Genomic DNA, 114,077 nt, shown 5'->3' on the forward strand with positions numbered 1-114,077 from the left:
ATTTTCTTCAGGGCGCCGACATTGATGATGGCAAACAGAAGCATGGTGCCCACCAGGACAAAAACCGTGACCAGGGTGACCTTGGTGGTGATAGACAGCTTCACGACAGTGCGCTCCTTTGGGTTGAATGCTGGTTTCGATGTGTCATTAATGTGCCATTGAATGTATTTCGGACTGGAACTGAAGTCAAACCTGTTTTTGCGGGCCATTGAGACTTTGGTGGACGCCCGCATCAGGTTTCTTCGGTTGACAGTGCCCGACGCACCACGGTATTAGAGGGTGTCGCAGGTAGCTGACTTTAAAAGCTGCCGCATTGTGAAGCATTAAGTGCATTAGACGTAGAAACCATTCTCCGAACGTGAAAGGAAAGAATGCATGCAGAAGATGATTGTATCTCTGGCCGTACTGATCTTTGTCGGATTTTCGGCCGTTGCTTCGGCTCAAGATGAAACCCTGACCCAGGAACAGAAAGGCGCCTATGCCCTGGGGCAGCAGCTCGGAGGCGACCTCAAGGCCGGCGGGGTTGAAGTCGACATCGACATGCTGGCGGCAGGCATCAAGGATGCCTACGCCGGGACTTCACTCCTGGATGATGCCGAAATTGCCTCGGCCATGGAGACCCTGCAGCGTGAAATGATGGAAAAGCAGATGGCTCAGCGTGAGAAGGCTGCTGAGGAGAACCTGCGCGAAGGGCAGGCGTTCCTCAGTGAAAATGCCCAGAAGGACGGCGTTAAAACGACCGAGAGCGGACTGCAGTATGAAGTGATTGAGAAAGGCAGCGGAAAGATTCCGACGCCCGAGAGCACAGTGACCGTTCACTACCGGGGCACATTGATCGATGGGACGGAATTCGACAGCTCTCTGCGGCGCGGTGAGCCTGCGACTTTCCCTGTCAACGGCGTCATCGCCGGCTGGACCGAAGCGCTGCAGCTGATGAGCGAGGGAGCCAAGTATAAACTCTACATTCCGGCCGATCTTGCTTATGGCGAACGTGGCGCCGGTCAGGCCATCGGCCCCAATGAAACCCTCATTTTCGATGTAGAACTCCTGTCGGTAGAGTAGTGTTTTGCAAAGGCGGCGCCGAGGACATTTCTTCCCGGCGCCGCCTTTGTTCTGCCGATCTGCCCGATTTCAGCAGGGCAAACTTGTATGCAGTATGCAGCGTACAGTTGACTTTCCCGTCGGCCTGGGATAATTTTTTGCCTGAATTGTGCCTGCAGTAACCATTTTCCGATGGGTTCTTTCCGGGGAGGCCGGAATGGATCCATTTGAGTTCATTTTTTTTCGTGGCGGAATCGGTTCTTCTGTAACGAGGAAGAGAGCAAACCGGATCCGGGGGCGCAGATGGCGCCTTGTTTCACGAAATTCATGTCAACGGTGTTGGGAGACAGGAGGAAATGTAGATGAGGAGTTTATTTAGCAAGGGACGTTATGCAGCCGCGGCGTTGCTGCTGGGAATGGTGATGCTGGTCGCCGGCCCGGTCTCGGCCCAGGATGCGGAACTGATGAATTCGGACTGCGTAAAGTGCCATCAGGCGGTGCCGCAGCAGGTCGAAGAGAAGGGGATGGCGCATAAGACCGCCGTTTCCTGTCTTGATTGCCATGTCGGGCATCCGCCGGAGGTCGCCGACAATATCCCTGCCTGCGCCATGTGCCATGCCGGAACACCCCATTATGACGAACCCGAGGATTGCGCCAAGTGCCACGCCAATCCCCATACGCCGCTTGAATTGACCCTTGAAGGGGAGCTTAAAGCGGAATGTCTGACCTGCCATGACCCGATCGGGCAGCAGCTTACGGCCAACCCCAGCGCGCACACCGAAGTGTCCTGTAATTTCTGTCATGCCGACACCCATGGCTACATTCCCGAATGCATGGTCTGTCATGAGACCCATTCCGAGGAGATCGCGGCGCAGGATTGCTCGGCCTGCCACCAGGCTCACATGCCCCTCGAAGTGGCCTATGACGACCAGCTGCCTTCGGTCTTCTGCGCCGCCTGCCACGATACGGCTTACAGCGAGTTGAGCGCGACACCGACCAAGCACCAGACGCTGGCCTGTGTTTACTGCCATCAGGATGAGCATAAAATGGTCCCGCTGTGTTCCGATTGTCACGGCGTGCCGCACGCACCGGGAATTCATGAAAAGTTCCCGTCCTGCGGCGAATGTCACAATACCGCGCATGATCTGAACAACTGGCCCGGCCAAGCCGAATAAGGGAGGGACCCATGCCTGTTGTCAAAAGGTTTGCTCTGCAAACACTATTGGTTGTCCTGGCGTTGGTGGGCTTTATGGCGGTTGCCGCCTGTGCCCGTCCTGACGTCGATGACGGTCGTGTCGAAAGTGAAACACCTCCTGCTGCAACCGAAGTGAAGCAGGAAGCAGTGGAGATGGCGTCCGAGCCGGAAGCGGCTGATAGCGCCGTTCAGGTCGCCCAGGCGGAAACAACAGCTGAGCCTGCTCCCACCGCCAACAAAAAAGACCCGGCCAACCCCTATGATGTCGACATCCCGCCCATGAGCCTGGAGCAGTGCGGGCAGTGCCATCCGACCTATTTTGAGAGCCTGCGGACTGAAGGTGGTCGCCATCAGTTCGACTGCCGTGAGTGCCATGAGGTTTTTCACGCCTATAATCCGCAGAAGCAGAACTGGGCGGAAATCATGCCTAACTGTGCCGATTGCCATGGTCAGCCTCATGGAAGCGTACATGTGCAGTGCCTCAGTTGCCATGTTGACCCCCACGCACCCCTTTCCATGCCCTATGCTGAAGGGGCACCAGTGACCAAGGCATGTGCGGATTGCCACACGGGACCGGCCAGAGAGGTCGCCGAGTTCCCCAGCCGCCATATGGATGTCGCGTGCACAAGCTGTCATCATGACCAGCATGGCTATGTGCCGTCCTGCTTCGAGTGTCACGGGCCCCACTACGAGGGACAGGCTCTTGAGTCCTGTACTGAGTGCCATCCGGTGCACAAGCCGTTGGAAATTGCTTTGACTCCGACCACCGGCGCCCGTACCTGCCAGGCCTGCCACGATACGGTTTACACCGAGTGGAAAGAAACGCCCAGCAAGCACGGCCAGGTCAATTGCTCTCTGTGCCACACAGAGCACGGCATGATCCCCGACTGCAGGACCTGTCACGTTCAGCCCCACAGTGACAACATGCTGAGCAAGTTCCCGGATTGCCTCACCTGTCATATCAATCCGCATGATCTGCCGGTCAAGCGGAAAAACTGACGGTTTTTCTTCGGGGACACTAAAGGACAAACAACAAGGGCGCGACAGCAATGTCGCGCCCTTGTTGTTTGATGACAGATAAAACCGGGGGGGTTACTGGTTGCTCAGGAATTCGACCAGTGCGTCGATTTCCTCGGCTTTCAGGTGGTCGTAGGCGGGCATCATGGTGCCGGCGTTGACGCTCTTCGGATCAGTGATGACTTTGCGCAAGGCCTCTTCGTCAAGGCGCTGGCCGACTTCGTCGAGGCTTGGCCCGAGTTTTCCGCCGGATCCGTCGAACTGATGGCATCCTTTGCAACCGAGAGCGTTGATCAACTCGCGGCCTTTCGCTTCATTCTCCTCAGCCATCGCACCGGCGGCGACAAGGGACAGAGCGGCAGCGCAGGCGATGGCTGCAGCGGTTTTTTTAACATTCATCGGTTTTAGACTCCTTTCAGGGGTATTCTGCGACGGCAAGCCGCTGCGCAGTTTCGGTTAAAATCATACCTGAAGTCGGCGGGAACGCAATGCTAGCCAAGCCGAAGAGGTTTTAAAAAGTTGAAAATCCTCCCTGCGGCGAGTAACCTGTTGGCGCCGCAAGGGATCATTCTGATTGCCATTTGTTGACGGAGGTCTTTTCAGATGCTGATTGTTATGGAACACAATGCCTCCGCGGAGCAGGTACGCCGCGTGCAGGAAACCATTGAAACCATGGGGCTTCAGGCCGCGCCCATTCCCGGCAGTGAACGTACCGCCATCGGTGTCCTCGGCAATCAGGGCTATGTCGACGATACCGCGATTCGCAACCTTCCCGGTGTGCGCGAATGCATCCATGTCAGCAAGCCTTACAAACTGGTCTCACGCGATTTTCATCCCGGTGCCACTATTGTTGAAATCGGCGATGTGAGAATCGGCGATGGCATGGCGCCCGTTGTGATCGCAGGCCCCTGCAGCATTGAAAGTGTCGACCAGATGATGGCCGCAGCTCGAATGGCCAAAAAGGCCGGGGCGTCCATGCTGCGCGGGGGGGCTTTCAAGCCGCGCACCGGGCCGCACTCCTTTCAGGGCCTGGGAGAGAAAGGCCTGAAAATGCTGCGTCAGGCCGGCGACCAGGTGGGCCTGCCGGTCATTACCGAGGTGATGCGCATCGAGCAGCTCGACGCGGTGTGCCAATATGCCGATGTCCTGCAGATCGGGGCACGCAACATGCAGAATTTTGATCTGCTCAAGGAAGTCGGCCGGCTCGACAGGCCGGTGCTGCTCAAGCGCGGCATGAGTGCGACGGTCGAGGAGTTTCTGGCCGCGGCGGAATACATTGTGGCGGAAGGCAACGAGCGGGTTGTCCTGTGTGAGCGCGGAATCCGGACTTTTGAACGTGCCACGCGCAATACTCTCGATCTTTCCGTTGTGCCCTTGATCCGGGAGATGAGCCATCTGCCGATTATTGTGGATCCCAGCCACGCGACCGGGCTGCGCTCGCTGGTGCCGGTGATGAGCAAGGCCGCTTTGGTTGCCGGAGCCCACGGCGTGATGGTGGAAGTGCATCCCGATCCCGCCAGGGCCCTGTGCGACGGGGCCCAGAGCCTTGATGGCCCCGCCTTTGAATCACTTATGAGCGAGCTTCGAGGTCTGGCCGCTTACCTGGGACACGATCTCTGACCGGAAGCACATGATGGGATCGCCCTTATGGGCCGTGGAGTGTTATGCGGGTGATTTCCGGCGGGCAGAAGAGGCGCAACGGCACGGCGCTGGTTCCGACTCCACGCGTCACATAGAGGGGGATTCCTGGGCCGACACGGTAGAGCCCTTCCACAAACGGGTCCGAAAAGCGGGGGAGGTGCAAGGGGGGCAGCAGGGGCAGGCGAATCTGGCCGCCGTGCGTATGTCCCGCCAGGATGAGGTCGATTCTGTCATCAAGCCTGTGATGTTCGAAGGCTGGGACGTGAGACATGAGAAGATTGAGTCTTGCCGGATCCATGTGTCGATGCAGGGCGGTCAACGTATCCGTTGCGCTGGGGTAGTCGAGGCCCGCGATGGACAGTGCCAGATCGCCAATCTGAATATCGCGACGCTGGTTGATCAGCAGTTCGATTCCCCAGTTTGAAAAGGCTCTCTGCAGGTTTTCTCCTTCCACCCGGCCCCAGTATTCCCAATTGCCCTGCACCGCAAAAATGCCGTGGCTTGCCTTGAGCTGCTGCAGGAATTCCCTGACCGCAGGAAGATTGCGTTGCTCACCGATAAAATCGCCGGTGATCAGGATGACCTCCGCCTGTGGCGTGTTGACCTTGCGGATCACGTCGTGGTGATAGGCACTGAATTTCTCGATGTGAAGGTCGGAGAGGTGGAGCAGGTTCAATTCCTGCCCGGTGCGCAGTTTTTTCATCGGCAGCGCCAGGGTTTCGGTGACAATGGAGCGCGGTTCCAGCAGCAGGCCATGGGCGCTCAGCAGGGTGAGCGCGCCTGCACCGTTCAGCGCCAGGAATGCTCTCCTGGAGAGGCGTCGGTGGCTGGGCTCCTGATGGATGGTCTGTGTGTCTGGCGAGGATGTTTTTCCCAAAAGTGTTCCCTCGGATCAGGCCCGGACTTGTCAATCGAAGAATCGCCATTTATAGTTTACTGAAATTGTCAACCATTGCCTATGCCTGATCATGGCATATCCGTTCTCCGATGGTGAATCTTTCCCCTCAGAATTGCAAGGAGTTGCGTTATGTTCGATCCTACAGAAATTCGTTCCGATGTTCATTGGGTCGGTGTCCGTCATCCGGATCTGGAGATTTTTGACGAACTTTTCCCGACACGCAACGGAACAACCTATAATTCCTACCTGGTTCGCGGATCAGAAAAAACCGCTCTGATCGATACGGTTAAAGAAGCCTTTGCAGATGAATTTCTGGAGAGGCTCAGTCAGATTATGCCTCTTGAGGAGGTTGACATTCTGGTCGTCAATCACGCAGAGCCTGATCATTCCGGTGCTCTCGGCCGAGTGCTGGAAATCAACCCGGATATTGAAATCTACTGCACGCGCGCCGGGCAGAATTTTCTCGGCCAGCTCTATGAGCAGAACCTCAACATTCAAGCCGTAAAGGATGGCGAGGAAATCAGCCTGGGAGACAAGACTCTGCGGTTCTATCTTGCTCCCAATCTGCATTGGCCCGATACCATGTTCACCTATCTCCCGGAGCAGGAAATCCTGTTTTCCTGCGACGCATTCGGCGCTCACTATTGCGGCGATGGCCTCTTCAATGACCAGGTGGAGGATTTTTCCTACGAATTCCGCTTTTATTTCGACACCATCATGCGCCCGTTCAAATCCTATATCCGGGACGCGGTGGCCAAGATCGAGGATCTGCCCATCACCTTGGTATGCCCCTCCCATGGGCCGCTGCTGCGCCGCGACCCCCGCAAGTCCATTGAAGCCTATCGTGAAATGGCCGCTTTGCCTGACGCTGGAGACCGGCCCCGTGTGCTGCTGTTGATTCTGTCGCCCCACGGCAATACCCGCCGCATGGCGACCGAAGTGCGCGAGGGGTTGCAGGAAGGGGGCGCGGAGGTTGTCGAAATCGATATCGTCGATCTCACCGATGAGATGGTGCGCGACGAACTCGAAAGAACCCAGGCCCTCGTTGTGGGGACTGCGACGATCAATCATGATGCGCCGCCGCCGGTGTGGCGCGTGCTGTCTCTGCTCTCTTCGGTGACGCCGGGGGGCAAGATCGGTGCGGTGTTCGGCTCTTTCGGTTGGAGCGGCGAGGCGATCAAGCTGGTGGAAGAGCGTCTGCGCGGGTTGAAATACTCCCTGCCTGTAGAGGGGGTCTCCTTCCGTTTCAAACCGGGGCAGGAGGATCTTGACGCCTGTCGGGAATTTGGGCGGCAGGTGGCCCGAGAGGTTCAGAAATAAATCATTTTCGCCCGCATGATGACCTCATCTCGCGGGCGATTTTTTGTATTGAAGAAACAAATCGCGGAGGTTGTGCATGAACCCGGATCAGGTCATGGCGACGATCAACAGCTTTGTGTGGGGACCCGTCATGTTGGCGCTGTTGGTGGGCACAGGGGTGTTTTTAACCCTGCGCCTGGGTTTTTTACAGTTCTTTCAATTGCCGCGGGCGCTGCGGCTGGTGTTCCGGCGTTCGCCGAGCGATGCCGAGGGGGATATCAGCCCCTTTCAAGCCCTGACCACCGCTCTTTCGGCGACGATCGGCACGGGCAATATTGCCGGTGTGGCGACGGCTATTTTCCTGGGCGGGCCGGGCGCCATTTTCTGGATGTGGATCTGCGCAATTTTCGGGATGGCGACAAAATACGCTGAAGCAGTGCTGGCGGTCACCTATCGGCACCATCTGCCCGACGGCACCATGCAGGGCGGTCCGATGCGCTATATTGCCGAGGGGATGGGTTTAAAGTGGCTGGGGTGGCTTTTTGCGCTGATGGGCAGCATTGCCGCTTTCGGTATCGGGAGCATGGTGCAGTCCAATTCCGTGGCGGTGGCGCTGGAGCAGACCTGGGACATTTCGCCGGTCCTGACCGGCGTGGTATTGGCGATGCTGACCGGAGTGGTCATTATCGGCGGGATTCGCCGTATCGGCAAGGTCACCGAGAAGCTGGTGCCCGTCATGGGAGTTTTTTACGTGTGCGGCGCCGCTGTCATCCTGATCATGCATATGGACAAGGTGCCTAGCGCACTGCAGCTGATTATAACGCACGCCTTTGCCCCGGCTTCCGCCGCAGGCGGTTTCGCCGGGGCGGCGGTTTCCGCGGCGATTCGCTTCGGTGTGGCGCGCGGGGTGTTTTCCAACGAGGCCGGGCTGGGCAGCGCTCCTATCGCGCATGCCGCCGCCCGCACCAACAGCCCGGTGCGACAGGGGCTGGTCGCTATGACCGGCGTGTTTTTCGACACCATCATCGTCTGTACCATGACCGCGCTGGTCATTCTCTCGACCGGTGCCTGGACCAGCGGTGAGACTTCGAGCGCACTGACCTACCTGGCTTTCCAGCAGGGGCTGCCGGGGCCCGGCGGCCTGATCGTCACCATCGGCATCGCCGTTTTCGCTTATTCCACCATGATCGGCTGGGCTTATTACGGTGAGGAATGCATCGAGTATATCTTTGGGCTCAAAGCCCGCACGCCATACCGTTGGGTTTTCTGCCTGGCGATCGCTTTTGGGGCGTTTCAGAAAGTCGCCTTTGTCTGGGATTTCTCCGACACCATGAACGGTGCCATGGCGATTCCCAATCTCATCGGCCTGCTGGCGCTCTCGGGCGTGGTCGTAAAAGCCACCCGCGATGCCTTTGCCCGGCCGCAGGAAATGCTCTGATTTATGGATTTTTTCCCCGGTTCATCCGATCATAAAACGGCTTCGGTCGCAGTGACGGCACCCATTGACAAGCTGCTCGACTATGCCATCCCTGCTTCGCTCAGCTCGTTCGTGCACATCGGAACCCGGGTCAAGGTTCCGCTGGGGCGGCGCATGGTGTGGGGATTTGTGCTCGGTGTGTCAACCGAAGAGAGGGAAGGGCTCAAGCCGATTGCCGAGGTCCCGGAGGATTCTCCTTTTTTCCCGCCGCACCTGGCCGCCTTCTATCAACGCGCCGCGGCCTATTATCATCATCCGCCGGGAGAGGTCCTGCGCACCGCCTTGCCCGCAGGAATAACGGGCAAGGTGCAGAGGGTCGGCGTTGTGCACGAAAAGAAATATCATGCCCTCGATGCCGCCGACCAGCCGAAGGGGGCGCGCCAGCAGGAGATTCTCTCCTGGCTGCGGGAGCGCAAAGAAGCTTTCGGTTCGGAGATCGGCGCGGTCTTCCCGTCTCCGACCCCTGTGCTCAAGCGCCTGGTTGAATTGGGCCTGGTCGGGGAAGAGGAAGTGGAACGCCGCCGCGATCCCTTCTTCGACCTGCCGGTCGATGCCGACCTGCGCCCCTCCGCGACGGAAGATCAGGGTCAGGCTCTGGCCGCATTGCAGCAGGCACTGGCGGCGGAGGAATTCGCCGGATTCCTGCTGCACGGCGTCACCGGTAGCGGCAAAACGGAAGTTTACCTCAAGGTGATTGCCGCAGCTCTTGAAGCCGGACGCCAGGCGCTGGTTCTGGTGCCTGAAATCGCGCAGACTCCCCAGCTCGTGGCGCGCTTCCGGGCGCGTTTCAAATCGGGCGAGCACTCCATCGCCGTGCTGCATTCAGGTTTGTCCGAGGGGGAACGCTATGATGCCTGGCGCGCCATCGCCCGCGGAGAGGTCCATATTGTCATCGGCGCTCGTTCCGCGGTTTTTGCACCGCTGGACCGGTTGGGTGTGATCGTTGTCGATGAAGAGCACGAAGCCAGTTACAAACAGGCCGAAGGCTTCCGCTACAACGCGCGGGATCTGGCTCTGATGCGCGGCCAGAGGGAAAAAGCGGTGGTGATTCTCGGCAGTGCGACCCCCTCTCTGGTCTCTTATCACCGAAGTCGCGAAGGGTTTCTTCAATACCTCCGTCTTCATCATCGTGTGCTTGGCCGCCCCCTGCCCGAAGTTGAGCTTGTTGACCTCGCAGGTCGTTCAATGGAAGGAAGCCTGTCGCAGGAGATGCTCGATGCCCTGGAGTCCAACCTGCAGGTGGGCGATCAATCCCTGCTGCTGCTTAACCGCCGGGGGTTTTCCCCTTATCTGCTCTGCCGGGAATGCGGTGCAACCTTCCATTGCCCCAATTGCGCGATTACTCTGACCTACTACCAGTCCCGCCGGCTGATGCGCTGCAACTACTGTGACTATGCGGTGGCGCCGCCGACGGTCTGCCCTGAGTGTGGAGGCGGGCAGATCGAGCCGGAAGGGGCGGGGACCGAGCGCCTGGAGGAAGAACTGACGGCTTCCTTTCCAGAAGCACGCATCGCCCGTATGGACCGTGATACCATGACGCGCAAGGGGGCGCATCAGAAGCTGGTGTCTGATATGGAGCAGGGGCGGATCGACATCCTGGTCGGGACTCAGATGGTGGCCAAGGGGCTTGACTTTCCGGGCGTCACATTGGTCGGAGTGGTCGGCGCCGATGCGATTCTGAATCTCCCCGATTTCCGCAGTGCCGAGCGCGCTTTTTCTCTCCTGACCCAGGTGGCGGGGCGCGCCGGACGCGGCGAGCGACCCGGGCGGGTTCTGATCCAGACCTATGCCCCGACGCACCACGCTTTGCAGCATGCCAGCCGGCATGACTATGACGGGTTCTACCTGGAGGAGATCGAATATCGCCGCGCCCTGGAGTACCCTCCCTTCGGGCATCTGGTCAATCTTGTCATCTCCGGTATTGAGGGCGAAAAGGTCGCAGAAGCCGCCGAGCGGTTCTGTGACAGCCTTCAGGCCTGCGCCGGGGAGGAAGTCGAAGTGTTGGGGCCCGCACCCTGTCCGTTGTTCAGGTTGCGCGGCAGAACCCGCTACCAGATCCTGCTCAAATCGGTCACAAGAGCACCTCTTCACCGGCTGCTTTCCCGTCTACCGGCGTTGCGCTCCGCTCTGCCGCGTACCTTGAAGCTGACTCTGGATGTCGATCCCCTCGACATGCTCTAGAAACCGCCTCGACCCTCCGTCCCTCTCGAGAATCTTTTCTCTGTACGTCTCCTGTCTGTGTACAATGAGTACTCAAAGTTTATGTATACATAATTAAGCTGCGGTTCGATTCAGTTTTGATAAGTTAAAAAAATGTTTTGTGACAGTTGTTTATGAACTTTGTGCTGATATTATTTTTTTTGGCCTGCTGTTTGCTTATTATAGTCCGGTTCCCGTTATTCTAAGTAGAGCAGATCAAGACGTCCCCCCCCAGGGGACAGGCGGATTGCCAAAAAAAATACTTCAGGAGGTTTTTTACCATGACCGTACATCTCGATGAAAAAGTAGCCCCGATTTATCAGGAAGTCCTGCGACGCAATCCCGGCGAAACGGAATTTCATCAGGCCGTGCGCGAAGTGCTCGAGTGCCTGGGTCCGGTGCTGGTCAAACATCCCGAATTCTCTCATCACAGCATCATCGAGCGCATCTGCGAACCGGAGCGTCAGATTATCTTCCGTGTGCCCTGGCAGGACGATAAAAACCAGGTGCAGATCAATCGCGGTTTCCGCGTCGAATTCAACAGCGCGCTTGGCCCTTACAAGGGCGGCCTGCGCTTTCATCCTTCGGTTTATCTCGGGATCATCAAGTTTCTCGGTTTCGAGCAGATTTTCAAGAACAGCCTCACCGGCCTGCCCATCGGCGGCGGCAAAGGCGGCTCCGACTTTGACCCCAAGGGCAAATCCGATGATGAAATCATGCGTTTCTGCCAGAGTTTCATGACCGAACTTTATCGCCACATCGGCGAACATACCGATGTACCGGCCGGCGATATCGGTGTCGGCGGTCGTGAGATCGGCTATATGTACGGCCAGTACAAGCGCATCACCAACCGCTACGAACTCGGCGTGCTGACCGGCAAGGGTCTCGATTGGGGTGGCTCGCTGGTTCGTACCGAAGCGACCGGCTATGGTGCCGTTTTCTTCGTCCAGGAGATGCTCAAGGCGCGCGGCGAATCCTTCGACGGCAAGACCTGCGTCGTGTCCGGCTCGGGCAACGTGGCCATTTACACCACTGAGAAGATCCACCAGTTTGGCGGCAAGGTCGTGGCCTGCTCCGACTCCAACGGCTACATTTACCACGAAAAAGGCATTGATCTTGACCTGGTGCAGCAGCTCAAGGAGATCGAGCGTCGCCGCATCAAGGATTACTGCAACTATCACAAAGACGCCAAGTACGTGGAGAATGGCAATATCTGGGCGATCCCCTGCGATGTGGCCATGCCCTCCGCGACGCAGAACGAAATCAACGGCAAGGACGCCGAAATGCTGGTCAAAAACGGCTGCATCGCGGTCGGCGAGGGAGCCAACATGCCCACCACCCCGGAAGGCGTGCGGGTTTTCCTCGACGCCAAGATCGCCTATGGGCCCAGCAAGGCGGCCAATGCCGGCGGCGTTGCCACCAGCGCGCTGGAGATGCAGCAGAATGCCTGCCGTGATTCCTGGACCTTTGAACACACGGAAAAACGTCTGCACGAAATCATGAGGAATATTCACGACCTGTGCTATGAAACCGCCGAGGAATACGGTACGCCTGGCAACTATGTCAACGGTGCCAATATTGCCGGTTTCGTCAAGGTGGCCAAGGCCATGGTTGCGATGGGACTTGTGTGATCCCGCAGTTATTCCATCGACGATAAAACGAAAAAATCCCGGCTTTGCGGCCGGGATTTTTTCGTTTGAAGAGGAAGCTTTTACTCAGGCAGAGTACAGATCAGGCGCTGGCTGACCACGTCGGCCAGTAACCGGAATCCACCCTGTTTCAGGCGACAGACCTTGACCACGTTCCTGAAACGGCTGCTGGCCGGCATCAGCCCTTCCAGGTTGTTGGGCTGGCGCTCAAGCCAGGCACGGTTGAACATGACCCGGGGAGATTCGGGGAACAGGGCCAGGTAAAAAATGTCCGCTTCCACCAGGTCCTGGAAGAAGTGAGAGCCGAAGCTCAATTCCGGCATCAGCCCTTCTGCGGAGAAAGCCACTTCGCTCAAAGCGGCCATGTTGTTGATTTCTGAAAAAGTAATGGGAACGCCCAGGGAAGGGGTGCTGGTGCCCCAGCGTCCCGGCCCCATCAGCAGGGTTGGTTCATTCTCGCGTTCGCCGATGCGGCGGTTGAGTCGTCCGATGAGGCGGGCGACTTCGTGTTTGTCGGAGAGGGACAAGCGGCTGTAAGCTTCGGGTTCGACCCAGATGATCTGAGAAAGTTCAAGGTTGATATTACCGCCCATGAAATTGCCCTTGCTGCGGAACAGGAGTCGTTCCTCGTCCACTTGTTCCGGAATATCCACCCGCTGCCTTTCGCCACGAGTCTGCAGGGGACGGCACTGTACCACGTTGATGCGCGGGGTGCCGTCTTCGGTGAAATTGACGGTAAATTCGGTGTCCACCGGGTAATCATAGGCTTTTTCAAGGGTTTTGAGCAGCCGCTGCATGGTTTCGCAGAATGGGGTCTTTGACAGCAGGCCGTCAAAAGTCAGCAGCCAGGCTTTTTCCCCTTTGCGACCGCGCTCTTCCATTCTGCGGGTGACTTCGTCATCGCGGATGGCAAAAAGGTCGAGAGGGAGTCGGCTCTCGGAGTTGGCCAGCCGCAGCAGAGACACGGTTTCGGGTGCATTGCGTGAAATATCGAGCACGTCCACATCGCGTTGAGTGAATCGGCGTGCATCTTCGACGCCGTGATGCGGCCTTTTCGAGGGGGCGTCGAGGGCGACCAGGCGCGGATAATCTCCTTCCACCCGATCCACTGCACGGGTTCCAAGCCCGAGAACCAGCCTCAGCATGCCGGCACGGGGGTCCATCCCCTTGTCCCACACAAAGGTGTTGTAGGAGACGCCGACGCCTGCCAGTTCCGGAAAATACCAGTTTTCCCGATAGCCTCCCGAAACCCGCTGCACCAGCAGCGCCATCTGTTCATCGAGCTTCTCCAATCCCCGCTGGCGGCGGTAGGTGAGGGCGTCTTCACTCATGGCGCTGGCAAAAATGCGCCGCACGTTGTCTTCGAATTGTGTCAGCCGCTGCTCGGGGCTGCCCTGGTTGACGCAGAAGAAGCTGTCGTATTTGCCGGCAAAGGCATTACCGAAGCCGTCTTCGAGAAGCGAACTCGACCGTACAATGATCGGATACTGGCCGAAATATTCCAGCATCTGGCGAAAGCCGTCGCGGATGTCATCGGGGAACTGCCCTTCGAGCATTTTGCCGCGCAGTTTGGCTGCCGCTTCAAAATACCCCTCCGAGGTTTTCTGGCGCATATAGAGGGGCCACATGCCGTTATGCACGATGTAGGAGTAATACACATTCGACCCCACGAAAAACGAGTCGTGAGGTTCCAGGTGGGCGGCCCAGTCGAAGTCCGGATCATTCAGAAGGATATCGCGCGCCAGCAGCATGCCGACCGTTTTGCCGCCGATGAACCCGGTGCCGATCATGCGTGATTTGATCGTCAGAAGATCTTCCAGGCTGAAATATTTTGTCGCCAGTTTCAGCATACGCTCATCGCGCCCCATCAGGTGCCGACACAGATGACGGATCATCTCGCGCCTTTCATCCTCTGCGTCGTCGTCGGCCACCAGTTTCTCAGCCTGAAGGAAGAGCCGGTACCAGTGATCGAGATGACGTCGCGCCGTGTCGGGATTGGAGGGGGAGAAGCGGCTAAGCAGCGAGGTCGCCTCATGGCTGTTGGCCAGGGGGATGACGTCATCGTCCTTCATCAGGTGCGGCAGGAACATGGTCGGACTGTGCCGCTGCCAGACCTTGAGAGGATGAATATGGATTTTCCCGTCGGCGGTCAGAACATCGAGCAGGACTTGCGTCGTGTCGCGAATGCGTGCGATGGTTTTGAGTGAATGGCGGTCGCGAATCAGGGCGAAGTAAGCGACGGTATCGAGTTCGAAGAGGTAGGGGCAGGTGACCCAGAAAAAATTGCCGACCATCTGGTCGGTGGCCCAGGCGGAAAGCAGATCGGAGAGCGAATCGAAAATGTAGAAGGCGCCATGCCCGGCCTCGGTGATGATGGCGTGAATGCGGGCCGCAAAGGTTTCGAACCCCTGCCGGGGATCGAGTTCGTGGATGGTGAGCCCCTCCTGTGCCGTCAAAAGAGGGGGATGGCTGCCGAACCTCATGTAGATGACCGTGCGTTTTTCAGCCAGGGCGCTCTCTGCGAACGGCGTGACGAAGCGCTGATAATCTTCGATGTGGTCTACGCTCCACACCACGTTGTCGCCCAGGCGCAGCCCGTCAAGGACCGTGTCGAGTCGTGGCAGGCCGGTGGGTATTTTTTCCGCGTCGGTCATGTCAAATCCCCTTGCGAGGGCGGTCATGGTTCAAAAGTAAAAAATGGCGTGTGCCTGCTTCTTGTTGGGTCAATTTTTGTATTCTGAAACCACGAAGATGATACAATGGCAACCCCGTCGGCACAAGCTGTGCCTCGATTCATCCGTTTTCTGAAAGTGGAGAGTTGTTCAATGAGGATTCTGCGTTTTTTCTCGGCCTTTTGTGTTCTTGTTCTCGCCGGATGCCTGGCTCCGGTGACTGAAAAACCGGTTGCTGAAAAGGGGCCGCGGGTTGCGACGACATACGATCGCATCAGCGGGTGGGCTGAAAGCGATCCCCGCCCAGGGTTTGACGTTTTTATGAAAAGCTGTCGTTCTCTTGCGCGGCGTGACGGCTGGCGCGATGTCTGTGAATCCGCCAAATGGGTCGATAGCGAAAACCGCACCGAGGTTCTGCGGTTTTTCCACGAATATTTTACCCCTTATCGGCTGCAGACCCCCGATGGGGAGTCGAGCGGCCTGATTACCGGTTACTATGTCCCCAATCTCAATGGCAGCCGCGAGCCGTCCGAACGGTTTTCCTGGCCCCTTTACGGGGTACCCGACGATCTGCTGGTGATCGATCTGCGCGAGGTTTATCCCGCGCTGGGCGATTATCGCCTGCGCGGGCGTCTCGAGGGGCGCCGGGTGGTGCCTTATCTGACCCGCGGCAAAATCGACGGCGAAGAACAGCCGTTGCAGGGCAATGAGCTGTTGTGGGTTGACGACCCGGTGGAACTGTTTTTTCTTCATATCCAGGGGTCGGGACGAATCCAGTTCGAAGACGGCTCGGCGGCCATGGTGAATTATGCCGATCAGAATGGCCACCCCTACCGCTCTATCGGCAAGCTGCTTCTTGATCGCGGGGAGATGACCCGGCACCAGATGTCGATGCAGAACATCCGCGCCTGGGCGCGAGATAACCCTGACAAAACACGCGATCTTCTCGATGAAAACCCCAGTTATATCTTCTTCAGGGAGTTGGACACTGCCGACGGCAATCCGCCGGGAGCCATGGGGCTGCCTTTGACGCCCGGCTACAGCCTGGCTGTCGATCCGCGTTACGTGCCGCTGGGCGCGCCGGTATTCCTCGATACGCGCTGGCCTGGTGAAGAGCGTCCTCTGCAGCGCCTGATGGGCGCGCAGGATACCGGCGGCGCCATCAAGGGTGCGGTGCGCGGCGACTTTTACTGGGGAGTAGGAGAGGAGGCCGGATCCTACGCCGGGCGCATGAAACAGCAGGGCGCCCTGTGGCTACTGCTCCCCCGGGAGCCTGAAAAACAGTCCCCTCCAACGGGGGAGGGTTAGGGTGGGGGCTGTCAGGGCCGCAGCTCGGGCTTTCTCTTCTTTCAACAGCTCCCCCCTCCCGACCTCCCCCCGCTGGGGGGAGGAGATCAGCTTTGGAGGGCAGCCCAATGCTCTGCAATGCGCGTCGCAGTCTCCTCTACGTTGAGACCTTCCGTGTTGATGCGCAGGTCGGCATAGCGCAGGTAGAGCGGCCGGCGTTGACGATACAGGTCTGCAAGCGTCTCCCCGGGATCGATCACCAGCCCGCGACTGTCCATGTCGCTGATCCTCTGCTGTAGGTTCGCCAGCGGGACATCAAGGAAAACGACGGTGCCCCGGTCTTTCAGAGCCGTCATCCCTTTTTGGCTGTAGACCGCAGACCCGCCGGTGGAGATCACGCTTTCGTGCGTGCACAAGGTGAGCAGAACCTGCTCCTCGTGTTTTTTGAAGCTTTCAAGCCCTTCGTTGGCAATGATCTCCTGCAAGTGCCTGCCGGTACGGCGCTGAATGAGCAGATCGGTATCAATGAAATCGAAGCCAAGGCGCTTGGCCAGAACCACCCCGACGGTACTTTTGCCCGCGCCGGGCATGCCGATCAGAATAACATTGTCCCGCTCTCCCTTCATAGCGCTTCCTTCCCCAAAGCCCAAAGCCCAAAAAAGGGCGAAGCCGCAGCTCCACCCTTTTCATCATTCTCACTGTTTGCCTGTCATATTGCGGTCAGGCATCGGCGATCTTGAGCACGATCTTGCCGAAGTGCTTGTCCTCATCCATCATGCGGTGCGCCTCGGCGACCTGGTCGAGGGGGAAGACCTTCTCGATAATAGGCACGATAGAGCGATCGGCAAAGCGGGGCAGGGCGCGTCGGGCGAATTCGGCAATAATCTCGCCTTTTTCGGAGACCGGACGCGAGCGCAGCACCGAACCGATGATCTGCTGGCGCTTGACCATCATCAGGGCCAGGTTGAGTTCGGCCTTGATACCGCTGATGACGCCGATGACGACCAGGCGGCCGGTGTAGCCCAGCGATTTCATGTTGGGCTCCAGGTATTTTGCGCCGACATGGTCAAGGATCAGGTTGACCCCTTTTTTCTGGGTAAACTCCTTGATCATGTCGCTGAAGTCAGGGGTCTGAGTGTAATCGATGACGAGGTCGGCCCCCAGCTCCTTGACCCGCTCCATTTTGCTCGGGTGGGCGGTGACGACCAGCTTGCTGTTGGGGGTCAGAGCCTTGCTCAGCTGAATGCCGGCCGTGTTCACGCCGCCGCCGCCGCCATGCAGGATGGCGGTCTGGCTGTCCTGGAACTCGCCGATCATAAAGACGTTGAGAAAGGCCGTGATGTAGGACTCGCACACGCAGGCGGCTTCCTCGAAGCTCATGCTGTCAGGGATACGCATCAGGTGATCGGCATAGGCCACGGCATATTCCGCATAGCCGCCGCCGCCGACCAGCGACATGACCCGCTCGCCTTTTTCCCACCCGCTGACGCCGGGACCGACTTCTTCGATGACCCCTGAGACTTCAAGGCCCAGAATCTCCGAGTCTCCCGGAGGCGGCGGATATTTTCCTTCGCGCTGAACCAGGTCGGGGCGGTTGATGGACGTCGCCACAACTTTAACCAGCACCTCCCCCTCTTTGGGCGTGGGCTTGTCCGTCTCCCCTACCTTTAAAACATCGATTCCTCCAAAGCCGTCGAGCAATACTGCTTTCATGCAATCCTCCTTGCAGCAGGCGGCACCTGCGCACTTGTCGTTTAAATTTCAGATAAAACGCTGTTGTTGATTATAGGGGATCCAGTGGCGCATGCAACCGGAAAACTATATTTCTGCGGTTTGAGGTTTTTTTCGGGTGAATCTGGATAATTCCTCCGTTCGTGGTATAAGTATTTGAAAAATACAAGAAAACTACTTTAAATGAGGATTGTGTGAAGAAGGTTCTGGTGGTTGACGATCAGGTAAGCGTGCGTCGGCTGATCGAGATAACCCTCGTCGACACTGGTGTCGAGGTGATTCAGGCCGACAGCGGCGAGCAGGCGGTGGAGCAGGTTCGCGCCGATGCTCCCGATCTGGTCATCATGGACGTGATGATGCCCGGCGGGATGGACGGATATGCGACCATTGACGCCCTGCGCGACCTTTGCTGCGACTGCCCTGTTCTTATGCTCACCGCCAAGGACGAAAAATCAGAGCGGGACAGGGCCCGCGAAGCGGGGGTTGATGCCTACCTGCCCAAGCCGTTCAGACTGCATGAGTTGCTCGAGGCGGTGGAATCGCTGCTGGGCAGAACCACTTAAGGCGGATGGCACTGCAAAAAAAAGCATCAAGGTTGACAATTCTCCGGCGATTCTCAATAATTCCCTTTCTGATAAAGACCAATCCCTTTTGTCTGCATTGTCTGCATTGAGCCCGGTTTAAATACCCACGCAAGGAGATTTGTTCATGAAGAAGGATATTCTGGAAAAAGGCGCGATTATTCAGCGCGATAAGCAGACTTATGCTGTTGCTCCCCATATTCCCGGCGGCATCACCAATTCCGATCAGTTGCGTAAAATCGCCGATGTTGCGGAGAAGTATCAGGCCCAGGCCCTCAAGATCACCAGCGCTCAGCGCATCGCCATCGTCGGTTTCGACGAGAAGCATATCGATGCCATGTGGGAGGATCTCGGCGAGAAGCCCGGCGCCGCCATCGGTCTCTGTGTGCGTTCGGTGAAAATCTGCCCCGGCACCACCTTCTGCAAGCGCGGCCAGCAGGATTCCGTTGCGGTTGGGCTGGAGATGGACGAAAAATACCACGGTCTGGAACTGCCCTGGAAATTCAAAATGGGCGTTTCCGGGTGCATCAACGATTGCGCTGAAGGGTGCATCAAGGATGTTGCCCTGATCGGCACCCCCAAGGGGTGGAACGTTATGGTCGGTGGCAATGGCGGTGCCCAGCCCCGGGTGTCGCAGAAACTGGTCGAGCATGTGCCGACCAACGAGGACGCCCTCGCCATTGTCGATAACCTGGTGCAGTGGTTCAAGCAAAAGGATCGCCGCTGCCGCCTCGGCAAACTGGTCGAAGAGATGGGAATCGAGGAATTTCGCAAGGCAACCCTGGGATAAGCAGTTATCCCTGCTTTCTTACGAAACGATAACCCCGCCCGCGTACGGTTTGAATATGAACCGGCCGGGCGGGGTTTTTTTCAAAGTATTTACGCAGCCGCACCACGAAATTGTCCAATGTCCGGGTTTCCGTGTCCGGAGTCACCCCCCACACCTCCTGCAGCAATTCGGCCCGGGAAACAACCTGTCCCGCTTTTTTGATCAGCACCTTGAGCATCTTTATTTCCAGATCCGTCAGGTCGAAATCGCCGCGGGGCGTGTGGGCAAGGCCCTGCTCCAGGTCAACGCTGTTATCGCCGAATCGATAGAAGCGGGGTGACGGTTTTGCCGCCGCTGCAGGGGCGCGTCTCAGCAGTGCTTTGACCCGCAGCAGAAACTCGTCGAGGTTGAAGGGTTTGGGAAGGTAGTCGTCTGCGCCCTGGGCAAGCCCGGCAATCCGGTCTTCATCCGTTCCGAGCGCGGTCAGCATCAGGATCAGAATGTCGGGAAAATAATCGCGCACATGGCGGCAGATCTCCAGCCCGGAGATGTCCGGCAGCATCAGATCGAGAACCAGCAGGTCAAAATGCTCCTGATCCAGCAGATCGAAGGCGTCCCTTCCGTTCTCGACATGATGCACCGCGTAGCCTTCCTGCTCGAGGTTGAAAATCAATCCCCCGGCGATATGAACCTCATCTTCCACGATCAGGATGCGGCGAGGTGCGGCGTTTGAATTCATCAGGACTCCGTGACGCGGGGAAGGGTGATGTGAACGCTGCACCCCTGCCCGGGGCCGGCGCTCTCGATTCGGATCTTTCCCCGGTGGCGGGCAACGATGGCGCGGGAGATGAACAGTCCCAGTCCCGTGCCGGGGATGCGTTCATTGCCCCGCTCGGCGCGGTAGAACATGCGGAAAACTTTCTTGCGCTCCACCTCGTTGAGGCCGCGCCCCTGGTCCGTCACAACAAGATGGCATCGATGGTCGTCTGCGCTGAGGGAGACCCGGATGCGCGCCGGCCCGTCACTGTAGACGACCGCATTTTCGAGAATGTTGCGGAGGACGATTCCCAGGGACTCGGCTTCAAACCGGCTGTACAGATTCGGCTCGATATCCGTTTCCAGTTCAGTGCCATCCGGCAGTTTTTTGCCGTTCTCTTTAAAGTAGTGCTGCACAAAGTGCGAAAGGTTGCCTTTTTTGAGAATCAACCGAGGGCCTTTAAGCTCCAGGCGGTTGGCGGTCAGCATGTTGTTGATCAACCCATGCAGGCGCTGGGTGTCTGACAGCATGGTGTCGACGAACTCGTCAAGCTTTTCCGGCGAGGGCTTTCGCCGCTTGATGGTTTCCAGGTGCAGTTGCAGGGAGGCCAGGGGGGATTTGAGTTCGTGGGTCACCTGGGAGATGAATTTTTTCTGCTCCCGGTAAAGCGCCACCTGCCGCCGCCAGTACAGGAAGATGACATAGACGCCCACCAGAATCAGGATCAGCAGAAGGAGCCCTTCCGCCAGCAGAAACCAGTTAAGGTTGTTGTCGAGGAATTCCGGACTGTATCTCTCCGCGACGGCGCGCAGGGTCTGCTGGTTGCCGAGAAACCAGCGGATCCAGACCAGGACGACCAGCACCCAGGCGAGCTGAATGCCGATCAGGGCGATCAGTGGATTGATAATTCTGCCGAAAAGTTTCAAAGGCTTTCTCATGGCGCGAATGTTTTACGAAACTATTACATTTTTAAGCGAATACTTCTGCTAAGCTGTTAGAAATTATATCTTAACTCTTATCTGCGAGGATTCGCAATGAACAAAAGCCTGACCATCGGCAAACACCGTGTTCCCTTTCCCCTGCTGCAAGGCGGCATGGGAGTCCGGGTATCCGGCGGGCGTCTCGCCGGGCATGTCGCTCTTTGCGGAGGTGTCGGCATTGTCGCCACTGCCGGGATCGGCCTTAACAGCCCGCACTACAGCGGCAAGAATTACTTCCCTGCCAACGAGCAGGCGTTGCGCGACGAAATCCGTCTCGCCTATGAAATTGCGCCTGACGGCGTGATTGGCACCAACTGCATGGTGGCCGTCTCCGATTATGATGACCAGGTGCGCATCTCCTGCGAAGCGGGCGCCAAGCTTATCGTCAGCGGCGCGGGACTGCCCTTGAGCCTGCCGGGACTTACCGCGGATTTCCCGGACGTCGCGCTGGTTCCCATTGTTTCCTCGCTCAAAGCTGCCCAGCTGATTGCCCGCAAATGGAAAAAAAGCTTCAACCGCCTGCCTGACGCGGTCGTGGTTGAAGACCCTGATACCGCCGGCGGGCACCTCGGCGAAAAAATCGAAAATATCGGTTTCGGGGCCTACGATCAATATGCGACAGTGCGCGCCGTCAAAGCCTATTTCCGTGACGAACATGGCCTGGATATCCCGATCATCGCCGCCGGCGGCATCTGGGATCGCCAGGATGTCGAGCATGCGCTGCGCGAAGGGGCAGACGGCGTGCAGATGGCCAGCCGTTTCGTCTGCACCGAGGAGTGCGACGCGGAGCCTGCCTTCAAGAAGGCCTACCTCGATTGTCGTCAGGAAGATATCGGCTTGATCATGAGCCCCGCCGGTTTGCCGGGCCGCGCCATTAAAAAGAATGTCGAACAGGTCCGTGAACGTGACCTGGGGGTCGATCTCTACTGCCCATCCGCATGCCTGAAAAAATGTTCCTATAAGGAAGGGCGCGAGCGCTTCTGCATCGTCCACGCTCTGGACCGGGCTCAGCGCGGCGATGTGGACACCGGGCTGGTCTTCTGCGGCACCAATGCCTGGAAGGCCGACCGCATCACAACGGTACAGGCCATTTTCGACGAGCTTTTCGATCTGGCCGACGGGCTGCCCGTCAGCCAGGCGGCCAACGGTTGACGCCGCGATAACGTCGGTGTCGGTGAACACTGACCTCATCCTGAATCGACACCATCCAGCCAAAACAGGGCGGACCTCTCCGGGGGTTCGCCTTTTTATTTGAGGCCCCAGGGGGCGCCCGGCAACCTGAGATCCCTTTCATTGTTGCCATAAAGAGCTGGGCTGGGTTAAGATGCGCGTTTATATGGATTTAGCGCTTGTTCCCACCGGCAGAAGGAGAAAGCATGGCCGCTGAAAAATCGGATCAGAAGTTCATCCCCAAGTGGATTGCTTGGGAAACGACCCAGCGTTGCAACCTCAACTGTGTACATTGCCGCTGCTCATCGGACATGGATGCGGCCGAAGGCGATTTTACCACTGAAGAAGCTTTCAAGCTGATCGATGATATCTGTGAAGTCTCCACACCGGTCTTGGTGCTCTCCGGCGGCGAGCCGCTGCTGCGCGAGGATATCTGGGATATCGCCGAATACGGCACCCGCAAGGGGCTGCGCATGTGCATGGCGACCAATGGCACCCTCATCACCGATGAGGTCTGCGCCCGCATGAAGGCGGCCGACATCAAGATGGTATCCCTTTCACTGGATGGCTCAACCGCAGAGATTCACGACAATTTCCGCAATTGCCCCGGTGCTTTCGAAGGCGTGGTGCGTGCCGCCGAGATCATGAAGCGCAACGGCATCAAATTCCTGATCAACTCCTCGTTCACCAAGCGCAACCAGCACGATATCGGCGACACGTTCAAACTGGCGAAAAGTCTTGGTGCAACCGCATGGTATATGTTCATGATCGTGCCGACCGGCCGCGGTGAAGATATCATGTCGGAGCTGATCTCGAAAGAAGACTACGAAGAAATCCTCGAATGGCATTACAAGCAGGAGAGGCAGGAGGATGACATTCTCATGCGCCCCACCTGCGCGCCGCATTACTATCGCATTGTACCGCAGATGGCCAAGGCCGAAGGCGTCGACTTCCAGCGCCGCTCCCTGACATTTTCCACCGGCGGGGGCAAAGGCTGCATCGCGGCTCAGACCATCTGCCTGATCGATTGTTTCGGCAATCTCAAGCCCTGCTCCTATTTCCACTCCTCCGTCGGCAATGTCAAGCAGGTGCCTTTCAAGGACCTCTGGTTCAACAGCCGGGTGTTCAACGAGCTGCGTGACGCCAGCCTCTTCAAGGGCAAGTGCGGCGAGTGCGAATTCGTCAATGTCTGCGGCGGCTGCCGCGCACGGGCCGATGCGGTTTATGGCGACTATCTGCAGGAGGAACCGTTCTGCAGCTACATCCCGCCCCGTACGCGCAAGCGCATGGAGAGAGAATCGGCTGAATTGGCGTCCAAATCGTAGAAGGAGGGTGCCAACACCGAGAGCACCCGAGGCACGTCCCTGCAAATGATGATGTTTTGTATTTATTCACATTTCGCGGGGTCGTAACTCCCATGACAAGGGTGTTTGGCGCCAGGGAGGGCGCCAATCAAACGGCCAGGGATGGCGAAAAGTGACCCTTGTCATGGGAGTTACGACCCCATGCTGAACAGTTACGATTATTTTATAGGAGGCAATACCCAATGTCCGATTACCGTTTCATCAAGGCCTGCTGGGGCCAGCCCGTCGACATGACCCCCGTTTGGCTGATGCGCCAGGCCGGCCGCTATCTGCCCCAGTACATGGAGGTGCGCCGCAACGTCAGCTTTCTCGAACTGTGCAAAACGCCTGAGCTGGCTGCCGAGGTCACCATCCAGCCCATCGATTATCTCGGTGCCGACGCCGCCATCCTGTTTTCCGATATCCTCACGCCGGTTGAACCCATGGGCCTTAAGCTCGATTTCGCGCCCGGCCCGGTTTTCGAAAACCCGGTGCGGACCCAGGCCGACATCGACGCGCTGCGCATCCCCGAGATGGAAGAGGATGTTCCTTATGTGCTGGAGACGATCCGTATTCTGCGCCGCGAGTTTGAAGGCCGGGTGCCGTTGATCGGTTTTGGCGGCGCGCCCTTTACGCTGGCCTGCTATATGGTCGAAGGCAAGGGCAGCAAGGATTTCGCCCAGATCAAGCGCATGATGTACGCCGAGCCGCAGATGTACGCCGCCCTGATGGACAAGGTTACCGAGATGGACCGTCTCTATCTCAACGCCCAGATCGAGGCCGGAGCCCAGGCGATCCAGATTTTCGACACCTGGGGCGGCATCCTGTCGCCGGTGGATTACGAGCGCTACATTCTGCCTTACACCACCCGCCTGATCGATGGGCTGAACCGCCAGGGCGTGCCGGTCATCCATTTCGTCAAGGGCGCCGGGACCATGCTGGAGTTGGTCAAGCGGGCCGGCTCCGATGTCATCGGTCTCGATTGGCACATCTCCCTCAACAAGGCGCGCACCCTGCTGGGAACCGAGGTCGCCGTCCAGGGCAATCTCGATCCCACTGTGCTTTACGCTCAGCCGGAATATATCGAGCAGGAAGTCAAGCGGATTCTCGACGAGAACGGCGATCGCCCCGGCCATATCTTCAACCTGGGCCACGGCATTCTGCCGACAGTGCCTCCCGAGCACGCCAAATTCATGGTTGAGTGCGTACACCGGCTCAGCGCCAAAGGATAAGAACCCGTCATGAAAGACGAAACCCCTCGAAGTCCCATCGGCCTCGTCCTGCTGAACATGGGCGGGCCCGATTCGCTGGAAGCGGTCGAGCCGTTTCTCTACAATCTGTTCTGCGACCGGGATCTGATTCAACTCCCGCTGGGTGGCCTGCTTCAGAAGCCGCTGGCGCGGCTGATCAGCCGCAAGAGAGCGCGTTCAGTGGTGGAAAACTATCGGGCCATCGGCGGTAAGTCTCCGCTGCTCGCTTGGACCCGGACGCAGGCCGAGGGGATCGCTGCCGCTCTCGGGGAGGAGGTTCGCCCCTATGTGATCATGCGTTACTGGTCGCCGCGCGCCGAGGAGGTTCTTGAACAGATGAAGGCCGACGGCATCACCCAGGCCATGGTTGTGTCCATGTACCCTCATTACACCGGCGCCACCACCGGCAGCAGCGTCAAGGACTTCAAACGGAATGCCGCGCGGGTGTCTCCCGAACTGCGCTACCGGGTGATCGAGCAATGGTATGACTGGCCTGGCTACCTCGACGCCCTGGCGGCGCGGGTGCGCGAAGGGCTGGAAAAGTTTCCCGAAGAGTTGCGCTCACGCGTGCAGATTGTGTTCAGTGCTCATGCTCTGCCGCAGAAATTCATCGACCGCGGCGACCCCTATCTTGAACACGTTCTCGATACCACCCGGGGCGTGATGAAAAGGGTTGGCAACAGATCCTGGCGGCTGGGCTTTCAGAGTCGCAGCGGTCCGGTCAAATGGATGGAGCCCGATACGGTCGATGTCCTCGACCAACTGGCCGAGGAGGGGCGCCCCGCGGTGTTGATGGTGCCGATCTCCTTTGTGTCGGACCACATCGAGACCCTGCACGAGATCGACATCGAGTACCGGGAGCATGCCCGCAATAAAGGGATCGAATATTTCGAGCGCACCCCCTCATTGAACGATCACCCGGATTTTATCGAGGCAATGGCGGATCTGGTGCGAAAGGACTTGGAGCAGTGGCGATGAAAGAATGCAAGGTCTGCAAGGTCTGTGGCAAAGAGTTTGATCCTGACGCCCCCACGGACGACCCGGCGGTTCAGGCAGGGGCTTTCATGGCGACGCAGGAATGGAATGACGCGGGCGAAGTCTGCCCGCGCTGCCTCGAAAGCCGCGGCATTCTCGGCATGATGTACTGCCGGGAGTATGATGCGTAAGCCGTAATTCACCGTAGGGGCGCGGCGCTGCCTCGCCCTGGGCGACCCACCGGGTCGCCCCTACAACCCTTCTTTACGCAGTTTCTCCAACAGGCTCTTCTGCTTGTCCGTCAGGGTTTTCGGTACCTTGATCCCAACCACTGCATACAGATCGCCCTGCGGCCTTTTCTTGTGGGCCGGGACGCCGTAGCCCTTGAGGCGGATTCTGCCGCCGGATTTCATGCCGGCGGGCACCTTGACTTTCTTCGTTCCCTGCAGAGTGGGCACCTCGATGGTGGTGCCGAGGCAGGCACCGCTGAAGGGCACCTCGACCTGCACCAGCAGATTATTCCCCTCCCTTGAGAAAACAGGATCAGGGGCCACCTCGATCTCCAGAAACAGGTCTCCCGCCTGCCCGCCTGCCGGGGCCGGTCCGCCTTTGCCCGGCACCCTGAGGCGCGACCCCGTTTCAACGCCCGGCGGGACGCGCACCTTCAACGACTGCTGCTGCCCGTCGTGGCGATAGGTGACCTGCCGCTCTCCCCCTTGAACCGCTTCGCGCAGCGGCAGGGTCATGCGCAGGGTATAATCCTGCCCCTTGATTCTTCTTCCATGAGGCGTGCCGCCGTAGGTCGCACCGCGGGGGTGGGCGCCACCGCCACCGAACAGGTGACTGAAGATGTCCTCGGTGCCGAAGCCGAACTCGCGGAAAATATCCCCCACATCGAAGCCGCGAAAGATGTCTTCCTTGCTGTAGCGCTGGTGGAAGTCGCTCTCGCCGAACTGATCGTACTGCTTCTTCTTCTCCGGGTCGCTCAGAACGGCATAGGCTTCGGTGATCTCCTTGAAGCGGTCCTCCGCTTTCTTGTCGCCCGGATTCTTGTCCGGGTGATATTTCAGGGCCAGCTTGCGGTAGGCCTTCTTGATCTGATCCGTCGAGGCGTCTTTGCTCAGGCCGAGCACGCCGTAATAGTCTTTCGCCATAATATTGAATCTCCGGGATAAGTATTGTGTTGAAAATATAAATACCGCGTGGGGCAGCGTCAAGGTCGCAGCGCAAAAGGTTTGTCACATATGGGGTATACCTTGACCCGTGAATTTCACTCGGTTAAGATTCGTTGTCCGTTGTCCGTTGTCCGTTGTCCGTTGTCCGTTGTCCGTTGTCCGTTGTCCGTTGTCCGTTGTCCGTTGTCCGTTGTCCGTTGTCCGTTGTCTAATCAAGGAGCCGTCTGATGACCCGTGTTGCTGTTCTTGGAGCTGGAATTTCCGGTCTGTCCACCGCTTACCTCCTGCAGCAGGCCGCTGCTGAAGCCGAGATCGACCTTGAAATCACCGTGCTGGAGAAAAAATCGCGCACCGGCGGCAAGATTCACAGCATCAAGGATGAAGGCTTCCTGTGCGAGTGGGGCCCGAATGGATTTCTCGACAGCAAGCCCTGGACACTGGAGCTGTGCGACAGGATCGGCGCAAGGGATAAACTGCTGCGCTCCAACGACAACGCACGTAAGCGCTTCATTTACAGCGACGGGATTCTGAACCAGCTGCCGGAAAACGGTCCGATGTTTCTCAAGTCCAAGCTCATCTCCTGGCCCGGCAAGCTGCGCCTGGCCTGTGAAATGGTCATCCCCCCCAAACGGGACGATGAGGATGAAACCCTCGCTGATTTCGGACGGCGCCGCCTCGGCCGCGAAGCGCTCAATAAACTGATTGCGCCCATGGTTTCCGGCATTTTTGCCGGCGACCCTGAAACCATGAGTCTCAAGAGCTGCTTCCCCCGCATCCACCAGTTGGAGCAGGAGTATGGCGGACTGCTCAAAGCGATGATCAAGCTCGCCAAAGAGAAGAAGGAGCAGCGCAAGCAGGGCAAAGAAGTGGCCAGCGCCGCAGGCCCCGGGGGCGTGTTGACCTCCTTTTCCGGGGGCATTCAGGAACTGACCGATTCAGTGGCCGCCGCATTTACCGGCAAGGTCGAGTGCGACGCAGCGGTGACGCGCATCGACCGCAAGCAGGATGGGTATGACCTGAAGCTGGAGAACGGTAAGACCGTCGAGGCGGAAATCGTCGTTGGCGCAGTCCCTGCCCATGCCCTGTCGCAGATGGTCGATTCCCTGGATGACGAAATCCCCGATCTGCTGCGGGATATTCCCTATGCGCCCATGAATGTCATCTGCTTCGGTTATGAGCGCGAAAAGATCAGCCACGATCTGAACGGCTTCGGCTACCTGATCCCCCGGCGTGAGGGCTGCTCCACCCTTGGAACCCTGTGGGATTCCAGCATCTTCCCGCATCGCGCCCCGGAAGGCAAGGTGCTGCTGCGCTCCATGATGGGGGGCGCCACCAACCCGACCGCCATCAATCTCTCCGACCGCGCGGTGCAGCAGCGCACCCAGGCCGATCTCAAAGCTTCCATGGGGATTACGGCCGATCCGGATTTTGTACGGATCTTCCGCCACCCCCGCGCTATTCCTCAGTACACCGTTGGTCATTCCCGGCGCCTTGCCGCCATCAATGACCGGCTTCAGCACTATCCGGGGCTGTTCCTGACCGGAAATGCCTTCTACGGGGTAGGCCTCAACGATTGCGTCAATGCCTCTAACCAGGTGGTCGAGCGTGTGATGAAATTTCTGGCGCGCTGATTTGAGGTGAATAATAAAAAATCATATAGATGGTTGACAAAGGTGGGTCGAGGGGAGATTATAGAATGGCAATTCTGGAGAAGGGAGAAAAATAAGCTTTTGTTGTCCGACTGAAACCCGCATTGATTCTGTGTGGGATGCCCCCAGGTTATAAGTGAATGGAAGCCCAGAGACTGCGCAAAATTGATCCCCAGGAAAAGGTCCGGGCAGTGCTCACCACTGCACGCCGCCTTTTCGTTGAACACGGTTACCATTCGGTTTCCATCCCCATGATTGTTCGGGAGTCCCGTGTCAGTACCGGAGCGATCTACCATCACTTCGGCAACAAGGAGCAACTGGCGCGCAGGATCTATGACGAGACGCTCTCCGAATTTCAGGAGATGCTCGAACAACGTCTCACAGGGCAGGCCGATGTCCTGTCACAATTGCGCGCTTTCGGGAAGCTGCTGGTGGATGTGGCCCAGAGTGACCCGGAAATGATGCGCTACATGCTGTTTCTCAATCACGGCGAATTTCTCAGCTCCTGTCCGCCCATCTGTTCTTCCGCTCCTTTCCGCTGGGTGCAGGAAACCATCCGCAACGGCGTTGCCGACGGCACCCTGCGATCCGACCATCCCTTTGTTGCCGCCGCTTCATTCATCGGCGCCATTCTGCGCACCATTGAACTCAACTACCAGGGGGTCATTATCGAACCCCTCGACACCCTGATCTCCCCCATTCTCGACCACGCCCTGCGTGCCGTGCGCGCATAATCTCCCCTCGACCCGATCCCGCAAGCCTCGTCTATCTCATTAAGAATGCGGGCCTTTCCTCTCAATAAGAATTCTATCTCTGCGCCTCTCCATTCTCTCTGCGTCTCTCCGTTAAAAAATATTTGAATCGGACAATTTTTTTAAATCTAAAAGTTCAGTCATTTCAATCCCTTAATTCTGCTTGTGGCTTGCCGAGACCGAATCAACATTCGGTTTCTGTTGACACTAACAAAATTGTTTGTATATCTTGAAGGGCGTCTAATAACAGAAATCAAAAAAAATACTGATCCTGACAATTGTCCCGCTTTTTTGCGGGTAATTTAGTTTTAAGCCAAAGATTTTTTACCTGCCATGTAGAGAAAGAATACTCGTTCTAATGTTGGGAGATGGGAAAAGTATTTAAGGGAAGAAAATCAAGGAAAGGAGGTGCCAGAGAAAACATCATCTTGTTGAGAAGGTGAACTCGTTACGTTTTAAATTATCTTTTGGAGGCGACATGAACGTGAAGAAACTTTTCCGGCAACACCTTTTTGTTTTCCTGATTGGACTGGCCCTGATTGCGGCTGGTTGCGGCGGCGGGTCGTCGAGCTATGACGAACCTGATTCAATTGGTACTTCAAATGTCCTGATTGACGCACCCACTCTCAAATCCTGGGTTGACGCTGGCCTGGTCAATGGCGACGGCTATGAAAACGTTGTTATTCTTCATATTGGTAGTCCTAGAAGTGAGTATGCCGACGGTCACATTCCTGGTGCGTTGGAATGGAGCACTGTTGGGATTGACCGCATTGACGGTCCCCTGTTGAGCGGCAACATGGTGCTTGATGGTGAAACGATGGACAAAATGCTCCAAGAATGTGGCATCCGTAAAGGGAGCACAATTGTTTTTACCGGTGACAACAACCTGGCTCGCGTATATTTTACCTTCCGCTATTGGGGGTTTCCAAAGAAGCAGTTGAAGATACTTAACGGCAGTCTTCCTGCATGGAAAGCACATGGTTACCCAGTTACGACTGTCACCCCAAGAGTTGAGCCGTCCAACCTCAGCGTTCGTGATCTGGGGGGCCCCCAAACCCACCTGCGCGCTTCTTTGAGTGAAGCAATTATGTACGTTGAGCAGGGTTTGGTCACCCCATATAATACCTATTCAGCGACTTCAGATTTAACCGCCCCAAAAATTACAGAGACCCTTGACGGCACAGGTAGTTATGCTGCCGGAGCAGGAACCGGTGGCTATGTTCTTTTTCAGGGGGAGATGCGGGGCGCGGTTACTGATAATCTTGTAGCCGGTTTGAAAAAGACAGTAGACATTAATGGTCAACAGGTGACAGTTTTCAAGGATGCTGATGAAATGCGCGCGTTCCTTGAAAATGATCTCGAGGTTGACCTGTCCAAGCCGATTATGACCTATTGCCGCGCCGGCAATCTGGCATCCCAGGGTTTCGCACCCATTGATGCTGTGCTGGGTAACGAAGTCGAAGTCATGATGTACGATGGTTCCTGGAGCCAATGGGCCTCATTGACTGCAGATCCTTCGATTGTTCCTGAAGGCAAGCTTTGGGTTTTACCCGACGGCTCTGCAGGTTATGATTTCTCTGATTGGGAAACCTATTCTTTGACGCATGATGGCCAAGGTGGCCTGCCTTTCGCGCTGAAAGACTTTAAGGGGACTATTTTGTGGGGAGGGGAAACTGTAACTTTTGACCCCGTAGATCACATTCAACCCCCTTATTTTTATGATACAGCACCCGATTCCCCTTATGATCCAGGCGCCAATACTATTGAAGATGAGGACCGTGAATATTACAGGACTGGCCCCTCTGACAGCGCTCCTACTGCCGTGCAGGGCGCGGCTGGTGGATGCTAGCGGGTGACCACTCTCTCCATTTCTAGTTTGGTTAAAGGTTTTTCTTCTTTAAAAGGAGTGAATATCGTGAAAATGCGTACACTACTGACCGCCTGTGTAGGGATGGTGCTGATGGCCGCTCCGGCCTTTGCCGGGCCTGTATGGACCTTTGGTCCCAATGACGAAGGTGCCATGAAACTGGAGTACAAAGGCCAGTTTCAGCTCAACATGCGCGACACCGGCTCTGAAGCCGATGGCGAAGGCGACACCAAGGAATTCAACTTCCGCCGCAACCGCCTGGCGCTGATGGGCGCCTATGGGCCTCATTTCGGCCTCTATGTTCAGACCGAATTCGGCGAAGACCGTAACATTACCCCTTTTTTGGTGCGTGACGGAGACGAGTCGGATTTCGAGATTCTTGATGCCGTCCTGCGCTTCCGTTATGACGACCGCTTCAATTTCTGGGTCGGTAAATTCAAGTACAGCTTTTCCCGTGAGAACCTCGAAGCCTGCGAAGCGCCTCTGACACTCGACCGTTCGGTGCTGATTCGCGCCCCTCTGGTTGACGAAGGCACTCGCGACAAGGGAATCTCCATCTGGGGCAACCTGCTCGAGCAGAAGTTCCAGTACCGCATCGACGCCATGAACGGCCGCAACGATTCCAGTTCATCGCCCGAGTCCAACTTCCGCTATGGCGCCCGTGCCCACGTGACCCTGCTCGATCCTGAAGCAAACCACGGCTACAAGGGCACCTACATGGGCGAGAAGAAGGTGCTGACCATCGGTGCCGCTTATCAGATGGAAAATGATGTGGCCTATGCCAATACGGTCACGGAAGATGCCGTGGATTACCAGGCCTGGACGGCTGACCTGTTCTTCGAGTATCCCGTTGAAGAGGTTGGCACCTTCACCTTCTCCGCTGCTTATGCCGACTACGATCTGGACGATGCCTACAAGGGCGCGAATTTTGAGGATGATGTCGTTGGCATCTACGGTGAAAAAAACGGCGGCTATGTTAAGATTGGTTACATGCTGCCCAACACTCCTCTGCAGTTCTTTGCCCGCAGCGAAAACTGGTCTCTGGCCGAGTACAGAGGGATTGTTGACCAGGAGATCGACTGGTACGGCGGCGGCTTCAACTACTACTTCCGCGGTCAGAACATGAAGCTGACCATGGAACTGTCGAAAGCTGATTTCGATAAGGAAGGAATCTTCGGCGGCGAAAAAACCGAAGACTTCACCACCTTCACCACGCAGCTCCAGGTGATGTTCTAATCGCCGGTTCATGCTGAATCGGTCAACTACCATGTTGAAGGAGAAAAGACCATGAAGAAGATGATTGTACTGCTGGCAGCCATGATGATGATCGTGTCCACCTCCGGCCTGGCTCTTGCCAATGACGTCAAGGGCAAAGTGACTTCGATCAAGGGCGACACCATCACCATCGAAGTTGAAAAAGGCAAAGCGTCCTCTTTTTCTGAAGGCGACACCGTAGAAGTGGAAGCCAAAGAGAAGAAGAAAGCCCCCAAAAAGGGCGGCGCCATGCTGATGGGCTGCTAATTTAAGCCTGTGACTGGCCGGGAGGGCTCTGCCAGGGCCTTCCCGGCCGATTATTTTTTGAACCAAGGAGGCAAGGTAATCATGTCGAAAAGAAGATTGAATGTTCTTTCTTTTTCGGCGATGGTTCTGGTTCTGTTCTCGCTGCTGTTGCTGGGTGCCTTTACCAGCACAACACTGGCGGCGGGAATCGGCAAGGATGGCACCATTGCCGCCAAGCGCGGCAAGGCGACCACCCTTGATGAACTGATCGCCATGTACGACTCGAGCTCCTGCTTCGAGTGTCACCAGGATATCCACGAAGAGTGGTCGCAATCCGTTCATGCCCGCTCCGTTTACGGAACCGGCCGTACTGCCGCGACCTTCCGCACTGCATTCACCAACGGTTTCATGAACTGGGCTTATTCAGGTGTTGAAAAACCTGAAGATGTTGAAGTTGAACACCTGATGGGCTGTGCCAAGTGCCATCTCCCCCAGCTGGCCGACGCCACCGACGATGTGGCCAAGGAGCTGGTGGTGACCATCTTCGACTGGATGGACGCCTATCAGAACGATGATATGGCCACCTTCGAGAAGCATCAGGAAACGCTTCTCGATCTCAACATCAACTGCCTGGTTTGCCACAACCGCATGGCGATTACCCACAAGTGGACCGACGGTTATCCGCAGGATGGCGTTGTCTATGGCAAGAATGCGGGTGAGCACTATGATCCGAACTTCCCCATCGTGCGCCAAGGCCCGAACATGGAAGCATCCATCCTGTGCGGCCAGTGCCATGGTCTGGGCCCCAACCTTGAGCTTGACAACCCGACCCAGTGCGCCACCGGCTACGGCAGCTACCTGTTCAGTTACATCACCAACGGCGGCGACAAGACCTGCCAGGAATGCCACATGCTGGAGTCCGGACTTGGGCATAACATCCAGAGCTATCGCTCTGAGGTGATGGCTGAGAAAGCTGTTGAATGGCATGTCACCGCGCGCCCCATGGTATGGCGCGATGGACGCAACGTGCGGCCCAAGGTTATGGTCGATGTCGCCATGACCAACAAGGCCGGCCACGGCATCCCTGATGGCTGACCGACCCCCAACCGACTGGTTCTGTCGGTAAGTGCTACAGATGAAGAGGGTGACGAAGTCTACAGTGATGAAGTGATCTACATGCCGGTTCCCCAGCAGTTCGCCCGTGGCGACGTGATGGGACGCGGCCCCTACGAAAAGAGCGGATTGGTGGCGGATACCGCCCTGCATCCTCTCAAGAAAACCAAGGAACATTTTGAAATTTTCTTCCCAGTCGAGGAAGGTGACGAAAGCAGCACGCTGGACGTAAAGGTTCAGCTCTGGTACCTGCCTTACGGGACCATGGACAGCGACCCCTTCCTGTGGAAAGAATTCACAGAGACCGTCAAGGTCGAGCTGTAATTACTCGTAAGACCTCATAGCGGAATTCCGCGGGCCGGCTGCTTCTACCATGAGGCAGCCGGCTTTTTTTATGGCGTAAAGGGGGAGGGGTTCGTTATCATGGGGAGAAATTTTTAACGGAGAGACACAAAGAAGGGAGAGGTGGAGAGAAAATGATTAAAAACTTCCTCTTTGCGCCTCTCCGAATTTGCTTTACTGCGTCTCTGCGTTGAATGTTTTAATAAGGGCTCTATTCGAAACCACGGTGTTCATGAAGTCGATTTTTCTCCTTTTCCTCCTCGTTTTAGTTTTTCTCGGCGGCTGTGACTGGCTGCGTTCGCACGGGTCCACCTGTGTGGAATGCCATCAGGGGCTTGAGCTGGTTTCCGAGACTCACGGTGATTGTGTTTCCTGTCACGGCGGTGACCCGGAAGCCGAGGACAAGGAGGTCTCTCACCGGGGGATGCATGGCAAGAAAAATCCCGGCGCGCCCGAGGTGTGGGAGAAAACCTGCGGTGAATGCCACGCGTACCAACTGGGTCGGGTGCGCTCCACCCTGATGACCACCAACACCGGCATGATCAAAAATATTCAGATGACCTGGGAAGGGGAGGACGGGCAACTGTATGCGACCCGGCCTGTGGAGACCTTCGCCGAGGATGGCACCCCGCTCGAATTGAACACCGTGGTTGATCTGGGTAACCTCGCCGGGGAGCTCTACCGTAAATTCTGCTCCCTGTGCCATGTGGCCAACGAGTCCAACCAGGTCTGGACCGGAAGCCACGGGGCAGGGTGCACCGCCTGCCACTTTCCCTACAACGACAACGCCACCTACGAGGGGGGCGATGAGACGGTGCAGGGCAAGTGGCCCTATTCCAAGACCCACAAGATGGAGCCGTTGCCCGACAATACGGTCTGTTTTCGCTGCCACAATCGCAGTGGCCGCATCGCCTTGACCTATCAGGGCAAAAACGACGGTAACAACGGACTGGTGCCCACCGACGGAATTTATCCCGGGCCGGAACTGATCAGCGGGCTGCGCAACGCGACCTCCATTACCCCCGATATCCATCACGAAAAGGGGATGGAGTGCATCGACTGCCACACCTCGCGCGATCTGATGGGCGACGGCTATGCGTATGAGAATATGTACCTGCAGGTGGAAATCACCTGCGAGGACTGCCACGGCAGCGCTACCGAACCTCCGCGCTACGAGCCGGTGACGCGCGAAAATGATGAGGCGGTGCGGGAATCACGCAATTACCAGCGCCAGGTGAAACTCGGCGATCAGATGGTGCTCACCGCCAAGGGGCGCAAATACTCCAATGTGTTTTACGAGGAGGATAAGATCTGGGTGGTCGACAAGCGCGACGGCCAGCGCCATGAAAGCAAGGTCATCACCGATACGCCGGAACACACGATTGTGGGACACGAGCGCATGGAATGCTATTCCTGCCACTCCACCAGCGTGCCGCAGTGCTACGGCTGCCACACCCAGTATGACTTGCGCGAGAAGGGGCGCGATTTCATCAAGCAGCGTGAAACACCCGGTGCTTTCAGTGAATCCGAAGACTACCGCATGCTCAACCCCTTTCCGCTGGCCCTGAATCAACGCGGGCGTATTTCGCCGGTGACGCCGGGCTGTCAGACGTTCGTGACGGTGATCGACCAGCGCGGCCGACGTCTCAAGGATGAATACGTGGCGCGCTTCGATGGCGAGCACCGGTTGCGTTTTGCCCCTTTCTACAGTCACAATACGACCAAAAAGGCGATCGGATGCGCCGAATGTCACAGTAACCCGGCTTTTGCCGGCTTCGGACAGCATGTGGTGGAGGGTGACAGTCTGCATGCCACCCTGATCTGCGAAAAATCCGAAGACAAGCCCCTCGACGGGTTCGTGACCCTGCGTGACGGCCAGGTCAAAGCCTTCTCCGCCATCACACGGGAGAACTCGCGCCCTTTGAATGCCCGTGAAATCCAGCGACTGTGGGCGGCCAACCAGTGCCTGATCTGTCACCCCGATCCCAAGGATCCCATCTATCAGAAGGAACTCGATTATCGTGCCCTTGATCGTTGTCTTACTCGCCCTGCTCCTGCCGATCGCGACGCCCTCCAGCGCTGAGGACGACTGCCGCATCTGTCACCGGGTGGATGTGCGCGGGACTCATGCGGATCTGGCCTGCGCCGACTGCCACGGTGAGGATGCCGGGCAGCGCCCGCCGGGTGCGGCTCTGAGCGCTACTGCGATCTATTGCCAGCAGTGTCATCCCGATACCCTCGGGGTTCTGCACGGCCCCATGGCGCACCGCCAGGCGGAGCAGGATTTCGTGGAGCGCTCCTGGGGGCAGGCCGATCCGGATTTCTATCAGAACAACTGTGCCCAGTGCCACGTCAGCAATTGTATGGATTGTCACGGCCTGGACGGACATGAGATCGCACGCCCGGCCAAGGAAGACTGTCATGCCTGTCATCGCGGTTATTATGTCGGGGCCGATTACTATGGCTACGCCCCGCGCGAGGATGCCCAGCGCTATCAGCGCGGCCTGAACTACGGGGGTGAACACTATCTGAAAATGCGCCCCGATGTTCACGGGCGCGCCGGAATGGAATGCGGCGACTGCCATGATATGAGCAGCCTGGCGCAGGGGCAGGTCGCCTCCCATACCTGCCGCGATTGCCATGAGCCGGACCTGGAGGTCATCGAACACGGCATCGCTGCTCATATGCAGAAGCTCGAATGCTATGCCTGCCACTCCGGCTGGGCGCCGCAGGAATACGCGACTTTTTTCATCCGTTTCACCGAAGGGGAGGTTCCTGACTACTTTGTCCTGAGACGCGACCAGACCGCGCCCGATTATGTGCGCAGCGCCTATCTGCGTTTCCAGAATCTGCCGCCGCTGGGCATTAATGAACGTGGAATGGTCAGCCCGATCCGGCCGCAGTTTCAGGCCTATTTCAGCGAAATCTCTCCCGAGGGGCCGGTGGGCGAGCCCAACCGCAAGCTGGCGGCGCAGTGGAAGGCGTTTTTTCCTCACACCATTCAGCGAGGTACGCCCATGTGCGATGAGTGCCATGACAACCCGCAGCGCTTTCTGCTGCAGAACCCGGAAGATCGCATTTACCGCACAGATGAGGATGGGTTGGGACTGGAATCCTTCTGGATGCAGGAGGGGCAGACAGTCGTCAATGGCTCTTTTTATGACGCGGCGCGTTTTGAGCGCATGAGCCGTCGTGACAGTGAATACGTAAAGGCCTATGTGGAAAAATGGAAGAATCTGGCAGAAGGCGTCGACGCCTCATCGCAGCCCTGATCGCCGCCGCAGGTGCAGTGTTTTTTCTTGGGCGCTTTTTTCGTCCCCTGACTCGCACGGCCGAGGTGCGTCTTGACGTGCCGCGCGAGCCGGTGCCGGCGGACGGTGCCCTGGTTTACGCCCGCGCGCGGGTGGCGCTGGTGCGTGACGGTGATCGGATTCAGGCCCTCGACCTGACCTGTACTCATCTCGGTTGTACCGTGACGGTGACACCCACCGAGCTGGTGTGCCCCTGCCACGGCAGTCGCTTCGACCGCAAGGGGAAGGTGCTGGAAGGCCCGGCGCAGCGCCCCCTGAAGCAATTGAGGCTGGAGGAGCGGGAAGACCGCTGGGTGGTGACGGTATGAGTTTTGTGCGGGAATTTATTGCTCATCTTTTTCCGCGTGTGGTGCGCCGCAACGATCTGAAGTTGACCTACACTTTCTGCCTTGGAGGGCTTGCGTTCACCGCCTTCCTGCTGCTGATGGCCAGCGGCCTGCTGTTGCTGTTCTATTATCAGCCGACCGCCGAAGGCGCGTTTGCTTCGATCCTTTTTCTCGAGGAGCAGGTGGCCGGCGGCAAGTACCTGCGCAGCCTGCATCGGTTGAGTTCGCACGCGTTGCTGATTCTGCTTTTCCTGCACACCCTGCGGGTGATCTGGACCGGGGCCTACCGCCCACCGCGCCAACTCAACTGGCTGATCGGCTTTGCCTTGCTGTGCCTGGCCCTGTTTGCCGGTTACACCGGATACCTGCTGCCGATGGATCAGCTTGCGCTGTGGGCGACCCAGACCGGTATGGAGCTGCTCCACACCTTGCCGGGTGGGGGGATTCTGCACGCCTTCCTGGTTCCGGACGGCATCGGCGGGTCCCTGTCGCTGTTACGCTTTTATGCCCTGCATATTGTCGTACTGCCTGCCGCCATGCTGATCCTTATCTCTCTGCATTTCTATCGCGTGCGCAAGGACAAGGGAGTGCTGCCCTACCTATGATTGATTACGTCAAGAGTTCGCCTCATTTTTTCCGTCTGATCAAGCGGGCTTTTGTCGCGGTGTGCCTCATCCTGCTTGTGCTTGCCGCGGTGATTCCCGCGCCGCTGCAGGAGGCCGCCGACTTCGGCCGTGTGCCCAACCCGTCCAAGTCGGCCTGGTTTCTGCTGTGGACGCAGGAACTGGTCAGCTACTCCAACTATTTTGTCTATCTGATCGTGGTGATGGGGCTGTTTTTTGCCCTGCTGCCCTGGCTGCCCCGCACCCGCCCCGCTGAGCGGGCCTGCTGGTTTCCCCGTGAGCAGCGGGTCGTGAACCTGCTGACCCTCGCCTCTTTTGTTCTGATCGTCACTCTGACCATCATCGCAGTTTTCTTTCGGGGGGAGAATTGGTCTTTCGTTCTGCCTTTCTGATTATTGCTGTTTTAGTCTGCTGGTGCCTGCCGGCGGTGGCCGATGAATCTGTGAGCTGCCTGCGCTGTCATCCGGTCCATTATGCCGAGCGGGGAAGCTGCGTCGATTGCCATCGGGGTGATCCTCGCTCGTCGCGCCCGGTCATCGCACACTTTGGGCTGATACCCGCGGACTACTCTGATTTCACTCTGCCTGAGAGCGCTGTGGTCAAAAACGGCAATAAACTCCTCGACGAAATGGCCTGCCGCCGCTGCCATGTGATCGGTGGTCGCGGCAACCGTCTGGCCACCAGCCTCGATCAGAGCGTCAACCTCTCCGATCCCCTCAGGCTCGCCGAGGCGATCCGGGAGCCGGTCCTGTTCATGCCTGATTTTCACCTTCCCGATCCGCTGCTGGTTGAAGTGGTCAATGCCCTCTATGCCGCCGGTGTCGGACGTGAAGTCCCTGCTGAGCAGACTCCGCAGGTGGTCCACTTCGAGGAGAGCGACGAAAATGAGGACAACGCATTTATCAAAAACTGCGGGGCCTGCCATCGTACCCTGACCACTGCCCTGGGCGGCCTCGGCAGTGGCGAGGTTGCGCCCAATCTCTCCGGTTTGCTGACTCCCTTCTTCCCCCCCACCTATAAAGACGATTCTGACGACCCCTGGAACCGCGACCGTCTCAAAAAATGGATTGATAATCCCCGCAAAAGTCGCCCCCTGGTCCGCATGGCGCCGGTGCGACTGGAAGAAGAGGATTTCAGTCGGTTGATGGACATCCTTTCCGAGGATGTCACGGTTGAAGGGGATTCTCAGGAAAAGTAAGCAAATTTTCATTTTACTCCTTTACATGAAGATTTGGTGGTGTTAATCTCGTGACGTTATTTCCGGGTTAATCACTTCAGGGTTTTCACGTTTTCCCCTGTAGTAAACATTCCCGGGGATTCTGCCACATTGATCTCACGTGGAAGGGAGTCAGGATGTTCAATCGAATGAAGATCGGCCCCAAATTGCTGGCGGCTTTCGGAGTGGTGCTGCTTCTGACCGCACTCGTCGGCCTGGTTGGTTATGTCGGTATGAACAAGATCATGACGCGGGTCGAAATCTCGGAAAATGTCTCTGAAATGCTGCACCAGCTTGAGGAGGCGCAGAGTGCCGAGAAACGTTTTGCCCTGATGGGTGAAGAGGCCTATGCGGAATCCGTGCGGTCGCACATCGGGCGGGTGGAGGAGATTGCGCAAAGTCTTTCCGCCAATGAATCCGCCCAGGGGGTCTGGGGCCAGCTTGACGGAGTGCGCGCCGCCGCGGAAGTCTACCTTGAAAACTTCGACCAGTATGTCGCTTCCGAGCAGCAGCGGGTCAAAGCGACCGAAGAAATGATGGCCAGTTCCAACGTGGTTCTGAACGCCCTGATGCAGGTGCGCGAAGACCAGATGAGCCAGGTGGCGGATCTGCGTGACAATCAGGATGAATACCACCTGTGGCAATATGACGAACAGCTGGTGGCGCGCTATGACCGGGTGGAAATGACCGACCGCATGATGCTTTTTTTCACCAACGCGCGCAAATTCGAGAAGGAATATTTCCTCTCCGGCGAACAGAAATACATTGACCGCACCTGGCAGACGCTGGAGGCGGTGCAGAACCTCGGTGCGGGGCTGATCGACAGCCTGGATGACACCGACAGTGTTGCGCTGCTGGAGCAGATGCAGCAGGCCCTCTCCGATTTTATCGGGCAGCTTGAGCATGTCGTTGATCTGATGGCGCGCCAGCAGGCGCTGGCCGAAACAATGGGGCAGCGGGCCGAGGCGACGGTCGCGGCCTGCAACCAGGCCGTTGCCATCCAGAAAGCCGGCATGACGGATCTGATGACCCAGGCGACCCGCGGCGTGTTGATCGGGCTGGGTGTGGCGCTGCTGATTGGTGCGGTGCTTGCGGTCCGGATTTCGCTGGGGATTCAGCGTCCCCTGGCAAAGGCGGTGGACCTGCTGGGCGACCTTGAAGCCGGGCGGCTGGACTCGCGCCTTGATCTCAATCGTGGTGACGAGGTCGGCATTCTGGCGCGCACCATGGATTCTTTTGCCGAAAGTCTGGAAAACGAAATTGTGCAGCCGCTCAAGCGTCTGGCCGACGGCGATCTTGATTTTGAAGTCCACCCCCGGGGCGCGGACGATGCCATTCGCCACGCGCTGGCCAAGGTGCGTCAGGATCTCAACGAACTGCTGAGCGAAGTTCGGGCGGTTGGCGACCAGATCGCATCGGGCAGCAGCCAGGTCGCCGATTCAAGCCAGTCCCTGTCACAGGGGGCGACTGAGCAGGCCAGCTCTCTGCAGGAGATCAGCGCTTCCATGAACGAGCTGGCTTCGCAGACCAAGAGCAACACGGATAATGCCCAACAGGCTAGCCGTAATTCTGACGAAACCAAAGTTTCGGCCGAGAAGTGCAATGATCAGATGCGTCACATGGTTGCGGCCATGGACGAGATCCGCACGGCAGGTTCGGATATTTCCCGGATCATAAAAACCATTGACGAGATTGCTTTCCAGACCAATCTGCTGGCTCTCAATGCCGCTGTCGAAGCGGCACGCGCCGGGCAGCACGGCAAGGGCTTTGCCGTGGTGGCGGAAGAGGTGCGCAACCTGGCCGCACGCAGTGCCAAAGCCGCCCGGGAGACCGCTGAGTTGATCGAGGGGACCGTTAATAAAACGGAAAACGGATCAAAGCTGGCCAATGAAACAGCCGGGGCGTTGGAGCGTATCGTCGCCCAGACGGCGGAGGTGTCCGACCTGATCAGCTCCATTGCCGGGGCATCCAACGAGCAGGCGGCCGGCATCTCCGAAGTGAATCAGGGCTTGAGCCAGATCGACCAGGTCACCCAGCAGAACACCGCCAACGCAGAGGAAACCGCGGCAGCAGCCGAACAGCTTTCCAGTCAGGTGGCACACATGAAACAGATGCTGGGTCGCTTCCATCTGGCAGCTGACGGGGCCGGGAGCGGCATGCTTTCACTGCCTCCAGCCGAGGATTTCGGCGCTGAAGATCAGGCCGACCCGTCAGATGTGGATGAATTCTGGGCGAGTTAATCGCCCATCCGGAAAGTCCGCGAGTGGTTTTTTAACTGAGCTGGCGGGGAGTCATAAAAAAGGCGTCATCCATTGCGGATGGCGCCTTTTTTATGGTGAATGGATGTTACGAGCACTTTTTAACCGGGCCGTTAGTCGCGAGGATTACGGGTTCGCACATTGTACCGCGGAATATTTTCGTCGGCGGTGACAAGGATCAGACCTTCAGCCTGTGCCTGGGCAATCAGCATTCGGTCAAACGGATCTCGATGCAATGTCGGGAGGTGACCGGCCAACTGACCGTGGTAAAGACTGATGGGGAGTTTGCTGAAGCCTTCATCTTCCACCACAGAGTCCATGTCCTGCGGGGCTTCGAGTTTGCCGAGCGACATCTTTATGGAAATTTCCCAAGTTGTGGCCGCGCTTATGAAAACCTGATTGCGCCTGTCGCTGATCACCTCCCTGCAGCGCGGACCCAGCTGCGGAAGATCACCAAGCCACCAGAGCAGGGCGTGGGTGTCGAGCAGAAAGCGCTGCACTAGTTATCTCCCTCAAAGGCGCTGATAATTTCCTCCGGCGTCTCGTCAAAATCATCGGCAATGCGGATCTGCCCCTTGAAGCGTCCAGGCTGGCGCGGAGTACTGTTTTCCCTGTGCGGAAGAATATCCAGATAAGGCTTTCCCGCCTTGGCGATAACCACGGTTTCTCCCTGCCAGACTTTTTCAGCCAGGGCGGACAACTTGCTCTTGGCTTCGTGCATATTGACCTGCATGACTTTCTCCTTTGCAACTTTTCAGCATGGGAGTTACGACCCCGCGGGGCGAATAGGTCATTCGCTTTTTTAAGAGAAAGGTCTAGCTAAGCTTAGTTCGTTTATAAGGGTAAGCGATTAATCCTGCTTATGTCAATACCTGGAATGGGTGGGAATCTCAGGAACCCTTGCGCCGGAAAACATCCGCTTTGCGGTCGGCGACCCGGTCGAGGAACAGCAGACCGTCGAGGTGGTCGATCTCGTGCTGGATGGCTACCGCTTCAAAGCCGTCGGCTTCGATGACCCTTTCGGTGCCCTGGCGGTCGGTAAACTGTACGACGATACTCTCCGCGCGCACGACATTGCCGGTGTAATCCGGCACGCTCATGCATCCCTCCCGCATGCGTTTCTTCCCCTCGTGCTCGAGGATTTCCGGATTGATCATGACCAGCAGGCCGTGATTGTTGTCGCGCCCCATCTTGCTGTGGGAAACGTCGACCACCACGACGCGCTTGGTCGCTCCGATCTGGGGGGCGGCTACGCCGACAGAGTGTCCCGCGTCGTACATGGTGTCGACCAGATCCTGAACCAGTGCGTCGGTTTCCGGGGATAATGCGTCAACGGGAGCGCAGACCTGCTTCAGAATGGGGTCCGGGTAGCAGAGGATTTCCTTGACGGCCATGAAAGTCTAAAGTTCCACTGGAGTGATGGAGCGCAGGGTAATGTCGACCTGCATCTCGGTTTTAAGGCTCTGCAGAATTTTGTCAAGCTCTTCATAGGTCAGATCCAGGGCGAATTTGTTCCCTCCCGGGAACACGCTCTAAGCCTTGCCCCAGCATAAAGTTCTGGTCATTTGTTCTCCGATGGGGTATAAAGGGTTCGTCCTTTGCCCTTGGAGACCCTGTCGTGAATCTGAAAGAAATCCATGTACGACCCGTTTCAGCCCTCGAGGAGGACCGATATCGGGAGACAATGCAAGCGCATCATTATCTGGGAGATCTGCCCAAGATCGGCGAAACCCTCTGGTACGTTGCCATATTGCGCCAGCAGTGGGTCGCTTTGCTGAGCTTTTCCGCTGCGGCCTTGAAGTGCGCCGTTCGCGACCAGTGGATTGGCTGGGATCATCGGCGCCAATATGACCGCTTGAAGCTGGTTGCCAACAATAGCCGTTTTCTGATCCTGCCGCAGTGGCATTTGCCCAATCTGGGCTCGCGCGTCTTGGCGCTGTGCGAACAAAGAATCCAGCGCGACTGGCTGGAGCGCTTTGGCCATCCGCTTGTGCTGATGGAGACCTTTGTCGATCCGCAGCGCTATCAAGGCACGGTTTACAAGGCGGCCAATTGGCTATGCCTGGGTCAGACCAAGGGATTTCGCCGAACCCGTCAAGGTTATAGCAACCTCGCACAGTCCCCGAAGATGGTGTTTGTTCGTGCGCTGCAGTCCAATGCCCAATCGCTCTTGTCCCGCCCCCTGCTTGGGGCGCCCTATTGTCCAGGAGACGTGAAAATGTTGTTGACAGCCGATCAAATGCGATCCTTGCCAGAGTTTTTCACCGACATCCCCGACCCGCGCCGCGCCGCAGGGAAACGCCACCGGCTGTCCACCGTTTTGGCCATTGCCGCCGGGGCGACGCTTTGCGGGATGCGCGGGTACAAGGCGATTTCCGATTGGGCCAAAAGTCTTGGCCCCAAGGCGCGCGAGCGCTTCGGATGCCGTAAAAAACAAGGGCAGTACCTTGTCCCGAGCGAATACATCATCCGCGATATCCTCATCAGGGTCGATCCGGATCATCTCGACCGCAGCTTTCAACGTTGGAACGAGGCTTACGCAGGCGCGGATGAAAGCCTCGCCATCGACGGCAAGACCATGTGCAACGCCACCGACGAGCAAGGCCGCAAGACGCATATCATGAGCGCGATCGGCCACGAGACCAAAACCTGCCACACCCAAAAAAAGTCGGCCTCCTGCCGATAGACGATGGCAGCGACGAGGTCAAGCAAACGAACGAAATCAAAATGGCCATCCCCTTGCTCGAGGCGATCAGCATCGAAGGCAAGACCATCAGCGCCGACGCCCTATTGACGCAACGCCGATTGGCCCGCTACCTGGTCGAAGACAGGCAGGCCCATTACCATTTCACCGTCAAAGGCAATCAGCCCCGGCTCCTCGAAGACCTCACCCTGTATTTTCATGGCCGCCAAGAACCTCACGCTGTCACCGTCGACTCCGACCATGGCCGAATCGAGACGCGGAGGATCTGGGTCACCGCCGAGCTCAACGACTATCTCGACTTTCCTCACGTCGGTCAGGCTTTCATGGTCGAACGCGAAAGGGTCAACAAAAAGAGCGGGAAAGTCTCAACCGAAACCGTTTACGGAATCACCAGCCACACACCGCAGCAGGCCGACGCCCAGCGCATCCTCAAGACTAATCGCAACCACTGGTGCATAGAAAACAGCTGCCACTACATCATTGACTGGAATTACGACGAAGACCGAAGCCGGATACGCACCGGCCATGGGCCGGAAAACATCACCCGGCTCCGACGCTTCGCGGTCGGTCTGATTAAATCAAAAAGCGTCGGCAGCGTTGCGCAGAAAATGAGGATGCTCGCCATGAACCCCCGCGCCGTCTTCGACTACCTGCGAATGACCGATAATACAAGAAGCAGGCGCTCGGCTGCTGGATGCAATTAGAACAAATTTGCCTTGAGGTCAGATCTGCCGGCAGAACCGCCTCGATCATCATCACATACACCGGCCGTGATTCCTTGCCCACCAGCTTGGTGTGCAGGTCGGTGATGTTGACATTGCGGTCACCGAGGGTTTTGGCGACCTTGTAGACGATGCCGGGCTTGTCCGAGCCGTAGACCGAAATCATGCACAGCTCGCCATCGAAGTGAGGTGATTTTTCGCCGCCGGGTTTGAGGGTACGTAGAAAGACGGACAGATTGCCCTCTTCCAGGGGGGCGAACGCGTCACCGAAACTGTCACGGTCAGTGAAGTCGGGGTGGGCGATAATCAGAATCATGGCAAACTGCCCGCCGAGAATGGAGCAGCTTGAATCGGCGATGTTGCAGCCGAGACGGTAGAGTATTTCGGTGACCTGAGACACAATGCCGGGGCGATCGCGGCCGATGATAGTCAGGGCGAAATGGGCCATAGAGATCTCTGCCTCCCTTGAAATAGTCCTGCGTAACGTATCGGGTAAGTGGATATTCTTTTTAACACTCTCGACGGCAAAATGCCACCCTTCTCAACTGGATTGATTTGGAGCTTCCCTGGTGTTGTTGACTCCCGTCCAGTGTTTGATATCGTTATAGAAATGCGTAGCGGCTTTTCCCGGAGGTCGAGGATGCAAAAGGATCGCCACCTGAAAATTGAAAAGATCGGTCATCATATCCCGGAGTTTCCCGGATACCGTGCGGTGAATTTCAATGAAACCGACCGGCAACTTCGCCATTTTCTGCACCGGCGTCTGGATGAGATCCGTGATGACCTGCGGGAATCCATCGAAGGACTGCCTAGCGGAGGGGCGCCGCGTCAGGCTCTTGCCGATTGCCTGAAGCGCCTGGAGGAGATCGGCAAGCGTCTTGAAGAGCCCCTTTCCAGTCAGGCAGAGGCTTCAGCGACCCGTGACCAGGAAGAGGCGCTCCTTGACTTCGACCTCAACCTCCTCGACAAAACCGCCGCACTCTCGACCGCGGTCGGCGATATCTCCCGCCAGGGCGGTGGCCCTGCAACCCAGACCCTGCTGACCTCTCTTATCGAAGACCTCGGAGACCTTCTACAGCGCCGCGCCCAGATGCTAGAGGGGCTGTAGGGGCGCTGCATGCTGCGCCCTGTTTCCGTCTTATATCCTGTTTCGACGGGGGGCCTGTCCGTGCGGGTATTCACCCTCATCCACCGTGGTACGGGGTTTCACCAGGGCGACCCACCGGGTCGCCCTCCCTCCCATCCCATTGCCCCTCCCATTCATCTTGCAATTGCGGCCGCTTCGGTGTTCTGGTAGCATAAGTGCTTGAAATCGGAATCGGTTGATCCTGTCAGGGGCAATCCGGATATCAAAGGCCTGGTGCAATGACCTGGAAGTATAAACGAATCATTATTGAAGCCGTCGTGATCTTCTGCCTTGGCGTGGTGGTGGGGCTGTCGGTGAATCATCGCATGGTCATCGATGCCTTTGCGGGCAAGGTGGCCTCGAAAGCTGCTCCGCCTGCAGATTCAGCCTCTGTTGCCCAGTATCCGGTGCCGACCTTTCTTGAAGAAGTTCTTGCTGAACGGGAAGAAGGCGCTTTGCTGGTCGATGCCCGGGTTGGCGAGCTTTACCGCGAAGGTCATATTGCAGGGGCGGTTTCTCTACCACTGGCTGATTACGAGACGCAGCTGGAGCAATTTAAACAGGACATCGATCCGGATCGAACCCTGATTCTTTACTGCAGCGGCTACGGCTGCCCCGACTCCTTCGATCTCGGTCAGGTCCTTCTTGAAGAGGGCTTCCGCGATGTGCGCGTTTATGAAGGGGGGATGCCCGAATGGCGCGATCAGGGCCTGCCCGTTGAAAAGGGGGCGCCATGAACCGTCTTGTCTCCATCGTCCTTCATGGTGCGCGTATCGCCCTGGGGGTGACCTTTTTCTACGCCGGCTGGATCAAGGCTCAGGAACCGATCGATTTTGCACGCGCAGTAGCCAATTACCAGGTTCTGCCTTATTCCTGGAATTATCTGGTTGCGGCGACCCTGCCATATGTCGAGCTGCTGGCCGGCACGCTTCTGGTGCTCAATCGCCGTGTGCGCCCGGCCGCACTGGTGATCGGCGTTCTCAACTTCGTTTTTATCCTTGCCCTGATTTCGGTCATGGCCCGCGGGCTCGATATCGACTGCGGCTGCTTTGCTCCTAGCGGCCAGGGGCACACCACCGCTCTGGAGGCGCTGCTGCGCGACCTCGGCCTGATGGTGCTTGTGGTTCTGGCCTGGCTCTCCCGGGAGCGGCGTTCTGTCGCGTCCTCATCCTGAATGAAAGTTTTTTTTCGATGGAATTCTGGCAAAAGCGGCTGCGTGAGAGTGTCACGACAGCCGCGCAGCTGTCCCGGCATTTTGCAATTGATGTCGATGCCCTTGATCGCGTTGCCGCCCGCTATCCACTGGCAATCACCCCCCATTACCTGTCATTGATCGAGCATCCCGGCGATCCCATCTGGAAGCAGTGCGTTCCCGATCTTCGCGAGCTGGAGGACGGTGCGACCGATGCCGACCCCCTGCATGAAGAGCGCCTCGCCACTGCGCCGCAGGTGGTACACCGCTACCCGGATCGTGCTTTGCTGCTGGTGGCGGGAAGCTGTGCCGCCTACTGCCGTTTCTGCACCCGCAAACGCCGGGTCGGGTGTGCAGAGGCGCGTGTCACGCTGGGTGAAGTGATGGAGGGGATCGAGTACATTGCCCGCACCCCGGCGATCAAGGATGTGGTGATTTCCGGCGGCGAGCCGCTGCTCATGTCCGATCTGCTGCTCAAGCAGATTTTCGAGCGGTTGGGGCGCATCCCTCATGTGGAGATTTTGCGTATCGGCACCCGCGCCCCGGTTGTTCTGCCCGAGCGGATTACCGAAAGCCTGTGTAATCTTCTGCGCCGCTGCCATCCGTTGTTTGTCAATACCCATTTCAACCATCCCCGCGAGTTGACCCCGGAGTCGCGCGAAGCCTGTCTGCGTCTGGCCGACGCGGGCATCCCGGTGGGCAACCAGACCGTGCTGCTGCGGGGCGTCAATGACGATGCCGCGACGCTGGAGGCCTTGTTTCGCGGCCTGCTGCGGATGCGCGTGAGGCCGTACTACCTGCACCACATGGACCTGGTGCGCGGCACCGACCATTTTCGGACCCCTTTGGAAACGGGCATCGAAATCATGGACAGGCTGCGCGGCACCCTGTCCGGGCTGGCGATCCCCCAGTACGTGGTGGACCTTCCCGGTGGTCGCGGCAAAGTCCCCATTACTCCGCAATATGTGGACAAGCTGGGTGCTCAGGCGGTGCTACGCGCGCCGGACGGCGAGCGGATCTCTTTCCCCAATCTATAAATCTTCCGGGGTGAAGGCGACGACCTCGTCGATTTCTGCAGCACCGGTCAGCAGCATGATAAGGCGGTCGACGCCCAGTGCGATCCCGGCCGCAGGCGGCATGTAAACCATTTCGTTGAGGAATTTTTCCGGTGAGGGGTAGGGGGGGTGACCGCTGCTGCGGCGCTGCTCATCTTCGCGGGCGAAACGGGCGCGCTGTTCTTCGACATCGGTGAGTTCCGAAAAGGCGTTGGCGATTTCCAGCCCTGCAATGTAGAGTTCAAAGCGCTCGGCGACCCGATGGTTGTCGGGCTTTTTTCGTGCCAGGGCTGCAAGTTCGGCAGGGTATTCAATAAGAAACACCGGTGTGTCGAACCCCAGCCGGGGTTCGATTTCGTCGCTGATGACTTCGTCGAAACGGTCGTCGCTCAGTGCCCGGTGGGGAGTCGTGTCCGTGTAGCGTTGGAAGGCTTCGGCCACGGTCAATCGCTCCCACGGCGGGGTGATGTCGATGGTGTGCCCCTGCCGGGTCAGGCTGCCGGAGGGGACGAGGCCGGTGAGCAGCTGTTCGCATTCCGTCATTAATGCCGTGTAGTCCACTTGGGCGCGGTACCATTCCAGCAGGGTGAATTCGGGCAGGTGGCGGCGGCCGCGCTCCGCCGAGCGCCAGCAGCGGCAGATCTGAAACAGGCGTTCATATCCGGCGGCCAGCAGGCGTTTCATGGCCAGTTCGGGGGAGGTGTGCAGAAACCAGTTGCCGCTGGTTTCCGGTTCGATATAGGCTTCGGGGGCATTGCCCGGCACGCGGTGAGGGGTTTCCACCTCCAGGTAGCCGTGATCGATGAAAAAAGCCCGGATCATCTGCATGATCCGGGCCCTTTCGATCAGTTTGGCGCGCTTGCCGGCAAGTCGCCAGTTGGGCTCCGCCATCGGCCGGTTATTCCTTGACCCGGGTGTTGTAAGCGCCGGTGCGGGTGTCGATCTGAATCAGGTCGCCCTCTTCGACAAAGCTCGGCACCTGCAGGCTGTAGCCGGTCTCCACGGTGGCCGGTTTGTTGTTGCCGGCGGCGGTGTCGCCCTTGACCCAGGGATCGGTCTGGGTGACCTTGAGGTTGACGAAGTTGGGCAGGGTGATTCCGATGGCCCGGTCGCCGAACATGAGAACCTTCACGTCCATGTTGTCGATCAGAAAGTACTTGTCGTCGCCCAGGGTTTCCTCGGTGAGCGTGACCTGCTCGAAGGTCTTCTGATCCATGAAGACGTAGCCGGTTTCGTCCTGGTAGAGGTACTGCATGTCGCGGTCTTCCAGGCTGGCCGGCTCAAAGGATTCGCCCGAACGGTAGGTGCGATCGAACAACGATCCGGTGATCATGTTGCGCAGCTTGCATTTATAAAGGGCCTGGCCTTTGCCGGGTTTGGTGAAATCGAAGGCGACAATGACGTGCGGTTCGCCGTCGACCATGAGTTTGAGGCCCTTTTTGAGATCGGAACAACTGTACATGGGGAAGTTCTCCTTGCTATGGTTTTCAATTCGTGAATCCGGGAAGTTGTGTTGGGAACCACGCATTTAAACACATAAAGGTGAGTTTTTCCAATGGAAATTTGATTGAAGAGTCGCCCTGGTCCATGCTTCGGTGAGAAGCGGCGGCATGCGACAATTGCCTTGAGGGGGCGCCCTGTGCTAATTTTTCGCGGTTATTTTCAGGTTTTCGGTCTCACTGGGCTGTCCCCGGGGGCTGAGCCGTTATTACAATTCAAGGAGATTTCTGAATATGATTCTCGCCAACGATCTCAAGCGTGGCATGGTCATCCAGCTTGACCAGGCGCCCTGCCTGGTGCTCGACGTCAGCTTCCAGTCGCCCTCCGCGCGCGGCGGCAGCACGCTGGTCAAAACCAAATACCGCAACCTGCTGACCGGGCAGGTGCTGGAAAAGCCTTTCAAGGCCGTCCTTTCAGGGCGGCTTTGCTGTTTTAAAATGAAATTCTCAGAATCAATTTTTCATTCGCACAATTGCGAAAAAGCCCTTTTTGCCTGTTTGCAATCTTGCAAAACCTTGTTTGAAAAGCCCGCTTGGAGGTAGAACCCCTGAAAAACAGGGCTTTTCAGTTATTTCCAGGCAGGGGTGAGTTTTTCCCCTTTCTTTGTTCACCTCCCGTATCCCGGCCGGCTTATTTGCAGTTGTGCGAATCCACCCGCCTTCCTCGCCAAAGCCATCCCTTTTTCTGCCCGTATACAAGTCGTTGAAAATAAACAAGTAAAACTCTTTTTTTTAAAAATCGACACGTTGGTATGCACGTTGCTCATAATTAAAGTCAAGCGCGGATACCCCCGCCCCTTTTCAACAACGGAGAGACGGATGAAACAGCAGGGCGAAAACATTTTGCATAAAGCTGACACGGCTGCACCGTCTCCCGATCAGATCGTCGCGGCAGGCAGCCATAGCCGTCGGGCGGCGCGCCCGGTGGTCAAGCCCTTCAAGGGCAAGTGGCCGCTGGCCTTCCAGGTTCGTTATGTGACAAGTCATTGTTCGCTCAACCCCACATTGTCTAAGGAGGACAACACCATGAACGCAAATCAGACTTCCAACGCACGCGGATGGACCGTCGTTCTGGCGGGTACCGGTATCAACCTGGCCCTCGGTATTCTCTATACCTGGAGTATTTTCAAGGGTGCAATCTCCGAATCGATCCAGGCTGGAGGCGCCGGAGCCTTTAACTGGAACATGGCGTCGATCAACGACCCCTACGCCGTCTGCTGCCTGATGTTCGCGTTTTCGATGATCATCGCCGGCAAGCTTCAGGATGCTCTCGGTCCCCGCATCACCGCAATTATCGGCGGCCTGATGGTCGGTATCGGCTTCGTGCTGGTTTCCCAGTCCACCAATTACTGGGCATGGATCCTCGGTTTTGGTGTCTTGGCCGGCATGGGAATCGGTTTCGGCTACTCCGCTGCGACGCCTCCGGCGCTCAAGTGGTTCCCTCCCGCTAAAACAGGTCTGATTGCAGGTATCGTAGTTTCCGGCTTCGGTCTGGCTTCGGTTTATATCGCTCCCCTGGCCAACTATATGCTCACTGTTGCCGGCCTGCAGAAATCCATGATGATTTTCGGCATTGCCTTTGCCATCGTGGTTTCGTTGCTGGCTCTGCTGCTCAGCAATCCTCCTGCCGGTTATGTTGCCGGTGGCGCGCCCAAGCCCGGTGCAGCTCAAAAAGCTGCTGATTCTCCTGAACTGAGCCCCAAGCAGATGCTCTCCAGCGGCAAGTTCTACACCCTGTGGCTGGCCTATTTCATCGGCGCCGGCGCCGGTCTGATGGTTATCGGCAGCGCCAAGGGTATGGCTGCTGCCAGCCTCGGTGAGATGGCATTTCTGGTTGTCGCCATCATGGCAGTGGGCAACGCCGCTGGTCGCCTGGTGGCCGGTGTGGTTTCTGACAAGATCGGCCGCGCCAACACCCTGATCATCATGCTGGTGTTCCAGGCCTCCCTGATGTTTGCAGCCATCCCGGTGCTCGGCGGACAGGGCAATCCCGTACTGGTGACCCTGCTGGTGACCTTCCTGGTGTTCAACTACGGCACCAACCTGGCCCTGTTCCCTGCCTTCACCAAGGATTTCTTCGGCATGAAGAACTTTGGGATGAACTACGGCATTCTCTTCTCTGCCTGGGGTATCGGCGCCTTTGTCCTGGTCCGCGTTGCCGAAATGCTTAAAGTGCAGACCGGCGGCTACACCGCTTCCTTCGCCGCAGCCGGCATCATGCTGCTGGTCGGAGCCATGATGAGCCTGTCCCTGCGCACCAAGAAGGTTGCTGCAGAAGCTCATGTCACCGTCGGTGCGGAAAGCTCCGCGATCATGGAAGAAGAGTTCGAAGAGCAGGAACTGGCCACTCAGAAAACCAACCGCTGATTCCTTATCCTAAATTCCATATGGCATGAACATGGGCCCCGCTTCGGCGGGGCCATTTTTTTAAGTCTCGCCTCTTTGCGCACGCAGTCCATCCTGCCTGGATTCCACCTCGTTAAAATTGTTGAGAATTACGGTTGCACTTCGGGGCGATCTTTGACATATTGTCAGGTCGATCACGTGTATAAGTATTTATGCTCACCAGGAGGAATTCATGCCGCGACGCGATGATGTGAAAAAAGTCCTTATCATTGGTTCGGGTCCGATTATCATCGGCCAGGCCTGCGAATTTGACTATTCCGGAACCCAGGCCTGCAAGGCGTTGCGGCAGCTCGGCTACCAGATCGTGCTGGTCAACTCAAATCCCGCCACTATCATGACCGACCCCGGCATGGCCGATGCCACCTATATCGAACCTCTCAATATCGCCAGCCTGACGGAAATCATTAAAAAGGAGCGCCCCGACGCGCTGCTGCCGAATCTCGGCGGGCAGACCGCGCTCAATCTGTCCAGCGAGTTGGCGCGCCTCGGCATTCTCGACCAGTACGGCGTGCGGGTTATCGGCGTTAACCTTGATGCCATCAAGCGCGGTGAAGACCGCGAAACTTTCAAGGAAACCATGGCCCACCTCGGTATTGAGACGCCGCGCAGCGAAATCGCCACCAGTATGGAGCAGGCCCGCGAAATCATCTCGCGCATCGGGCTGCCGGTCGTCATCCGTCCCGCCTATACCATGGGCGGCACCGGCGGCGGCTTCGCCTATAACCTTGAAGAGTTTGAGACCATCGTCAGTCGCGGCCTCGCGGCCAGCCCGGTGAGCCAGGTCCTGATCGAGGAATCGATCCTGGGTTGGGAGGAGTTGGAGCTGGAAGTGGTGCGTGACTCAAAGAATCAGAAGATCACCGTCTGCTTCATCGAGAACGTGGATGCCGTCGGCGTGCATACCGGAGATTCCTTCTGCACAGCCCCGATGCTGACTATCGATGCAGACCTGCAAGCCCGCCTGCAGGATTATGCTTACCGCATCGTCGACGCCATCGAGGTGATCGGCGGCACCAATGTGCAGTTTGCCTACGATCCGTCCAGCGGACGGGTGGTGGTTATCGAAATCAATCCACGCACCTCGCGCTCCTCGGCGCTGGCTTCCAAGGCGACCGGCTTTCCCATTGCACTGGTCTCGGCGCAGCTGGCTGCCGGTGTGACTCTTGACGAGATCCCTTACTGGCGCGACGGCACCCTCGATCGCTACACCCCCTCTGGGGATTACGTGGTGGTCAAGTTCGCCCGCTGGGCGTTTGAGAAATTCAAGGGCGTGCATGACAAGCTCGGCACCCAGATGCGGGCCGTAGGCGAGGTCATGAGCATCGGAAAGAACTACAAGGAGGCCTTCCAGAAAGCGATTCGCTCCCTGGAGATCGGCCGCTACGGACTGGGGTTCGCCCGTGATTTCCACCAGAGATCTCTTGAAGAGTTGCTCGAAAGGTTGGCCGAACCGTCCAGTGAACGCCAGTTTCTGCTGTATGAAGCGCTGCGCAAGGGGGCCGATCTTGATCTCCTCTACCGCAAAACCTATATCAAGCCCTGGTTCCTGCAGCAGATGAAAGAACTGGTCGAACTGGAGGAGAAGGTTCTGCGTTACAAAGGTTCACTCCCCCCCGATGATCTGCTGCTTCAGGCCAAGAAAGATGGTTTCGCCGACCGCTACCTGGCCGAGATCCTGGGGGTGCCGGAAAAAGATGTGCGCGAAAAGCGCATTGCACTCGGTCTCGAGGAAGCCTGGGAGGCGGTTCCCGTCAGCGGGGTGGAAGACGCGGCCTATTATTATTCGTCCTACAACGCCCCCGACTCGGTTTCGGTCTCGGGCCGCAAGAAAATCATGGTGCTCGGCGGCGGTCCCAACCGCATCGGTCAGGGGATCGAGTTCGACTACTGCTGCGTGCACACGGCGCTGGCCCTGCGGGAGGCGGGCTACGAGACCATTATGGTCAACTGCAACCCGGAAACCGTCTCCACCGATTACGATACGTCGGACAAGCTTTATTTCGAGCCGCTGACGGTCGAGGATGTCCTTTCCATCTACAACAAGGAAAAGCCCGAGGGAGTCGTCGTGCAGTTCGGCGGGCAGACTCCCCTGAACATTGCCCGGGAGCTGGAAGAGGCTGGCGTGCCCATCCTCGGCACCAGCCCTGCCACGATCGACAAGGCCGAAGACCGGGATCTTTTCAACCAGATCATGGTCAAGCTCGGCATTCCCCAGCCGGAATCGGGCATGGCCTATACGGAAGACGAAGCCATCGAGATCGCCTCCCGCATCGGCTACCCCCTGATTGTGCGCCCCTCCTATGTTCTGGGCGGGCGCGCCATGGAAATTGTGCATGATGAAGCGATGCTGCGCGAGTATCTGCTCAAGGCGGTCGAGGTTTCTCCCGAGCGGCCGATCCTCATCGACCGTTTCCTGCAGGACGCTATCGAAGCGGAGGCCGATGCCATTGCCGATGGTCGCGACGCCTTTGTCCCTGCAGTTATGGAACATATCGAACTGGCGGGGGTCCACTCGGGGGATTCGGCCTGCGTGATTCCGCCGGTCAGCATCGCCCAGCGCCACATTGATACCATCGAGGAATATACCCGCCGCATTGCAATTGAGATGGGTGTGGTGGGTTTGATGAATATTCAGTACGCCATAGCGGACGACCGGGTTTATATCCTGGAAGCGAACCCCCGCGCCAGCCGGACCGTGCCGCTGGTCTCCAAGGTCTGCGCCCTGGCCATGCCGCGTGTTGCGGTTGCGGCCATGTTGGGAGAAAAGCTTGCCGATATGGGGTTGAAGCGCGGCCGTTTCGCTCACTTTGGCGTGAAAGAGGCTGTTTTCCCATTCGGCATGTTTCCGGAAGTCGACCCGGTTCTCGGTCCGGAGATGCGCTCAACCGGCGAAGTGCTGGGGCTTGCCGGCAACTACGGCCTGGCCTATTTCAAGGCGCAGGAGGGGGCGAATTCTCCTCTGCCTCTGGAGGGCACCGTACTGATCACCGTGGCCGAGCAGGATCGCGACAGCGTTCTGGAGGCAGCCCGCCTGTTTGCCGCGCTCGGTTTTTCGATCCGGGCGACAAAGGGCTCACAGGCGTTTCTGGCCGAGCATGGAATCGAGGCCGAGGTGATTCGCAAAATGCACGAAGGGCGTCCCAATATCGCCGATGCCATCAAAAACGGCGAGATCCACCTGGTGGTCAACACCCCGATCGGGCGGCTCAGCGCGCACGATGATTCCTACATCCGCAAAACGGCGATCCGGTACAAGGTTCCCTACATTACAACGACAGCGGCCGCACTTGCCGCCGCCAAGGGGATTGCAGCGCGCCGCGAAGGGCAGGAGGCGGTGCTCAGCCTGCAGGAGTACCACCAGGGCATCAGCTAAACTTTACGCCATCCCCGGCCGTTTGATTGGCGCCCTCCCTGGCGTCAAACACGCTTGACAGTAGAGATGCGAACCCATGAGGCGAATAGATAATCTGCAATAAAAAAGGCCCGCATTTCAGCGGGCCTTTTTTATTGAACTGTCCATTTGGATCAGGGGATATGCTCTGAGAAAAAATGGTCGTCGGAGATGTCCGCGGAAGAGAAGGCATCCGACCAGGAGAGTCCGATTGGTTTCATGAGGAAGATGGCCATAGCTCCCACCACCAGCAGAGCCGCAGTCCAGTTGAGAAGTTGTGTCAGAAAGGGCCAATCGGCATCAATCGGTTTCGATTTGCGCGTTTTTTCCTCTTCCTGCTCTTCCTCGCTGTCGCGGGCCATCATGCGCGCCGCCCGGCGCATGATGCGCCCGGAGGTCAGAAAGATTGCGGCGGAAACCACGAACTGAGGCATGACATCGATGGAAAGTTTTCCCGATGCGAGCATTGCGCCATAAAAGGCCATGGCACATATTCCGAGCAACGTCATGTGCTGACCGATTTTGGCATTCATGCGCGTTCTCCTCTTGCCGGATGGGATGTCGTTTATTGTTTGTGGTAAAAAATAAACGATCGGTTTGCAAGTTGCTGATTCGTCAAACAAAAATGGTAAAAAACTGTTCTAAATCTACTTCGGTTTGAACGAATTGTCAACCACTACTGCAGAGGAGTCAGGGCAAAATTACAGCATCGGGGAACGCCGCCGGGCGTGCATCAGGTCAACGCGCGGCCTGGTAATGTTGAGCCGACTTCTCCCGCGCGTACTTCCGAATCAAAGCCAGGCCGCGGAACACGCTCAAGGCACCGCAGGCCAGGCCGGCTGCGCAGGTCAGCTGCGACAGTTGCGGGTGCGGCCAGGCCAGGTTGGCTGCGGTCAAAACTATCAGCAGAGAGGTCGCCATGAAAATAATGCCGGTAAGTTTGTGGCTGGAGAAGCTGCCGTAGCCGAGGATCAGGCAGAACATGCCCCACATGAGGAGATAGGGGGCCGATGCGCTGATTTCCGGAACTTTTCCGAGGCCGGCCTGAGGAAGGATGAGAACCGGAAGAAGAGACAGCCACATCAGGCCGCAGGAAGTTAGAGAAACCGCCCCGAAGGCATTGCCGCGCCGCCATTCATTGAGGCCTGTCAGGGCCTGGCAGCTGCCGCCGTAAAGGAATACGGCTGAAACAAGATACGGAAAATCCATCCATCCGGCCTGTTGAAGGCCGAGCAGAACGGCGCACATGCCCAGAGTCAGAAAACCTGAGGGGCTTTGAGGTACAGTCAGGCGATCCAGTCCGGAAATATGAGTTTTTTGCGTTTGTGTTTGAGTCATCATGCTGAACACTCCTCGGACGGATGGGGCACGCTGGTGAGAGGCCGGACGTCCCTCAACGTCCGACGCCTCTCACCCCGTACCTTCAGAGAAAAAGTAACGCTGTTCTGTGATTAAGCAAGACGTGTACCAGAGTTGATTTTATTTTTTCAAAACGATAAAGGTGCGAAGTTTCAGTGGGTTGTAAATGGGGGGGAGGCGTTTTGAGATTGCCGGTTGATAGGATGGCCTTTCGCAGCGTTGCGAAACACAGAGACCTGGAGACCTGACTGAGAACAGCAATCCCCTTAAAATAGTCGATTTGCAGCCTTTTTTGCCGATTTGCAAAAAGATTGAGGAGCCGTTTTGCATTTTTGCGACAGGCAAGGCGGAGAAAAAATAGCGGTCCTGCGGAGATTTATCAGAAGCGCGCCCATGCCAGTCATCGTCGTTTGGACAGACCGGCGGCTTCACCGATACTGAAGGTTCGCCGGTAGTGGTGTATTTCAAGGATGGCGATTTTAAGAATACTTGCCACGGGGACACCGATAATCATGCCGAGCACGCCGTAGAGCTTGCCCCCCATGATGATGGCCAGAATCACCACCAGCGGGTGCAGGTTGGAAACGCGCGAGATGAGAATGGGGATCAGGATGAAATTGTCGACGATGACCTGCGAGATGAGGATATAAACGATAACGATCCACCAGAACTGGCCGCCGAAGCCGAGGTCGACCATGGCGATCAGGATGCCGGGAATCATGCCGACGACAGGGCCGATGTAGGGCACCAGGTTGGAGACACCGGCAAAAATTCCGAGCAGCGGTGCATAGCGGATGTCGGTGAACGAAAGGCCGACCATAACGACGACGCCGATGATAACGGCCTCCAGAATGCGGCCGCGAATAAAGTGTGCCATCTGCCGGCTGATGTAATAGTAGAGGTCGAGGGCCATCTCGAAGTGGCGATTGGGCGCCAGCGAAATAAAAGAGCGCATCAGGCGGTTGCCGTCTTTGAGAAAAAAGAATGAAAACAGCGGCACCAGGACCATGAGGCTGCCGATGCGCAGGGCCGATTTGGGGGTGCCCGCCAGGATGGTGGCGAGAATGGCCTCTCCCCAGAGGCGGGTTTTGGTGGAAAGGTCGAAGGTCTCCACCACGGGAAAATGACTTTGCAGGTTATCCTGCCAGTCGCGGATTAAGCCGACCGCGCGGGTGATGTAGCGCGGCAGGTCCGCGCGCAGCGCCAGCCACATGGTCTCCCAGTGCGGGGCGATCCAGGCCACGAAAAGGAAAAGCAGCATGGCGACCAGCACATAAACCACGAAAATGGCAAAGGTGCGGCTGATCTCCTCACGCTCGATAAACTGCACCACCGGTTCCAGCAGAAAGGTCAGGATCAGTGATAGCAGGATAGGGAGGAAGAGACCGCTCGAGGCCCGCTGCAAAAGGCTGATCAGGTTGCTGGCGGAAGAAAAGAGAGCCAGGCCGGTGGCGATGGCAGCGGTAAAAACCAGGTAGATCAGGAGAACCTGGGCGCGGGTCAGACCGGGGCGGTTTTCCATGTAGCTATTCCTTGATCTGGGATGCAGAAGGAGGAGGCGCCTCGGAGCCCTGAACCCCTTTGAGCCGATAGATTTCCAGGGCGGCGGTTTGCAGACGCTCGCTCAGAATCCGGGTCAGCCCGAGGAGGATTTTGGAGGCGATCATCGGATGCTTCTGCACGGTTTCCATCAGATCAGCGCGAAAAAGGCCGACCAGTTCGCAATTGTCGATGGCAACCGCGGAAGCGGAACGACTGCTCGGTGAGGTGAGGGTAGACTCTCCGAAAAAATCACCCGCCTCCAGCAGGGCGAGTTCTTCTTCTCCCCCGTCGGGCAGATGACGGTGGATACGCACCCGACCTGCACGAATGGCATACATGCCCGACCCCACGTCGCCTTCGGCAAAAACAAGTTCACCCGCTGCGTAGTGGCGGACATGCACCATCGTTTCCAGGTATCTGAGATCACGCCCTTTAAGTTCACTGAAGGCGGGAATAGTGCCGAGAAAGTAGGCGACCGAATCTTTTTCCGGTTTTTGGCGAAAGATATTGCTCCAGATCGGATTCATCCCGTGCAAGATTCCTTTTTGCGAAGATTTGCTCAGCGTCGGCACTGCGGGCGAAAACCCGTGTCGACGCTGAAAATTCATGGCGCATTATATCAGGGTCTTGATTGAAGTCCAAAGAATTTGCGGACTTCGGGCCCCGCGTTTGTTTTGCGGCGGGATTGTTGTGATAGGATGAGCTGTGTATTGCCTCCAAGGAGTGGTTTGATGGCGGAAATCGAGATTGACCTCAAGCGGTTCCCGACGGCCAGCGGCGTATATCTGATGCGCGGCGAAGACGAGACCGTGCTTTATGTGGGAAAGGCCAAAAACCTGCGGGCGCGTTTGCGCAGCTACTTCAATGCTGCAGGCGATGGTCGCGGGCAGATCCCCTTTCTTATGAATCGCGTGCATCGCATCGATACGATGGTGACCGATACGGAAAAAGAAGCACTGATTCTGGAAAACACCCTGATCAAGAAATACCGTCCCCGCTACAATATCAACCTGCGTGACGACAAGACTTACCTTTCCATCCGTCTCGATCCGCGTGAGGATTTCCCCGCCCTGCAGACCGTGCGCCGAGTGCGCCGGGACGGGGCGCTTTATTTCGGCCCCTACGCCTCCGGGTCTGCCGTGCGTGAAACGCTCAAGGAAATTTACCGGATTTTTCCTCTTCGGCACTATCCCATGGCCACCTGCCGTCGAAGGGGGCGCCCTTGCCTCTTTCATCAGATCGGCCAGTGCAGCGCGCCCTGCCATGGCAGAATCAGCCGTGAGGAGTACCGTCACCTGGTCGATGGCGTTGTTGCTCTGCTTTCAGGGCGTGAAAGTGAAGTTGTCGGCATTCTAACGGAGCGCATGCGGCAGGCCAGTGAGCAGATGCGCTTTGAGGAGGCCGCCCGCCTGCGCGACCAGATCCAGGCCATCAGCGCGACCGTTGAGAAGCAGAAAGTGGTCGAGGCCGGAGGCGGAGATCAGGATGTGGTCGGTCTGCACCGTGAAGGGGGCGAGGTGGAAATCGTCCTGATGTTTATCCGCGAGGGGAAATTGATCGGACGCAGAAGCTTTCCCCTTGAATGGCGTCTTGACGAGGATGAACTCCTGGCTGCGTTTTTAAAGCAGTACTACAGCAGGGATGTCGTCATTCCCGATCAGATTCTGGTCCCTTTCGCGCCTGACGATACCGACTCGCTGGCGGTGTGGCTCTCAGAAAAACGCGGCAGAAAAGTCCATATCCTGGCTCCACAGCGGGGTGACAAGGTCAGGCTTGTGGAACTGGCGGCGCGCAATGCCGAACAGTCGTTTCGTGAGCGCGGCAGCCGACGGGAGGCGCGGCGGGAAGTGCTTGAGGAAATCAGGCAGCGTCTGAATCTGTCCCGCATCCCCCGGCGCATGGAATGCTTTGATATCTCCCATGTTCAGGGCAGCCAGACGGTCGGCAGCATGGTCGTTCTCATCGACGGGGAGCCTGCATCGTCTGAATACCGCCGGTTCAAAATTGCAACGGTCGACGGCAACGATGATTTCGCCTCGATGCGCGAGGTGCTTGGCAGGCGCTTGCGACGCGGGCTCAGGGAGGAAGATCTTCCTGATTTCATTTTGATTGACGGCGGTAAGGGGCAGCTGGCAGTGGTGACTGCGGTTCTCGATGAATTGGACCTGCTGGGCAGAGTCGATGTTGCGGGGATGGCCAAAAGCCGGGTGATTTCCAATATGAAAGGGCGGGTGGTCGAGCGCAGCGAGGAGAGGTTTTTTCTGCCGGGGCGCAAAAATCCTGTGGTGCTGCGGCAGGGCAGCGCGGCTCTTTTCATGCTTGAACGCTTGCGTGACGAAGCGCACCGTTTCGCCATTTCCTATCATCGTAACCTGCGGGGGAAAAATGCCTTGAGTTCAGCCCTGGAAGCGATACCCGGAGTCGGTGCGGCGCGGCGTAAGCTGCTCCTGAAATATTTCGGCAGCGTTAAGAATATCCGCGCCGCAACCCGTGACGAGTTGGCTGCCGTTGAGGGTTTGCCGGCCAGGACAGCTGATGCCGTCTATCGGTATTTTCACGAAGACGGGCATTCCTGAGTCGACCCACTTTGGAGCGCGCACGAAAAAGCCCCCGGCAGTTTGTGCTGCCGGGGGCTTGAGAAGAACAATAACCGTTCGGGGGGCTTATTCCACCACAACCTCGGCGTCTTCAACGATAATCTCATATACCGTGCCGTGTGCAATGTCCTTGTCGGTTTCGAGTTTGCCCGAAATTAACACGGTGTCGCCCACTTCAGCGCTTGCTGTAGTGGTGACGGTCAGGTCGGCATTACCTTCTTCGTCGCCGGTCCCGTCCTGCAGGTGAATCCAGTTCTTACCCATGATCTGGGGGCTGAAACGTACGACCTTGCCGCGCACCTGGATTTCTTCGCCGGCCAGTTCATCTTTGCGGGTATAGATCTCGGCCACGGTTACGCCGCCTTCTGCTTTGGTCAGGCCGCTGAAGTCTACCTCGACGCTTTTTTCTGCGTTGATGTCGGGGTGCCCCTGCGGCATCTGTCCGGCACTCATGCCGTTAGCGTCGGCGGCGGCACTTTCTCCGCCAACCATGATCCCGTTGACGAAAAGAATCATGTCGAAGGTGCGGTCCAGCGAATCGCTGCGGAAATTGTGCATTTGCTGTCCGGGAGCGAGGGCGACGCTGTCGCCGACGGCGACCTTGGTTTCAGGACCGGCAGCCCAGATCTGCTCTTCCCCGGTGTCGACCAGGACATAGGTGTAGCCGGCGGTATTCATGGTTTCAACGACGATGCCGCTGATTCCGGTGGCTTCAGCCGGCTTAGCGTTCATCCCGGAAGAAGAGGCGGGCGGATGTCCTTCAGGTTTTTGTGCGGGTTTGGGCGCCTCTTCCTTGCAGGCGGACAGCAGCAGGGCGGTCGTCAGGGCGGCAGTCAGGAGTAGAAGTGCTCTTTTCACGTATGGATCCTCCATGGTTCTAAAGATGGATGTGCTCAAGTTGTCTTGCGATCAAGCCGGAAGCGTAGCACAGGCCGCTTGAGAAACTCAAGAGCCTGAAGCATCATTTTCCGTAAAACGACCGTAGAGCATGGTCATTTCCTTGAGTGTCTCCGTCCGGGATTGAGTCAGCTGATCCCGGCTGAAGCGCCAGTCCCAGTTGCCGCTGCCCTGTCCCGGGCGGTTCATGCGCCCGTCGTTGTCGAGTTCGAGAATGTCCTGCATGGGAATGATGCACAGGTTGGCGACGCTGCTCATGGCCGTGCGGATCAGATCCCAGGGCATGTGGTGCAGCCCGTGTCCGAGGTAGGTGCGAACTGCGTCTTTTTCTTTCTTGTTGCGGGAATTCCACCAGCCCAGAGTGGTGTCGTTATCATGGGTTCCGGTGTAGGCAACGCTGTTGCGTTCGATGTTGTGCGGCAGGTAGGGATTATTCGGACCTCCGTCAAAAGCGAAATGCAGAACCTTCATGCCGGGGAAGGCGAACCGGTCGCGCAGCTGTTCCACTTCCGGCGTAATCAGCCCGAGATCTTCCGCAACGATGGGGACTTCGCCGAGTGTGGCCGCAAGCGCTTCGAACAGGCCGCCGCCGGGGCCTTTCATCCATTCTCCGTTGACGGCGGTTTTCTCGTCGGCCGGGATGGCCCAACAGGCCTCGAATCCGCGAAAATGATCGATGCGCACAATGTCTGCTTGCGCCAGGTTCCAGCGAAACCGTGCAATCCACCAGGAATAGCCCTGCGCGGCCATGCGGTCCCAGTGGTAGAGGGGGTTGCCCCAGCGCTGACCATCCTCGCTGAAGTAGTCGGGAGGAACGCCTGCCACCAGTGTCGACTCGCCCTCCTCGTCGAGGTGGAACAACTTCTGGTTGGCCCAGACATCCACCGAATCGTAAGCGACAAAAATGGGGAGGTCGCCAAAGATTCGAATCCCCTTGTTGTTGGCGTACTCCTTCAGGGCGAACCATTGGCTGAAGAAAATGTGCTGCGCGTAGAGTCTCCAGAAGATTTCATCGGCCAACTGCTCATCCCACCGGGCCAGCGCCTGGGGGTCGCGGTGGCGCAGTTCGGAGGGCCATCGGTTCCAGCTGGTCCCGCCGAAATGATCACGCAGGGCACGAAATCGGGCGTAATCCCAGAGCCAGTACCCCTGGTGTTCGCGAAAATTTTCAAACTCCTGCCGTCGTTGCGCCGTGGCATTGGCTTTGAAATTGGCCGCCGCTTTGCGCAGAAGATTTTCCTTATGGTGAGTTGCCCATCCGTAATCGGCCCGGTGCGGATCTGCCGGCTCCATCAATGCGATATCGCACTGATCCAGGTCGCCCCGGCCGACCAACTCATGCAGATCTATCAGCAGTGGGTTGCCGGCAAAGGCCGAAAAGGCGTTGTAGGGGGAATCGCCGTAGCCGGTGGGATTAAGCGGCAGAATCTGCCAGACGCTCTGGCCGGTTTCGGTCAGAAAATCCACGAATCGATAGGCTTCTTCCCCAAGGGATCCGATCCCGTGTGGGCCGGGCAGGCTGGTGGGGTGTAGCAGAATGCCGTTGCAGCGGGTGATCTTCATAAATTTTCTCCTGAAAACGACCATTTCCCCCCTGCAGAGATCAGCAGTGGCCACAGAATGGAGCGGGGACGTGGTCCGGATGTATGAAAAACAAAGATTTCCTGCACATTATGCCAGAGACACAGGCAATTTAAAGGAGATTCAGGTCTTGGGGCTGTAATGGCGTTTGAGCCAGTGAGATAATCCGTCGAGGCCGGGAAACAGAACGCGTTCGGTGATGTTGGCCTGATCCAGCTTGTCGCGGATTTCCCATTTGAGTTCAGCGGGAATGATGATGCGACGCCACAGATCAGGATGCTCGCTGAGCCAATGGTGCAGGATGGAGGTCGGTTTCGACATCACCGAGAAAAACGCGAACTGGTTGATGATGCGATCATCGATGGATGGCGGCTCGAAGAAGATGACGAATTCGCGATGCGAGAGTTCGTTCAGCTCTTCCAGGCTGCGTACCGCTTCAGAGAGCATCTCCACCGTAAAGACATTCGCACCCTCTTCGCTCAGTTTCAGGCGCAGCCTCTCCGGCAGCAGGCGGTGCACTTTGAGGTAGTTAACCGCCCAGATGACTCCGTCCGTGTCATAACGTTCAAAATTGGCGGTGGCAAAATGCAGGGCGATGAAGGGAGAGTAGGTCCAGTCCAGCAGGCGGGTAGGCAACCCATAATGCTGGGCCACACTGAGCCAGTGCCAGAGAGAATCGCGTTCAACGACGGTGCGGTGCGCATATTTCTTGAAATTGCGCAGCAGATGGCGTTCCAGGGTGTCGAAAGGACCGCCCAGGCGCATGAGGGTGGTTTCGAGGCCGTAGCTCGCATCGGACAGCCCTCGAAAAGCATACCTTGAACGGAAGCGCCCGATGTCGGCGCTCCAGGAGTCCTCGAAGAGTTGATCCTGCAGCTCGTTCCAGCTCTCGATGCGTATCTCGTTCACGGGAGCATCAGATTTTGCTGGCGAGGAGATAGGAGAACCAGGCCGAACCGATGCCGGTGAACAGGGCCAGCATTCCCAGCAGGCCGAATACCAGGGCATGCGCCTGATATTGGCTGCGTACGCACAGAACGCCGATGGTCAGAAAAAGGATTCCCAGCGGAATGGAGAGGATGATAACCACGATGCTCCTCCCGAAAGAGCGGATGGTTGAAAAACAGCGTTGTGAAACACTTCAGAAAAGCTGCATTATTCTAACAAATCCAAGGGGGGGTGTCCATGCCGCAAGTTGTTCAATTTGGCGTTGCATTTGAAGGGCCTTCTGCGTTTGGTAGAATTCAGCAGGCGTGAGTCGTGTTAATGCTGATATTTTACAATGAGTTAAGCGTGGGCCGCAGGGCGTGACGGCATCTTCTCCGGTGATGAGCGCACCTGCGCTCAAACCGTCACCTCGTAATGCGGCCTGGGCAAGCAAATCTAGTGAGTCGTTACTTTTTTGACCTGCGGTGCGCATTCCGGTTGACAATCCCTTTTTCAACATGTATTCCCTTGCGGTTTCAAAGGTTTTCACCTTTGATACAGGCTGCTTTTTTCAACGGAGGTTCTGTTCATGGGTAGAAGAGATTGGAGCTATTCAGTCTGTTGGAATCTGTTCCTGGTGATTTCCGGATCCATTCTGCAGGCTTTTGCATTCAAGGGGCTGGCGACCGCGCACGGTTTCGTGCCCAGCGGCATGTTCGGCCTCGCGGCCCTGCTGCAGTATGTGACCGGTTTTTCCAATGCGGGCATCATTTACCTGATTCTGAATATTCCCATGTTCATTTTCGGGTATCTGATGATCAGCAAGCGCTTTCTGGGGTACAGTTTTGTCTCCATGATTGTGACCACCCTGGCATTCATGGTCGTCAACGTGGACTTCGGCATCGAAAATCAGCTCTATGCCGCCGTCTGCTTTGGTGTCATGGTCGGTGCCGGGGCGGGGATCGTGCTGCGCTCCCTCGGTTCCAACGGCGGACTCGACGTGATCGCGGTCTACCTGACCCAGCGCTACAATATCGGCGTCGGCAAAACCTATTTTGCCTTCAACTTCGTCCTGTTCTCATTCAGTTTCGCAAGTCTGGACAACGATCTGGTTATCGCTTCGCTGATTGCCGCCTTTGTCTGCTCGGTGACCATCGAGTACTGCCTTTCCATGTTCAACCAGCGCAAAGTGTGCTTTATCATCTCGGACAGGAACCAGGAGATCGCCGACAAGGTGATGGATCATCTCAAGATCGGCGCGACATTCCTGCAGGGTTCCGGTGCCTACAAGAAGTCGGAAAAGCGTATGCTGATGGTTGTTATCAACAATATTCAGCTCAAGCGCCTGGAAGAGCTGGTTTTCACCACGGATGACTACGCCCTGTTCATTGTCGAGAATACCTTTGCGGTCATCGGTTCCACCTTCTCGCGGCGCAAGATTTATTGATAAAATTCGGGTGTACGCTTGACCAGGCCGGCCCCGGCACAGTAGAATCCCACAGCTTGCGGGCCGGTTTTTCCGGCCCGTTGCTTTTGCGACGCCATCAACTTTATATCTGGATTCATACTGACAGGACGTTGAACGTGAAGAAACACAATCAGAAAGAAATCGATCGCCGCCGCACTTTCGGCATCATCAGCCACCCCGATGCCGGTAAGACCACCCTGACCGAGAAGCTGCTGCTGTTCGGCGGCGCCATCCAGATGGCCGGCGCCGTCAAGGCACGCAAGGCCTCGCGCCACGCCACCAGCGACTGGATGTCGGTGGAGCAGGAGCGCGGCATTTCGGTGACCAGCTCGGTGATGAAATTCAATTACCGCGACTTCGACATCAATCTGCTCGACACCCCCGGTCACCAGGATTTCTCCGAGGATACCTACCGGGTGCTGACAGCGGTAGACAGCGCCGTTATGGTGATCGACAACGCAAAAGGCGTCGAGACCCAGACCCGCAAGCTGATGGAAGTCTGCCGCATGCGCAATACGCCCATTCTGACCTTCATCAACAAGCTCGACCGCGAAGGTCTTGACCCGCTGGACATCCTGGCTGACATTGAGGAGACGCTGCAGATCGAATGTGCACCTCTCTCCTGGCCCATCGGCATGGGCAAGCGCTTCAAGGGAACCTACAACCTCTATCGCAAGGAACTCAACCTGTTTGCTGCCGGCGCTGACCGTGTGCAGGATGAAGGGGTGACCATCCGCGATCTCTCCGACCCGCGCCTCGATGAACTGCTGGGAATTCAGGCCGATGACCTGCGCGCCGATGTCGAGTTGCTCGAAGGGGCGGCCAATCCCTTTGACCTTGAGGAATACCTCAAGGGAAACCAGACGCCGGTCTTTTTCGGCAGCGCGGTCAATAATTTCGGCGTGCGCGAGATGCTTGACGCCTTTGTCGAAGTAGCGCCCGCTCCCGCCCCGCGTGCCACGGAAACGCGCGAAGTTTCCCCTTACGAAGATGCTTTCAGCGGCTTTGTCTTTAAAATCCAGGCCAACATGGACCCGGCCCACCGTGACCGGATCGCCTTTCTACGCATCTGCTCGGGGAAGTTCACCCGCGGCATGAAGGTGCGCCATCACCGCATCGGCAAGGATATCTCGCTGGCCAACGCCACCATATTCATGGCGCAGGACCGCGCCAATGTGGAGGAAGCCTACCCGGGCGATATCATCGGCCTGCACAATCACGGCACCATCAAGGTGGGCGATACCTTTACCGAGAAAGAGCCTCTTAAATTCACCGGCATCCCCAGCTTCGCCCCCGACCATTTCCGCCGCGTGCGGTTGAAGAATCCCCTTAAAGCCAAGCAGCTGCAGAAAGGGCTGGTACAGCTTTCGGAGGAGGGCGCGGTCCAGGTGTTTCGGCCCCTGTTCGGCAGTGATTACATCCTTGGGGCGGTCGGTGTGCTGCAGTTTGATGTGACGATGGCGCGACTCAAGGATGAATACGGTGTAGATGCCACCTATGAGGGGATCGATTATGCCACCGCCCGCTGGGTGGAGTGCGACGATCGCGCCAAGCTGGAGGAGTTCGAGAAGAGGAACCAGGGCAACTTGGCGCTCGATGCCGAAGAGAACCTGACCTACCTGGCCTCAAGCGAGTGGCGTCTCAACCATGTCGCCGAGCAGTGGCCCGATATCCGCTTCCTCAAGGCCCGTGAACATGCATGATTTCAGAACCGACACGATTGGGTCGGCTCTGAATCGACCTGTTTGCCCGCGGCGATCGGCAGACTGAAATAAAAGGTGCTGCCGACGCCGACTTCACTCTCCAGCCACACCCTCCCCCCGTGAGCCAGGACCACCTCGCGCACCAGGGCCAAGCCCAGACCGATCCCGCCGGGAATGCGTCTTTCGCTGTCATCGATGCGGTAGAACTGCTCGAAGATCCGTTCCCGTTCCGCCAGTGCGATTCCCATCCCCTGGTCACGCACCGAAATCAGCAGCATCTCCCCTTCATGACGTGCAGCGCAGACGATCTCCCCTCCTCCCGGAGAATATTTGACGGCATTGGACACCAGATTTTTGATGACCTGCATAATGCGCCGTGGGTCGGCTTCTGCAAGGGGGAGTTCCTCTGGGCACTCTATCCGCAGAGTGTGCTTTTGAGAGGTCATTCGGAACTGGCTGACGGCCTGCTCCAAGAGGGGGCAGATCTCAACCGTGGCAAACTGGTATTGACCGATTTCGGCCTGCAGGCGCTGCAGATCGAGAAAATTGCTGATCAGTTCGTTGAGGCGTTCGGTCTCCTGCAGGACAGTTCGCAGAAAATCAACCTGCTGTTCCCGGTCAACCTCATTTTCGAGCATGAATTCCACAAAACCAAGAATTGCCGTCAAGGGAGTGCGCATTTCATGGCTGACAGCCGAGATCATCTCATCCTTGGCTCGCTCCATTTTTTTACGTTCGGTGATTTCATGGGTGACATAGACTCCACCCCAGATCTCATTGGCGTGATCGATGAGCGGATATAGGGAAATATGGAAAAAACGCTTATTTGACGGGGTGGTGCGCTCACAGCAGCGGGGTTCCTTCTCACGCAGGAGTTGCTCCAGGGAGCAGTCATCCCGGAAGTGGCGGGAATCGAAGAGCAGATCATGACCGTCGTGGCCGGGATAGGCGCTGCCCAGTTCACGCACGAGAGAGGATGCGGCACGGTTCATCTTGAGGATCTGCCCTCTGCTGTCCACAATGGCCACTGCATCGGTAATGGCGTCAAAGGTCTGCTCCCACTGGTTTTCGCTGCGTCGTAGATTGTTCTCAGCGGTTTGTCGTTCTCTGATCTCCTGCTTCAGTTCCTGGTTGAGGTTGTCGAGTTCGCGCGTGTAAACCAGAACACGGCCGGTCATCGGCCGCAGAATGGCGCCCATGCCGAAGGCTCCCAGTGCGGTGAGCAAGAGCACGGAAACGGCCAGGGAGGCAAACTGGTTGCGCAATGGCGCCATGAATTCGCGGTCGTCCATGTTCAGAACCAACCCCCAGGCGGTTCCGGCGATAGGGGCATGAGCAATGACTACTCCTTTACCTTTTTGAGCGGGATCTATACGATTGACCCCGGTTTTCCCGGAGGCAGACAATGCAAATGCCGTTGTCAGCACAGGACTCTGGACATCTTGATTATACGTTTCTTCTTCGCCTTTTCTGCCTGGGAAAAAAACAACGGCCTGATTTTTTATGGCTTTTCCAAGAAAGCTTTCGCCGGTCTCTCCCATTCCGGATTTGTCCCACAGGATCCGCTGCAGCTTGGCCGTAGAAAAAAAGACGATATCCTGGCCGATCGGAGTGTCCTCAAATGAAAAGATGGGATTGACGACGGCCAGAACCAGCTCCCCCCGCAGAACAAATGGATCCACCAGGTACGTTTCAGAGGTTGGCCTGGTGAGGCGAGAAAAAATTTCAGGATTGCGTTCGATTGTGGGGTAAAGACCGTTCTGCGCCACAGTTTGTCCATCGGCACTCAGACGGATGAGGCCCCGTACGGTGCTGGAGGCCTGCCGTGCCTCATCCATCCGAAGGTCACTGAACTCCCGCAGTTGATCCAGGCTCCAGCGCCCCTGTGCATAATGTTCGAGAGCCCGCCGCAGTTGGGAGCGACTGCCGATCTGAAGGGTGATTTCCTGAATGCTGTTGAGGTATTCTTCTACGGCCAGGGTGCGGATCTGAACGGCATGCAGCAGATTGCTTTCTTCGAATTGCCGCATACTGCGCAGTAGCGGCCAGGTACTTACCGCCGCCACGATAAGAAGTGCGGCGAGCGTGTAAACGACCGAGCAGAAGAGGATTTTTTTTCTTAATCCCTGAATGGCAAAGCGAGGAAAAGCCGGCATGAGTCTGGTCTCGGTTGATGAGTCGTGAAAATACGACATGATTATGTTTAAATGTAGCAGACTTGCTTCGTGGGGCAATTGCGGCGGCGGTCTTTTTTTCTGATGCGAATTTTGTCGATTTAAGCGAGGAGGCCTATGGATTTCGATGAATCTTCACTGCCGCGCACCCGGGTGCGCGATGCTTTGTCAAGCCATGCACGGCCGGGAGCATGCCTGGTGAAGGGCTGGGTCAGGACGGTGCGTGCAGGCAAAAATGTAGCATTTCTTGCGGTTAATGATGGAAGCTGCCTGGACAGTCTGCAGGCTGTCGTGGATTCTTCACTACAGAATTATCCGGAGATCCGCAAAATCGGGACCGGTGCGTGCATCGCGGTTCGTGGCGAACTTGTGCCGTCGCCGGCGCAAGGGCAGGCCATGGAACTTCAGGTGCAGCAACTTGAAATTCTGGGGGAGGCGGATCCGCAATATCCATTGCAGAAAAAACGTCATAGCTTTGAATATCTGCGTTCCATTGCACACCTGCGTGTGCGCTCCAACACCTTCGGCGCCGTGTTCCGCATGCGCTCAGCTCTTTCCTTTGCCGTCCACCAGTTTTTTCGCGAGCGGGGATTTCTTTATGTCCACACCCCCATTATTACCGCCAATGATTGCGAGGGTGCGGGCGAGATGTTTCGGGTCACCACCCTGGACCCCCAGGCCCCCCCTTTGAATAACGGCCGGATCGACTGGTCGCAGGATTTTTTTGGCGAACGCACAGGTTTGACGGTCAGTGGACAACTGCAGGGTGAGTCCTTCGCCACGGCCTTTTCAGACATCTACACCTTCGGGCCGACTTTCCGCGCTGAAAACTCCAACACCAGCCGCCATGCGGCTGAATTCTGGATGATCGAGCCGGAAATGGCCTTTGCCGACCTGACCGAAAACTGCCGTGTGGCGGCGGATTTTCTGCGTTACCTGTGTCAGTTTTCCCTGGAAGAGTGTGCCGATGATCTGAAGTTCTTCGATGCCCGCATAGAAAAGGGGCTGATTGATAAACTTGAAAATCTGGCTGATGCGGAGTTTGCAACCCTGTCCTACACAGATGCGGTCAAGGAGCTGCAGGCCTGCGGAGAGCAGTTCGAGTTTCCGGTGGAATGGGGCTGTGACCTGCAGTCGGAACACGAACGGTTTTTAACGGAAAAGATAGTGGATGGACCCCTGTTTGTAACCGACTACCCCCGGCAGATCAAGGCTTTTTACATGCGCTCAAACGATGACGGGAAAACGGTTGCTGCCATGGACTGCCTGGTGCCTCGCGTCGGGGAGATTATCGGCGGCAGTCAGCGCGAGGAGCGTCACGATGTGCTTGTACAACGAATGATCGAAGCGGGTATTGCTCCGGAGAGTCTCGGCTGGTTTCTCGATCTGCGCCGCTGGGGCAGCTGTCCTCATGCCGGGTTCGGTTTGGGTTTCGAGCGCTTCCTGATGTATGTCACCGGCATGAGCAACATTCGCGATGTGATCCCCTTTCCGCGCACGACCGGTAATGCGGCGTTCTGACCTGGGGACTTATGGCCGGCAAGCAAAAAGGGACGGCATCACAATGCCGTCCCTTTTTGCATCAAAATTGCTTGATTTAAAAGCGGTCTGATCGAATCAGTGCTCGTTGATATAGTTGCGGTATTTGATGACTCGCAGCCGGTCGATAACCTCGGCGACATCGGGGCAGGCTGCTGCAACGCGTAGCATCTCCTGCCGTTCGTCTTCACTGTGAGCGGTGCCGGTCAGAGTCGCTTTGCCGTTTTTGACAAAAACTTCGACGTTCAGTTCTTCCACGACCTCTGAACTCAACAGCCCGATTTCAATGCGCTTGCGCATGATAAGATCTTTGAGGATCTTTTTGTTGGCGGCCTTGTTCTCCTGCAAATCGGTATCCGCCACACCGTCACAGATGAGCTGGACGGCCGTTTCCTCGGTAATCCGCTCAGTGTTGATGATCAGGTCATAACCCAAGGGGTCTTTCCAGTCACGATCGAAATAATACTTGATGAAACCGGCGCGCTGCTGATCGCTGCGGCGCACAAGTTTGCGGGCCAGATCAGGATCAAGCCACTCGCGCTCAGCCCAGCGCTCTACCCGCAGATCGAAGGGTGCAATCACCCTGACCCGGAAGACGCTGTCGATCTCCTGCAGAAGATCCTGACCGCCGCGTCCATAGATGATGACGTTGCCTTTGAGGGCGTATTCGAGAATGATCAGCTCGATCTGGTGCAGGTCGACTTCGACCTGGGAGTCCTGTTTCTCTACGAATGCCGGCGGTTTTTCGTCGGCCTTTTCCAGCGCTTCGGCGGACAGGCCGTATTTTTCCGCCACCTTCATCAGCATCTCCCCGTCTACCAGGGTGTAGCCGAGTTTTTCGGCGGCCTTGTGAGCGATGGGGATGCCGCCGCTGCCCATTTCTCGAGATATGGTGATGATCGCCATGGAATCTCTCTCAATCTGCAATTATTGACATTAGGAAAACAAAAAAACAGTGTTAATTTAAGAAATTCGACATCATATTGCAAGTTTTAAATTTCTGCATGCCTGTTGATCAGTCCAGGCCCGGCTTATAGTCGAGATGATGACGTGCCTCGATAAACCGTACCGTTCGGCTGGCTGAGCGCATGACGATAGAATGCGTGGTTGCGCCGCCGGAGAAATAACGCACGCCGTTGAGCAGGTCGCCGTTGGTGACTCCGGTCGCTGCAAAAACCACTTCCCCTTGGCGCAGATGGTAGTGCCTTCCAGCGGATCGACAGCGATATCCGCATCATGGCCTCCCTGTCCAACCTTTTCGCCGATATAGAGCATCGGCGCCTCGTCCATTTCGCCTTCCCCGATGACCACTGTGCCGCTGATGCCGACCGAATCGAGCATTTTGCGCATGGCATCGGCGGCCGCCTCGTCGGCTGCCATCTTGTTTCCTTTTCCGACCCAGCGTCCGCAGGCCAGCGCGGCTGCTTCGGTGACACGGACCAGTTCCAGAACCAGGTTGCGATTCATAAGTACCTCTTTGAGAAAGGATTGTATTTGTAGAGATTTGCCGTTGACCATCCCGCGTGAGTGCAAGGGCTCAAGCCGCTTGTCTCTGCTGCAGGGGAGGCATCATGGCATGTTTTTGGGCATAAACTCAATATTTGCCATGGCATGTTGTGTTTTATCGCCCTATAATTGGGCTGTTTTTCTCTGCGTGCACAACTGCGGAGAGAGTGTTTCCGGGCGCATCCGGAATACTGCCGTAGCCGTGACGGCTTTTCTCCCCGCCGAAAATCAGCGTCAGGACCATGCCGAGCAACAGCAGCACAAGTAGGATGAAAAGAAATATGGTATCGCGGGAAAACTTCACACAATCCTCCTGCATGCCGGATCTTGGAGGTTTTTGACCCTATGCTGACCGATCTGAGTGAGACCCGGTCCATCGTATTCGATCTTGACGGTACCCTGTATGTCTGCCCGCAGTTGGGCAAACAGATTGAGGAAGCTGCTGTCGAGCTTGTCGCGGAGTCACGCGGGGTGTCGAGGGAGAGGGGGCGTGAAATTCTGGCGCGTGCACGCTCGCGGTTGACGGAAATCTTTGAAGAACAGCCGACGTTGACCCGCACCTGCATCGAGTTGGGAATTGAAATCCGGGAATTTCACCAGATGCTGCAGTACAGGGTGCGTCCTGAGCAGTATCTTGATCATGATCCGGTCCTGGTGGCGCTGCTCGATTCTCTGCGTGAGCAGTGCGATCTTTATATTTATACCAACAACAGCCTGCCTTTGAGCCATAAAATACTCTCTCTGCTCGGTGTCGAGGAGATGTTTGCCCGGCTTTACACCATCGAGTTCGCCCAGGCTCCGAAGCCCGATCCGGAAGCTTTCAGGCGCGTGCTGGAGGATATCGGGGGGCCGCCGGAAAGTTTCCTTTTTGTCGGAGACCGGGCCGCTATTGACCTCAAATTGCCGGCCCATCTGGGGATTCCTACCCTGCTGGTCGGAGAAACCGCAGATCTGCTTCAGATCCACAAGTTGCTGGGAATCATTCCCTGAATCCGGTTTGGGCTGCAATGGATGCTTGTCTGAGCTTTGGGATATGGGTTAGAATCGCCTCTTTTCAATAATTGTCACTGTCCGGCGTGGGATCCCATCTCCCATGACAAGGGGCACTTTTCGCCATCCCTGGCCGTTTGATTGTCGCCATCCCTGGCGCCAAACACCCTTGTCATGGGAGATGGGATCCCACGTAGTGACTCGATACCAATGTTCAACATAAGTTTTCAGGTTGGATCCTCATGACGGAGAATAACGAAAATAACATCGAACTTGAAGTCTTTCTGCGGGAGCGGATTGCCGAGAGCGGCCCCATTCCTTTTGTCGATTTCATGGAGCAGTGTCTCTACCACCCGCGCTGGGGGTATTATGCGGCTCCCCGGCAGCGCATCGGCAAGGAAGGCGATTTCTTTACCTCCAGCAGTGTCCACTCGCTGTTCGGTCGGCTTGTTTTCCGACAGCTTCGCCAGATGGCCGAAATTCTTGAGGAGGAAACATTTACGGTGGTTGAGCAGGGTGCGGGAGAAGGGCACCTGTGCCTGGACATTCTCAACGCCGCGCGCAATGAGGATCCCGATTTTTATGATCGCCTGGAATATGTTCTGGTCGAGATCGGTGAAGACGGGCGCCGCCGCCAAAAGGAGCTTCTGGCTGAACATGCTTCAAGGGTGAAATGGGCCGATTTTGACCAGCTGGAGCCGGTTGTCGGTTGTTTTTTGTCCAACGAGCTGGTCGATGCCTTCCCGGTGCATCTGGTTGAGCAGACACCGGAAGGGCTGCGTGAAATTTATGTCGATTGGCAGGACGGTGCATTTAATGAAAAAATGGGAGCCCTGTCGACATCGCGTATCGAAGAATATTTTTCGCGTCTTGGAATCACCCTGCGCGAAGGCAATCGTGCGGAAGTCAATCTGGCTGCAGAGGATTGGATGACCGAAGTTGCGCAAAAGCTGAAGCGCGGTTTTGTCATTACGATCGATTATGGATACCAGGCGCAGGAGTTGTTTTCTCCGCTGCGCCGCACTGGAACCCTGCTCTGCTATCAGCATCATCAGACCAACGAAAATCCTCTCGAAAATGTCGGGCGGCAGGACATTACCTCCCATGTGGATTTTACCACCCTCCCTCTTGTCGGAGAGGAGTTCGGCTTAAAACCGCTTTATTTCGGGCCGCAGTACCGTTTTCTGATGGGGCTTGGGTTTGTCGAAGAACTGATGAGGCTGCAGGCTGATTTGAAAGACCCCAAGGAAGAGCGCGCTCTTCGCATGACGTTGAAAAATCTGATAATGCCTGACCAGGGAATGGGAGAGACCTTTAAAGTCCTGGTGCAGGGTAAACAGGTCGGTACCCCGAAGCTTCTTTGTCAACGGGCCATCGGCGACATCCCGGTGCCGCTGTAAACCCGGCCGGGCCGGGTCGGTTGCGCAGGGCGAGCGTTGTGCCTATAATTAAAACACAACATCACAGGAGGTTACACCAGATGAAAGAACAGGTTCAAAAGGTACTTGATGAGGTTCGTCCCGCATTGCAGGCCGATGGCGGCGATGTCGAGCTGGTTGAAGTCGGCGATGACGGCATTGTGAAAGTGCGTCTGACAGGTGCGTGCGGGTCCTGCCCCATGTCTACCATGACCCTTAAAATGGGGATCGAGAAAACACTCAAAGAGAAAATTCCTGGCGTCAAAGAGGTGGTCCAGGTCTGATTCTCATCTCAACCAGAAAGGGAGGCGAGGATGATTAAAGTCAAGACATTCGGAGAACCGTTGCAGCCATTTAAGACACACAAGGAGCTTGACGAACTGGATGAGCGGGTCAATGCCTTCATCCGGGAGAACAAGATCGAGAAAGTGCTCAGCGTCAGCGACACGGCCACCACTGAAAGTGGCTCGTCCATCGGTTTGGTCAGGGTTCTGGTCTACGAAGACTGATCCTCGTCGACTTATTCCTTAACGTAAAAAAGGCTCCTCAAAGGAGCTTTTTTTACGTTGTGCGGCATCTCTCAGGTTCGGCCATGGATAAAGTCGGCCAGGCGCAGCAGGAATCCCTGTTGAGTTTCGATTGCACCCTCCGGACAGAGTTCCTGGCAGCAGAAACAGGAAATGCAGTTATTCAAATCGATGCGCACCCGCTTTGAATCAAGGGTCATGGCCTGCGGTGGACAATGTTTGACGCACAGGCCGCAACTGCAGCACAAGCGTGGATCGACTTTGGGGAGGTTGATAATGCTATCCGCCGCTATCACCTCCCGGGCCACTTCCAGCCGGTGTCCGCTCTCGCCCGAACCGCCGATGGGGACAGATTCGGTGAACGTCGCAAGCTTCGCCCCCGTTTCCTCGATCACCTGAAGAATTCCGCATTTCTGCGCCACCTGACGGCAGCTGCCGATCCCCGGGGAATCCCCGACAACGGCGACGGCCCCGGCTGACTGCACTCTCAGAATCACTTCTCGGACAATTGAAGGGTGGGTGGTCACCGCTTTCTCCGGCGCTTTGCCGGCCAGCATGTTGGGCTTGATCAGAACCTTCTGTCCTGGACGGATAAAGGCTTTGATGCCCCCTAGAGGCGAGAGGAGTGTATCCAGGGCGGCGGCAACTGTCGCGGGGTCATAGTCGGGCAGTGCCTGCAGGGAAACCGTTTTCATGCAGAGATTGTCTTGAACAGCACCTGGCGCGGGCGCGGTCCGTCGAACTCGCAGAAATAAATACCCTGCCAGCGCCCCAGAACGACTCGCCCTTCTTCGATCATCAGCATTTCGCTGTTTCCCACCAGCGTCGTTTTGACGTGTGCCGCGCTGTTTCCTTCGGCGTGGCGGTACCCTCCCTGCAGGGGAACTATTTTGTCCAACGCCTTAAGCATGTCGGTGATCACATCCGGGTCTGCGTTTTCGTTGATCGTGACAGCCGCAGTCGTGTGGGGAACGAACAACATCCCGCAGCCGTTTTTAATGCCGGCCTCGCGGATTGCTTCCTGTACCTCGGTTGTGATGTCGATCAGTTCAACCTGACTTTTGCTCTGGATGTCGATCCGGATCATTTTCGTCTTCTTCCTGAAGCCGTTTGATTGCAGCTTCAAACGCGTCCCGGTGATAGAGCAGGGTGCTGTGTCCGAGACCTGAAAGTTCCATGTTGTGGGCGCCCTCCATGCGGCCTGAGTCAAAAGGCAGGACCAGGTTGTCGTTTCGGCTGAAAATCGAGGTAAATTGGACATTGCCCGGAATGGGAGCCGCTGCAAGCCGTTTGAGAAAATCCGAGTTGGGGATGAGGTCCTGCCCTACGGGGGTGACCGCCAGGGGGGCCAGCCGCGAGCCGCCATGAGGGGATCCGAGGCAGACACAGTGTCGAACCTTGTCGCTGCCCTCTCGAAGTTGAATGAGGTTGCGCGCGATCAGGCCTCCCATTGAGTGTCCGATGAGATCGACGCGCTCTACGCCGTGACGAAAGCGGATCAGGTCGATTTTTTTAGCCACCGCTTCGGTGAGTGGTTCGATATCCTTCCGATAATAATTCAGAGTCATGGAATAGACTGGATTGGATCGTGACTGGCGCAGACGATGCTTGAAAAGCCACCAGCATGAGCGATTATGAAACAGCCCGTGCAGCAGCAGAACGGGGGTGCCCTGGCCGCGTGTCTTTTGGGGGACAGGAATCCATCCCAGAGGGTGGGCCAGCACAGTGGCCAGCAGGTAACAGAATTCCATGGCCATCAGGCGTATGGCAAAGATGAGAACCGCGGGTTTGAAACGTTGTTTCATGAGTTGCGGTTCGCGGTTGGCAGCTTCACACCAGGCTATGGTATAACTGAACAGAACGACAACCCCGACCGCGAGAGCAAGAATGGTCAAGGCGATAAGAATCAGATTCATCGCAGGTTCTCCAACGGTTTCGAATTGAGGCGTGTTTTTCAAGATGCCTTTCGCGAATGGTGGTTAATCGCCCCCTTTGCGGGGTGGAGCAACCTTCATCATTATGGCAGGTCAGCTATAAAGGGTCAATCAGCGCTCTTGATGGCTTTTTGACGAAAATGGCCGATTGCCGCGGGAAGAGAAGACTATGCTCGATTGTCTGAACCGATTCAAACGTCACCTTCACTATGAACGTGGACTGTCTGAGCACACCATCAAGGCCTATTGCCGCGATATCGAAGGTTTTCGCAGATTTCTTGCTGGTCGGCTCACGAGGGGAAATCCCTCTGTTGAAGATCTGCGTAAAGTAGACCTGAGAACCCTGCGGGCATTTCTCGCGGGACTTGGAAAGGTCAATGGCCGTACAACCATCGGACGCAAAATTGCCGCCTTGCGGTGTTTCTTTCGTTACCTCGTTCGAGAAGGGCTGTTGGAAGCGGATCCCACCGAGCTGCTGAGCACGCCGAAAAAAGAGCGCACGCTGCCGCATTCTCTCAGTGTCGATCAGGCGTGCGGGTTGATGGAAAAGACTGGAGGCAATGACCTGCTGGAGCTGCGTGATCGAGCCATTCTCGAGACTCTTTACTCTTGCGGCCTCAGGATCAGCGAGCTGACCGGGCTTGATGTGGGCCGCGTTGATCTCGATCAGCGCCTGGTGCGGGTTATGGGAAAGGGGCGCAAGGAGAGGATTGTTCCCCTGGGACGAAAGGCTCTGGCCGCACTGGAGGCCTATCTGCAGGAGCGCGGAAATCCGCCGCCCGATGCGCCCCTGTTTCTTAACTATCGAGGCGAGCGTCTGACGCCGCGCAGCATTCAGAGGCACATGAAGAAACACCTGATTCAAGCCGGGATTTTTTCACCGGCCACTCCCCATACGCTGCGCCACTCCTTTGCCACGCATCTGCTGGTTGAGGGGGGCGCGGATCTGCGCGCGATCCAGGAACTTCTCGGTCACGCTTCCCTGTCCACCACCCAGAAATATACCCAGGTCGGAATCGACCATCTCATGGCGGTCTATGATAAGGCCCATCCCCGCGGGCGCAAGAAAAAATAAAAAACCCCCTCCGAATCTCGGAGAGGGTTTTTGTTTTCAATGGGAGATCGAAGCTGCAATTATTCGCAGAGATCGATATTGATATCCCAGTTCTTGATGCGCATGGTGCCGTTGGTTGCAAGGTTCTGCTGCATCTTGAAACAGCGGTCGAAGAGCTGAGGCTCGTGACCAATCCCCTTGGAGAGGCACTCTTTCTTGGCGCGCTCGAAGTAGTCCAGCAGAATCGGGCGATACTCGGGGTGTGCGCAGGTGTTGATGATTTTGAGGGCACGATCTTTCGGTGCCAGGCCGCGCAGGTCGGCAAGACCCTGCTCGGTGACCACGCAGTCGAGGTCGTGCTCGGTGTGGTCGATATGAGGCGCCTTCGGGACCACGCAGGTGATGCCCAGCGGATCGGTCTTGGTGGGGCGTACCGACGGGGTGTGCATGATCTTGAGATAGCCGTTGCGCAGGAAGTCGCCGGAACCGCCCAGGCCGTTGATCATGCGGGTGCCGCCGACCAGGGTTGAGTTGGCGTGAGCATACATGTCGAACTCGACCGGGGTATTCATGGCGATGCACCCCAGACGACGGATCGGCTCGGGAGCGTTGGAAATGGACAGGGGGCGCAGCACGATCTTGTCGAAATACTTCTCCCAGTTGTCAAAGAAGCGTGGGAAGCCGGGATCTTCAGACAGAGACAGGGAGCAGGCCGAAGCGCAGTTGAGCTTGCCGGAGTCGAACAGGTCGAGCATGGTGTCCTGCAGAACTTCGGTATAAACGGTCAGATTGGAGAACGGACCTTTTGCCAGGCCGCCGACGACAGCGTTGGCGATGGAGCCGACACCGGACTGCAGGGGCAGCAGGTTCTCGGGCAGGCGGCCCATTTTGACTTCGTGAGCAAAGAAGTCGAGGATGTGGTCAGCAATGGCTTCCGAGGTGTCGTCCATCTCGGAGAAGGCACGGCCCTTGTCGCGGCGCTTGGACTCAACCACGGCGACGATCTTGTCGGGATCGCAGGGGACATAGGAGGTGCCGATGCGGTCGTCCGCCTTGGTGATCAGGAAAGGCTGACGACGCGGCGGCTTGTACTGCATGAAGATGTCATGCATGCCTTCGAAGGAGGGCTGTCCGGTGTTGACCTCGATGATGATTTTGTCGCAGAGGTTAATGGTTTCCGCGACGATGCCGCAGGAGGTGGTCAGGGCCAGCCCGCAGTCTTCGTTGATGGCAGAAACTTCAATGATGCCAATGTCGTAGCGACCGTTTTCCGTGTAGAAACCGTAACCGGCGTCCTGTGCGAACAGGCCGAGGTGCTTGTCGCCCATGCGGATGCGGCCTTCGTTGATCCCCTTGGCAATGTTCTTGCCGGTCTGGTAAGGCCAGCGGCGGTCGATCATGTCAAGGGTCGCCCAGCGGTCTTCCGTTTCAGCACCGACGGAAGCACCGATGAACAGGTTGAATTTCAGTTTGCCCTGCAGATTGTTTTTCTCGACGTGGTCTGCCAGCGCGATGGGAACCTCTTTGGGGTAGCCGGCGGGGGTGAAACCGGACCACATCAAATTCATGCCGGACTTGAAGTGCTCAATGGTGTCTTCGGCCTTCACGACCTTCTTGAGCAGGGACTTGCGACGAACGCGACTTTCCAGGGTTCCGAAATCGGACATCTCTCTCCTCCTGTGAATTTAAGTCGAACAGACTGCGTGGCGACAGGCCACGTCAGGTTTTGCAGAGCTGAAAAAGTGGGTTGTTTTTAAGCGAATTTTCGGCATTGGGTCTGCAATAAAAACAACTGAAATAATTAAATAAAAACAGGAATGTCCTGTTTATAGTCATCAACCGCAATGATGGGATGCGTGCGATGAGTAGATTTTAAAATCACGTTATATTCAAAATCCACTCCCTTATAATATGCCGTAAACGGCAAGTCAAGCAAAAAGAATGGATTTTACTTTTTGTGGTAGGCCGAGGAGTTTGATCCGTCGGAAGGAAGCGGGAATACTCGCTAAAATGCTTTGGCAACAATCTTCTGCGCTTTGGGGATATATTCGCTCTTGGGAAACTCCTTCATCAGGGTGTTGAAGGCGTCTACGGCTTTGTCGCGATTGCCCAATTCCAGGTAGGCGCGTCCCAGATAAAAATAGGCCTCGTCACGCTCAAAGAAATTGGGGTAGGTCTCAAAGAGATATTCCAGCCGCTGGGCAGCAGCTTTCGGATGGCCGGTTCGCAGGTAGAAGCGGCCGACATAGAGTTCGTGGGCGGCAAGATGATCGCGACAGCGCTGTATAAGGGCACCGACTTCTTCGCGCCGGGGATCCTCGGGGTATTTCTCAAGCAGGATCTCGAATGTCGCCAAGGCGTTGCGTGTTGCGGTCTGGTCGCGGTCCACCGACAGGATCTGGCGGTAATAGGTGAGCCCCAGCTGGTAAAGGACGTCGGCGTTGCGGGGGTGATCGGGGTGCTGTTTGAGAAAGTCTTCGTAGGCCACAGCTGCTTCCACATAACGCTCGGCCTCGAAGTAGGCATCGGCAATCTTGATTTCGGCAAGGATGTTGAGTTCCGGTGAATAATAACTGTCGCGAACTTTTTCCCAGGAGGCGATTGCCTCGTCATACAGACCGCGCTCGAAATAGCTTTCACCTTCGGTGAAATGCTTCTGGACTCCGCCAAGGTTATCGGTATCCGGGCTGGGAGCGCAGGCCGAGAGGGCGAGAATAAACGTGAGCAGGAAAAATCGTTTCAACATGAACCGCATACCTTTGCCGTGAATCGGGGAATAAATTGAAGGCGCAGGGTGAAGGTAAGTCAAGTTCGTAATTTTGTCAATTGGCAGCGCATGTCTGTGGGCTTGAATGCCCGGTTTGTTCCAGGGCGCGACGCATCTTGTTCATGGCGTTCTGTTCCACCTGGCGCACCCGTTCACGGCTGATGCCGTAATCGGCCGCAAGGTCCTGGAGAGTGCGTGGATCTTCCGCAAGGATACGCTCGCTGATAATGCGGCGCTCACGTTCGTTCAGTACCGCCAGTGCGCTTCGAACCTGAAGCTTTCGCGCCCGGGATTCTTCCTGCTGCGCCAGCAGCTGCTCCTGGTTGTCGCGTTCGTCGGCCAGCGTGTCGAGAAGACTGTAATCCTCCCCCTCGCTGAGTTCGAGATCCAGGGAGGCATCGCGGGCACTCATCCGCAGGGCCATCGACTCGACCTCGTCCTCTTCGACCTCAAGTTCCTTGGCGATGCGGGCGGGATCATCATCACCCTGCAGGTGGGCGATTTTGGCACGGGTGCGGCTCAGTTTGAAGAAAAGTTTCTTCTGTGCCTGGGTTGTGCCGATTTTAACCAGGGACCAGCTGCGAATTATGAAATTGTGAATATAGGCCCTGATCCACCAGACGGCATAGGAGATCAGCCTGATTCCCCGTTCAGGATTGAATTTTTTGACCGCCATCATCAGGCCGATGTTGCCCTCCTGGATCAGGTCGAGCAGTTTGAGGCCGTAACCGCGGTATTCGTAGGCAATTTTAACGACAAAGCGCAGGTTGGCGCATATCAGTCGGTGGGCGGCGTCGATTTCGCCGCGCTTGTAATAACGGCGTGCCAGATCGTATTCTTCTTCCCGTGACAGAATGTCGAAGCGGGTGATCTGCTGCATGTAGTGTTCAAGCCCGTCCTGCGGAACGGGCAGGGTGGCCAGATTCATGGGCGTGAGCCTCCCGGTGAAAAGGTTTTGTTAGCACTCGTGCAAAGTGAGTGCTAAATTTTATAACAAGAATTGTCCCCAAATGCAAGCGGCGAAAGGAAAAACCCGGGGTGCCGCGTGATATTCAGACACGTTGACAGCCTGTGGCCGTCCGGCCATAATGATGCGGCACCTTAACAAGTGCGCCGACCTTTTCATTCGCTCCAGCGTGTTTTCATCAACCGTATTTATCCCTTGCGATCAGGGCTATGAAAGTTTTCTATATTGGATTGTTCGGCGCGGCCGGCTGTCTGGCGCGCTACTGGGTTTCTGGCTGGGGGTACGCGCTTTTCGGACGCAGCCTTCCCTATGGAACCCTGATGGTCAATATGCTCGGATCGTTTCTGCTCGGCATGCTGATGGAAGCGGGGCTGCGCACCACGATCTTTTCCGTTGATGTGCGTACTGGATTGGCCGTCGGATTCATGGGGGGCTTTACCACTTTTTCGACTTTTTCCTATGAAACCTGGCGGCTGATCGAAGAGGGCAGTTTATGGCAGGCGGGAGCCACTGTTCTGCTCAATGTCATCGCTTGCGTTGTGCTTGCAGGGCTGGGCATCTATGTTGCCCGCCAGTTTTAACCCGGAGGTGTGCGCATGAAGCTTGAGGGCGAGCAGACCCTGATGCGAATTTTTGTTGGTGAAAGCGACCGCTGGCAGAGAAAACCGCTTTACGAGGCCATTGTGGAGATGCTGAAAAGCGAAGGGTTTGCCGGTGCGACTGTCCTCAAGGGGGTCATGGGATTCGGCGCCGGCAGCGTGGTGCACAGCGATCGATTGTTGCGCCTGTCTTCAGATCTGCCGGTCGTGATCGAAGTCGTTGAATCTGCGGAGATGATTGAAAATGTGCTGGACCGCCTCGATGAGATGGTCTCCGGCGGTATGATCACCCTCGAGAAAGCCCGTGTCATCCGCTATCGGCCTGAGGAGAAGAAATAAATGATTGATTCATTGAAGAAAATTTTTGGTTTCCAGTCGAGCGAGGCGGAAGAAACTCCCAGCGAGGGGCCGGACAGAACCTGGGTGGCGACAGCGGTGCTGCTGCTTGAAATGGCCCATACGGATGATGGTTTTCACGAACTGGAGTCCATTCTTGTCGACCGGATTCTGGGTGAAAAATTCGACCTCGACGCCCGCGCACTCAAGGATCTTCGTCTCTATGCGGAACAACGGCGGCAGGAAAGCCTTGATCTTTATCAGTTTGCCAGGGAGATCAACGATCACTTCAGCAAAAAGGAAAAGCTTGAAGTGATGGAGCATCTGTGGCAGATCGTTTTTGCAGATGGGAAGATAGATCCTTATGAAGAGGCACTGAGCCGCCAACTGGCCACATTGTTGAAGTTGTCGCATAAAGAGATGATCGATGCGAAATTGCATGTGCGTGAGATGTTGGCGCAGGGCGAAGGGGGAAAGAGGTGATCGGGTGAGTTCTGCTCTGCTCCTACCCTTGACCCGCATCGTACCCTGGTCCCAATCCTTGTTGGCGGAGGTCCTGGCAACCGGTGATCTTGCAGTGGATCTGACCGCGGGGGCGGGGCGCGATACTCTTTTTCTGTGGCAACAGGTGGCGCCTTCGGGTTCAGTGGTGGCTTTCGATGTCCAGGAGGCCGCGCTGGAAAGGACCCGTCTTCTGTTGCAGGCTGAAGGGGTGCCCGTGTTTCTGCACTCCTATGAAGACCCTGGCAGCTTTGCAAAGCCTGGTGTTCATCTGATCCATGACAGCCATGCTCAATGGCTGCAGTATGACTTTGATTCGCCGCGTGTCGTTATCGCCAACCTGGGATACCTCCCCGACGGAGACCGTTCACTGGTTACGCAGAAGGATTCGACTCTGAGAGCCCTGACTGTTGCGTTGCGGCACCTCAGGGATCAGGGTCGTCTGGCGGTCGTGGGCTACCCCGGTCATGAAGGGGGACAGGAAGAGGTCGAGGCGGTCGGGTTTCTGCTGAGCGGTCTTGATCCCGAAAGGTGGCAGGTTCTGCATCTTCGGGCGGCAAATTGCCCTCAGGCCCCATTGCTGTGGGTGGCTGAGAAAAAAGCGGCCTGAACGGCGGCGGCATCCATACTGACCAACAACGCAAAAAAGGCCGGGAAATCTCCCGGCCTTTTTGCGTGTCGTTCGTGATTGCCGAAGATGATTATTCTTCAGGCGGCAGCACCATGCAGCAGATGGTTTCGACGCGGCGGTTCTGATAGCGTCCTTCAGCGGTGCTGTTGTCGGCAACCGGTTGCGCCTCGCCGTAGCCACGTGCGACCAGCCGCTTGCGGTCAATTCCATGTTCGCTGACCAGGTAGTCAACGACTGCCTGGGCGCGGCGCATGGAAAGATCCTTGTTGTAGGATTCACTGCCCAGAGAGTCTGTATGACCCGCGACCAGGATGTAAGGCACGTCGCGGTGCTTCTGGATGAAGGCCGCCGCACGGGCGAGTTCTGATTCGTACTCGGGTTTAATGGCTGTTTTGTCAAGATCGAAGTTGATGTGCATGGTCATTTTGAGGGTGCAGCCGTCCTCATCGACCAGTTCGCCTGCCGGGGTGTCGGGGCATTTGTCGCGATAATCGGGTACGCCGTCGCCGTCGCTGTCGAGGGCACAGCCCTTGTCGTCAACAGAGGCGCCTTTGGGGGTGTCGGGGCACTGGTCAAGATGATCGGGGACACCGTCGCCATCGCTGTCAAGGGGGCAGCCCTTGTCATCGACCTGGACGCCTTTGGGGGTGCCGGGGCATTTGTCGCGATAGTCGGGGACACCGTCGCCGTCACTGTCAAGAGGGCAGCCCTTGTTGTCGACCTGAACACCCCTGGGGGTGCCGGGGCACTGGTCGCGCTCATCGGGTACGCCGTCGCCGTCGCTGTCGCGGGGCTCGGGCTTGGCCGCTTCGGCGAACTGCCATGCAAGGCCGGCGGAATAGCTCATGTTGTTGACAGCCTCGCCGGTCAGCAGATGCCGCACATCGGCGCGCAGGGCGGTTCTTTCTGTCAGCCAGTATTTGATCCCGCCACCCCAGTTGAAGAGAGCTTCGCTGTCGTCGGAGCCGTCTTCGTAGTCTTTATTCTGCAGCCCCACGCCGGCGGCCAGATAGGGCACCAGGGCGTTGTCCGTCAGGAAATGATAAAGGCCATCCATGCGGAAGTGCATCACATCGACGTCGCCGTTGCCTTCGTCAATGTCGGTGGGGGTCAGGCCGGCGACAAATTCAGCGCCCCAGGACTTGGTAAAGTTGTAGCCGATACCAAGACTGTACTGAATGTCATCTTTAATGTTCTCGGCGCCGTCATAAACGTAGCCGCCCACCATGGGGGAAAGGGTAAAGGCCCTCTCCTTCTGCTCGGCCGAAGCGGTTGCAACCCCAGCCAGGGCCAGGCTGACGGCCAGGGCGCAGGACAGAATCCCTCGATACAATGTGTTCATGAAATAAATCCTCCAAAGGTGAATTGTCGGGACGCCGGTGTGAATAGCCTGTGCGTCTCTTTTATTAAACGATATAGCAAACAATAGCAGGGCAATCTGCGATTGCAATGAAGCTTTGTAACAATTTGCGGCGCACCGAAAAGATTTGTCCGGGCAGAAAGGATGGTCCGTCAGTCTGATGGAAGGTTCTGAGGCAGGACCAGCTGGAACGTCGTTCCGTTTTCCGGCGTTGATTCGAAAACGACCCGCCCGCCGAGAAACTCTTCTGCAAGCAGGCGCATCCCGTAGGTGCCAATTCCACGTCCATGGCCTTTGGTCGAAAATGAACGTTGGAAGAGTTGCTGTTGGACGTCCTTCTTGATGAAGGCGCGGTTGTGGACCCGGAACTGCACCTGTTGCCCCTGCCGCTTGAATCCGAGCGTGACCCTGTCGCCTTTACGGCCGGCCTCCAGGGCGTTTTTCAGCATGTTGCCCAGCACTCGGCCGACCAGCGCTTTGTCACTGGTGAACCAGGGATCACCCGAGCCTGTTTCGATGTGGATGGTCTGATGGTCCGCGACCGGATGGCTTTGATAGAGTTCTGCAGCCCGCTTGAGAATTTCAGGGCCGTTGAGCAACTGCGGCCTGACTTTCAACTCTCTATTCTCCGCGGCCAGCAACATGCGTTGAGCGTTGATCTCTTCCACGACCTGTGAGGCGGCAGATTCGATCAGGCGCACCATTTCGGGGGCCTCCGCTCCGTCGGGGTTTTCCGCCAGAAGTTGAGCGAAGCTTTTGACGCCGCCGGCCAGATTGAGAATGTCGTGGAAAAAGATGTTTTCCAGAACAGAGCGGCGCTTCTGGTCGCTGATGTCCTGGACCGCAAAAACAACGAACCTCTCCCCCCGATGCTCCAAGGGCATTGTGTCGACCCTGAGATCAAGACTTTCGGTGTGTTTGTCGAAAGTACGGGTCAGGCGGTATTCCTGGTGTCCGGGCTGTCCGTCAATCGCGGCAAGTATGGCATTGACCGCACCGCAGGTTCGGCACATATCCGCTGTGCCGCAACCGCCCGGAAGGGTGTCGGCATTGATGCAGCCAAAGACTTCACCCGGGCGGGAGCCGAGGACAGAATCTTCTGATGCGGCACCGAGAAATTCAAGGACGGCACGGTTGCTGAAAATGATCTGCCGATGCGTATTGAGGACAACAAGTTGAATCGGGATTGCATCCAGAAAACGGCGCAGCAGTGAATCTTCAGCAAAATACTGATACTGGGCAAACGCCTGGGGTTGTGTCAGACGCTCCGCCGGTGCATGACTGGTCTTTTCAATGTTGTCGACAGTTTGGGATGGCATGCGGGTCCGTTCCAAATGAAAAAGGAGGTAGGCAGCTTTATCAGAATCCGAAGTCCTCTGGAATACAAGGTTTCTTGCAGATTATCACACCTTGCCTTCTTTACTCAAAGGAAACCGGCGCAGAGACAGGTTTGGTCAGCGCCCCTGCCGTTTCTGGAGCAGGGCGTTCAAATGAGAGTAGTCTTCCGATGTATCCATGTCGAGAAGGATGCCGGGATCATCCACGGGGAATCGCCGGGTGTCTGCCTTGTGGCGATTGCGCAGATCACGCAGGGTTTCCCCCGCACGCAGCCGGCGGAGAACGGATTGGGCAAACAGGGGAGGGTGCCCGCTGCGCCCCATGTGGGTCGGGATCAGGATTGCGCAGGGAGCCTGACGGTAGGACTGGATCAGGGCCTGGATGGTTGTGGGGCGAATCAAAGGCATGTCCGCCAGCGCAATTAAAATCGCGGCATAACTTGGATCCAGGGCAGACAGGCCCGCCAGCACCGAAGATGCCATGTCGCCCGCAGGGTCGGGATTGGTGACAAGGATCGTGTCCCGCGCTTCAGCCGCGCTTGATACCTCCAGGCCCTGGGGACCAAGCACGACGGCTATTCGCGCTACCTGCCCTTCGGTCAGAGCGTTGAGGACGAGTTGGAGTGCAGGGCGCTCATTGAGGGGCAAAAGCTGTTTGCAGCGGCCCATCCTTGTCGAGCGGCCTGCTGCCAGCACGATCGCCGCGATCGGCATCGACATGTTGTCTCCTGAAAGAAATCAGTTGTGCAACGACGCTGACCGCAATTTCCGAGGGAGTCTGGGCGCCGATGTCGAGACCGATGGGCGATGTCACGCGCCCCAGTTGGTCTTCCGAGAGCCCTGAACGCCGCAGGTAGTCGACTAGGGCTGCCCTTTTGCGCCGACTGCCCAGCATGCCGATAAAGCCGGCTTCGGTGTCCAGGGCGGCCCGCACCACTGAAAAATCACGCTCGTGCTCGCTGGTAACGACGGCGATGGCAGAGCGTTTGCCACATTTCAGCCGCGGAAAGGCCTCTTCGAAAGAGCAGAAAATCGTTTCATCGGCACATTCCAGCGGCGGCCTCTGTGGGTTCTCCTCCACCACCGTGACGTAAAATCCGCTTTGGTTCGCCAGTTGGGCCAGCATCCGCCCGATATGCCCGGCTCCAAAAATAACCAGGTACGGCCGCGGATTGATTGGTTCGAGATAGAACATCAGGCGACCGCCGCAGGCATGACCGAAGTCCTCGGTCAAGTCAAATTCCGCTGTGCTCGGCCGGCCTTTTTCCACCGTCTCAAGAGCTTTTTGAATGACTTCAACCTCCAGGCGTCCGCCGCCGATGGTCCCATGGATGCTGCCGTCCGATCGAACCAGCATTTTAGCCCCGGCTTTGCGCGGAGTGGAGCCGGTTGAGCGGATCAGTGTGACCAGGGTGGCGGGCTGTTCGCCGTTTTTCAGGCGGATGATCTCCTCGTAAAGAGTGATATCTTCCATGTGACTGTCTGGACTCCCTGTGTGGGTGTTGTTTTTGATTGAGAATCCTGAATGGCAAAGCCGCCGCTTCGGATTTTCGTTTGTGAGTATACCAAGGGCCTTTCACATTTCAAAGAGGCTTGTGCTTTATGCCGGACGGCTTTTGGCCCAGCTCCATTTCTTGAGGGAAAAGTATGATTTTTCGAGCTTTTCCCCTTTGACAATCAGGCGCAACACGCTTGACCTGCCGGAGGGCTTGGATTACATTGACGCTCCGACGGTCTGCCCACGGGCAGGTATCTTCTTGAAACTCAGGGTCCGGATGCTCGCCGGAGAATTTTGCGCGATTTGATTCTTCTTTGAAACAGTCCAGTGACTCAGTCCCATCTGCCGATAAAAGGAATTACAGTCTATGCCACGAATCGATCTGCCCCAGGAAAAGAAAAAGGGGCATCTGACCCTGCTGCGTGAGACACGTACTCTTCGTGCCGGCGAATACAACGCTCTGACGGTCGAGGAGCGCCTGCGCATTGTGCGCAATGCCGTGGGGAGGCAGAAGTACGATCTGATCATCGAGGCCGTTGACAGCACCGAGTTGGTGCAGCGTCTGCCGTCGCAGGAAATCTATCTTCTGCTCAAGGAACTGGGGGCTGAAGACTGCACGGAACTGCTGGCAATGACCAACACCGAACAGATGATGATTTTCTTTGATCTTGATTTCTGGCGTGACGAGGAGTTTTTGCCCGATTCCGCTCTGCAATGGCTGGCCATGCTGCTGGAAACCGGCGAGGACAATGTCCTGCGGACGGCGCACGAACTCGATTTCGACCTTTTGACCGTTTTGTTGCAGAAGTTCATTACGATTACCCGCGGGCTCGAGTCTCTGACCGATGAGGATGCCCTGGCTGAAGGCAGGCTTGAGCGCTTGTACGACATGGACTTTCGTGATTCCGAAAGCGCCAAGATTGTCGGGATGTTCCTGGATATCCTCTATCGCCACGACCGCGATTTTTATATCGGGTTGATGGAGTCGGTCCGCAACGAGATCCCGGCCGAAATCGAGGAAGTCGCTCAGGAGAACCGGCGCGGACGCCTGCTTGACCGTGGTTTCCCCGATCCTTTCGAGGCTATGAGTGTCTTCAGTCCCATTGACGCCGGCATCTTCGAGCGGCGATCCGAAAGTAAGATCCCCTTCCAGGCGGGTGAGAATGGAGTCGAGGCGCCGGGTTTCTTCCTGGTGGAGCCGGCGGGGGATCTGCTCGGCGAAATTCTTTCCCGCGGGATTGAGCCCGAAACCTGCTGGGAGATGGCCTATCTGCTCAACAAGGTCATGATGGCCGAGCGGGCCGATGTCGGAGATCTGGAGCAGATTGCCGAAAAGGCGCGGGAGGTCTACGGCTATCTCAATATTGCACTTGAATACCTGGGGCGCGGGGATTTTGAAAAGGCCATGCAGCGCTTTACCCATGCATACCTTGAGCACCTGCTGCGGCTGGGGCTGGGGTTGGTCATGCCCCTGCGGGAGCGGGCCCGTGTTGTGAAGCAATCCGGTGCGATGACCTTTCTCGATGGCCCTTTCAGGGCGTTGGTCGAGTCCCTGTGCTATAAACGGCCCCGTTTCTATGAAGGAATGGTTGAGGTCAATCGCGCTGGGGAGCGCTTTTTTAAGCGGCTCGACGACATTCGTCTTGCCGAGCAGTGGTTGAGTCGTATCGAGATCCAGGTACAGCTTTTTGATGGGCGACTCGGTTTTGATCTGCCCGATCCGCAGGGCGAAGTGCTCAAGGGGTGCGTGCCCGATCAGGTCGGCGACCTGGCGCTCTCGGACTTGTTTCTGACCGCCTGGGGAAATCGCCTGCTGGGCCGTGATTTTTCCCCGGTCCCCATTGCCAAGCGTCTTTTGCCTGAGTTGCACAAAGTTGTCTGCGCCGATGGTACCCTGCGCGAGGAGGTTCGCCGGGAAATTCGCCAGGCCACAGAGTCCCTTTTGCCCGGGGCGGGTGAATTTTCCGATTATTGCCTGGACCTGTGGCAGGAGCAATTCTGCACCCTTGCACCTGATGCGCTCGATGTGCGATTCATCGGGGCGATGATCATTCGATTGGACTGACCTATGGTTGCGACGGGATCAATGATGATGTCCTAGTGTCCCGTGCGGTTAGTTCGTTTAGATAATTCTGAGCAATTTTGCCTGCTGGCAAGGCACGCCGACGCAGGCCTAGCCGAAGCTAAGCCGAGGAGGCGCAACGAAGGCAGCGGGCAAAAGGGCCATAATTAATGAATGGAACTAACCGCACGGGACACTAGCAGAAATCCAGAAGGTGGAAGGTCAGGCAATGCCGTCGCGGCCGATACTTTTAACGTAGAACAGGGAGCTGTCGGCGATTGCCAGCAATTCCTCCAGATCCTGCGCGTCTTCGGGAAATCCCGCAATTCCGAAGCTGGCAGTGAGCCGCACATCAAGGCCGTGCGCGGCGAGGTAGGAGGTCGCGGACATGTGTGCGCGGATCTCTTCAGCCTTGCGAACGGCATCGGCGCGATTCTTGTCCGGCAGGACTACCACGTATTCGTCTCCGCCATAGGCGACGGCAAAAGCGGGGGCTTCGATGCAGGCCTTGATCGTCTGGGCCACTTCCCGCAGTGCCTGACTTCCCCTGATGTGCCCATGAGTGTCAACCACCTGTTTAAAGCGGTCGACATCCAGGAATATCAGAGCCAGCGGCCTATTGAGCCGGGCGCACTTTTCAAAGTGGTGCTTGAGCCCCTGATAGAAGTAGCGGGTATTGTAGAGCCCGGTCAGATCGTCGCGGATTGACAGTTCTTTGAAGCGCCGCTCGCTGGCGCGCAATTGTTCTTCGGCCTCGACCCGGCGGCGGCGGTCCTCTTCCAGGCGCTCAAGCATCTTGTTGTATTCGTGAACAAGTTCGCCGATCTCACTGTTGCTCCTGACGCCGATACGCTCAGACAGGCTCTCATCCGTCTGGACTTCTGCGATGTGCTGGCGTAACCGTCCCAGCGGTTTGGTGACGATGCGCCTGATGATGATCAGGTGAACCGCGGAAAAAAGGATGCCGATTGCCGCCAGGGAGGCAAAGACAACCATTGCCAGACGCCGGCCGAGATGGTTGAAGATGCGCGGCACTCGAACTTCCAGCAGAAGCGCCGGTTCTCCGTGGATATCGGGGTAATGAGCAAAAATCCGCATGCGATCCGGTGCCTGAGGGTCGCGGTAGAAGCGGGGCTGCGAGAGTTCAGAGTCTTCGCCGAGGAGATGGGAGAAGTCCGGGTCGTGCAGCAAAGCGCGTGCTTCGGGCAGCAGATCAAAGCGATCGAGGTAGTACGGCAGCCGGTATTTCTCGTCGGGAACCCGGGCCTCACTGGCGGGATGCAGAGCAAAGCTGACGCGCGTTTGCTCATTGAGGCGCTTGATTTCGTCCTGATCCAGAAAACGCCCCATGATGACCGTGCCCTGGCGCGCGCCAGTGCCCATGCTGGTCAGAACCGGACTCGACGCGATCTGCAGGGGACCATGGCCCGTGACGAGGATGCCGGTTTTGGGTTTTTTCGGATCTTCGAACTGCAGTAGAGGATGATCAAGCGGCCAGGTCCCCGAGGGAAGCTCGCTGATGTGGCGCTGCTGCTGTGCCGGCCGGTCAAATTGATTGCTCCAGACCGTTTCGCCTTCTTTGTCGATAAAGATGAGCAGATCAAGGCGTGTCTTGCGAAAAGTGTCGGGAGACAGGCTGGTGACCTGGAACTTCAGGTTGCGATCCTGTACGAACCGATAGGTTTCATCCCACTGCGCCCAGTCGCCGATGAGCACCCCCAGATGCTCCGATTCTCGCCGCAGGGCCTGGGCGACGCGGGCCAGGTTGATTTCGGCAATCTCCTCTTCGGCGGTGATCTCCACCGGCGTCAGCAAAACGCGGATCAACACGACGCCGAAGGCGAGAAACAGCATGAAAAAAAGAATCATCAGCAAGATGATGCGGGTTTGCAGGCGCATGAGAAACAACTTCGGGGGAGAGAGGTTTACAGCCGTATTTCTTTAACCTTCAGGCCACGGCCCGAGGCGGTCTCATAAATAAAGAGGATAATGCGGCGCTCGTCAAGCTCTTCAAGGTGATGAAACGCAGCTGCAAAAAATTGAATCTTGACGCCCTGTCCCTTGACGCGTGCGGTTTCTTCCTGAACAAGGCGATGAACGTGCTGTTGCTCCTGCGGGTGGAGGCGCGAATCAAAAAAATCCGGCGCGTTGCCGGGCACGACTCTCTCGCAATGGGCGAAGTCCCGGGCGAGCTGCTCGCGAAGAATATTCTGCCGGGGCGCAGAGAAGCCCTGGGAGACGAATCGGGCAAGATGTTCAAAGACTGCTTTCTGCGACAGGGGAAAGCGCAAAAGCCCCTCCCGGCGCCAGTAGTTTTCAAGCTGCTCCAGCGCCGCGCTGAACGAGCCCGCTGACTTCTGCAGTGCACCCAGAAAACGGTCCAGCCGTCCGGCGTTGTAGGTCAGATCCAGCAGGCGGCTGATGCCGCGAAGACGCTCGAGGTCGGTGTGGTCCAGATCTGCGGTGCGCAAGACCGTATAAGGAGGGTTGGGGTCGAACTTCAATTGCAGATTTGGAGCCTGTTCGCGCAGGGGGGCACCCGGAAGCAGTTTGACCGGCTCGATCTGCAGGTGATGGGGGCGAAGGGCGGCAACCCGGTCGAGGGATTTCAGAAAGTCGATGTAGCCTTCCTCCGGCAGCCCGGCGATCAGGTCCAGGTGCAGCGCAACATTGCTTTTTTCACGCAGGCGGCGCACATTGGTTTCCAGGAGTTCAAGGGACGCCTCGCGGTTGATGACGTTCAGCGTGCCGGGGAGGGTGGATTGCACCCCGATCTCAAACTGGAACATCCCCGGCGGGACCTCCTCAAGCAGACTCAGGGTTGCTTCGTCGAGCAGATGGGCGCCGATCTCGAAATGAAAATGACTGCCGCGATTGTGGGTGAGGATTTCGCGGAAGATTTCCCGTGCGCGTTTTGCGTCGTAATTGAAGGTGCGATCCACCAGCTTGATTTTGGGAACCTCATGGTCCATCAGCAGGCGCAGGTCTGATCGGATCCTCTCCATGCTGAAGGCGCGCACCCGCTCATCGCGCGCGCTCAGGCAGAAAGCGCAGCGATAGGGGCAACCGCGGCTGGTCTCGTAATAGACGAATCCACGGTTGAGATCGATCAGGCCAAGGGCAAACGGCGAGGGGATCGCATCCAGATCTTCTATCGGCGGGGTATCGGGCCCCTGGCCCCCCTGGTTTCCCTCTCGCCACATCAGGCGTGGCACCTGCGACGGCTTTTCCCCTTTTGCCCAGGCCTGAAGCAGGCCGCGAAAGGGAAGCTCCCCCTCTCCACGGATGAGGGCGGTCAGACCGGGGTGTCGGTCGAAAAGGGACGGGGCTTCGAACGAGACTTCCGGGCCGCCCACGACGATGCGCAGATCCGGACACACCACGCCGAGGGCGTCGATGAGATCGAAGGTCTCCCGCCGGTTCCAGAGGTAGACCGAAAATGCCACCACGTCGGGATCTTCGGCCAGAATCATGGCCAGGATATTTTCCCGGGGTTCGTGAATGGTGAATTCGCGGATCACGAACTGCCCCAGGTCGCTGCAGTAGGCGGCCAGATAGGGCAGGGCGAGGCTGGCATGGATAAATTTGCTGTGAAGTGTCGCCAAAAGAATACGCATGAGCGCCAGAATAACCAACAGTCGCTTCGGCGTGAAGAGAAATTTTGTGTAAACCGCAGGAGAACTCCATAGATGTCAGAACAGAAAACATTTCTTACCGTAGTTGCCGATGATGGCGGTGAAATGTTCGAACATCCCGACCTGATGATGGCCGGTATGAACGGCATGACCCCTTGTCTCCCCGTTGCTGCAGAGATGATTCCCCTTCCTGAAGGCAGTCGTCTCTTCACCCTGCCCGAGATGCCCCCGGTGGGGTATGATCCTCAGCGCAGGGAGTTCATTACCGTTGAGCATCTGCCCCGCGAATGGGGAGGCGGTCGTGCCCAGGCCGTATGCGCTTTTATGGCGCCGGGGTACACCCGGACCCTGTTGCCCGCCGCCGATTATCAGCGTAAAAAGCAGACGCTTCCCCTGTGGGCCTATACCGCTGTAGCCTGGTGCGTGGAAGAGGAACGTTTTTATGTGGCGGCCTCCCGGGTTGACAGCAACCGGCAATGGGAGCCCGATCACTTCGATGACCGCGAGCTTGATCCGCTGGTTCGGCGCCGTCTACGCCAACAGAGCGGCAACCGCCTGCTGGAGCAGTTGGCGCGCTGCGCCCTTGATTACCACTGTTTTGCCGCCAAAAACCTGTTCTTTGAACGCTGGGAGGCGCCGCTGCCGACATCGCCCGCCTGCAATTCGGCTTGTCTCGGTTGCCTGTCCCTCCAGCCTGAAGCCAATGAATGCTGCCCTTCCAGCCAGGAACGCATTCAGTTTGTCCCGACCGTCGAGGAGTTGTGCGAGGTGGCGGTCCCCCACCTGGAAAAGGCCAAAAACGCGATCGTTTCCTTTGGCCAGGGCTGCGAGGGAGACCCGATTCTGCAGGCCGAAACCATCATTCCCGCGGTCAGGGAAATGCGTCGTCGCACCGGCAGGGGCACCATCAATTTCAACTCCAACGCATCGATTCCCGATGTGATCCCCCGTCTTGCCGAAGTGGGCCTCGATTCGATCCGCGTATCGCTCAATTCAGTGCGGGAAAAGCGCTATACGGCTTATCATCGCCCGCGTGGGTACTGTTTTGCTGACGTGGTTGAATCTCTGCGACGCGCCAAAAGCTCCGGGCTGTTTACCATGATCAATTACCTGGTGTTCCCCGGTGTGACCGATCAGCGGGAGGAGATCGAGGCTTTTGTTGAGCTGGTGGAAGAGACCGGAGTCGACCTGGTGCAGCTGCGCAACCTGAGCATCGACCCGGCCTGGTACTGGAGTGCGATGGATGAAGAATCCAACGGCAATGGTATGCTGGCGATGATGCAGGAGATCAAAAAGCGGGTGCCGCGGCTTCAGTACGGTTATTTCAATCGAACCCGGGAACAGTTCTTCCCGCCCGGATTTGAGCGCGCCTGGCCGATTGATGAGATTTAATTGCCCCGCATTGAACGTTGAAAAGATGACGTTCTCTGAAAAGATGTCGATATGAGCTTGTTTCGGCCCAAATCCTTTCTCGTTCTCGTTCTGATTGGCTTCAGCGTGGTTCTGATGCCGCTGTTGATTGCCCTGATTTCCGCCCAGGTTTCAGTGCGGGGGATGGTGGATCAGGGGACCGAAACGGTGTACCGCTCTGTTTCCGCGACCGAAGGGGGGCGGGTGCTGGTAGAGCGCCTGGTGGATCTGGAGCGAAGTGCCCGCCAGTACCAGGTACTCAAGGAGCCCGCCCTGCTTGAGGATGTTGCGCACAAGCGCGATGATGTCCTCACTCGGATCGAGAATCTTGCGGTTCTGGCCGATCCGTCCCAGCATGGCGTTCTGGAGAGCCTGCGGGAAGGAGTCGATGCGTTGACCGCTGAGCTGCTCTTTGCTGCTGGCAATGGAGAGAGTTCTGTCTCCGATCTCGATCTTGATGAATTCGTGCGTCTCAACGCTATGGCTAAGACGGTTTATTTCAACAGCTATGACCTCATTGTACGGGAGGTGGACAGTCTGCATGCCAGAGCCTCCAAGGTGCAGAATCTTCTGATCTGGACGTCCCTGGGTCTGCTGCCCCTGACCCTGTTGCTGGTCGCGTTCTTCGTCAGGCGGCTTTCGCGCCCGGTGCAGCAGATCAATAAAAAGATCATGCGCCTGGGCGAGGGGGACTTTTCCACCGAGATCAGTGTCGGCGGTCCTCAAGACCTTCGTGATCTGGGGCAGCGCCTGGATTGGCTTCGCCAGCGCCTCGGCGAAGTTGAGAGAGAAAAACATCGCTTCCTTGCCCATGTTTCCCATGAGCTGAAAACCCCGCTGGCCTCAATCCGCGAAGGTTCGGAACTTCTCATCGAACAGGTGGGCGGCCCCCTGACCAAACAGCAGCGCGAGATTGCCAGAATACTTGGAAAAAACAGCGTACAGTTGCAGAAGATGATTGAAAACCTGCTTGGATTCAGCCGTAATCCGACCCGCAGCATCCGAAGTGAAACAAAGGTCGATCTGCAGGAGATGATCGAAGCGCTGCTGCAGGATCATCGGGCCGTGGTCCTGAAAAAAAACCTGCAGATCAAAACCCATCTTCGTCCTGGAGAGCTGACCGTCGACCGGGACCGTCTGCGCACTGTTTTGGACAATTTACTGTCCAATGCGGTAAAAAACACTCCCTCCGGGGGACGGGTGGAAGTCTCAGTAAGGTCTGCGGACGATGAAACCCTGATAGATGTGTCCGATTCAGGTCCCGGGGTGGATGAAACAGAGGAAAAAAAGATTTTTGAACCATTCTTTCAGGGCAGCGCCCCCTGTCTCGGTCCCGTCCAGGGGACAGGGCTCGGCTTGTCAATTGTCAAGGAATATGTCGATGGGTTCAATGGGCGGATCGAACTTCAAAAAAGTACCTATGGTGGAGCGCTGTTTCGCCTCCATTTGCCGATGAAGATGGAGACCCCTCATGAGTAGGACTTTTCAGTTTTTACTGCCGGCGCTGTTTGCCGTACTGTTGCTCGGCGGGTGTGCTTTCCTGCGCGAACTCCATCTCCCTGCTCAGCTTCCTGCCGCGCCCGAGATCGCTGATGAGGCCGTGAACGCAGAGGGAAATCTGATCGACGCAGAGTTTGAACACAGTGTCGATACAAGCGAGGCTGAATCCCTTTTAACGTTTTTAGCTTACCTTGAGACGCTGTCTCCTGATGAGCAGGATCAGGTCTATCAAGAAGTAAAGAACCAGTTCGATGACAGTCCTGATCAGCAGGTGCGCTTGCGCCTGGCCCTGCTTCAAATTCAACCGGGAAGGTCTTTTACCGACTTTTCCGAGGGCCGGAAACTTTTACAGGACTACGGACGGGACTCTCAGGAACAGGGGGATGCAGGTCTTGGCGCCCTGGCCAATCTGCTTGAAGCGCTTGCCCGCGAGCATAATCTTCTCACCGCGCAATTAGTCGATGAAAAGCGTGCCAATGAACATTTGGCACGCCAGTTGAATGAACTTAAAAATATTGAAAATATCTTGAAATCCCGTGAAGTCGAAAGCCTTCCCGGCATGTGAGCGGTCTATAAAGATTTCCCCCTATGAGCCAAAACGAAAAGAAAATTCTTCTGGTTGATGACGATCAGGATCTGCTGCAATTGCTTTCAATGCGGCTTGAGCGGCATGGTTACCAGGTGAGCCTGGCACAGAGTGCGGAAGAAGCTCTGGCCCGTATCCCTGTGATCCGTCCGCACCTGGTCATAACCGATTTACGCATGGAAGGGATGGACGGCCTGGCCCTTTTCGATGCGGTGCGCCGGAGCCACGGTTCCCTGCCGGTGATTATCCTGACCGCACATGGCTCCATCCCTGACGCGGTGGATGCGACGAGACGCGGAGTTTTTACCTTTCTGACCAAGCCCTTTGACAGTCGCGACCTGCTGCGGGAAATCGAAAGAGCCCTTACCCTCTCGGCTGACACTGCCGGGCAGGCGGATTCCGATGGCGACCAGGACTGGCGCAGGGAGCTGCTGACGCGCAGTCCGCTGATGGAAGATCTGCTGGCCAAGGCCCACCTCGCTGCAGCCAGCGGCGCAAGTGTGCTGCTTCGTGGCGAAAGCGGTACCGGCAAAGAGTTGCTGGCCCGCGCCATTCATCGTGCCAGCAACCGTCGCGACAAACCTTTTGTCGCCATTAACTGCGGCGCCATTCCCGATTCCCTGCTCGAGTCAGAACTTTTCGGGCATGCCAAGGGCGCATTTACCGGTGCAGATCGCAACCACCCCGGTCTTTTCAAGTCTGCCGACGGGGGAACGCTTTTCCTGGATGAAATCGGAGACATGCCTTCCGCGCTACAGGTCAAGTTGCTGCGCGTCGTCCAGGAGCGGCAGGTGCGCGCGGTTGGAGCTTCACAAACGATTCCTGTTGACGTACGCATTATTTCTGCGACTCATCGGAATCTTGAGGAGGAAATTGAAGCCGGAAATTTCCGCGAAGACCTCTACTATCGCCTCAACGTGGTTTCGCTCGATTTGCCGACGCTTGCGCAGAGGCGCGAGGATATCCCTCTGCTGGCCGACCATTTTCTGCGTCAGTTCAGTGAGCAGATTGGCAAGAAGGTCAGTGGTTTTTCCCCGGAAGCGATGGAAACCCTGGTTGGCGCTTCATGGCCCGGCAATATCCGGCAGCTGTGCAATGTTGTGGAGCAGGCCGTCGCATTATCGACGACGTCGGTCATCGCCGCCGATCTTGTCAATCATGCCTTGCGTGAAACGCCCGAGGAAATTCCTCCCTTTGCCGAGGCCCGGCGCCGCTTTGAGCAGGACTACCTGGTCCGTTTGCTCAAAATAACCAATGGTAATGTTGCGCAGGCCGCACGCCTGGCCAAGCGCAACCGGACGGAATTTTACAAATTGCTCAATCGCCACCATATTGCTCCGGCATTATTTAAGTAGATAACCATTTCAAGCTCATTCAGGGTTCGCGCAAGGCTCTCTAGGAGAGCATGTCTCCAGAAGGCGACAATTGCCTATTACGTTGTTTTTCCCGGCAGTTTGAAAAAAATTGTCAGTTTGATGACTCAACCTGGGGTGCTTTGTCTCCAGAAGGCGACAGGTTCGGGCGTAGTTCTTCTACCAACCTGGCCATATTGTGTGCTCGCCGCGCGGCTGCAGACTTGGTACTTTGTTTGCTTCTAATTCATGCATAGATTTTGGTAGGATGTAAATCCCTGGAATTTTCTCGTCAAGCCTGATCTTTTATGAGCCATTAGCGTAATGGTAAGGAGTTTTTCTTGAAAAATTCCATTTGGCGTTCATTGGCCGTGCTGGGCGTCGCCATGGTCATGGGGCTTGCCGCATACGCCGGCCAGACCGGATATCCCGATGATATGGAGGTGCGCCGCATTACGGCACTTCCCGAAGTCCGGTCTCTGGAGTATGATGGAGTTCGCTTGAGCTATCGCCTTGGTGAAGTGCGGACTCAGGATCGTCCTTATCTGGCAGGGAGTCAGGACTTTCCCGCCCAAAGCGAACTGAAGATTTTTGCATCACTGACCGATGTGGAAAGCGGCCATGCACTCGATGGCGCACAGGTTTATTTCAATGCAGAAACACCGATTGGAGTTGAAGTCACTGCCATTGGCAAAAAGGCTGCCTGGGGGTACTATACAGTGCTCACGGAGCCACGCAGTGGTCGATATGAATTTACTTTCACCGCCCAGTTCGGAGGCACCTTTGTGGAAGATCGGTTTTGCTACGATTTCAACTGATAAAACGTTTGACTTTCGACAACTCGGTTTGACCTGTTTTTATTCCCGTCCGGCGGCTCCTGCCCTTCCGTTGGACGGGTTTTTTTCGCGATGGAGACCTCATTATGATTCGTAAAGTCGTGATTGGATCCGTGTCTGTCCTTCTGTTGCTGCCGTCCGGCGGTCTGGCTGAAACCCGATATGTCAGTGATCAGTTGGTGATCACATTGCGGGAAGCTGCACGGGATTCTGCGCCGATGATCAAGACTCTGCGTACCGATACCGCCGTAGAGATTCTTGGAGAGCAGGGGGCGTTTTTTCGTGTCCGTGAGCCGGGAGGCAAGGAAGGCTACGTGCTTAAGCAGTATATCAGCCCTCAACTGCCGAAGCCCCGCCAGATCGATCATCTGAAGAAAGAAAACGCGTCCCTGGATGGCATGCTGAAAAAATGCCGGGAAGAGCTTTCAGGCCTTCACGACACATCAAAAGATGTACGTGCCCAGGACAGGGAGCGGATTGCCGAGTTGGAGGCCCTGATTGCTGATCTGGAACAGGAAAAACAGACCCGCATGGAGAACTACGATGTCATCCGTGAAAAATATGAAAAGCTCAAAGCCCAATCGGAAAACGTCGTTCAGTTGGCTGAGGAGAATAAGCAGCTGCATACCGACCAATCCCGTTTGAGTGAGGAGAATGTCCGTTTGGCCGAGCAGAATCAGAAGCTGATGATGAAAGGAATCATTCAATGGTTTCTTGCCGGGGGCGGGGTCTTTTTTATCGGCTGGCTCAGCGGGAAGTTTTCCCGGCGGAAAAAGTCCTCATTCATGGGTTGAACCACTGAAAGTATGAAAAACTGGTAAATATTTTTTCAGCTTTTCAGCATGGGGACCTAACCTCGATATTTCAACCAGATGAAAATATAAAAAAATGGGCGGCCATAAAAGGCCGCCCTCATTGAAGTGGAATTTATAGTGATTTGAGTGACGCTTATCAGGCTTCTTTGGGCAGCGCCTTGAGCAGTTCGCGGTTCATGCGGGCGATGAAGGAGACGCTGATCCCCTTCGGGCATGCCGCTTCGCACTCGTAGTGGTTGGTGCAGTTGCCAAAGCCTTCGCCATCCATCGCTTCGACCATGGCCCGGACACGGCGTGCCGCCTCCACCCGGCCCTGGGGCAGCAGCGCGAGCTGCGAAACCTTGGCCGAGGTGAACAGCATGGCAGACGCATTGGGGCAGGCTGCCACACAGGCACCGCAACCGATGCAGGCTGCTGCATCCATGGCTGCGTCGGCATCAGGCTTGGGAATGACCGTTGCGTTTGAATCGGGCACCCCGCCATTGTGGGTGGAACCGCCCGAGGGGCAGCCGCCGGTGTGGCAGCTCACATAGCCATAGGCCTGCATGATGCGGTCAAGGGCGTTGCGGTCGACCACCAGGTCCTTGACAATGGGGAACGCCTTGGAACGCCAGGGCTCAACGAAGACAGAATCGCCATCCTTGAAGCGCCGCATGTGCAACTGACATACGGTAATTTCGTCGTCAGGCCCATGTGCGATGCCGTTGATCACCTGCGAGCACATGCCGCAGATTCCCTCGCGACAATCGTGATCAAAGGCGATGGGGTCTATCCCCTTTTTGATCAGATCCTCGTTGACTTCGTCGAGCATTTCGAGGAAAGACGAATCGGGGCTGACATCCTTGGCTTCGTACTTTTCCAGTTTGCCTTTGTCGTTGGGCCCCTTCTGCCGCCAAACGTACAGTGTGAGATTCATTATTTGTAACTCCTTACGGCAAGTTGGACATTTTCAAATTTCAGGGGCTCCTTGTGCAGTTCGGGCTCTTTGCCCACGCCCTTGAATTCCCAGGCAGCTGCATACGCGAAGTTCTCGTCGTCACGCATGGCTTCGCCGTCTTCGGTCTGATGTTCGACACGGAAGTGTCCGCCGCAGGATTCTTCACGGTGCAGCGCATCTTTGGTCAGGATCTCGGCGAATTCCAGGAAGTCGGCGAGACGACCGGCATTTTCGAGCTGCTGGTTGAAGTCCCCGTTTTCCCCGGTAACCTTGACGTTGTTCCAGAACTCATCACGGATCTTGGGGATTTCCTGGAGGGCCTTATTGAGGCTCTCCTTGCTGCGGGCCATGCCGACATTTTCCCACATGACGCGGCCGAGTTGGCGGTGAAGTTCCGCCGGGGTCTTCTTGCCGTTGATTGACAGAAGCTTGTTGCTTTGTGCTTCGACATCTTGTGCCGACTTCTTGAATTCGGGATGGTCGGTGGTGATTTTTCCGGGGGTGATGCGCGCCAGGTAATCGGAGATGGTGTAGGGGATGACGAAATATCCGTCAGCCAGGCCTTGCATCAGGGCTGAAGCCCCGAGGCGGTTCGCGCCATGCACCGAGAAGTTGGCTTCACCCAGAACAAAAAGACCCGGAACGTTGCTCATGCAGTTGTAGTCAACCCACAGGCCGCCCATGGAATAGTGAGGCGCAGGGTAGATGCGCATCGGTCGCTTATAGGCATCCTCGTCGGTGATCTTCTCATACATCTGGAACAGGTTGCCGTAGCGGGCGCGGATGGTGTCTTCACCGACGCGCTCGATGGAGTCGGCGAAATCGAGGTAGACGCCGCGCCCGCCGGGGCCGACGCCGCGCCCGTCATCGCACTGTTCTTTGGCAGCGCGCGATGCGATGTCGCGGGGAGCAAGGTTGCCGAATGAGGGGTATTTGCGCTCCAGGTAGTAGTCACGGTCTTCTTCGGGGATATCTCCAGGAGCCTTGCCGGTATCCTCTTTCTTCTTGGGGACCCAGCAGCGACCGTCGTTACGCAGCGATTCAGACATCAGGGTCAGTTTGGACTGATGCTCGCCGTGCTGCGGGATGCAGGTCGGGTGGATCTGGGTGAAGCAGGGATTGGCGAAGAAAGCGCCTTTTTTGGCTGCTTTCCAGGCGGCCGTGACGCTGCAGCCCATGGCGTTGGTGGAAAGATAAAAGACGTTGACGTAGCCGCCGGTGGCCAGGATGACCGCGTCGCCCCAGTAGGATTCGATTTCGCCGGTCACAAGATTGCGGCAGGTGATGCCTTTGGCTTCGCCGTCAACAACAACCAGGTCCAGCATTTCACGGCGGGCGAACATTTTGACCGAGCCAGCGCGGATTTGGCGGCATAGTGCGGAGTAGGCGCCGAGCAGGAGCTGCTGGCCGGTCTGGCCGCGAGCGTAGAATGTACGTGAAACCTGCGCGCCACCAAAGGAGCGGTTGTCCAGGTAGCCGGCGTAGTCGCGGGCAAAGGGAACGCCCTGTGCGACGCACTGGTCGATGATGTTGTTGCTCACTTGAGCCAGGCGGTAGACGTCGGCCTCACGAGCACGGAAGTCGCCGCCCTTGACGGTGTCATAGAACAGCCGCCAGACGCTGTCGCCGTCGTTGGGGTAGTTTTTAGCGGCATTGATGCCGCCCTGCGCTGCAATGGAGTGGGCGCGGCGCGGGCTGTCCTGGTAGCAGAAGGCCTCGACATTGTAGCCGAGTTCGCCCAGGGAGGCTGCCGCAGCGCCGCCGGCGAGGCCGGTGCCGACCACGAGCACTTTGAATTTACGCTTGTTGGCGGGATTGACCAGCTTCATGTCGAAGCGGTGCTTGTCCCAGGATTTCTCAATCGGTCCGGTAGGACATTTGCCGTCGAGTATCACGATAGTTCCCCCTAAAGTTTAACGATGCCTACGAGAATGGAGATCGGAATGGAGACATAACCGACCATCAGCACGATTGCAATCCACTTGCCGACAGTTTCGATCGTCGGCAGCGTACGGGCGTTGTTGAGGCCCGAGGATTGGAACATGCTGCCGATGCCGTGGCTGAGATGCAGCAGCAGAAAAACCATGGCAATGACATAGGTCAGTGCGATGAAGAATTTCTGGAAGCTCAGCACCACCATGGAGTAGACGTCCATGCGTCCGGCGGCGTCGACAAGATTGGAAATGTCGGGATTCGTGACACGCACCGTGAAGTGGAACAGGTGGTAGATAACGAAGATCAACAGCACGATACCGGTGTAGATCATGATCTGTGCCGCATAGCTGGTGCGCAGGTTTTTCTTCTGGGCATATTCAACCGGGCGGGCCATCTTGTTCTCAAGCGTCAGCTTGATGCCCAGCCAGATATGAACCAGAAAAACACCCAGCATCACCAGGCGGAACAGCCAGACCACCGGCCCTAAGGAGTGGAGCTTTGCCGCATAGGCGTTGATGCCGTCGGGACCAACAAAGACCGAGCTGTTCCCGATGAGGTGGACGATGACGAACATAACCAGGATCAAACCTGTTGTCGCCATGAGGACTTTCTTACCCACCGAGGATCCAAATAACATTTGCATACCCATCATCCCCTGGAAAAGATTGTTTGACTCACCTGCCCGACCTCATGCCGGGAGGCACTCTCTCCGATATTTATCTATTGAAGCAAAACCGGATTGCTCCGGTGGCGAAAAACCGACTCAGATCGGCGGAGCGCGTCCGCAGACCATGCATCTGTTCATGCCGACATTCATGGAACGAAGTCTTCCATTGACAATGTGTTGGGAAAAAGGGACAAAGAAGTCGCGACCCAGCAGGATGCAAGCTCTTTCATCTCCTTAATATAACATAATAAAAATGCTTCTATTGCAGATGGAATTTGTAGATTGTATACACAATCCATACTCTTCTAGCAGTCCATGACAAAAATGTCAATTTTTACTTTCATGACAATGGCAAAGAAATCGTCTGGTTTGGAACGGCGTTTGAATCTTGACCCTGTGGGTCGGAATAGTTTTTGAGATCAAGGATGACGCACTGGCAAAAATTGAGAGGATGGTTAAGCAAAAATTTTGTCCTGCAAGGCCTGGTGGTTTTTCAGGGGCGAAGGCATACATCAGGTATGTCGAGATTCTGAAAAAACGCCGTAACGCCGTAGGGCGGGATTTTTGCGACGCCATCAAGGATAACTTTTATCTGAAAAGGGGACATTATGGATTGGCGCAGACTTGTTGCCGGTTTGAGCTTGTGCCTGCTCGTTGTCGGGTGCGGTGCGGGGCTCGGCGCCCGGACGAACGAGCTGATTGAGCGCGACTACCTGACGATGACGGATACAGAACTGTTAGGGTATTATCAGCGGCTCAGCGATCAGTTGGCGCGAGAATCCCGCGCCAGCCGGACCAAGGGGTCCACCCCTTTTGGCGGCCCTTCTCTTGAGGCCGGTCCCCGGGAGAGTGATGGGCGCATTGAGCTTCTGCGCAGCCGGTGGAATGAAGTTCGCTCGCTGCTTTACGAGCGCGAACTGCTGCCCTGATGTTTCCGACGCTCCATAGTGCCAGTCTGAAGGCATGAGGGGGCAGGGTCAGATACCCAGTTCAACCCGCGGTTGTGCCTGTTGCTGTGACTGATAGTCGGGACTGCAGGTCAGGATTCTGTCTTCAGCGATCCCTGCTTCAATGAGGCTGGTTTGTACAGTGCCGGCTCGCTGCCGGGCCAGTTCATACATCGCCTGCTTTTCCTCCTCGCTGGCAGGTGGCGAAGGTTCAGGCTTTGATTCTCCGGTGGACGCAGCGCCCTCGTCCTTTTTGTTGTCCTGTGATTCGGCGCGCTCGGCACGCAGTACTTCGAGGTCGGGTGGCGCCGCAATGCCGCATACCACCAATCTGGCATCCGGACGGTCCTGAAGCAGCTGGGCCATCTCCTTCAACTTCTGCTGTTGCTGCTCCGTCGGGTTGTATTCCCCCGGGCCAAACAGCATGGGATCAAAACGCAGGGTCGTTGCCATATCATAGAGTTTCCCCACTGCCCAGATTGCGCCGGCAGGCAACGCGGCGCCGGTCAGCAGCGATGCGCCCAGCGGGGCATAGTAGCTGACCATCCCCTTTTTCAACGTCTGAAAGACTGCCGTGCGCACCACCTTGCCGATCCGAAAGGCCGGGTCGTTGAAATCCCCCTGAATCGGGATGTCGAGGTGGATGGTGCCGTCACTGTCGCGCACCAGGTTGAGGGCCGTCCCGAGGGGCACGCCAAGCTCGCCGCTGGCTTCGGTCTGGTCTTCTTCGCGCACTGCCTCAACTTCCAGTTGGGCGAAAACCAGATCAAGATTTGAATCGAGCAGGTCGTTCTCGACCTGGCCGTTGATTTCGCCGTCAAGCCGACCGCTTTTAAAGCGATAGCCGATGGCCTTGCGCAGGTAGCCGTCCACGGCGGAGAGATTGATGTTCCTGAGCTTTAGAAGCAGATCGCTTGAGAACTGGTCGCCAAAGGGGTTCAGGCTCCCGTCGAGATTCAGAATGCCATGCTCACCGACATGACTCTTAGCCGTGATGCGGGTGTCTTGCCCAGGCTTGCTGTTGTCGATGCCGGTCGCTTCCAGCGAGAGGTCGGAGAGGGTCTGATGCACCTCGGGCGTGACGCTGCGGTCGATGAAATCGATGCGATTGTCTCCGGCCAGCAGGAAGCGCTGCAGCGAAAATTCAAAATGGGATTCTGAATCCGTTTCGGCATCGGCGGACGGCTTTTCCTGTACGCCGGTATCCGGGCCATCCTCCCGGGCTGAAGGGGCAAGCGCCTGCACGGCTTCAATCCGGCCATCCTTGTCGCGCAACACCCAGGCATTGAGATCCTCGATCTGCAATTCCTTTGTGCGCAACGCCTTCAGCTCTTTGAGGGACGCCTGGGTCAGCTCAATTCGCCCCGAGCTTAAAACAGCATCAGGGGCGTGGGTGGAGAGAGTCTCCCTGTTTTTACGCTCGACAGCCCGCAGGTTGTCAAGTCGAATTGATGCCGCGCCGATTGAGTTCATGCCGGCCATATCCAGATCCGTCACGGTGAAACGTTCCAGCTGCAGCAGCTTGCTCTCCTGGCGCAGATTTGAGATGTCAAGCCCTTCCAGGGACAAGGTCGCGGCGAGGCCAAGCTGTTCGGCAGGGGCCCCTTCTGCGGGGACTTCCACTTTGATGTCGGCGGTGAATTTTTGTTGCGCGATCCCATATCCGGCTTCAATCAGGTCAAGAGCAAGATCCGGAACCGCCAGTGTCCCTTGCGCCTCAATGGCTGGTTGCGGTTTCCGGGTGCTGTGCTCCAGGGCGACATTGCCTTCCCAGGTCAGGCTGCCGCGTTTCAGGGAAACCTGCAAATCGCGGTAATTCAGGCCGGCGAGGTGAAGGCTGCCGTCAAGAGATGCTTCAAGGGCTTCCTGATTTTTTTGCTGTGCGCAGATGCGCTGGGTCAGCTCCATATCCCCGCCTGCACTGCGTTCCGTCACATCGTCGGTCCACTGCAGGGATTCGGACAGTAGATGCAGGTCGCCATCGACGCTCCACTCCGGCGGAGCTTCCTCCGGCAGAAGCCGCACCTTTGTCTTCCCGTCCCAGGTCAATTCGAGGTGGCCTATTCCTGCTTGTGAATGGTCCAGGGATGCCGAATCCAGACCGATTGATCCCTCCACCGAGAAACCTGGCAAGGAGGTTTCCTGGTCCGTCTTCATTGCGATCTGCAGGTCCGTATCGAAATTGCCGCTCAGCTGCGAGACTGAATGTTCTTCCAGCAGCGGCTGCAGCCAGCCGATGGGCAGCTGGTCGATGCGCAGACGGGCGGAAGCTTCCGGGTGAGAGGACAGCGGACGTGTCTCGCCTTCCAATCGTATGCGTCCCTGGTTGACGGTCAGATCCAGATCGAACGGGGTCGCCTGTTCAGGGCTCCAGGTTTCAAATGAGCCGAGCCGGGCGTTGGCAACCCGGGCGTTGACAACGATCTTTGGATCGCGATAGTGGATGCGGACATTCTCAAGGGCCACCTGCCCGATTCCAAACCCCCAGGGTTCTTTCCCGTCGGCCTTGTCCTCGTCTTCTTCGGGCTTTTTTCCGGACTCTGATTCTGAAGGGAGATTCAACTCTCCAATGGTCCAGCTACCGTTATCGTCTCGTTGAAGGTGCAGATCCACATCACGCAGGGCGATCTCGGGAATATAGATGTTTTTCTGCCACAGGGGGAACCAGTCGATTTGAGCCTGGATCTGGACCGCCGCCAGCCTCTGTTGCTCCGACTGAACATTGCCGCGGAATGCTTTGATCACCAGAACCCCGGTAAATGGATTGAAATCCACATCCTTGACCTGGGCATTGGGCGCGCCCTGATCGGACAGGGCCTTTTCAATCCCCCAGCGGATCGCAAATGGCGTAGCCGCCAGCAGAATGATCGTTGCGATCACAAGTCCTGCAAGGATCCACCAGAGACGGCGGCGGCGTTTTAAAGGCGGGGAAGATTCTTCCTGTGGCTTGGGTTCAGTCATGGGTCTCTTATTCTGTGCCTGTTGCAGGAAATTTTACTGCGTGGCGGGTCAAACACGTCGTTTGCGGCCTCTCAGGCTGCGAAACGGCAGGCGCAATGAATTTACTATAACCAAAATCACCTGCCGTGCAACCACAAAGGAAGGCGGGGTGTGGGCGACCGACGAATATCTCCTGACACAGGTTTCCGACCCGGATCTCCCCGTCGGTGCTGAGGCCCTGATCTTGTTCCGGCCGTCGAAAAAAAAAGAGAACCTGCCCTCATTGACGGTTGTCGTAATGCAGGTGCCTTTTCCGGTATCCCAGCACTGGTGAATCGTTTTTTCTTCGTTGCCGATTTTTTCTCGAATCTCAACGCGTGCCCCGGCGATGGGGCCGTCGACAACAATTCCCGATATGTTCAAGGTGTCGGCGGGTGTCGGTTGACGTACTTCGCTGCTGCTCCCGCCACCGCAGGCAGCAAGGCTGAGCGCTGCGATAAAAAGAAGGATCCGTGCGATGTGAAGCGGCATGGATTTTGGTTCTCCGGAAAGGGTTTCAGTCAGAGGATTTTTCAAGACGGCGGTCATGCTTGGCCACCTTGCGCCCCAGAAGCGAAATCACTTCGGTTGCAGCCTTGATAATGGCCTCGTCGCTGAATCCCGCCTGGCTCATCTCCCGGTAGAAGGATTTGCCTACCATGCGCGCCAGTTTCCCGGGGTTTTGCGCTGTCTGGGCAAGAGATTCGCTCACATTGGCGCGGGTCTGCTGCATCAGGGCGTGCTGGGCGAAGCGTGACTTGAGGATGCTCTGCAGCTGGACGACCTGGATGGATTTCCCGACGACCAGCGCGATGCAGGTCAGAAGATAGAGGTCGCGTTCGGTGTAGCGCCTTTCATCGAGGGGGGAGTTGACATTGATCACGCCGAGTACTTTGCCTCCGATAAAAATCGGCGCCGACAGGAACCCCTTGCTGCTGCGATCGGGCCAGCGCGCCTTGGAGGCATAGGGGGATTTTTCGATGTCGGCCACCAGCAGCGCTTCGCCGGTGGCGGCCACATGCCCGGCGATGCCTTCCCTGTGGCGGGCATTTTCGCTGTAGGCGGCAGGCGGCAGGTAGCCGTGGCTGGCAAAAATCTTCATACGGGGATCGCGCGGGCTGTCCTCCCGGAGCAGCATGATGGAGCAGTTCTGCGAGGTCAGAAGGTCTGCTGCCATGGCCGCCGATTCATTGAGACTGTCTTCGAGGTTGTCCTGTTGTTCAAGAAAGGTGGAAAGCCCCACCAGGTGGACGAACGAGATATCCGTTTTTGTCATAAGCCCTCGTCGCTGATGTCCCTGAACTCAATAGCCTCTCAGGTATGGTCTTTTTCGGTGAGCCCCAGTTCCGGATAGTGCTTTGCAACGCATTCCGGGCAGAAGCTGTGAGAAAATTCCGATTCGGAGTGGGAGCTGATATATTCCTCGAGCATTTCCCAGTTTCCGTTCTCATCGCGGATCTTCTTGCAGAACGAGCAGATCGGCAGCAACCCGCTGAGCACCTTGATCTGTTCTGTCTTGGAGTGAATGATGCCGGTGGCTTTGCGCAGCTGGGCGTAAATGATCAGGAAAATAAAGGCCAGAACCGCTGTGATGATGGCCAGGGAAAAGATGACGAAATGAATGACGTCATGCTGGTAGCGTGATACGTCGAGATAAATTTCGTAGGCGCCGATCACTCTGCCGTTTTCATCGCTGATGGGAATATAGGTCTCTACAATATCCACATCAAAGCGCTGTTCGTCTTCGAGATCCCAGAACTCCCCCTCGGTTTCAAGCTGCGAATAAATTTCCCCTCCCAGCGCCTGTTCAAGCTTCTTGTTCTCAGAATCCAGTCGGCCGATGATGGCCCTCTCAGTGCTGTAGAGAATGGTTTTTCCCGCAGTGAATATTTTGATCTTGGGAACATCCAGTGCACGCAGGGTCTCCCGCAATCGACGGTCAAATTCCTGGAAATTTTCCGGATCCAGGCCCAGCCGTGCATTTCCTTGCGCATCTCGGTGAATCAGGTCCGATCTGCCCTGTTCGAGCAGGGCCTCGCTGATGCGCACCGCGCTCGACTCCGCTTCGTTGTGAATGTAGTTTTTAAAAGCAAGAAAAATGCCGGTGCCGGAGAGGGTCAGGATCACGATGAAGGAAATCGAAGAGGAGAGCAGGAAAAACCTGCGAAGCCGACGATTGGGATCGTCTTCATGGGTATGCATGTGCGCGTGCTGAGGTTTTTGCATGAATAACTCGCCTGTCTATGGTCGATAACAAAGAGAAGATCAAAGACCATAAGTGTAATTCACGTCAGGCGGGATGAAAAGTAAAAAACGGGTCTTTCAGGGGGGGGGGCTGTCGATGCGGTCAGCTGAAATGACAGACTAGAGGCCGCCGCGTTTGGAAAAAACGCGGCGGCCTCTGGCTCTTAGAAGGAATACTGCAGGCTCAAGCTGGTCTTGAAGTCGTCTTTTTTGATATCCTCAGCCGGGTCGCTGTCACGCTCCCAGACATTGGACAGACGCAAGGACCAGGACCCGCCGAGGGAGGTCAGCAGGGCACCTTCGTTGCGCAGGGTGTAGTCTCCGAAGCTTTCGAGTTGCGGATAAAGCAGCAGCCGATCCGTAAATTTGAGCCAGGGGGTGATCTGCCAACGTGCGTTGGCGCCCAGGCGCGCGGTAATCCACTGGTCATCCTCCCCGTCGACGCGGTCTTCGGAAAAGTAGGCAATACCGGCCTCAAGCGCGAGAGCCTTGATGTCGTCTTCCCACAACTGGTAGCCGACGCCGGGGCCGACGATGGTTCGCAGGTTAAGATCCTTGAATTTGTCTTTCAGCATTTCAAGGCTGAGCAAGCCATAGAACTTCTGTGTGAAGAAGTAGTCGTATTTCAAAGATCCATAGGTGTCGCGGGTTGTCAGCTCGCCGTCTTCTTCAGCGTAGTTATAGAGGAAGGAAAGGCTGAAGCGATCCCTGAGGCTGCGGCGCATTGCCTCCGCACCGAACGATACGCTGGTGCGTTCCGTATTGCCGGCTTGGTGGGTGCCGCCCAGAAAGACGCTGCCATCCCAGTAGGTATCGGGAACATTGATGGAGCGCACCTGCGTCCAGTCGATCGGGGTGGCTCCCCGTACTTCGCTGGCCTGTAGGGTGATCTGGTCATCGTCGGTGGCAAGTTTGCCGCTCAGCACCTCCTTGCCGTTGAAGCGCAATGTGACATCTGTGTCGCTGTTGATGGAAGCGATCGCATCCATGGCAATGGCGACGTCCCCGGCGTAGGGGGTGTTGAAGGTCAGTTTGCCCTCTTTGGCGGAGACGACGCTGCCGGTAAGGCGATCGCCGTTTTTAAGGATGAGCTCGTCGGCTTCAACTGTTGGAACGATGGACAGGGACAAAAGAAGTATGAAAGTCCATGGTATGAAAGCCCGCAGCAGGGAAAGGGGTGTCATGAAAGTCTCCTGTTGATGGAAAATATTCGTGTCACGACCGGAAAAATGATGCCCGGCAGAATATGGGCATTTAAAAGCGAGGGGGGGAGAATAGCGGACGGTGGTGAAAAGATCAATAGGTGGCTTGGGGATGGGAGAATCCGGTCGAATCATGAACGGGAAATCTCCTATCCCGTCGGTGGAGGATGTCCCAGGTGATGGCGTGCCGCATGAATGAACTGCCGGCAGTCTTCCAGCAATTGGGGGTAGTGAATCTTGAGTTGGGGCAGGCCCTGGGCAAGAGGAGTCGGGCGGGAAAGTCGGCGAGAGAGGTTTTGCAGAACTCTGCCGATCACCTGCGGATTGCGGTAACCGGCCAGCCAGTCGTGTTCGATCATGCGTGGCGCGATGCGTTGCAGATCGGGGGGAAGCTGGTCGAAGTTATATTGCAGCAAACGGTAAACGTGTGCGGCAAAATCCTCCAGCGGTTGTGGGTGGTGGCGGTGCCACTCCCGGGCCAGGATGTGGTCATAGAAAATGTCGACCATAATGCCCCGGCAGTGTCCGAACTTCGGGTCGAGCCGCTGCCTGCTTTTTTGAAAAAAAGGATTGCCCTGGGCAAAGGCGTCGATCCGGCGATGTTCCTCAATCCCTTGTCGCAGCAGGGGAGAGCAGCTCTCCTCGATGGCACCTTTGACGAAATCTCCCATTAAATTGCCCAGCAGACCCTCGTCGCTGCCGTCGGAGAGATAGAGGTGCATCAGGAAGTTCATCGGTCACTCACTCTTTGTCTCCGGCAAACATCAGGTCATCATGATCTTGTTGCGCAGAATCAGGATATCAAGGGCCAGCGTTGCTTTCTGCGTCAGTTTCTGCAGATCGAAAAACTCTCCCGTCAGCATGGAAGGCTGCCCGGTGACATAGAGGATGCAGATGACGCGACCCTGCTTGACCCAGGGAATCAGGAGGGTTGTTTCCGGCGGCAGGTTCTGCAGTTCTTCAAGAAGTCGATTGTTTTCGGTGGTATCCGGCGGCGTGCCGAGGTAGAAGCTGCCTGTCTCGACGACGGTCTTGAGAATGGAGGGGTCGTTCAGAGAAATATGAAAATGGTCGAAATCGGGGACCTTCTTGCCGTTGATCCTTGCCTGCCAACCGTGCGCCATTCCGTCGCGGATAAGAAAAAGCGCCGATTTGTCAAAGGTGCGCCCAATATATTTCAGAACGAGGGGCGCGATCTGATCGCGTTCGCGTACATCGGCAAGAGCCTGTGACAGTTCGTCAATGGCATATCGGGAGATATTCTCGCGCCACGACGGATCATTTGTTCTGGCTGGTGATATTGACGCAGTCGAGCTTCCGGAAGATCCGGTTTTTTTTGCCGGCGGATTTTTTTTGAGAATCTGCTTGATCACCGGAACATAACGGACATCGCGGTCGATGCCGTAGTGCTTCTCCAGCGCTAAAAACAGGCTAACCTCCGGCGCCACCAGGGGATGAATGGCATAACCGCTGATAAACCCGATTTCGTCCACGGCTCGCAGGTCCGAGGGATCAACCATTGCCAGGTAGAGTCGTTTTTTCTCCTGCCGCAGCGGTACGACTTTGTATTTCTGTGCAATCTTGCGGGGGATCAAGCGGA

Annotated in this window: 107 protein-coding genes and 3 pseudogenes (2 of these 110 only partly in view); 59 read left to right on the forward strand and 51 right to left on the reverse strand. The window is 56.9% G+C overall.

The features are described 5' to 3' along the window. Positions 1-104, reverse strand: the beginning of a protein-coding gene (locus tag GSUB_RS03615) for a sensor histidine kinase (RefSeq protein WP_040199223.1). The gene continues 1,474 nt to the left of window position 1, outside the view; 104 of the gene's 1,578 nt are visible here — the first part of the coding sequence; the start codon lies at positions 102-104; the stop codon falls past the left edge of the window. A gap of 271 nt (positions 105-375) precedes the next feature. Here GSUB_RS03615 and bamJ point away from each other — a divergent pair, with 271 nt between their 5' ends. The 3 genes from bamJ (at position 376) to GSUB_RS03630 (ending at position 3,235) form a co-directional block, all read left to right on the forward strand. After that, positions 376-1,062 (forward strand): BamJ family beta-barrel-assembly machinery protein, encoded by a 687-nt coding sequence (gene bamJ, locus GSUB_RS03620; RefSeq protein ID WP_040199225.1) that lies wholly within the window; start codon positions 376-378, stop codon positions 1,060-1,062. Positions 1,063-1,403: 341 nt separating this feature from the next. Beyond that, positions 1,404-2,216: a hypothetical protein gene (locus GSUB_RS03625; RefSeq protein WP_052464492.1), complete on the forward strand. Its 813-nt coding sequence runs from the start codon at positions 1,404-1,406 to the stop codon at positions 2,214-2,216. A gap of 11 nt (positions 2,217-2,227) precedes the next feature. Continuing rightward, on the forward strand, positions 2,228-3,235 hold the full coding sequence (locus tag GSUB_RS03630; protein ID WP_052464494.1) for a cytochrome c3 family protein: 1,008 nt from the start codon (positions 2,228-2,230) through the stop codon (positions 3,233-3,235). Between the two features lie 93 nt (positions 3,236-3,328). Here GSUB_RS03630 and GSUB_RS03635 read toward each other — a convergent pair whose 3' ends face one another. Next, positions 3,329-3,652 carry a c-type cytochrome gene (locus GSUB_RS03635; RefSeq protein WP_052464497.1) on the reverse strand — a complete coding sequence of 108 codons (324 nt, stop codon included), beginning with the start codon at positions 3,650-3,652 and terminating at the stop codon, positions 3,329-3,331. Positions 3,653-3,856: 204 nt separating this feature from the next. On the opposite strand from GSUB_RS03635, the gene aroF reads away from it, so the two are divergent. After that, complete coding sequence (gene aroF / locus GSUB_RS03640) at positions 3,857-4,873, forward strand: 3-deoxy-7-phosphoheptulonate synthase (RefSeq protein WP_040199226.1); 1,017 nt, start codon at positions 3,857-3,859, stop codon at positions 4,871-4,873. Positions 4,874-4,898: 25 nt separating this feature from the next. Here the strand turns inward: aroF and GSUB_RS17865 are convergent, their stop codons facing one another. Next, complete coding sequence (locus tag GSUB_RS17865; protein ID WP_052464499.1) at positions 4,899-5,771, reverse strand: metallophosphoesterase; 873 nt, start codon at positions 5,769-5,771, stop codon at positions 4,899-4,901. A gap of 150 nt (positions 5,772-5,921) precedes the next feature. Here GSUB_RS17865 and GSUB_RS03650 point away from each other — a divergent pair, with 150 nt between their 5' ends. The 4 genes from GSUB_RS03650 to gdhA all read left to right on the forward strand — a co-directional run bounded on the left by GSUB_RS03650 (position 5,922) and on the right by gdhA (position 12,398). Further along, on the forward strand, positions 5,922-7,112 hold the full coding sequence (locus tag GSUB_RS03650; protein WP_040199227.1) for an FprA family A-type flavoprotein: 1,191 nt from the start codon (positions 5,922-5,924) through the stop codon (positions 7,110-7,112). A 76-nt stretch (positions 7,113-7,188) separates the two neighbouring features. Continuing rightward, entirely contained in the window at positions 7,189-8,529 is a 1,341-nt protein-coding gene (locus tag GSUB_RS03655) for an alanine/glycine:cation symporter family protein (protein ID WP_040199229.1), read from the forward strand. A gap of 3 nt (positions 8,530-8,532) precedes the next feature. Next, positions 8,533-10,749, forward strand: a complete 2,217-nt coding sequence (priA, locus tag GSUB_RS03660) for a replication restart helicase PriA (protein WP_052464501.1) — start codon at positions 8,533-8,535, stop codon at positions 10,747-10,749. A gap of 299 nt (positions 10,750-11,048) precedes the next feature. Continuing rightward, positions 11,049-12,398, forward strand: coding sequence for an NADP-specific glutamate dehydrogenase (gene gdhA, locus GSUB_RS03665; RefSeq protein WP_040199231.1), 1,350 nt, complete (start codon positions 11,049-11,051; stop codon positions 12,396-12,398). An 80-nt stretch (positions 12,399-12,478) separates the two neighbouring features. Here the strand turns inward: gdhA and GSUB_RS03670 are convergent, their stop codons facing one another. Beyond that, positions 12,479-15,070, reverse strand: a complete 2,592-nt coding sequence (locus tag GSUB_RS03670; protein WP_040199232.1) for a PEP/pyruvate-binding domain-containing protein — start codon at positions 15,068-15,070, stop codon at positions 12,479-12,481. A 171-nt stretch (positions 15,071-15,241) separates the two neighbouring features. Between GSUB_RS03670 and mltA the strand changes: the two genes are divergently transcribed. Further along, entirely contained in the window at positions 15,242-16,396 is a 1,155-nt protein-coding gene (gene mltA, locus GSUB_RS03675) for a murein transglycosylase A (RefSeq protein ID WP_040199233.1), read from the forward strand. A gap of 86 nt (positions 16,397-16,482) precedes the next feature. On the opposite strand, the gene GSUB_RS03680 is transcribed toward mltA, so the two are convergent. Beyond that, on the reverse strand, positions 16,483-17,001 hold the full coding sequence (locus tag GSUB_RS03680; protein ID WP_040199234.1) for a shikimate kinase: 519 nt from the start codon (positions 16,999-17,001) through the stop codon (positions 16,483-16,485). 94 nt (positions 17,002-17,095) lie between these two features. After that, positions 17,096-18,088 carry an NAD(P)H-quinone oxidoreductase gene (locus GSUB_RS03685; protein WP_040199235.1) on the reverse strand — a complete coding sequence of 331 codons (993 nt, stop codon included), beginning with the start codon at positions 18,086-18,088 and terminating at the stop codon, positions 17,096-17,098. 212 nt (positions 18,089-18,300) lie between these two features. On the opposite strand from GSUB_RS03685, the gene GSUB_RS03690 reads away from it, so the two are divergent. Both GSUB_RS03690 and GSUB_RS03695 read left to right on the forward strand, forming a co-directional pair. Continuing rightward, a complete protein-coding gene (locus tag GSUB_RS03690; RefSeq protein WP_040199236.1) occupies positions 18,301-18,669 on the forward strand; it encodes a response regulator transcription factor in 369 nt (122 codons plus the stop codon). 145 nt (positions 18,670-18,814) lie between these two features. After that, a complete protein-coding gene (locus tag GSUB_RS03695; RefSeq protein ID WP_040199237.1) occupies positions 18,815-19,477 on the forward strand; it encodes a ferredoxin-like domain-containing protein in 663 nt (220 codons plus the stop codon). Between the two features lie 4 nt (positions 19,478-19,481). Here the strand turns inward: GSUB_RS03695 and GSUB_RS03700 are convergent, their stop codons facing one another. Together GSUB_RS03700 and GSUB_RS03705 are read right to left on the reverse strand one after the other, a co-directional pair. Continuing rightward, a complete protein-coding gene (locus GSUB_RS03700) occupies positions 19,482-20,195 on the reverse strand; it encodes a response regulator transcription factor (protein WP_040199238.1) in 714 nt (237 codons plus the stop codon). After that, positions 20,195-21,139, reverse strand: a complete 945-nt coding sequence (locus tag GSUB_RS03705; protein ID WP_040199240.1) for a sensor histidine kinase — start codon at positions 21,137-21,139, stop codon at positions 20,195-20,197. The genes GSUB_RS03700 and GSUB_RS03705 overlap by 1 nt, the downstream gene beginning before the upstream one ends. Positions 21,140-21,247: 108 nt before the next feature. On the opposite strand from GSUB_RS03705, the gene GSUB_RS03710 reads away from it, so the two are divergent. From GSUB_RS03710 to GSUB_RS03730, 5 genes are all read left to right on the forward strand, one after another. Further along, the gene (locus GSUB_RS03710) at positions 21,248-22,345 is read left to right on the forward strand and encodes an NAD(P)H-dependent flavin oxidoreductase (RefSeq protein WP_040199241.1); all 1,098 of its coding nucleotides are present in this window, start codon (positions 21,248-21,250) and stop codon (positions 22,343-22,345) included. 224 nt (positions 22,346-22,569) lie between these two features. Further along, positions 22,570-23,688 carry a radical SAM/SPASM domain-containing protein gene (locus tag GSUB_RS03715; protein ID WP_040199242.1) on the forward strand — a complete coding sequence of 373 codons (1,119 nt, stop codon included), beginning with the start codon at positions 22,570-22,572 and terminating at the stop codon, positions 23,686-23,688. Between the two features lie 221 nt (positions 23,689-23,909). Next, positions 23,910-24,938 carry a uroporphyrinogen decarboxylase gene (hemE, locus tag GSUB_RS03720; protein WP_040199244.1) on the forward strand — a complete coding sequence of 343 codons (1,029 nt, stop codon included), beginning with the start codon at positions 23,910-23,912 and terminating at the stop codon, positions 24,936-24,938. 9 nt (positions 24,939-24,947) lie between these two features. Then, positions 24,948-25,934, forward strand: a complete 987-nt coding sequence (gene hemH / locus GSUB_RS03725) for a ferrochelatase (protein ID WP_040199245.1) — start codon at positions 24,948-24,950, stop codon at positions 25,932-25,934. Then, the gene (locus tag GSUB_RS03730; RefSeq protein ID WP_040199246.1) at positions 25,931-26,122 is read left to right on the forward strand and encodes a hypothetical protein; all 192 of its coding nucleotides are present in this window, start codon (positions 25,931-25,933) and stop codon (positions 26,120-26,122) included. Before hemH ends, GSUB_RS03730 begins: the two co-directional genes overlap by 4 nt. A gap of 60 nt (positions 26,123-26,182) precedes the next feature. On the opposite strand, the gene GSUB_RS03735 is transcribed toward GSUB_RS03730, so the two are convergent. Beyond that, a complete protein-coding gene (locus tag GSUB_RS03735) occupies positions 26,183-27,085 on the reverse strand; it encodes a DnaJ C-terminal domain-containing protein (protein ID WP_040199247.1) in 903 nt (300 codons plus the stop codon). Between the two features lie 248 nt (positions 27,086-27,333). Between GSUB_RS03735 and hemG the strand changes: the two genes are divergently transcribed. The 13 genes from hemG to GSUB_RS17870 all read left to right on the forward strand — a co-directional run bounded on the left by hemG (position 27,334) and on the right by GSUB_RS17870 (position 42,045). Then, positions 27,334-28,737, forward strand: a complete 1,404-nt coding sequence (gene hemG, locus GSUB_RS03740; RefSeq protein ID WP_040199248.1) for a protoporphyrinogen oxidase — start codon at positions 27,334-27,336, stop codon at positions 28,735-28,737. Between the two features lie 158 nt (positions 28,738-28,895). Beyond that, positions 28,896-29,489, forward strand: coding sequence for a TetR/AcrR family transcriptional regulator (locus GSUB_RS03745; RefSeq protein ID WP_040199250.1), 594 nt, complete (start codon positions 28,896-28,898; stop codon positions 29,487-29,489). A 496-nt stretch (positions 29,490-29,985) separates the two neighbouring features. Continuing rightward, entirely contained in the window at positions 29,986-31,356 is a 1,371-nt protein-coding gene (extH, locus tag GSUB_RS03750; RefSeq protein ID WP_144401937.1) for a selenite/tellurite reduction operon rhodanese-like protein ExtH, read from the forward strand. Between the two features lie 72 nt (positions 31,357-31,428). Continuing rightward, positions 31,429-32,610: a selenite/tellurite reduction operon porin ExtI gene (gene extI, locus GSUB_RS03755; protein ID WP_040202043.1), complete on the forward strand. Its 1,182-nt coding sequence runs from the start codon at positions 31,429-31,431 to the stop codon at positions 32,608-32,610. Between the two features lie 51 nt (positions 32,611-32,661). Next, positions 32,662-32,895 carry a selenite/tellurite reduction operon protein ExtJ gene (gene extJ, locus GSUB_RS03760; RefSeq protein ID WP_040199252.1) on the forward strand — a complete coding sequence of 78 codons (234 nt, stop codon included), beginning with the start codon at positions 32,662-32,664 and terminating at the stop codon, positions 32,893-32,895. A 120-nt stretch (positions 32,896-33,015) separates the two neighbouring features. Then, positions 33,016-34,311, forward strand: coding sequence for a multiheme c-type cytochrome (seleno)protein ExtKL (gene extKL, locus GSUB_RS03765; RefSeq protein WP_268747570.1), 1,296 nt, complete (start codon positions 33,016-33,018; stop codon positions 34,309-34,311). Between the two features lie 250 nt (positions 34,312-34,561). Beyond that, complete coding sequence (gene extM / locus GSUB_RS03775) at positions 34,562-36,412, forward strand: selenite/tellurite reduction operon c-type cytochrome ExtM (protein WP_040199255.1); 1,851 nt, start codon at positions 34,562-34,564, stop codon at positions 36,410-36,412. Beyond that, positions 36,351-37,601, forward strand: coding sequence for a selenite/tellurite reduction operon b-type cytochrome iron-sulfur cluster-binding subunit ExtO (gene extO / locus GSUB_RS03780; protein ID WP_144401938.1), 1,251 nt, complete (start codon positions 36,351-36,353; stop codon positions 37,599-37,601). The genes extM and extO overlap by 62 nt, the downstream gene beginning before the upstream one ends. Then, positions 37,556-37,948 (forward strand): QcrA and Rieske domain-containing protein, encoded by a 393-nt coding sequence (locus GSUB_RS03785; RefSeq protein ID WP_040199257.1) that lies wholly within the window; start codon positions 37,556-37,558, stop codon positions 37,946-37,948. Before extO ends, GSUB_RS03785 begins: the two co-directional genes overlap by 46 nt. Beyond that, positions 37,945-38,571 (forward strand): cytochrome b N-terminal domain-containing protein, encoded by a 627-nt coding sequence (locus GSUB_RS03790; RefSeq protein ID WP_040199258.1) that lies wholly within the window; start codon positions 37,945-37,947, stop codon positions 38,569-38,571. Before GSUB_RS03785 ends, GSUB_RS03790 begins: the two co-directional genes overlap by 4 nt. After that, positions 38,568-38,981 (forward strand): selenite/tellurite reduction operon b-type cytochrome membrane protein ExtQ, encoded by a 414-nt coding sequence (gene extQ / locus GSUB_RS03795; protein ID WP_040199260.1) that lies wholly within the window; start codon positions 38,568-38,570, stop codon positions 38,979-38,981. The genes GSUB_RS03790 and extQ overlap by 4 nt, the downstream gene beginning before the upstream one ends. Next, positions 38,957-39,787, forward strand: a complete 831-nt coding sequence (extS, locus tag GSUB_RS03800) for a selenite/tellurite reduction operon c-type cytochrome lipoprotein ExtS (protein WP_040199261.1) — start codon at positions 38,957-38,959, stop codon at positions 39,785-39,787. Before extQ ends, extS begins: the two co-directional genes overlap by 25 nt. 155 nt (positions 39,788-39,942) lie before the next feature. After that, positions 39,943-42,045, forward strand: coding sequence for a methyl-accepting chemotaxis protein (locus GSUB_RS17870; RefSeq protein ID WP_235269904.1), 2,103 nt, complete (start codon positions 39,943-39,945; stop codon positions 42,043-42,045). A gap of 131 nt (positions 42,046-42,176) precedes the next feature. Here the strand turns inward: GSUB_RS17870 and GSUB_RS03810 are convergent, their stop codons facing one another. The 4 genes from GSUB_RS03810 to GSUB_RS19860 all read right to left on the reverse strand — a co-directional run bounded on the left by GSUB_RS03810 (position 42,177) and on the right by GSUB_RS19860 (position 43,592). Continuing rightward, positions 42,177-42,563, reverse strand: coding sequence for a type II toxin-antitoxin system VapC family toxin (locus GSUB_RS03810; protein ID WP_040199262.1), 387 nt, complete (start codon positions 42,561-42,563; stop codon positions 42,177-42,179). Next, on the reverse strand, positions 42,563-42,796 hold the full coding sequence (locus GSUB_RS03815; RefSeq protein WP_040199263.1) for a type II toxin-antitoxin system Phd/YefM family antitoxin: 234 nt from the start codon (positions 42,794-42,796) through the stop codon (positions 42,563-42,565). Before GSUB_RS03815 ends, GSUB_RS03810 begins: the two co-directional genes overlap by 1 nt. Positions 42,797-42,953: 157 nt before the next feature. After that, positions 42,954-43,457 (reverse strand): peptide deformylase, encoded by a 504-nt coding sequence (gene def, locus GSUB_RS03820; RefSeq protein ID WP_040199264.1) that lies wholly within the window; start codon positions 43,455-43,457, stop codon positions 42,954-42,956. 6 nt (positions 43,458-43,463) lie between these two features. Continuing rightward, entirely contained in the window at positions 43,464-43,592 is a 129-nt protein-coding gene (locus GSUB_RS19860; protein WP_268747560.1) for a hypothetical protein, read from the reverse strand. A gap of 155 nt (positions 43,593-43,747) precedes the next feature. On the opposite strand from GSUB_RS19860, the gene GSUB_RS17875 reads away from it, so the two are divergent. Both GSUB_RS17875 and GSUB_RS19710 read left to right on the forward strand, forming a co-directional pair. After that, the gene (locus GSUB_RS17875; protein ID WP_052464505.1) at positions 43,748-44,749 is read left to right on the forward strand and encodes a Druantia anti-phage system protein DruA; all 1,002 of its coding nucleotides are present in this window, start codon (positions 43,748-43,750) and stop codon (positions 44,747-44,749) included. Positions 44,750-44,790: 41 nt separating this feature from the next. After that, positions 44,791-45,279 (forward strand): annotated as a pseudogene (locus GSUB_RS19710) (ISAs1 family transposase); the annotation flags it as partial. A gap of 61 nt (positions 45,280-45,340) precedes the next feature. Here the strand turns inward: GSUB_RS19710 and GSUB_RS03835 are convergent. Further along, positions 45,341-45,937 (reverse strand): glycine cleavage system transcriptional repressor, encoded by a 597-nt coding sequence (locus tag GSUB_RS03835; RefSeq protein ID WP_084211729.1) that lies wholly within the window; start codon positions 45,935-45,937, stop codon positions 45,341-45,343. Positions 45,938-46,129: 192 nt separating this feature from the next. Between GSUB_RS03835 and GSUB_RS03840 the strand changes: the two genes are divergently transcribed. From GSUB_RS03840 to GSUB_RS03855, 4 genes are all read left to right on the forward strand, one after another. Then, positions 46,130-46,597, forward strand: a complete 468-nt coding sequence (locus tag GSUB_RS03840) for a hypothetical protein (RefSeq protein WP_040199266.1) — start codon at positions 46,130-46,132, stop codon at positions 46,595-46,597. A gap of 257 nt (positions 46,598-46,854) precedes the next feature. After that, on the forward strand, positions 46,855-47,352 hold the full coding sequence (locus GSUB_RS03845) for a rhodanese-like domain-containing protein (protein ID WP_040199267.1): 498 nt from the start codon (positions 46,855-46,857) through the stop codon (positions 47,350-47,352). Next, a complete protein-coding gene (locus GSUB_RS03850; protein ID WP_040199268.1) occupies positions 47,349-47,789 on the forward strand; it encodes a MauE/DoxX family redox-associated membrane protein in 441 nt (146 codons plus the stop codon). The genes GSUB_RS03845 and GSUB_RS03850 overlap by 4 nt, the downstream gene beginning before the upstream one ends. 17 nt (positions 47,790-47,806) lie before the next feature. Then, a complete protein-coding gene (locus GSUB_RS03855; protein WP_040199270.1) occupies positions 47,807-48,844 on the forward strand; it encodes a KamA family radical SAM protein in 1,038 nt (345 codons plus the stop codon). Here the strand turns inward: GSUB_RS03855 and epmA are convergent. Both epmA and efp read right to left on the reverse strand, forming a co-directional pair. Continuing rightward, positions 48,839-49,753 (reverse strand): EF-P lysine aminoacylase EpmA, encoded by a 915-nt coding sequence (epmA, locus tag GSUB_RS03860; protein WP_040199271.1) that lies wholly within the window; start codon positions 49,751-49,753, stop codon positions 48,839-48,841. The genes GSUB_RS03855 and epmA overlap by 6 nt on opposite strands. A 7-nt stretch (positions 49,754-49,760) precedes the next feature. Continuing rightward, positions 49,761-50,324, reverse strand: coding sequence for an elongation factor P (efp, locus tag GSUB_RS03865; RefSeq protein ID WP_040199273.1), 564 nt, complete (start codon positions 50,322-50,324; stop codon positions 49,761-49,763). A gap of 271 nt (positions 50,325-50,595) precedes the next feature. Between efp and GSUB_RS20010 the strand changes: the two are divergent. From GSUB_RS20010 to carB, 3 genes and pseudogenes are all read left to right on the forward strand, one after another. Further along, positions 50,596-50,769 (forward strand): annotated as a pseudogene (locus tag GSUB_RS20010) (elongation factor P); the annotation flags it as partial. Positions 50,770-51,387: 618 nt separating this feature from the next. Continuing rightward, a complete protein-coding gene (locus tag GSUB_RS03875; RefSeq protein WP_052465051.1) occupies positions 51,388-52,728 on the forward strand; it encodes an L-lactate MFS transporter in 1,341 nt (446 codons plus the stop codon). A gap of 211 nt (positions 52,729-52,939) precedes the next feature. Further along, positions 52,940-56,140 carry a carbamoyl-phosphate synthase large subunit gene (gene carB / locus GSUB_RS03880; RefSeq protein WP_040199275.1) on the forward strand — a complete coding sequence of 1,067 codons (3,201 nt, stop codon included), beginning with the start codon at positions 52,940-52,942 and terminating at the stop codon, positions 56,138-56,140. Between the two features lie 152 nt (positions 56,141-56,292). On the opposite strand, the gene GSUB_RS03885 is transcribed toward carB, so the two are convergent. From GSUB_RS03885 to GSUB_RS03900, 4 genes are all read right to left on the reverse strand, one after another. After that, positions 56,293-56,691 (reverse strand): hypothetical protein, encoded by a 399-nt coding sequence (locus GSUB_RS03885; protein WP_040199276.1) that lies wholly within the window; start codon positions 56,689-56,691, stop codon positions 56,293-56,295. Positions 56,692-56,896: 205 nt separating this feature from the next. Then, positions 56,897-57,499, reverse strand: coding sequence for an acetate uptake transporter (locus tag GSUB_RS03890; RefSeq protein WP_040199277.1), 603 nt, complete (start codon positions 57,497-57,499; stop codon positions 56,897-56,899). A 418-nt stretch (positions 57,500-57,917) separates the two neighbouring features. Continuing rightward, the gene (locus tag GSUB_RS03895) at positions 57,918-59,039 is read right to left on the reverse strand and encodes an AI-2E family transporter (protein WP_040199278.1); all 1,122 of its coding nucleotides are present in this window, start codon (positions 59,037-59,039) and stop codon (positions 57,918-57,920) included. Positions 59,040-59,043: 4 nt separating this feature from the next. After that, complete coding sequence (locus GSUB_RS03900; RefSeq protein WP_052464507.1) at positions 59,044-59,586, reverse strand: cyclic nucleotide-binding domain-containing protein; 543 nt, start codon at positions 59,584-59,586, stop codon at positions 59,044-59,046. A 204-nt stretch (positions 59,587-59,790) separates the two neighbouring features. Between GSUB_RS03900 and uvrC the strand changes: the two genes are divergently transcribed. Further along, positions 59,791-61,635 (forward strand): excinuclease ABC subunit UvrC, encoded by a 1,845-nt coding sequence (gene uvrC / locus GSUB_RS03905; protein ID WP_040199279.1) that lies wholly within the window; start codon positions 59,791-59,793, stop codon positions 61,633-61,635. A gap of 87 nt (positions 61,636-61,722) precedes the next feature. On the opposite strand, the gene GSUB_RS03910 is transcribed toward uvrC, so the two are convergent. The 5 genes from GSUB_RS03910 to GSUB_RS18965 form a co-directional block, all read right to left on the reverse strand. Then, positions 61,723-62,514, reverse strand: coding sequence for an OB-fold nucleic acid binding domain-containing protein (locus GSUB_RS03910; RefSeq protein WP_040199280.1), 792 nt, complete (start codon positions 62,512-62,514; stop codon positions 61,723-61,725). Between the two features lie 87 nt (positions 62,515-62,601). Next, positions 62,602-64,116 (reverse strand): 4-alpha-glucanotransferase, encoded by a 1,515-nt coding sequence (gene malQ, locus GSUB_RS03915; RefSeq protein ID WP_040199281.1) that lies wholly within the window; start codon positions 64,114-64,116, stop codon positions 62,602-62,604. A 141-nt stretch (positions 64,117-64,257) separates the two neighbouring features. Next, a complete protein-coding gene (locus GSUB_RS03920) occupies positions 64,258-65,043 on the reverse strand; it encodes an FRG domain-containing protein (RefSeq protein WP_040199282.1) in 786 nt (261 codons plus the stop codon). A gap of 7 nt (positions 65,044-65,050) precedes the next feature. After that, positions 65,051-65,224: a hypothetical protein gene (locus GSUB_RS19595; protein WP_200890166.1), complete on the reverse strand. Its 174-nt coding sequence runs from the start codon at positions 65,222-65,224 to the stop codon at positions 65,051-65,053. Between the two features lie 51 nt (positions 65,225-65,275). Then, positions 65,276-65,611: a hypothetical protein gene (locus GSUB_RS18965; RefSeq protein ID WP_144401941.1), complete on the reverse strand. Its 336-nt coding sequence runs from the start codon at positions 65,609-65,611 to the stop codon at positions 65,276-65,278. Between the two features lie 39 nt (positions 65,612-65,650). Between GSUB_RS18965 and GSUB_RS03925 the strand changes: the two genes are divergently transcribed. Both GSUB_RS03925 and GSUB_RS03930 read left to right on the forward strand, forming a co-directional pair. Continuing rightward, positions 65,651-66,508, forward strand: coding sequence for a YitT family protein (locus GSUB_RS03925; RefSeq protein ID WP_040199283.1), 858 nt, complete (start codon positions 65,651-65,653; stop codon positions 66,506-66,508). A 137-nt stretch (positions 66,509-66,645) separates the two neighbouring features. Then, positions 66,646-68,232, forward strand: a complete 1,587-nt coding sequence (locus GSUB_RS03930) for a peptide chain release factor 3 (RefSeq protein ID WP_040199284.1) — start codon at positions 66,646-66,648, stop codon at positions 68,230-68,232. Between the two features lie 2 nt (positions 68,233-68,234). Here the strand turns inward: GSUB_RS03930 and GSUB_RS17880 are convergent, their stop codons facing one another. After that, complete coding sequence (locus tag GSUB_RS17880) at positions 68,235-70,388, reverse strand: ATP-binding protein (protein WP_052464509.1); 2,154 nt, start codon at positions 70,386-70,388, stop codon at positions 68,235-68,237. 135 nt (positions 70,389-70,523) lie between these two features. Between GSUB_RS17880 and asnS the strand changes: the two genes are divergently transcribed. Then, on the forward strand, positions 70,524-71,927 hold the full coding sequence (gene asnS / locus GSUB_RS03940) for an asparagine--tRNA ligase (protein ID WP_040199285.1): 1,404 nt from the start codon (positions 70,524-70,526) through the stop codon (positions 71,925-71,927). A 96-nt stretch (positions 71,928-72,023) separates the two neighbouring features. Here asnS and GSUB_RS03945 read toward each other — a convergent pair whose 3' ends face one another. From GSUB_RS03945 to GSUB_RS03955, 3 genes and pseudogenes are all read right to left on the reverse strand, one after another. Continuing rightward, positions 72,024-72,851: a cytidylate kinase family protein gene (locus GSUB_RS03945; protein WP_040199287.1), complete on the reverse strand. Its 828-nt coding sequence runs from the start codon at positions 72,849-72,851 to the stop codon at positions 72,024-72,026. A 276-nt stretch (positions 72,852-73,127) separates the two neighbouring features. Then, positions 73,128-73,412 (reverse strand): annotated as a pseudogene (locus tag GSUB_RS20150) (fructose-bisphosphatase class II); the annotation flags it as partial. Positions 73,413-73,566: 154 nt separating this feature from the next. Continuing rightward, entirely contained in the window at positions 73,567-73,755 is a 189-nt protein-coding gene (locus tag GSUB_RS03955; protein WP_040199288.1) for a hypothetical protein, read from the reverse strand. A 41-nt stretch (positions 73,756-73,796) separates the two neighbouring features. Here GSUB_RS03955 and GSUB_RS03960 point away from each other — a divergent pair, with 41 nt between their 5' ends. The 4 genes from GSUB_RS03960 to GSUB_RS03975 all read left to right on the forward strand — a co-directional run bounded on the left by GSUB_RS03960 (position 73,797) and on the right by GSUB_RS03975 (position 76,368). Further along, positions 73,797-74,441: an HAD family hydrolase gene (locus GSUB_RS03960; protein WP_040199289.1), complete on the forward strand. Its 645-nt coding sequence runs from the start codon at positions 73,797-73,799 to the stop codon at positions 74,439-74,441. A gap of 242 nt (positions 74,442-74,683) precedes the next feature. Next, entirely contained in the window at positions 74,684-75,841 is a 1,158-nt protein-coding gene (locus GSUB_RS03965) for a class I SAM-dependent methyltransferase (RefSeq protein ID WP_040199290.1), read from the forward strand. A gap of 80 nt (positions 75,842-75,921) precedes the next feature. Next, positions 75,922-76,143 (forward strand): NifU family protein, encoded by a 222-nt coding sequence (locus GSUB_RS03970; RefSeq protein WP_040199291.1) that lies wholly within the window; start codon positions 75,922-75,924, stop codon positions 76,141-76,143. A gap of 30 nt (positions 76,144-76,173) precedes the next feature. Continuing rightward, positions 76,174-76,368 carry a hypothetical protein gene (locus GSUB_RS03975; protein ID WP_040199293.1) on the forward strand — a complete coding sequence of 65 codons (195 nt, stop codon included), beginning with the start codon at positions 76,174-76,176 and terminating at the stop codon, positions 76,366-76,368. A gap of 71 nt (positions 76,369-76,439) precedes the next feature. Here GSUB_RS03975 and GSUB_RS03980 read toward each other — a convergent pair whose 3' ends face one another. The 3 genes from GSUB_RS03980 to GSUB_RS03990 are packed head-to-tail and all read right to left on the reverse strand — an operon-like array spanning position 76,440 to position 78,302. Next, on the reverse strand, positions 76,440-77,081 hold the full coding sequence (locus GSUB_RS03980; protein WP_040199294.1) for a DUF362 domain-containing protein: 642 nt from the start codon (positions 77,079-77,081) through the stop codon (positions 76,440-76,442). Next, positions 77,078-77,473, reverse strand: a complete 396-nt coding sequence (locus GSUB_RS03985) for a secondary thiamine-phosphate synthase enzyme YjbQ (RefSeq protein ID WP_040199295.1) — start codon at positions 77,471-77,473, stop codon at positions 77,078-77,080. Before GSUB_RS03985 ends, GSUB_RS03980 begins: the two co-directional genes overlap by 4 nt. Continuing rightward, entirely contained in the window at positions 77,436-78,302 is an 867-nt protein-coding gene (locus tag GSUB_RS03990) for an alpha/beta fold hydrolase (protein ID WP_040199297.1), read from the reverse strand. Before GSUB_RS03990 ends, GSUB_RS03985 begins: the two co-directional genes overlap by 38 nt. A 187-nt stretch (positions 78,303-78,489) precedes the next feature. On the opposite strand from GSUB_RS03990, the gene GSUB_RS03995 reads away from it, so the two are divergent. Next, positions 78,490-79,395 carry a tyrosine recombinase XerC gene (locus GSUB_RS03995; RefSeq protein ID WP_040199298.1) on the forward strand — a complete coding sequence of 302 codons (906 nt, stop codon included), beginning with the start codon at positions 78,490-78,492 and terminating at the stop codon, positions 79,393-79,395. 59 nt (positions 79,396-79,454) lie between these two features. Here GSUB_RS03995 and scpC read toward each other — a convergent pair whose 3' ends face one another. The 3 genes from scpC to rpoH all read right to left on the reverse strand — a co-directional run bounded on the left by scpC (position 79,455) and on the right by rpoH (position 83,069). Further along, positions 79,455-81,041, reverse strand: coding sequence for a succinyl-CoA:acetate CoA-transferase ScpC (gene scpC / locus GSUB_RS04000; RefSeq protein ID WP_040199299.1), 1,587 nt, complete (start codon positions 81,039-81,041; stop codon positions 79,455-79,457). A gap of 338 nt (positions 81,042-81,379) precedes the next feature. After that, positions 81,380-82,120: an outer membrane protein assembly factor BamD gene (locus tag GSUB_RS04005; RefSeq protein ID WP_052464511.1), complete on the reverse strand. Its 741-nt coding sequence runs from the start codon at positions 82,118-82,120 to the stop codon at positions 81,380-81,382. 76 nt (positions 82,121-82,196) lie between these two features. After that, positions 82,197-83,069 (reverse strand): RNA polymerase sigma factor RpoH, encoded by an 873-nt coding sequence (gene rpoH, locus GSUB_RS04010; protein ID WP_040199301.1) that lies wholly within the window; start codon positions 83,067-83,069, stop codon positions 82,197-82,199. A gap of 248 nt (positions 83,070-83,317) precedes the next feature. Between rpoH and crcB the strand changes: the two genes are divergently transcribed. Genes crcB through mnmM form a run of 4 tightly spaced genes read left to right on the forward strand, consistent with a single transcriptional unit; the run spans position 83,318 to position 85,154 of the window. Then, entirely contained in the window at positions 83,318-83,689 is a 372-nt protein-coding gene (gene crcB, locus GSUB_RS04015; RefSeq protein WP_040199303.1) for a fluoride efflux transporter CrcB, read from the forward strand. 15 nt (positions 83,690-83,704) lie between these two features. Next, on the forward strand, positions 83,705-84,046 hold the full coding sequence (locus GSUB_RS04020) for a DUF190 domain-containing protein (RefSeq protein ID WP_040199304.1): 342 nt from the start codon (positions 83,705-83,707) through the stop codon (positions 84,044-84,046). Further along, positions 84,047-84,526, forward strand: coding sequence for a tellurite resistance TerB family protein (locus tag GSUB_RS04025; RefSeq protein WP_040199305.1), 480 nt, complete (start codon positions 84,047-84,049; stop codon positions 84,524-84,526). Positions 84,527-84,530: 4 nt separating this feature from the next. Next, positions 84,531-85,154 (forward strand): tRNA 5-(aminomethyl)-2-thiouridylate-methyltransferase MnmM, encoded by a 624-nt coding sequence (mnmM, locus tag GSUB_RS04030; RefSeq protein ID WP_158414037.1) that lies wholly within the window; start codon positions 84,531-84,533, stop codon positions 85,152-85,154. Between the two features lie 91 nt (positions 85,155-85,245). Here the strand turns inward: mnmM and GSUB_RS19350 are convergent, their stop codons facing one another. The 4 genes from GSUB_RS19350 to GSUB_RS04050 form a co-directional block, all read right to left on the reverse strand. Beyond that, positions 85,246-86,517: an OmpA family protein gene (locus GSUB_RS19350; RefSeq protein WP_052464512.1), complete on the reverse strand. Its 1,272-nt coding sequence runs from the start codon at positions 86,515-86,517 to the stop codon at positions 85,246-85,248. 170 nt (positions 86,518-86,687) lie between these two features. Next, positions 86,688-87,854, reverse strand: coding sequence for an ATP-binding protein (locus tag GSUB_RS04040; RefSeq protein ID WP_052464515.1), 1,167 nt, complete (start codon positions 87,852-87,854; stop codon positions 86,688-86,690). A gap of 135 nt (positions 87,855-87,989) precedes the next feature. After that, positions 87,990-88,592, reverse strand: a complete 603-nt coding sequence (locus tag GSUB_RS04045) for a nucleotidyltransferase family protein (protein ID WP_040199307.1) — start codon at positions 88,590-88,592, stop codon at positions 87,990-87,992. Further along, on the reverse strand, positions 88,507-89,346 hold the full coding sequence (locus GSUB_RS04050; RefSeq protein ID WP_052464518.1) for an XdhC family protein: 840 nt from the start codon (positions 89,344-89,346) through the stop codon (positions 88,507-88,509). Before GSUB_RS04050 ends, GSUB_RS04045 begins: the two co-directional genes overlap by 86 nt. A 391-nt stretch (positions 89,347-89,737) precedes the next feature. On the opposite strand from GSUB_RS04050, the gene GSUB_RS04060 reads away from it, so the two are divergent. Beyond that, entirely contained in the window at positions 89,738-91,435 is a 1,698-nt protein-coding gene (locus tag GSUB_RS04060; protein WP_040199309.1) for a DUF6178 family protein, read from the forward strand. Between the two features lie 219 nt (positions 91,436-91,654). On the opposite strand, the gene GSUB_RS17885 is transcribed toward GSUB_RS04060, so the two are convergent. Both GSUB_RS17885 and GSUB_RS04070 read right to left on the reverse strand, forming a co-directional pair. Further along, a complete protein-coding gene (locus tag GSUB_RS17885; protein ID WP_144401942.1) occupies positions 91,655-93,331 on the reverse strand; it encodes a diguanylate cyclase in 1,677 nt (558 codons plus the stop codon). A 26-nt stretch (positions 93,332-93,357) separates the two neighbouring features. Next, complete coding sequence (locus GSUB_RS04070; RefSeq protein WP_040202063.1) at positions 93,358-95,049, reverse strand: B12-binding domain-containing radical SAM protein; 1,692 nt, start codon at positions 95,047-95,049, stop codon at positions 93,358-93,360. A gap of 72 nt (positions 95,050-95,121) precedes the next feature. Between GSUB_RS04070 and GSUB_RS04075 the strand changes: the two genes are divergently transcribed. The 6 genes from GSUB_RS04075 to GSUB_RS04100 all read left to right on the forward strand — a co-directional run bounded on the left by GSUB_RS04075 (position 95,122) and on the right by GSUB_RS04100 (position 101,545). Then, positions 95,122-96,459, forward strand: a complete 1,338-nt coding sequence (locus GSUB_RS04075) for a radical SAM family protein (RefSeq protein WP_040199311.1) — start codon at positions 95,122-95,124, stop codon at positions 96,457-96,459. Positions 96,460-96,510: 51 nt separating this feature from the next. Then, positions 96,511-97,956, forward strand: coding sequence for a HAMP domain-containing sensor histidine kinase (locus GSUB_RS04080; protein WP_040199312.1), 1,446 nt, complete (start codon positions 96,511-96,513; stop codon positions 97,954-97,956). Further along, entirely contained in the window at positions 97,949-98,542 is a 594-nt protein-coding gene (locus GSUB_RS04085) for a hypothetical protein (protein WP_040199313.1), read from the forward strand. Before GSUB_RS04080 ends, GSUB_RS04085 begins: the two co-directional genes overlap by 8 nt. 23 nt (positions 98,543-98,565) lie before the next feature. Further along, positions 98,566-99,918 (forward strand): sigma 54-interacting transcriptional regulator, encoded by a 1,353-nt coding sequence (locus GSUB_RS04090; protein ID WP_040199314.1) that lies wholly within the window; start codon positions 98,566-98,568, stop codon positions 99,916-99,918. 338 nt (positions 99,919-100,256) lie between these two features. Then, positions 100,257-100,733 carry a hypothetical protein gene (locus tag GSUB_RS04095; protein WP_040199315.1) on the forward strand — a complete coding sequence of 159 codons (477 nt, stop codon included), beginning with the start codon at positions 100,257-100,259 and terminating at the stop codon, positions 100,731-100,733. A 104-nt stretch (positions 100,734-100,837) separates the two neighbouring features. Further along, positions 100,838-101,545: an SH3 domain-containing protein gene (locus GSUB_RS04100; RefSeq protein WP_040199316.1), complete on the forward strand. Its 708-nt coding sequence runs from the start codon at positions 100,838-100,840 to the stop codon at positions 101,543-101,545. A gap of 157 nt (positions 101,546-101,702) precedes the next feature. On the opposite strand, the gene GSUB_RS04105 is transcribed toward GSUB_RS04100, so the two are convergent. The 3 genes from GSUB_RS04105 to GSUB_RS04115 are packed head-to-tail and all read right to left on the reverse strand — an operon-like array spanning position 101,703 to position 105,081. Continuing rightward, positions 101,703-102,482, reverse strand: coding sequence for a succinate dehydrogenase/fumarate reductase iron-sulfur subunit (locus tag GSUB_RS04105; protein ID WP_040199317.1), 780 nt, complete (start codon positions 102,480-102,482; stop codon positions 101,703-101,705). Then, positions 102,482-104,398, reverse strand: coding sequence for a fumarate reductase/succinate dehydrogenase flavoprotein subunit (locus GSUB_RS04110; RefSeq protein WP_040199319.1), 1,917 nt, complete (start codon positions 104,396-104,398; stop codon positions 102,482-102,484). Before GSUB_RS04110 ends, GSUB_RS04105 begins: the two co-directional genes overlap by 1 nt. 11 nt (positions 104,399-104,409) lie before the next feature. Next, positions 104,410-105,081: a succinate dehydrogenase cytochrome b subunit gene (locus GSUB_RS04115; RefSeq protein ID WP_084211741.1), complete on the reverse strand. Its 672-nt coding sequence runs from the start codon at positions 105,079-105,081 to the stop codon at positions 104,410-104,412. Between the two features lie 632 nt (positions 105,082-105,713). Between GSUB_RS04115 and GSUB_RS04120 the strand changes: the two genes are divergently transcribed. Next, positions 105,714-106,034, forward strand: coding sequence for a hypothetical protein (locus tag GSUB_RS04120; protein WP_040199321.1), 321 nt, complete (start codon positions 105,714-105,716; stop codon positions 106,032-106,034). Between the two features lie 48 nt (positions 106,035-106,082). Here GSUB_RS04120 and GSUB_RS04125 read toward each other — a convergent pair whose 3' ends face one another. From GSUB_RS04125 to GSUB_RS04155, 7 genes are all read right to left on the reverse strand, one after another. Then, positions 106,083-109,013, reverse strand: coding sequence for a DUF748 domain-containing protein (locus GSUB_RS04125; RefSeq protein WP_040199323.1), 2,931 nt, complete (start codon positions 109,011-109,013; stop codon positions 106,083-106,085). Positions 109,014-109,061: 48 nt separating this feature from the next. Further along, positions 109,062-109,523, reverse strand: a complete 462-nt coding sequence (locus GSUB_RS04130; protein WP_144401943.1) for a hypothetical protein — start codon at positions 109,521-109,523, stop codon at positions 109,062-109,064. Between the two features lie 25 nt (positions 109,524-109,548). Continuing rightward, on the reverse strand, positions 109,549-110,307 hold the full coding sequence (locus GSUB_RS04135) for a GAF domain-containing protein (RefSeq protein ID WP_040199325.1): 759 nt from the start codon (positions 110,305-110,307) through the stop codon (positions 109,549-109,551). 38 nt (positions 110,308-110,345) lie between these two features. After that, on the reverse strand, positions 110,346-111,257 hold the full coding sequence (locus GSUB_RS04140; RefSeq protein WP_040199326.1) for a hypothetical protein: 912 nt from the start codon (positions 111,255-111,257) through the stop codon (positions 110,346-110,348). A gap of 182 nt (positions 111,258-111,439) precedes the next feature. Next, on the reverse strand, positions 111,440-112,459 hold the full coding sequence (locus GSUB_RS04145) for a DUF481 domain-containing protein (protein ID WP_040199327.1): 1,020 nt from the start codon (positions 112,457-112,459) through the stop codon (positions 111,440-111,442). 167 nt (positions 112,460-112,626) lie between these two features. Continuing rightward, complete coding sequence (locus GSUB_RS04150; protein ID WP_040199328.1) at positions 112,627-113,211, reverse strand: acyl carrier protein phosphodiesterase; 585 nt, start codon at positions 113,209-113,211, stop codon at positions 112,627-112,629. Between the two features lie 30 nt (positions 113,212-113,241). Then, a protein-coding gene (locus GSUB_RS04155) for a GspE/PulE/PilB domain-containing protein (protein WP_040199330.1) crosses the window boundary here: on the reverse strand, positions 113,242-114,077 show its 3' portion. 223 nt of this gene lie beyond the right edge of the window; the window shows 836 of its 1,059 coding nt (coding positions 224-1,059); the start codon falls outside the window, past its right edge; it ends in the stop codon at positions 113,242-113,244.

This window comes from Geoalkalibacter subterraneus, from assembly GCF_000827125.1.
GTDB lineage: Bacteria > Desulfobacterota > Desulfuromonadia > Desulfuromonadales > Geoalkalibacteraceae > Geoalkalibacter_A > Geoalkalibacter_A subterraneus.

Excerpts from the sequence above, each read along its gene's own strand:
- GSUB_RS04025 (WP_040199305.1), top strand. The coding sequence starts at position 84,047 with ATGATTGATTCATTGAAGAAAATTTTTGGTTTCCAGTCGAGCGAGGCG.
- GSUB_RS03695 (WP_040199237.1), top strand. The coding sequence starts at position 18,815 with ATGAAGAAGGATATTCTGGAAAAAGGCGCGATTATTCAGCGCGATAAG.
- GSUB_RS03655 (WP_040199229.1), top strand. The coding sequence starts at position 7,189 with ATGAACCCGGATCAGGTCATGGCGACGATCAACAGCTTTGTGTGGGGA.
- bamJ (WP_040199225.1), top strand. The coding sequence starts at position 376 with ATGCAGAAGATGATTGTATCTCTGGCCGTACTGATCTTTGTCGGATTT.
- GSUB_RS04105 (WP_040199317.1), bottom strand. The coding sequence starts at position 102,482 with ATGAATCTCACACTGTACGTTTGGCGGCAGAAGGGGCCCAACGACAAA.
- GSUB_RS04040 (WP_052464515.1), bottom strand. The coding sequence starts at position 87,854 with ATGCCATCCCAAACTGTCGACAACATTGAAAAGACCAGTCATGCACCG.
- gdhA (WP_040199231.1), top strand. The coding sequence starts at position 11,049 with ATGACCGTACATCTCGATGAAAAAGTAGCCCCGATTTATCAGGAAGTC.
- GSUB_RS03735 (WP_040199247.1), bottom strand. The coding sequence starts at position 27,085 with ATGGCGAAAGACTATTACGGCGTGCTCGGCCTGAGCAAAGACGCCTCG.
- GSUB_RS03670 (WP_040199232.1), bottom strand. The coding sequence starts at position 15,070 with ATGACCGACGCGGAAAAAATACCCACCGGCCTGCCACGACTCGACACG.
- GSUB_RS03965 (WP_040199290.1), top strand. The coding sequence starts at position 74,684 with ATGACGGAGAATAACGAAAATAACATCGAACTTGAAGTCTTTCTGCGG.
- GSUB_RS17885 (WP_144401942.1), bottom strand. The coding sequence starts at position 93,331 with ATGCGCCTGCAAACCCGCATCATCTTGCTGATGATTCTTTTTTTCATG.
- GSUB_RS04060 (WP_040199309.1), top strand. The coding sequence starts at position 89,738 with ATGCCACGAATCGATCTGCCCCAGGAAAAGAAAAAGGGGCATCTGACC.
- GSUB_RS03925 (WP_040199283.1), top strand. The coding sequence starts at position 65,651 with ATGGGTAGAAGAGATTGGAGCTATTCAGTCTGTTGGAATCTGTTCCTG.
- GSUB_RS03850 (WP_040199268.1), top strand. The coding sequence starts at position 47,349 with ATGAACCGTCTTGTCTCCATCGTCCTTCATGGTGCGCGTATCGCCCTG.
- GSUB_RS04150 (WP_040199328.1), bottom strand. The coding sequence starts at position 113,211 with ATGAACTTCCTGATGCACCTCTATCTCTCCGACGGCAGCGACGAGGGT.
- GSUB_RS04090 (WP_040199314.1), top strand. The coding sequence starts at position 98,566 with ATGAGCCAAAACGAAAAGAAAATTCTTCTGGTTGATGACGATCAGGAT.
- GSUB_RS03625 (WP_052464492.1), top strand. The coding sequence starts at position 1,404 with ATGAGGAGTTTATTTAGCAAGGGACGTTATGCAGCCGCGGCGTTGCTG.
- scpC (WP_040199299.1), bottom strand. The coding sequence starts at position 81,041 with ATGTCCGATTTCGGAACCCTGGAAAGTCGCGTTCGTCGCAAGTCCCTG.
- efp (WP_040199273.1), bottom strand. The coding sequence starts at position 50,324 with ATGTACAGTTGTTCCGATCTCAAAAAGGGCCTCAAACTCATGGTCGAC.
- extM (WP_040199255.1), top strand. The coding sequence starts at position 34,562 with ATGAAGTCGATTTTTCTCCTTTTCCTCCTCGTTTTAGTTTTTCTCGGC.
- GSUB_RS04085 (WP_040199313.1), top strand. The coding sequence starts at position 97,949 with ATGAGTAGGACTTTTCAGTTTTTACTGCCGGCGCTGTTTGCCGTACTG.
- hemG (WP_040199248.1), top strand. The coding sequence starts at position 27,334 with ATGACCCGTGTTGCTGTTCTTGGAGCTGGAATTTCCGGTCTGTCCACC.
- GSUB_RS17880 (WP_052464509.1), bottom strand. The coding sequence starts at position 70,388 with ATGCCGGCTTTTCCTCGCTTTGCCATTCAGGGATTAAGAAAAAAAATC.
- extI (WP_040202043.1), top strand. The coding sequence starts at position 31,429 with ATGCGTACACTACTGACCGCCTGTGTAGGGATGGTGCTGATGGCCGCT.
- GSUB_RS03995 (WP_040199298.1), top strand. The coding sequence starts at position 78,490 with ATGCTCGATTGTCTGAACCGATTCAAACGTCACCTTCACTATGAACGT.
- GSUB_RS03960 (WP_040199289.1), top strand. The coding sequence starts at position 73,797 with ATGCTGACCGATCTGAGTGAGACCCGGTCCATCGTATTCGATCTTGAC.
- GSUB_RS03685 (WP_040199235.1), bottom strand. The coding sequence starts at position 18,088 with ATGAAAGCAGTATTGCTCGACGGCTTTGGAGGAATCGATGTTTTAAAG.
- GSUB_RS04075 (WP_040199311.1), top strand. The coding sequence starts at position 95,122 with ATGTCAGAACAGAAAACATTTCTTACCGTAGTTGCCGATGATGGCGGT.
- asnS (WP_040199285.1), top strand. The coding sequence starts at position 70,524 with ATGGATTTCGATGAATCTTCACTGCCGCGCACCCGGGTGCGCGATGCT.
- GSUB_RS04100 (WP_040199316.1), top strand. The coding sequence starts at position 100,838 with ATGATTCGTAAAGTCGTGATTGGATCCGTGTCTGTCCTTCTGTTGCTG.
- extH (WP_144401937.1), top strand. The coding sequence starts at position 29,986 with ATGAACGTGAAGAAACTTTTCCGGCAACACCTTTTTGTTTTCCTGATT.
- GSUB_RS04080 (WP_040199312.1), top strand. The coding sequence starts at position 96,511 with ATGAGCTTGTTTCGGCCCAAATCCTTTCTCGTTCTCGTTCTGATTGGC.
- GSUB_RS03715 (WP_040199242.1), top strand. The coding sequence starts at position 22,570 with ATGGCCGCTGAAAAATCGGATCAGAAGTTCATCCCCAAGTGGATTGCT.
- GSUB_RS19350 (WP_052464512.1), bottom strand. The coding sequence starts at position 86,517 with ATGAACACATTGTATCGAGGGATTCTGTCCTGCGCCCTGGCCGTCAGC.
- GSUB_RS03885 (WP_040199276.1), bottom strand. The coding sequence starts at position 56,691 with ATGAATGCCAAAATCGGTCAGCACATGACGTTGCTCGGAATATGTGCC.
- GSUB_RS03970 (WP_040199291.1), top strand. The coding sequence starts at position 75,922 with ATGAAAGAACAGGTTCAAAAGGTACTTGATGAGGTTCGTCCCGCATTG.
- epmA (WP_040199271.1), bottom strand. The coding sequence starts at position 49,753 with ATGGCGGAGCCCAACTGGCGACTTGCCGGCAAGCGCGCCAAACTGATC.
- GSUB_RS03855 (WP_040199270.1), top strand. The coding sequence starts at position 47,807 with ATGGAATTCTGGCAAAAGCGGCTGCGTGAGAGTGTCACGACAGCCGCG.
- GSUB_RS03945 (WP_040199287.1), bottom strand. The coding sequence starts at position 72,851 with ATGGCGATCATCACCATATCTCGAGAAATGGGCAGCGGCGGCATCCCC.
- malQ (WP_040199281.1), bottom strand. The coding sequence starts at position 64,116 with ATGAAGATCACCCGCTGCAACGGCATTCTGCTACACCCCACCAGCCTG.
- def (WP_040199264.1), bottom strand. The coding sequence starts at position 43,457 with ATGGCCGTCAAGGAAATCCTCTGCTACCCGGACCCCATTCTGAAGCAG.
- GSUB_RS04120 (WP_040199321.1), top strand. The coding sequence starts at position 105,714 with ATGGATTGGCGCAGACTTGTTGCCGGTTTGAGCTTGTGCCTGCTCGTT.
- GSUB_RS04115 (WP_084211741.1), bottom strand. The coding sequence starts at position 105,081 with ATGCAAATGTTATTTGGATCCTCGGTGGGTAAGAAAGTCCTCATGGCG.
- extJ (WP_040199252.1), top strand. The coding sequence starts at position 32,662 with ATGAAGAAGATGATTGTACTGCTGGCAGCCATGATGATGATCGTGTCC.
- uvrC (WP_040199279.1), top strand. The coding sequence starts at position 59,791 with ATGGCGGAAATCGAGATTGACCTCAAGCGGTTCCCGACGGCCAGCGGC.
- GSUB_RS03815 (WP_040199263.1), bottom strand. The coding sequence starts at position 42,796 with ATGCAGGTCAATATGCACGAAGCCAAGAGCAAGTTGTCCGCCCTGGCT.
- mltA (WP_040199233.1), top strand. The coding sequence starts at position 15,242 with ATGAGGATTCTGCGTTTTTTCTCGGCCTTTTGTGTTCTTGTTCTCGCC.
- GSUB_RS03680 (WP_040199234.1), bottom strand. The coding sequence starts at position 17,001 with ATGAAGGGAGAGCGGGACAATGTTATTCTGATCGGCATGCCCGGCGCG.
- GSUB_RS03635 (WP_052464497.1), bottom strand. The coding sequence starts at position 3,652 with ATGAATGTTAAAAAAACCGCTGCAGCCATCGCCTGCGCTGCCGCTCTG.
- extQ (WP_040199260.1), top strand. The coding sequence starts at position 38,568 with ATGATTGATTACGTCAAGAGTTCGCCTCATTTTTTCCGTCTGATCAAG.
- GSUB_RS04005 (WP_052464511.1), bottom strand. The coding sequence starts at position 82,120 with ATGTTGAAACGATTTTTCCTGCTCACGTTTATTCTCGCCCTCTCGGCC.
- GSUB_RS03890 (WP_040199277.1), bottom strand. The coding sequence starts at position 57,499 with ATGATGACTCAAACACAAACGCAAAAAACTCATATTTCCGGACTGGAT.
- GSUB_RS04020 (WP_040199304.1), top strand. The coding sequence starts at position 83,705 with ATGAAGCTTGAGGGCGAGCAGACCCTGATGCGAATTTTTGTTGGTGAA.
- GSUB_RS04050 (WP_052464518.1), bottom strand. The coding sequence starts at position 89,346 with ATGGAAGATATCACTCTTTACGAGGAGATCATCCGCCTGAAAAACGGC.
- GSUB_RS03745 (WP_040199250.1), top strand. The coding sequence starts at position 28,896 with ATGGAAGCCCAGAGACTGCGCAAAATTGATCCCCAGGAAAAGGTCCGG.
- crcB (WP_040199303.1), top strand. The coding sequence starts at position 83,318 with ATGAAAGTTTTCTATATTGGATTGTTCGGCGCGGCCGGCTGTCTGGCG.
- priA (WP_052464501.1), top strand. The coding sequence starts at position 8,533 with ATGGATTTTTTCCCCGGTTCATCCGATCATAAAACGGCTTCGGTCGCA.
- hemH (WP_040199245.1), top strand. The coding sequence starts at position 24,948 with ATGAAAGACGAAACCCCTCGAAGTCCCATCGGCCTCGTCCTGCTGAAC.
- GSUB_RS03700 (WP_040199238.1), bottom strand. The coding sequence starts at position 20,195 with ATGAATTCAAACGCCGCACCTCGCCGCATCCTGATCGTGGAAGATGAG.
- GSUB_RS03785 (WP_040199257.1), top strand. The coding sequence starts at position 37,556 with ATGGAAGAATCTGGCAGAAGGCGTCGACGCCTCATCGCAGCCCTGATC.
- GSUB_RS03730 (WP_040199246.1), top strand. The coding sequence starts at position 25,931 with ATGAAAGAATGCAAGGTCTGCAAGGTCTGTGGCAAAGAGTTTGATCCT.
- GSUB_RS03985 (WP_040199295.1), bottom strand. The coding sequence starts at position 77,473 with ATGATCCGGATCGACATCCAGAGCAAAAGTCAGGTTGAACTGATCGAC.
- GSUB_RS03835 (WP_084211729.1), bottom strand. The coding sequence starts at position 45,937 with ATGGCCCATTTCGCCCTGACTATCATCGGCCGCGATCGCCCCGGCATT.
- GSUB_RS03840 (WP_040199266.1), top strand. The coding sequence starts at position 46,130 with ATGCAAAAGGATCGCCACCTGAAAATTGAAAAGATCGGTCATCATATC.
- aroF (WP_040199226.1), top strand. The coding sequence starts at position 3,857 with ATGCTGATTGTTATGGAACACAATGCCTCCGCGGAGCAGGTACGCCGC.
- GSUB_RS03990 (WP_040199297.1), bottom strand. The coding sequence starts at position 78,302 with ATGAATCTGATTCTTATCGCCTTGACCATTCTTGCTCTCGCGGTCGGG.
- carB (WP_040199275.1), top strand. The coding sequence starts at position 52,940 with ATGCCGCGACGCGATGATGTGAAAAAAGTCCTTATCATTGGTTCGGGT.
- GSUB_RS03630 (WP_052464494.1), top strand. The coding sequence starts at position 2,228 with ATGCCTGTTGTCAAAAGGTTTGCTCTGCAAACACTATTGGTTGTCCTG.
- GSUB_RS03845 (WP_040199267.1), top strand. The coding sequence starts at position 46,855 with ATGACCTGGAAGTATAAACGAATCATTATTGAAGCCGTCGTGATCTTC.
- rpoH (WP_040199301.1), bottom strand. The coding sequence starts at position 83,069 with ATGAATCTGGCCACCCTGCCCGTTCCGCAGGACGGGCTTGAACACTAC.
- GSUB_RS03980 (WP_040199294.1), bottom strand. The coding sequence starts at position 77,081 with ATGAAAACGGTTTCCCTGCAGGCACTGCCCGACTATGACCCCGCGACA.
- GSUB_RS17875 (WP_052464505.1), top strand. The coding sequence starts at position 43,748 with ATGCAAGCGCATCATTATCTGGGAGATCTGCCCAAGATCGGCGAAACC.
- GSUB_RS04145 (WP_040199327.1), bottom strand. The coding sequence starts at position 112,459 with ATGACACCCCTTTCCCTGCTGCGGGCTTTCATACCATGGACTTTCATA.
- GSUB_RS04125 (WP_040199323.1), bottom strand. The coding sequence starts at position 109,013 with ATGACTGAACCCAAGCCACAGGAAGAATCTTCCCCGCCTTTAAAACGC.
- hemE (WP_040199244.1), top strand. The coding sequence starts at position 23,910 with ATGTCCGATTACCGTTTCATCAAGGCCTGCTGGGGCCAGCCCGTCGAC.
- GSUB_RS17870 (WP_235269904.1), top strand. The coding sequence starts at position 39,943 with ATGTTCAATCGAATGAAGATCGGCCCCAAATTGCTGGCGGCTTTCGGA.
- GSUB_RS03790 (WP_040199258.1), top strand. The coding sequence starts at position 37,945 with ATGAGTTTTGTGCGGGAATTTATTGCTCATCTTTTTCCGCGTGTGGTG.
- GSUB_RS04140 (WP_040199326.1), bottom strand. The coding sequence starts at position 111,257 with ATGCAAAAACCTCAGCACGCGCACATGCATACCCATGAAGACGATCCC.
- GSUB_RS03710 (WP_040199241.1), top strand. The coding sequence starts at position 21,248 with ATGAACAAAAGCCTGACCATCGGCAAACACCGTGTTCCCTTTCCCCTG.
- GSUB_RS03875 (WP_052465051.1), top strand. The coding sequence starts at position 51,388 with ATGAACGCAAATCAGACTTCCAACGCACGCGGATGGACCGTCGTTCTG.
- GSUB_RS03975 (WP_040199293.1), top strand. The coding sequence starts at position 76,174 with ATGATTAAAGTCAAGACATTCGGAGAACCGTTGCAGCCATTTAAGACA.
- GSUB_RS03650 (WP_040199227.1), top strand. The coding sequence starts at position 5,922 with ATGTTCGATCCTACAGAAATTCGTTCCGATGTTCATTGGGTCGGTGTC.
- GSUB_RS04130 (WP_144401943.1), bottom strand. The coding sequence starts at position 109,523 with ATGCCGCTTCACATCGCACGGATCCTTCTTTTTATCGCAGCGCTCAGC.
- GSUB_RS03895 (WP_040199278.1), bottom strand. The coding sequence starts at position 59,039 with ATGGAAAACCGCCCCGGTCTGACCCGCGCCCAGGTTCTCCTGATCTAC.
- GSUB_RS03900 (WP_052464507.1), bottom strand. The coding sequence starts at position 59,586 with ATGAATCCGATCTGGAGCAATATCTTTCGCCAAAAACCGGAAAAAGAT.
- GSUB_RS04070 (WP_040202063.1), bottom strand. The coding sequence starts at position 95,049 with ATGCGTATTCTTTTGGCGACACTTCACAGCAAATTTATCCATGCCAGC.
- GSUB_RS04135 (WP_040199325.1), bottom strand. The coding sequence starts at position 110,307 with ATGACAAAAACGGATATCTCGTTCGTCCACCTGGTGGGGCTTTCCACC.
- GSUB_RS04045 (WP_040199307.1), bottom strand. The coding sequence starts at position 88,592 with ATGTCGATGCCGATCGCGGCGATCGTGCTGGCAGCAGGCCGCTCGACA.